This is a genomic window from Brucella pecoris, from assembly GCF_006376675.1.
Classification (GTDB): domain Bacteria; phylum Pseudomonadota; class Alphaproteobacteria; order Rhizobiales; family Rhizobiaceae; genus Brucella; species Brucella pecoris.
Genome location: NZ_VEWK01000006.1, coordinates 171,856 through 271,917 on the forward strand (window position 1 = coordinate 171,856; position 100,062 = coordinate 271,917).

The following is a 100,062-nucleotide window of genomic DNA, read 5'->3' on the forward strand; positions in this document are numbered from 1 at the left end:
GAAGTCCTAGCACAACCATCGCCAGAGCCTTGATGATCGAACCGTGCGCCAACGCCACGGAGGATACGAGCCCGACGACCATCAAAGAGAAATACTCGGCAGAGCCGAATTTGAGGGCGATTTCCGTGAGAGGGGGAGCGAAGACTGCGACCAGAAAAGTCGAGACAGTGCCGGCAAAGAACGAACCGATTGCCGCGATTGCAAGTGCTGCACCGGCGCGCCCGCGGCGTGCCATCTGATAACCGTCGATGGCCGTCACGGCGGATGAGGATTCTCCCGGCATGTTGATGAGAATTGCAGTCGTCGAGCCGCCATATTGGGCACCGTAATAGATACCCGCAAGCATGATCAGCGCGGAGACCGGGTCACCAATCTGGAACGTGATTGGCAGAAGCATGGCGATGGTTGCCGTGGCGCCGATGCCGGGCAGGACGCCGATCAATGTGCCAAGCAACACGCCGATCAGGCAAAAGCCGAGATTTGCGAGCGTCGATGCAGTCGAGAAACCAAGCGCAAGATTGCTGAAAAGATCCATATCCGCACTCCTTAGAATGGCCACCAGGGCCCGAAACGCTGATATGGCAGCGCGAGCGCATAGCTGAAAACAATGACGGAGAAAACGGTAACCCCAGCGGCCAGAACAAGCGCCGCGATCGGCTTCATACGCATCGAGGCGAAAGAGGCGATGAGGCAGGTGAGGAAAAGTGACGGTACGAAGCCCAGGCCGCGCACGGTCAGGCCGAAGAATATCGGGGCTGGCAGAATGAAGAACAGACCACGCCACGCGATCGGACCTATCGGCTCGCCGGAGACACGGGTCGCCTGTACAAGAATGACCAGTCCAAGCAGGATCAGGACGCCGGACAGGACAAGCGGGAAGTATCCCGGTCCCATGCGCAGTGAGGTGCCAAGGTCCAGACCCAGTGATTGGTAAGCGAAAAAAGCGCCGGTCAACGCGAGAAGCGCACCGCACAATCCGTTGGTCGGATCTATTTTGAATTTACTGGAGGGCTCATTCATGGGCTAATCGTCTTTCGGATTTGCCGTTGAAAGGGCTATGCCGGTGGTCTGGCAAGTGAGGTCAGTCGCGTATTCCATCGGCTGTGACGTTTGCGAGCTGCTGAAGGAGAGACAATGAGGGCATGTCGGATGACCCACCCTGATTGCTTGCTATACGATCAGTCGGCGTATTGTCCGGCGGCCTCGATGATCGGCTTCCAGCGTGTAACTTCCGATTCCAGCTTGGCTTTCAGCGCCGCCGGTGTCGCGTCAGCTTCCGATGACGGCTTTGTTCCGAGCTCGGCAAAACGGGCAACCACGTTCTGGTCTTTCAGTGCAACCTGAAGCGACTTCGACAGACGCTCCGTGATTTCCGCCGGGGTGCCCTTGGGTGCGTAGATGCCGTGCCAAATACCCACTTCCATGCCGTCCAGACCGGCTTCCTTCGTGGTCGGAAGATCTTTCAGCACGTCCAGGCGTTCGGGCGAGGTAACAGCATAAGCCTTGATCGTGCCTGCCTGAATCTGCTTGGTCGTATTGGTGGTCTGGTCGCACATGATGTCGACCTGACCGCCGAGAAGATCGGTCATAGCCGGGCCGGTTCCCTTGTAGGGAACTGTGACAAGCGGAGTTTCAATCGCACTCATGAACAGCATGCCACAAAGATGCGAGGCCGCGCCGATACCGGCATTGGCGACTGTCACTGTATCCTTGTTGGCCTTGGCATATTCGACCAGCCCCTTGAGATCGGTCGGCTCAAGGTCCTTGCGGGCAACGATGGTCATCGGAACCTCTGTGACGAGGCCGACATATTCGAACGCATTCAGCGTGTCATATGCAAGTTTGCGGTAGAGTGTTGCACTTGTGGCCATGCCGATATGATGAAGCAGTAGCGTATAGCCATCTGGATCGGCGGATGCGACGCGTCCTGCGCCCAGCGTTCCGCCTGCGCCACCGACATTTTCGACAATAACCTGTTGTCCGAGGTCTTTGGACATGGATTCCGCAACAAGCCGCGTTACGGTGTCGGTAGGCCCACCTGCTGCAAAAGGCACGACCATTGTGATCGTCCGTTCCGGATAATTTTGTGCCTGTGCGGTGAAAGCGGCAGTGGAAACAGCAAGTGTCGTCGCCAGAGCGGCGATAAGTTTCATCATAGCGTCCTCCCAGACTATGTTGCGGCGGGCAAGCCCGCATTCAGAATTTAGCTCCCCACGCCTCTTCGGGCGCTTCGGGCAATCAGATTCATTATTATCCAGTCACTGGATAAAGTGTTCCGATACCGAAATTGCTCTTGAATCGGCATGATTATCGGATGCTCGTTAAAAAGAATGTAGATGCATCCCGGCGGATTGCCAATGCCTGAGCTTCAAGGAAAGCGTTTATACTACCAAAGTCTGGGTAGCTCACTCATCATGTTTGCGCGGCACGGCAACGCATCGTTTGACAGGCATATTCTGACGGCGCGCGCTGATGGATATTGGTGCTAATCCTGAGTCTCTCCAAAAGTATGTACATCAAAGTATATTACTATTCTGTGAAGTATTTTTGTCAGTTGTTGTTTTAGCTGGAGCTAAATCTGAAACCTTGCTAGATGCGAAGCGCATTTATGAGAATTAGATTAGGAGAGGACCAATATGAAGAAGTATCTTCTAGGCGCTTTGTTCGTTGTTCTGGCAACCCCATCCTTCGCCTGCACGGCTGAGGAAGTCCAGGCAAAAGCTATGGAAGTCGCCACGAAAATGCAGGAAGTTGCTGCTGCCAATCCGCAGAAAGCTCAGGAAATCGCTCAGAAAATGAGTGGCGCCCAGACGCAGGCAACAAGCGATCTTGAAGGCGCATGCAAGGTCTATGACGACCTGCTCGCCGATCTCAACTCGTAAGAGTTCTACGGCTCAACCTCTTGCAGTTCTGCTTGTGGGAGGTTGAATATTCAAGGCGAGGTTATGGACAAGATTTCTGGCAGATGCGGTTAAACCGTCCAGAGATTGCACAGCGATCACCAGGTTTCTTCCTGCCCAGGTGTCAGTGAGTGTTACTGCTGCAATTGGTACTGTTTTTCCAAGCCGTCGGGCCGCTGTCCGTGGAATGATTGCAATACCCACATTAGCGGCGACCATATTGCCGATTGCTTCGAAGGTACGCAGTCGGGTTCGAATTTTGAGCCGGGCCCCCAGCCGGGTTGCCTGAAATTCAATGTGCTCCTGCAAGGCACCCGCTGACAGGCCGACGAATTGTTCCTGCAGGACATCCGAAAAACTCACGCATTTATGTTCGGCCAGTGGATGATGTCTGGCCGTGATCAGCACCAACTGATCCTTTGCAAACGGAACCAGTTCCAGTCCCACAGTTTCTGCCGCATCCGATAAAATTCCGATTTCAACGAAACCGCGCAAAACAGCGCGGGCGATATCGTTGCTCTGTCGTTCCTTCAGTTCCACATCAATGCGGGGATTTTCCGCCATCCAGGCTGCAAGTCGTACAGGAAGATATTCAGTGACGGCGGCGGTATTGGCTGCGACGCGAATAGCCGTGCGCATCGCTTTGGCATGCACGCCCAACTCGGTATGCATCTCGGCCATTTGCCGCATCACAACCCTCGCATGATGGAGGAGCGCTTCGCCCGCTTCCGAGAGGGCAACGCCGCGTCGCCCTCGTTCCAGAAGCGACACCTGGCCTGCGGCTTCCATGTCACGCAGGCGTTCGCTCGCAGCGGGAAGCGACAGGCCGACCTCGGCCGCGCCATGCGTGATGCTGCCGGTATCAGCTACGGCGAGAAACAGGCGGAGGTCTGTGAGATCAAAACGCATGAGCGATAGTAGCGCGAATTTTGCCTATGGAAAAGCCGAAGGCTCAATAAGGAACTTCCGTATTCCGTCTGACAATCATGTCGTTATAGGAGAAGCATGACTTATTCATTCTCCTTGATCCTGACGATTGCAATTACGTTCCTCGGCGCCGGTTTTGTCAAAGGCGTGACCGGAATGGGACTGCCTACGGTCGCAATGGGCATATTGGGGGCGCTGATATCTCCCCTTGCAGCGGCAAGCCTGTTGATTGTTCCGTCATTCATCACCAATCTTTGGCAGCTTCTGGCAGGGCCCAGTTTCGGTAAGCTTGTCATTCGTCTTTGGAGCATGATGCTGGCCATTACGGTCGGGACCATCGCAGGGACTGCGGTTCTGGTCGGCGGGAATATTGCAATCACCACGTCGATGCTGGGTCTCTCGCTTGTTATCTATGCGACCTATACACTGTTCGCTCGCCAGCTTCAGGTGCCTGCAAGACTTGAGCGTCTGCTGTCTCCGGTTGCCGGATTGTTGACCGGCTTGATCGCAGGCGCGACAGGCATATTCGTCATCCCGGCTGTGCCCTACCTACAAGCGCTGGGTCTGCGAAAAGACGATCTTGTGCAATCACTCGGGCTTTCCTTCACCATCTCGACAGCCGCGCTTGCGGTTGGACTATCGAGCAGGCAGGCTTATTCTGGCGAACTTCTGCTGGTATCTGTTCTGGCCATCGTTCCATCGCTGGTCGGCATGTTCCTAGGGCAGGCTTGTCGTCGCAGGATCAGGCCGGAAAACTTCCGCCAATGGTTTCTGATCGGCCTCATGTTTCTTGGCCTTGAGATGGCCTTGAGGCCGTTGTTCTCGATGAGTTGATGATGGGAGAAAGTTTTTTCCGTTCCGGCAGGCCGATACGGATTTGCTTTCTTGTTCGAATCCGGCAAGGGCAGGATATTGTCTCACCCCCATGGGAACAGTCTTTTGCTTCAGCGGGGTTTCGCTGAAGCTCCCCTATTATCGGCCTGATTGACGGAATGACCCAGAGAAATCCAGAACAACACCAGTCGCTTGCGTTGCGACTGTTCAAACCGGTTCTCGCCGGAGCAACGTTACGAGAACGTTCGGTTGCCTGCCTCGGCGCCTTGGTAGGTATTGCGCTGACCGGCTTCATATCGAGTTTTCTGCTGGGAAATGGTCCCCATCTGCCGTTGATCGTTGCACCAATCGGCGCGTCGGCGGTTTTGCTCTTCGCAGTTCCGACAAGTCCGCTGGCTCAGCCATGGTCGATCATCGGCGGCAACACAATTTCAGCTTTTGTGGGCTTGGCCGTGACCCAGTTTGTCGACGATCCAGCTTTGGCAATCGGTCTTGGTGTTGCTCTCGCCATCGCGGCGATGTCCGTTACCCGCAGCCTTCATCCGCCCGGCGGCGCTGCGGCACTAACGGCGGTTCTGGGTGGCTCGGCGGTTGCCAAGTGGGGTTTCCTTTTTCCACTTGTACCGGTCGCGCTGAATTCGTGCCTTCTTGTAGGGGTGGGTATCCTGTTTCACAAACTTTCACGCAGGAAATACCCGCATGTGGCTGCCACTGCTCCCATCAACAAACACAGCACAGTTGATTTGCCGCCTTCGGTCCGTATGGGTATCCGTGAGGAAGACATCGACCGGGCTTTGCTTGCTCTGGACGAAAGTTTCGATATTGATCGCAACGATCTTGGACGTTTGTTGCGACAAGTGGAGCTTGAAGTGTCCATTCGTTCACATGGCGACCTGACATGTGCCGATATCATGTCGCGCGACGTCGTCAGCATCGATGAAGATGCGACGGCAAGCCAAGCTCGAGACCTGATCTTGCGGCACAATCTCATGACCTTGCCCGTTCGTGCTCTCGATGGACACCTGAAGGGTGTGGTCGGTTTACGTGAATTGATGCATCCGGGCGACGATTTCAGAAACTATATCGTGGAGGCTCCAACCGCGTCGCAGACCGATCCGGTCTTGAGCCTTTTGCCCAGCATGACCGATGGGTTGACGCATGCCGTCGTGGTCGTCGATGAAATGCGCCGTATCATCGGCTTGGTGTCACAGAGCGATCTTCTGAGCACGCTTGCCCGTTCTCTACCCAATGAAAAGCTGGTGCCTCTGAAAGCGGCATAACCTGCTGGTCTACGCTGCGCTATTGAATTAGAACGATTTTCCGGGCAGGGTTTTCCAGCCCGGAAATCTTCAGCAGGTGATTATGTCCGTCCAGCGTGCGAGCTTCTATATTCTACTGGCACTGGTCACCATCGCCTTTGCGTGGTTGCTGCTGCCTTATTATTCGGCGGTTCTCTGGGCCGTTATCCTCGCCGTGGTTTTCTCGCCGGTACAGCAGCGCCTTGAGCGTCTGCTCGGCGGTCGGAAGAATATTGCAGCTCTGCTTTCTGTGCTCATGTGCATCTGTCTGGTCATCATTCCGATGCTCGCGATTTTCGGCTCGCTGGTGCAGGAGGGGAACTCTCTCTATCAACGCCTGAGTAGTCGCGAGTTCGATCTGAACAGCTATATCTCGCGCATTCTGAACGCCTTGCCGGATTCGCTGGAGGAGTGGCTGACCCGGTTTGAACTGGGTAATTTTGCCGAATGGCGCTCGCGTATATCGTCTGCGATCATGCAAGGCAGTCAGCTTTTTGCGGGAAAACTGGTCAGCTTCGGCCAGAACACGCTGCAATTCTTCATTGGCTTCGGAATCATGCTTTATCTGCTGTTCTTTCTGTTTCGCGACGGTGCGGATCTTGGACGAAAGATCAGGCAGGCCATTCCGCTTAACGATGACTATACGCGGCAGTTTCTGGAAAAGTTTACCGCTGTCATCCGTGCGACTGTGAAGGGCAATATCATCATCGCCATCATTCAGGGCTCGATTGGCGGCGTGACATTTTGGCTTCTAGGAGTGGAAGCGGCCTTGCTCTGGGGCGTTATGATGACATTTCTTTCCATGCTGCCGGCTGTCGGTGCCGCACTTGTCTGGGTGCCGGCGGCAGCTTGGTTTTTTGCAAGCGGGGAATGGATCGGCGGAAGCATTCTGGTTTTCGTCGGCGTATTCGTGATCGGGCTGGTCGATAATCTCCTGCGTCCGCCGCTTGTCGGAAAGGGAACTCGCATGCCCGATTACGTCGTTCTGATATCCACAGTCGGCGGTATTTCGTTGATCGGGATCAACGGTTTTGTGGTCGGCCCGCTGATTGCCGCTATGTTCATCGCCGCATGGTCGCTTCTGGCAGAAGAGCAGAAGAGCAAGGGTTCTGCACAACTGCCAAAAGACTAAATCTTCAGGCGACTTTCAGTTCGGCGATGGGAAGTCCGGTTTCGGTCATCTTGTTGTCGACGCCGTTTTCGTCGAGAAACTGCTTCATCTCGGCATAGGTTTCGAACCATGCCCGATTATATTTGTCGAACAGCGACTGATCCCAATAGTCTTCCAGTCGGAAAGGTTTTTCGCTGAAGACATCATAGCTCGGAATCTTGTAGGTTTCAGCGAATTCGGCTGTTCGGCTGTCGTAGGTAAAATAGATAGACGGCACGCCATTGGCCAGCGCCATTAGATTGCCGTGCAGACGATAACCAAGGACGAGCTGCTGCCTGCGCACCAGTTCCTCGTAATCGGCGACGACATCCGAATAGAACATGCGATGACGATAGAGGTTTTCTATCGTCTCATCGAAATACCAGTCCGCTGTCCAGCGATGGTTCTTGAGGGCTGCTATAGCCTCTTCCTTCTGCTCCGCTGTGCCGAAGACCATCTTCTTTTCATCGATTTCGCCCTGCGCCATCAATGTCACATCGAAGCGTTTGGCCATGGATTTGATGAGGTCGCGGTGACGGGTGAGATATTGTTCTATGTCCTGCGCATAGGCCGGTGAAACCTCGCGGCGAACCGTAACGCCGACTTGGGCAACGTTTTCCAGCGGCGGCAACTTGATGCGCAGATGCTGGTTGTTGCGACGAAACGCGGTTGGGCAGCCGACGATGCGCACATTGCGAATGCCGATATCGTTCAGTACCTGGGCCGTGTAAGCGCCGCGCACACCGATGGACGTCGTGGAATCTGCAATGATGCGCAGGACCGCCTTCGTCTCTTCGGAAAGCTGTATTTCCCCTCTGACCGGCGCTTGCGCTCCGACGCCGAATGCGATGACCGGCAGTTTCAGCCGCTGTAATACCGGGATCGTGTCGCGCCAGTTCATATCCTTGTTGATATAGTTCGAACCGCGCAGGATCACATAATCATATTCTTCACGCAGCCGATCGATCTTCTCGGGTGAGAAATTGGTGATCGGGAGTTCGGAAGCCTTCTCGTAATTCATCAGCTTCAACGATGACTCGAAGACGAAGGCATCGCCGATGTTGTGATAATGATTGATGCTGCCCTGAACGTCGGTGTGACGATACCAGCGGACATTGTCGTGATCGTACACTTCTCCCGCAGGGATCATGACGAGGGCGCGTGCCATACGGTCTTCCTTCTGTTTCACTAAGGTCAAGCCAGGCTCAGCTTGCCTGAGAAAGAGCAGTTTGCGTAACTGCCGGTTTCTGTCTGCGCGGTTTTGACTCACGCAGCCTTTTATAAAGATCGAGATGCTCCTTGGCGCAGTCGACATAATGGACCGGATTGCGGATGGAATGATGCAACCTGTCCCATATGCTCGGCGCGCTCAGCACTTCTGTAAAGCGGTCGGCCAGATCCTCGGCGCTGCGAACACGGAAATGCAGGCCGTCTTCGCCGTCGCGGATCTTTTCAGCCATGCCGCCGATATTCGAGCAGATGACCGGGCGGCGATGGTGCAGCGCCTCCTGAATGACGATGGGTGAATTTTCCCACCAGATCGAGGGCATGACCACCCAGTCGACCGACTGCATGAGGCGTGGCATTTCAGCATTCTGGTAGGCGCCGTAGAACCGCACGCGCGGACCGGCTTCTTCAATCAGTTTCTGCATGCGCTCCTGAAAGGCGGGCGGCTGCTTTTCCAGATTGCCACCGAAGATCATCAGGCGGGAATCCTCGCCCCAGACCTGTTCCGGTACACGTGATACGGCATCGACCAGCACATCTATACCCTTGAACGGGTTGATCTGACCGAAAAAGGCAAAGCGGCTGCGTCGAGGGTTAGGACCGGTCAGCTCGCGCGGAGGGGTAACATCACGGATGGCGATGCCGTTTTCGATGACTGCCATCTTGTCTGGATTGAGACCCCATTCGAGATAGCGATTGGCGAGAAACTCGCTCGGCGAGACGAAGGCGTCGGCCAATTCCAGCATGCCGCGCACAAAGCGTTCTCGCTTGAGGAAACGCGCTGGCGGTATCTGCGGAAAACAGGCGTGGCAATCAATGGGGGATGCCTCATTGCAGAGCTTGGACGTCCCAGCTTTGACCATCTGGCCGTCATTGTTGCATATGGACAGAAACTCGTGAAACGTTACCAGAATGATGCGATCCGGCAGTGCCTCACGGATGGCATAGAGCGTTTCAAGTCCGAGTCCGAGAACATGATGAAAATGCACGATATCCGGGTCGAAGTCGCGGACAAAGCGCAGCAGGTCGCGGCGGATTTCATCGGTGTTCTTGTTCGACAGATAGAAGTGATCGTACTCATCCGCATGGAACAGGATTTCGTCGCTGGCACGCCGCATGCTCATCAGCGCCGTCGTGCCATGCCGAGGGATCGGGTGAGCGGCCCGTGCCAGATAGACCGATTGCACACCGGGAACGGTGTTCAACCCCTTGTGCAGATTGTAGGAAGCGATTTCACCGCCACCGAGCGAGATCGAAGGGTGAGCATGTGAGATGACGAGAACACGGAGTTTATCGCTCATGCGGGTTCCTCCGTCTCTACCTTGCGTCTGCCAGCGAGAATGGAGGACCAGCGTGCATCGAAGACCTGCCGGTCAATGCGTTCAATGAGGGCAATGGTCGATGCCCTGTCGGTTACGGATGTGTCGTCAGCTCCAAGCATCTGTGCTGAAGGCAACCAGTAGGAGCGCAAGCCCGATTGTTTCAGTTTCAATCCGAGATCCAATCCCTTTTCATGGGTGCCGAGATAGCCGCGCGTAAAGCCACCGACGGAAAACAGGGCTTCACGCGGAAGGATGCAGCACTCGAATGTTGCCGTGGCCACTTCTGTCAATGACATGCCCGAAACGGCATCGATGGGGTAACCAGCATAACGACTGATCAGAGCGCGATCTGCCGACATGCCGGATTGCGGTCCAGCAACCCAGGTTCCCGCCCAGCGAATTGAATCATCCTCATAGGCAAGGGTGGGAGAGAGAACGCAGTCCTTGTGCGCTTCATAGGCGCTGACGAGCTTGTTCAGCCATCCGGAGCGGCGCGGCAGCAGTGAGCCCGCCAGAAATATCACCTGATCCGTCGAAACTGTGCGGGCACCGACTTCGAGCGCATCGTAGAGGTCTTCCGATCCTGTGGCGGAAACGAGGCGGATACGCAGGCGATAGAAATCTGCAAGACGTCTGATCTGCACGCCGACACGGTCGATGATCTCGGTCGCAGCCGCAATCACGATCGGCGCGATGCGCGTTTCGGGATCGAGCGCAAGAAGTGCAAGCAATGGTTCGATTTCCTCGACGCGCTCGTCGATACCAATGATGATCGCTGGCCCTATCGCATCTTCGAATGGGCCGAGATCCACCACGCCAAAGACTTCCGGCGCAGGACGATTGACGCCGCGCAACAAAGGCACGAGCTGCTGGTCGACAATATGACGCAAAGCCCACGCATTCGGGTCAGTTGCGCGGATTTGCCGGACGATGGCGTCACGTGACGTGAGGCGGGTCGGCGTCAATGGAAAGAAAGCACGCCGTCCGTCGCTGATCGCAAGTTCGAGATAGAACGGCGAGGTGCTGTCACCGGCAAGTTCCGGCGCGAAGGCCACGAAACCATGGGCGTGACGGTTGGGATCGAGACCTGCATTGAAGGGAGGCTGATTATCGAACTCTCGCGTGACGTCCGGTCGGTCGATACGAGTCCAGTTGGTGTCGATCTGAATTTCACCGCGATGACGGCGCAGTTTCACTCTTTCCACATGGCTGTCGGGATCGAGCAGCCAGCCGGAAATCAGCATTCCACTCCCTTCGACCCGGAAGACGTTGTCAATGCCCATCCGGACAGGAAAGGGAAGGCTGGACACTGTATCTGCCCCGTCGAAACGGTTTGCGGCGGAACGCATACGCAGAAGAATGTCCGTCGAGCTGCGTACCCGTGGCAGGATAGCCCGGATATGGCCCGGTGTCTCACGGGAGCCGGACAATAGCCTGCGGTCGTAGACTTCGGTAAAACGCCAGCCCCGTCGTCCGCGAAACAAAAGCCGTTCGATATCGGTGGGTTCGACCGGCTCATTGGCAAGCAGAAGGCCTGCAAATCCGGAAGCTTCATCGTTCAGGTCGGGACGGGCAAAAACGCTGACTGCACATTCAGCAAGCGAAGGGTTCTTACCGCTGATCAACAGGCGGGTAACTGCCGGCGTCAGATCCTGTGCCCAGCCCTGCACAAAAATCTCGCCTTCATCGCTGCCGCCGATGAGCTCGATACAGCCATCGGAGCGGGCTCCCGCCTGCAGCAGAACGGTGATGGCCGAAAGTTTCTTCCGGCTGATAGGACCTGAAATCAACCCTTCCACGAGTTCATCGATGACGCCCGGTAAGCCGGGCCCGGCAAGATCGCCTATCATCGCCACGAAATCGCCGATGGAAGCGGAACGCGACGCAAAATTGTAGCGCGCAACCTTTGCCCGGTGCTGGAACATAATCGTCTTGAGGGTGCCGCGGCGCAAAGCACCTGTTGGCACGATGGCGACAAAGCCATGCGTCCCGGCAGGCGAAGGTTCTTTGAGCGGCCATGTGATCAGACTTGTCTTCACACTCATGGCGGGGTCGCCATTGAGAAAAGCCGTTACCTGATCGTTTGCGGCACTCCCGATGCCGAGTACCAGCACCAGCGTGTCTTCGATCACGCTGCCGACGACCATCTCGCCCTCCATCATCATGGGAGGACGATCCGGTGACCGGGTCGGTCTTGCGGTCGGCTGCTGCGTAATTGGTCTTTCGTCTTGCGCCATGAGATGTTTCCTCAGGGCATAACCGCAAGGGTCAGCAGGGCGCCAGCGACGAAACCGGTCAAAACGGCAGCCAACAAAAACAGGAACTTGAGATCGCCGCCGCTGCGCTTGCGCACTTCGTCCATGCGTTGTTCCAGTCCCGCAACAACGCCGTCCATGCGCATGATATGCACGTCGAGTTCTGTCATGCGCTGATGGAGATCAGTGCGCAGGCCGTCGACGGAACTTGCAATGTCAAGCAGTTCGGCGGGGGCGGCATTGCCGGACGCATCCAGGGTTGGCGCGACGCGCTGCAACGATCGCTGGTTGACCTGCAACTGGCGTTGCGCCGCCATCAGCATGTCGAGCTTGTCCAGAATACGCGTCATCGGAGCGGCGATAAGCGCTTCGGCTGCCTGTTCGTCAGGCTTCGGCACGCGCAGCTTCTGCTCTGTGCCGGAAGCATTGGCCGCGACGACCACGAGTTCGCCGGCCCGAGCGGCTGCGAATTGCGGCAGCATCACTTCAAAAGCGTGCTTGCCGTCGCCGATACCGTTGCGCTTCAGGTCGGGACGATCCTTATCGGCAGGCGCTTCGGCAATAGGCTTGTCGTCCAGCAGAACGCGGATCAGAAGCCTTTCGGTCGGAACGGAAGGATCGAAGGCCCAACCGTAGAGACGGCCTTCCTCAATGGCATCAACGCGTCCTTTCATGGCTTCGGTCCTTTGAGGCCCGGCTGCGGTATTGGGTGCCGCTGCCTGCTTTGTTTCCCCCTCGGATGGAACTTTGGTCGCGATGTTCATGATTTACCTCTTATGCTGCCTCGACACGTGCGATACGCAATGTCCCGATCAGATCGAGATAGCGTGCGGCGGTAGTGTCGATGGTATCCGGATGACGCGCATTCTCGCTGAGTGACTGGCGCAAATCCGGGTCTTCCGCCATTCGACGCATCGCCTGGGCGAGCGCGAGCGGATCATTTGGCGGAACGGTGAGGCCATTCACCTCATTTTCAATCATCTCGGCCATTCCACCGATATTGCTACATATGACAGGGCGGTTCTGTCCCTGTGCTTCCTGAATGACGAGCGGGGCATTTTCCCACCAGATCGACGGCATGATCGCGCAATCGACGGCCTGGATCAGTTGGGCGATATCCTCCCGGCGATAAGCACCCCGACGCTGGACGGAGGGGTATGTCTCCGCAAAGAGCCGCTCGATTTCATTGACGAAGCTTTCGCTTTGAAATGGTGCTGCACCGTGCACGCGCAGTTCGAAATCGAAACCCTCTGAAATAAGCTGTTGTGCAGCTTCAAGCAGGACTGTGGCGCCTTTCCACGGATTGAGATTGCCGAAATAGCCGAAGACCGGTTTGCTGCGGGCCGCTGGCTTTAGCTCGATAGCAGGCCGTTCCGGCTGGCCGTTGGGTATGACGCTGATCAGCTCTTTCGCAAGCCCCCATTCAACGTAACGCTGCTTCAGAAATTCGCTCGGTGAAACGAAAGCATCGACGGCGCTGAGCAGCGATTTGATATGCCGCTCGCGCAGTACAAACTTATCCAAGGAGATGTCCTTGAAACAGGCATGACATCTGTCGGGACCGGCCCCATGGCACAGTTCCTTGCCACTGGTGCGGACCATCAATCCGTCATGGTGACAGATGGAGTAATAATCGTGCAAAGTCAGAATGATACGACAATCGGGTAAAGTGCGACGCACGATATGCGGAAACTCGGCGCCGAGCAAAAGCAGGTGGTGCAGGTGGACGACATCAGGCTTGAAGTCCTGCAATAGCTCGACGATGTCGGGAACGATCCCGTAAAGGTCAATCTGACTCATGTAGAAGCGGTCGAAATGGCCAGACCAGAGCAGGATCTCGTCGCCGCCATTGCCGATGCTCTGAAAGCTTGTGCCGGGGCGGGCCTCACGATGCACCTTGTTGGTAGCCCCCATAAACATGGCTTCGCAACCGGCGCGCTGATAGGCCCGAAACAGGTCGTGTGCGAAAATCTCCGTTCCACCGGGATGCAGTGACGGGTGGTTATGGGCTGCTATAAGGACACGCGGCGCCATCAGACAGCACCTCGCGAGGCGATGAAAATATCCTGATAGTGATCGGCCTCGATGCCACGCCAGTGGCCGAAGGATTTGGTGTCGAGCGTCAGTTTTGCACCGGCAAGCGCGCGATCCAAGAATCCGTTTTCAAATCCCACAGCCGCAAGCGGTGGCAATTCGGGAACAAACCAGCACGGTCCGCTGCCGTGGCGTTCAAATGCAAGTCGCTTGTCGCGCTTGCCGTGGCGGTCACGCGCGGCCACGTCGTCCACCACGAAGGCCGTCATGAACAGTTTTCCACCGGGAGCGAGAACACGAGAAACCTGATCGAGATAGGTTTTGACTTCATCTGACGGCAGATGCGTGACCACTGATGTCATGATGACGAAATCGAAGCTCTTGTCCACGAACGGCAGGACAAGATTAAGCCCGTTGACCGAACCTTTGGGATTATAGAGGTCGTGGGCGATATCGATGTGGCGGAACTCGAAGTTCGGATAGTGTGACGTGATGTTCTGGCGACACCAGTTCACGCCACCTGCCACGGGGTCGATACCAGAATAACGTGTCTTCGCCGGATCGAGATACTGCGTCAGCGGCACAGCCATGCGACCGATCCCCGAACCGATGTCGAGCACGCGCGCGTCAGGACGAAGCCCGCCCTTGCGAATGAAATGACCGAGAAACTCGGCACCCACCGCACGATAGTCACCGTCGCCAACGAACACGTTGTTCGGATCGGGTGAAGGCAGAAAGCGGTTCTTTAGAACCGACTGCATCAACCAGTCGATCTGCGCATCCGGTATTGCTGGTTTGGCTTCAGGTTCTGGCTGTTTCAGCGCTACCACGTCCGTCAAGCGGCGCTCCTTTCAGATTTGGTCATGATCACATTCGACAGATCGGCAGTGCCGTCCTGTTCCTGCGGCTGGACCATCAATTCGGTTATGTCATCATCCCAGCGCTGTGTGTGGAGCCAGGAGTTATATTGGCTGGCGAGCCCGCGCATGTAGTCCGCGCTGCGGCGGATCGAGCGACGCTCGAAATGGTAAAGTGCAACAGAAGGCTCATAGAATATCTGGAAGCCAAGCTGTCTGATCTTCAGGCACAGATCGCTGTCTTCATAGTCCCCGATGACATAGTCTTCCGTATAGCCTCCGACGAGATCAAAGATATCCTTGCGCGTGATGAGGCAGGCACCGGTGACGCCGGGCACCTCGCGTGCACGGAGCGCAGGCGGATAGTTGCCAGGCATGCCCTTGTAATAATGGTGGTTCAGCCAGATGCCCTGGCGATCACGGGCAAAGTAAAGCCCTGCATGTTGAAGCGAACCATCCTCAAACAGAAGGCGAGGGCCGATTGCTCCCAGCTTAGGTTGGTCGAACAGTGGTTGTACCAGTTGCTGCAACCAGCCGTGTTGCGCCGGAACGACGTCGGAATTCAGCATTACAATGGTCGTGCCGGTTGCAATGCTGGCACCTGCATTGCAGGCACGGGCATACCCGCTATTGCGGTTCATGACGGCGAGCTTGAACGGCATGTCGTGCAGAATGTGCAGCCCGCCCAGCATGTGTTCGGTGTCGTCCTGAATCTCAGGCGAATCCAGCACGAAGATGAACTCTGCATTTTCCACCAGCCAAGGATCCGTAGCCATGGATGAAAACTGGAATCGCAGGAAATCGAGATTGCGATAAAGTGGAATGACGATAGATGCGAGCGGGGAGGACGGCGTCTTTCCGTAATCCTTCACCTCGGATATACGCACGGTTGTAGCGAGCTTCTTCTCAACTTCGGTGAGAGCCGGTCCCAGAATATGCGAGAAGACGTGCGGCCTAGCCTGTTGGGGCGGTACAGACCGCAAAATGCGGTTGCGCTGCGCCGACGGCTCGAAGGGCTGCGGTGCGGGTATCAGGGGTGCGGTCGTGCCGGACGCAAGACGCATCTGAAATCGCGGCTGCAAGAGAGGGCCAAGATTCTGCACTGAGGGAAGCCAGGCGACAAAGCCTGTCACATCCTGTTGTGCTGCATCTTCCCTTTTCGCGATTTTGCCAGGAAATTTATGAAAGTTGGGCTTTAGCGACAATGCACTGCCGCCTTCCGGTAGATATTCGATATCTGCAAGCATGGTGGCCGGATCGTGCATCCATCCGCCAACGATCAATCCGCCGTCAAGCGCCAGAGCGAGATCGATTTCTGCCGCCGGGTGGGTGGTGGACTGCGCAATCTGGCGAACGGGCAGCGGCGTGCGTGTTTGTAGGTCTATGGCGACCGCCGCACCGGCGGGACTTAGCTTACCAAGCTGGCGAACAAGAAATTCCCGCAACGCGCCATTGCCCTGCCATTTGGTCCACCACTTGGCAAAATCTGTTTGTTCGCCGCTCGTCGTGGCAAGCTTGCGAACGGCAACGCCTTTCGGACCGGTGAGCACCAGCAACAGCGATGATGGCAGATCCTGTGCCGCTTCCAGTAGAAAGTGACAGGGCTGCCAGGCGTTACGGGCCTGTTTGCCCACCACAAATCTCGGTGGAATGACCATAACGCTGCCGGAAGTGATGCCGTAGATGGCGGAAATCTCGCCCAGCATCGGGTCGACCGCTGTTTCAAGGAGATGATGTCCCTGAACCGGTTCGCCGCAATGCTGGGCCTCGCGCGGTTCCGGCGTCAATGCGAAAGTCAGGTCACGCACGAGGGATGCGAAAGTCTGGTTTCGCGAAAGACGGAAAGCGCTGCGCCACGTGGTCAGAATATTTGTGAGAAGCTTGATATGTCCGGGCAGGGTGAGTTCGCTCACGACATATTCAACGTCGAAGGGAGCAAGTTCGTTGGCCGGATACACGATAGCCCGAGCCGTCGGGCCAAGAGAGCCTGCGGAGAGCGAAAGTTCTACCGGCTCATTGCCTGTACGCATCGCCCAGAACATGCGTAGACCGCCATTTTCGAGCGGAATGCCAACGCTTAGCAAGGGAACCGGCTGAACCGGCATTTCAAATGTGCATTTGGTGGTCGTGCGAGCCGGGCCCGGGATGTCCCAGATGATCACAGCGACATCGGCGCAAAGACGGCAAATGGAGAGGTTCTCGGTTTTGCTTTCAGTGTCCGCCGAATGGTCGAGATTCAATGTGAGGCCCTTTCATTCTTGCAGGAAGATCCGGCTTGCCGGAAGGTCCGGGCACGCAAAATTGGGGAAGATGCGTGCCCGGTGAAGACAAACATGCCCGGCGGGAGGATTGCCGGGCATGCTCTCAATTGTTCAATTAGTGAACAGTGAAGTACTGGTCCGGATGAGCCTGTACGTCGTCTGCATTGGTGTTAACGAGGGTGACGGTGTCGCCATTGCCGAGATCGACAAGGACATTGCCACCAACCTGCGTGACACGATCGGCAAGATCGTCTGCGGAAGAGACATCAAGGCCATTGATGCCCTTCTGAATCTGCAGAATGTCTTCACCGGGATTGAAGTCGAGAATGACGTCGTTTCCGCCGCCACCATTGAACAGGAATGTATCGCTGCCATTTCCGCCGATGAGAACATCATTTCCAGCGCCGCCATCGAGGATGTCGTTGCCGTTCCCACCGTAGAGAATGTCATTATGTGCGCCGCCATAGAGCAGGTCGGAGCCGTTGCCGCCCTGGAGAATGTCATCTCCATTGCCGCCATACAGCACGTCGCTGCCATTGCCGCCGCTCAGGACGTCGTTTCCTTCATTGCCGAAGAGAATGTCGTTCCCGTTTTCGCCGAACAGGGTATCGTTACCCGTGCCGCCGAAAAGGATGTCACTCCCGTTGCCGCCGAAGACAGTGTCGTTACCATCGCCTCCGAATACGAGATCATCACCGCCATGGGCGCGGATGAAATCGTCAAAGCGGGAGCCGAACAACACGTCGTCGTAGGCGCCGCCTTCTAAAGTGGCCATCTGCTTCTCCTTGTGTTCCTGTATGGGGTTTCCACAAGCCGGAATGCTCCGACCATTATGCTCTTAGTAGTCTGCTCTGCATTAACTGGAATTGCAACATTGGTAATTGGTATAATTTGGGCAACGATAAGTAACAAATTATTACTATTAATTTATATTACATTTATGTAAACAGAAATATGAAATGTATTTATCATCATTATAATTTCTATTTACATTGTATTTAAAGTGAATTTATTTCAAAATTTGAACCATAGGGTGATTTTGGACAAAATATGACTTTATTTCAAATAGATGACGCCGCACATGAGAATTCATGCGCGGCGCTCCCGTTTTCTGGAATTTCAACCCAAGTTTGAGTTCTACTATAAAATACTATTGTTATTAATCCTCGCGGAATGCCCGGTTCAAACTATCTGTGATAGGTGAAACCAAGTAATCGATAGCGCGACGTTCCTTGTGCACGATAATTATTTCAGCGGGCATACCAGGATAAAGTCGGGCAGTCGGATTTGCAGCAAGTGATGCCGGAGTAATTTCGGCACGCGCCACGAAAAATGCAGTATCCGTCTTCTCGTCGAGTGACTGATCCGCGGCGATATAGGTCAGTCTGCCGTCGAGCGGTGCCATTGAGCGCTGGTTATAGGCAGTCAACCGGATCTGTGCGCCCGCACCAACCGAAATACTGTCGATATCGCGCGGGCTGATTTTCATTTCGACCACGAGAGGTTCGTTTTCGGGAACGATGTCCATGATCGCTTCGCCCGGCGCGATAACGCCGCCCGGTGTGCGTAGCCGGATATTTGCGACGATGCCATCCTGCGGCGACCGAACCTCCACGCGCCGCATCACATCCTTGGCTGCAACGATACGCTCCTGTGCGTCCGAAAGTTCGACTTGGCTTGACGTGATTTCGCCGGCGATTTCGGACTGGAGGTCGCTTTCGATTCCCGTCAGGGCGAATTCCGCTCCGGCTTTTGCCTGCTCGGCCTTTGCCTTGTCACCGGCATATTCACCGCGATCACCTGCAAGCTGGCTGAGACGTGTATCGATTTCCGTGAGTTTCGATTTCTGGGCAAAGCCTTTTGCAACAAGGCTGGCGATGGCTTTGCGCTGATCACTGATGAGTTCGATCTGCCGGTCGGTGGCAGCTATCTGCGATGTGGAAGCCTTTGCCTGCTCGGTATATTGCTCGATGGTCTTCTGCTGGATATCGATCTTGCTCAGTTTCTGCGCAAGCCGCTTCTGGAAAAAGATGTTTTCAGCGCGGATGGCGTTTTGTGCGTTCTCACCGTCGTCTGCAAAGCCATCCGGAAAGCTGATTTCTTTCTCGCCCGATTGTTCGGCGCGCAGGCGAGCCAGTTTAGCAATCAAGCCGACGCGTCTGCTTTCCAGTGACTGGAGATCGGAGCGGGCTTTGGTGTCGTCAAGCCGGAGGAGTGGCTGGCCGACCTTGACGACATCACCTTCCTGCACGAGCAGGCGATCAAGAATGCCGCCTTCGAGATGGCTGATCGTCTTGCGCTTGGAATCAACGATCACCGTGCCCATTGCGACCGCGGCACTTCCCAGATTGGCGGAATAGGCCCATGCGAAGAAGCCACCGAAAGCAACGGCGATTGTGGCCAGGCCCGCAATGATGAGACCACGCAAAGGTGATCTTGAATCTTCACGCTCAAGATCCAGCGCCCATTCAGGCTTTACGCTGCCGAAACGGGTGAGGGCCTTGTGATCCGATGATTCTGCACGCGGCGCGAGCAGACTGGAAACACGACGAGGAATAACAGATTTACCCATCATGCGGTTGCTGCTCCCATTTGCGGGCCGTTACCGGCAGGTGTCAGTGAAGCGACGACATCGGTGCGTGGGCCGAACTGCGAGATGCGCCCGTTGTCGAGTACGAGCAGCTTGTCGGCGACCTGCATGATAGATGGTCGATGTGCGATCATGATGACAATGGCGCCATCGTCACGGGCGTGTTCGACGGCACGGATCAGCGCGCGCTCGCCAACGGCGTCGAGATTCGAATTCGGCTCATCGAGAACAATCAGGCGTGGGCGGTTGTAGAGGCAACGGGCCAGCCCGATTCTCTGGCGCTGGCCACCGGATAGCGTCAGGCGACCGTCGCCAACCGGCGTGTCATAGCCGAGCGGCATGCGTCCGATCATTTCATGGACATCGGCAAGGCGTGCGGCTTCCAGCACACGGTGTGGGTCGCTATCACCCATGCGGGCGATGTTGTCCTTGATCGTTCCGTCAAGCAGGGAGCCAGACTGCGGCAGGTAACCGGCAATCTCGCCGAACGAGCCGCGCTCCCAGAGATAAACGTTGTTACCATCAAGGAAAACGCCGCCTGACGATGGTTTCACAATGCCGATCAACAATCGGGCCAGTGTCGATTTACCCGCAGCCGAAGGGCCAACGACGCCCAGCACTTCACCCGGCGAAATCGAAAAAGAGATACCCTTGATGATTGGGACATCCACGCCGGGAGCGGCATAGATCAGCTTGTCGATCACGAGATCGCCATTGGGCCTCGGCGTCGGCATCGTCTGGCGCACGGCCAGATTTTCCGACAGCAATGACTGAACGCGCTTCCAGCTCGCGATTGCACTGACCCACTGACGCCAGTTTTCCACAATGCGATCGAATGGCATCAGCAAACGACCGATGATGATGCTGGTCGCGATCATTGCGCCAGGCGTGATCTCCTGCTGCATGGCGAGGAGTGTGCCTATGCCGAGCGATCCGATCTGGATGATGAAGCGGGCCGTGCGGGCAATCGAGGAAAGGGCGCGAGCGCGGGTTCCGCCAAGGTCAAGCGCTTCGAGCGAATTGAGCTGCATCGTGCGCCAGCGGCGAGCGAGTGCCGGGAGCATGCCCATGGCTTCGATGACTTCGGCATGGCGCAAACTGCTGCCGATCTTTGAAACCGATTCGATGTTGGCTTGATTCGCCTCCTGAATCAGATTGCGGGTCAGGAGGTCCGTCAGCACGCCGCATGCGATAAGAATGATGACGGCGACGAGGCCGATCACGCCCAGCATAGGGTGTAAGAGGAACAGCACGCCGAGGAAGATCGGCGACCATGCCGCATCAAGCGGAGCATTGATGGCGGGGGATGTAAGGAAGCTGCGCAATTCGTTGAGATCGCGAAGTGTCTGCGTCGCTTTCGGCATGCCCTGATTCACGGAGGCTTGCACTGCCGCTGTCAGAACCGCGAGGTTTAGGCGACGCACGAGCGCACTGCCCATGGCCTGGAACGACAGCGAGCGGATATATTCCAGCACGCCGAATACCAGCATGGCACCGATAGCGAGCACGGTCAGCATGGTGAGCGTGTCCATGCTTCGGCTGTTCAGTACCCTATCATGCACCTGCAACATATAGAGAGGTACAGTGAGTTGTAGCAAATTGATACAGGCACTCAGCAGTACCGCATAAAGTAGTCCCGATAGGAAAACGCGACGGGCCTTGAAAATCAGGCCTTTGGGCGTAGTTACCGAATCATCTTGCCCCTTTTTGTGCGTGGGGCTCTTGCCAATCGATTTGATTTCGCGAGTATCATTCATACGCTATCTGCCTTGGAATGGTCACAGGTGGCGGATATCCCTAAAAAACTGTGTGCTAGTTCTCAAGTTCAGTAAAGTAATACTGCAGAGAATGTGACAGAAAAAAGGTTCTTGCGGCGGGGAAATGCGAAAGGAGCAAAGAAAATATAACTGCAAATTTCTTCAAAATTTGAAGTAAAATTGAAAACGGAGAGCAAAAGATGCAAAAACTTCTACACGAGGGAGTGGAAGTCGAAACATCAGTCGATGGCTTTACTGCCGTCGATTTTCCTGAAGTTACCGCCGAAAAACAGGAACGCAGACATCCGGTGCATACAGTCGTTATCACGCATTTCGAACTGGCCCGGATGATAGAACGAGTGAACCGCCGCTTTGTGAGCTTGCTGAAAACCGAGCTGACGAAGTTAGGCGTAGAGGATATCGGTCCGGCCCAGACCTTGGTTCTGATGGCTATCGGCGATGTCGAGCTCACTGTGGGTGAACTATTGGATCGCGGACATTACGTCGGTTCAAACATTTCCTATTATCTTAAACAGCTTACAGATGGTGGGTATGTCGATCGCGTTGCCTCGCAGAGGGACAAGCGGTCCGCACGTATTCGACTGACGGATAAGGGTGAACGGCTGTGTGCAAGCTTGCGGAATGCAAGCCGGGCCTACAATCATATCCTTACTCGGGATGATGACGATCTCAGAAATCTTGAGATTGCCTATCAGACCCTGCATAGACTGGAACTCGTGTGGGGTAATGCCGCACGATTTGGCATTTGATGTGTTGCGACGATTTTTGGCTGCTAGCCGAGCACGTTTTGTAACATGCGTATAGCATTTGTGCACCGGCGTGGTTTTGGCCAGTTTGCTGCGTTAGCCGAGAATCTGGCTACCAGTGGGCATGATGTAAGCCTGATTTGCGAGACAGTGGACCGTCGCCTCCCAGCGGTCCGCGTCATCCGTCACAGAGTAGAATCTGGCCCTAGCACCGGCGGTGCGATGGCCAGATATCTTGAAGTACCCGATCATCATACGCGGATCGGGTACCGCGTGGCCGAAACCCTGGAATCCATGGCCCATCACGGTCAAGCGCCCGATATCGTCGTCGGTCATATAGGTTGGGGCAGCATGATGTTCGTCAAGGACGTGCTGCCCTCAGCCGCTGCTCTTGGTTACTGCGAGTTTTTCTATCGCTCTAATGGTGCGGATGTGGGCTTTGCTCCCGACGACAAACCGGACATCGAGACCCGCAAGCGCTTGCGCCTGCGCAACATGGCACAGCTCGTTACACTTGAGGGAATCGATGGCGGGCTCAGTCCAACGCATTGGCAGAAAAGCCTTTACCCGCGTTCCGTGCAGAATCGCATTGCCGTGGTGCATGAAGGGGTGGATACAAAACTCTTTTATCCGGATCGCCACGCAGCAATTCAATTACCGGATGGGCGGACGCTGAAAGCAGGGGAATCGCGCGTCATTACATTCGTCGCCCGTGATCTCGAGCCATATCGTGGATTTCCGCAAGCGTTGGAAGCCGCCGCCAAGGTCATTCGGCAGAACGATGATGCGATCTTCGTTTTTGTCGGAGGTGATGGCGTCAGCTATGGAACGCCGCCGCCGGGTGGCGGTTCCTGGCGGGAGCATCTCGTCAAGAATCTTGATCTTCCGCCCGATCGCATCGTGTTCCCAGGCACAATTCCGCATGCCCAGTTGCGCAAACTCTATCAGATATCGACCGCTCATATCTATCTGACTTACCCGTTCGTCTTGTCCTGGTCGGTTGTGGAAGCGATGGCTTGCGGCGCGCTTATCATCGGTTCGGATACGCCGCCTGTGCGGGAAGTGATCCGCTCGGGGCAGAACGGTCTGCTTGTGCCGTTTTTTGATACGGATGTGTTGGCGGAAGTGATCATGAATGTCCTGCGCGATCCCGACGCGTGTCTGCAGATGCGTGCCGCGGCGCGCCGGACTGTCGAAAATCGGTTCAGGTTGTCGGATTGTTTACAGCAGCAAAAAACCTTGATCGACGCAGTATTGACCGGGCAATAATCATTATGTGGCGACAATCGGGCACAAAAAGCCCGGTGATGAAATATAAAATGCCGTATTTCTGCGTATTGACGCTGTATTATCAATATATATGCACATTGTTTCAAATTTTGAATTAAAATCGTTCCAAATATTCGTAATATTATCATATAGTTGATGCTATATGGCTGTTGACAATACATGGACTGTATTTTCTCATTGTAGCCACAGGCCGAGACTCCCAAGTCGGCCATCACACAATGGATGAATATGTTGAGCACACCACTTCCTGCGATCTCGGCGCGGAAATCCCGCCGATATGCCATTGCTTCGATTCTTGATCGTGAAGCGCTGGAAGCGACGTCTCTGGGCGAGCTGACCACATTTGTCGAAGGAGATGGCAAGCGCCTTCGGTTGGCAAATACATTTCCGCTTATCGCGATTGCTGCTTCGCAAGAAGGTGAGAACGAGTTGCAGACGATTCTGCAGCAGGTTTATCGTCTGAGCACCATTCCAGAACTTCCTGTTGTGCGGATCGATGATGCGACGCCAGAAACGGTGCCGTTGCTGGTAACGCAATTGCTTGAGAATAGTCTGGATCGTCTCGTCGGCCATGTCAGCAAGGTTCACACCGAGCTTGCGATGTTGCGTCGCGAGCGCGAGACCATGTTTGAAAATTATCGCGCCATCGAAGACGCATTTCACGCTCGCAACTGGGATTCTTCAACGGAGATCTTCAGCCATGCGCCTCTGGTCGATCCGAAGGATGAAGGCTTTGCGCGCCTGCTGCGCGAATCGGAGATCGAACAGCTTTTCCCGGTATCGAGCTACGCCGTTTCTGGTTTTGCCTTGCATTTCCGCGATCTGCCCGCCAATCGCAATGGCCAGCTAATCGTGACGCTGGATTATCTTGAAAACGGTGAAGGAATTGCCGAATGGCTGGTGCCTTACGGTGCGCTGCATTCGGAATGGAACTTCTTCTCCCTGCCGAAGGCATGTGACGGTAGCCATCGTACGTTGCGGCTGCGCATTTCTGCAACGGGCGGTGTTCCCCCTGAACTGTCACTCGGTAACGTGATTGCCAACGAGCGCTATGCAGCACGAGCCCGCATTCCACATGCCGATCTCGATATGCGTCCGCTGGCACTGCGGATTTTCACGGGCCTGCCGGGCGTGCGTCCGGCCTCGCTGCCGAACGCCATCGTGCCGACTTCGCTGATTGATGGCCGCAAGGTCGATGATTATCGTCTGCCGATTGAGTTGTTGCGCAATGTGGCCAACGTTTCCGTCACCCCACTGACGCCTGACTTTCCAACCGTTCGTTTTCTGGAGCATGAGGATGCCATCGGCTGCCACCCCCTGGAGGAGGGCATCACTGCGGCGGCGATCCGCCGTGTGGTTGCGCCGGGCACTGTGCGGGTTTCTGCGCGGGCCGTGATTGACCATCCCGAAGGTCAACCCTGCGCGGTGGGGCTGTTACTGGTCAATCTGGCATCGGACGTGAAGCAAGAAATCGAAGCGATTTCCAGTCTCGACCGTCGCCGTCAGCAGGTGCTGTTCAGTGGTTGGTCTGAAGTCGCGCCCAATCGTCCGATCGACATCAACTTCATGCTTGAAGAGCCGATCGGCCGCACGATGGATCTCGTCGTCCTGAGTAAGGCAGCCGCAGACTCTGTGGATTTTTCTTGGCTCAAAGTCTTCAACTTCCGGCTGGTCAAGCACATTGAGGCACAGCCCGTTCACGAATTAGCCAAAGAGGCCGCGAATGTACGATAGGTCCAAGGATTTGATCGTTGTCGCCATGCCGCTTTACGGACATGCAGCGCTGGCGCTTGAAGCACTGGAAACCGTGCTGGCATCGGAGACGGTGTTTCGAACCCAGATTGTCGTCTCCGTTGACGGTGATCCACGTCGCGAGGTCTTTGACAGCCTGACGCTTTATGCGGCAGCGCACCCCAATATTCATGTCATCTTCGGTGAGAATGCTGGTCCCGGCGGTGCGCGCAATCGCGCGGTCGATTATATTTTGCAAGAGATGCCGGAGGTGAAGGCTGTCTATTTCGTGGACGCCGATAATCGCGTGCAGCCACAGACAATCGACACACTTTACCGTAAGCTTCTCGCAAGCAATGCAGGCTGGGTTTACACCAATATCGACACATTCTCGGTCAACTGGCGCGCGCATTATGGCGATACGTATTCGCGGCTGATCCACTGCATCACAGACAATATCTGCGATACCGGGTCAATGATTTCAGCGGAAGTTTTCCGCAGCGGTGTGCGCTTTGACGATGACCGGCAGAACGGCTTTGAAGATTGGGAGTTCTGGCTCTCGGCTATTGAAGCGGGCTTTGTCGGAGCGCCTTGCCACGATACCGGCTTTGAATATCGTTTGCGGGCTGAGAGCCGCTTCAAGGAAGCCAATCGCGACCGTTCCGGCTCGATCAATTTTTTGCGCAAGCGGCATAAGGCATTATTTCGTCGCCCGACGCTTGTCGGCTTCGAGCATGAGGAATGTCCGCGCTATGGCGTGATCCGCGCAGGTGAGGGGACGGTCAGCCTTTTCACCGACCTCAGTCTTGGTACGACCGATCTTAAGTTTGATGATGCCATCCGCGCATTCTGGGGCAGCGTTTCCGAACCGGACAATTTTCATTTTCCGCCGTTTCTGGCCTCGTCCAATACCGAGACGTTGAAGCTTCTGGCGCGTTCGCGACTGCTGCCCAATATCCTGTCTCGGCTTGAAAAGCTGGCCGAACAGGCCAACATCATTTTCGTGGAACTGACCAATGTTGAAGACGAGCGCCGCATCGATACCGAAATCATGCCGTCGGGTACCCGTCAGCCTCATGCCGATCTGATCTTTATTTCGACCCGGCTTCTCCGCGAAATCATCGAAAATGACGCGCTCGACTGGTTCGCCTCGCTCGGCACCCAGCAATTGTGGCCGACCTCCGCGCGTATGAAGGTACGCTTCCCGTTCCCGCGGGTCCGCCAGCGCCGGGCGCTTTCGCGACCAGAGCAGTCGATGCTTAATCTAGTGACCTCGATTGCCACAAGCCCGTTGAAGCAGAGTGCGGCCATGCGCTGGACATGGCGTCCGCGTCGTCTGCCAGCCCTGTCTGAAATGTATCAGGTGCTGCGCAATGAAATGGGTGGCGGACCGGTTCTGCCGCTTGCACATAATGCAACGCGAAAGAAGACGGCCGCAGTGCTGGTTCCCAATGCCTCTTTCGGAGGAGCTGAAAAGGTTGCTTATGCAGCCGGGCGTGAGTTGAAGAATCAGGGTTTTGAAACCCACCTCTTTGTTCTCGGTAATGAGCGCATGGATGTGCTCGACGAGTTCGACCAGTCCTTCGACTATTTGCATTTCTGGAAGGACGGCATTCCGGCTTGGGGCGACACAAACCGCTTCCTTGGTCAGGATTTCATAACTGAAGATCACCCACTCGATTGGAGTATTCTGCGTGGCCAGCTTTCCGGCTTCGATCTGGTGGTGAACAATCACGTCATGGCAGCGCACCCTCTGATGGGCAAGCTGCGTTCGGAGGGCACACGCACGGCTTGTTATCTGCATGTGGTTGACGAGACCGTCTTCCGCAGGCAGGCGGGCCAACCCTATGCTGCGATTGCCTTTGAGCATGCCTATGATGCTTTTCTCACCTGTTCGGATCAGCTTAAAATCTATCTGCACAGTTTCGGCGTACCGTACGAAAAGGTGTTCTCCGTTCCCAACGGTGCCAGTTTTTCAATCGATACAAAACTGCGTGCACAGGTGACAGCTGCCCGTAAACAGGTTCGCAAAGGCGAGCCGATCCGGATGCTCTATATGGGGCGTCTCGACCGGCAAAAGGGGATCGACCGCCTGCACGATGCCATCGTTAAGCTCAAAGAACAGGGCATTGCATTCGAGGCGCAAGCGATTGGTGGTGAGATCCTCTCCGACGATCCAAGTGCGTCGTGGATGACCCGCCTTAAAGATGTAGGGGTGAAAGTTTCTCCTCCAGTCTTTGATGGCAGGGATATTGCGAACCATCTCGCCTGGGCCGATGTGCTGTTGATGCCGTCGCGCTGGGAGGGGGCACCGTTGATGATCGCCGAGGCGCAGCAGCTTGGCTGCGTGCCGGTTGCGACGGCGGTTGGCGCTGTTGATGAGCTGATCAACCATGGCCGCGACGGCATTCTCATTCGCAATGGCAACGACGCGCAGATTGTCGCCGATATGACGCGCATCCTCACCATACTTGCACAGGATCGCGAAGCCCTGATGCGCACTGCAGAAGGCGCGCTCGCTTCCGCAGCGAACCGTACCTGGAGTGCGGCATTCTCCGAATTTACCGATTGGGCCAATGAAATAAGCCCGGTCTATCCGAAATCCCGGTCCTCCCAGCCGGAAGTTGCAGACGATGCCAGCACGGTTGCCATTCTCCCCGGCCGTGCAGTTGCCTGATTATACCAGAAAGGTCGACCTATGAGCCGCCCAACCAATCCAAGAATCCTCGTCACCGGCATTCCGAGCCATCTGACGCGTCTCATCCAGCGCGCGGACAAGGCGCAGGTCCATTACTCGGAAAAGCAACGAGATTCAGAATCCAGGGATAATTTTATCCAGGAGCTCAAGAACATCTCCAATACCGGCAATTATTTGATCGGTGAGGGGGCCATGACGGCACTTCTGCCATCAGCCAAACATATTCCGTTCTGGCATCTCTATAATTGTGTGAACAATGGAACGGGTATGGAGGAGATCAATAAAGAGTTCGATATTTGCGTCTTCACCTGCGCAAACCTACTACGTAAGGGGCTGTCGGCGGATGCGGAAGCGCTTGTTCTGTCCAAACTCGATATGCCGGTGGTGATGCTCGGAATCGGCATCCAGAACCGTCCCGACATCGAAGGCGAAGACGGTCTGCCTGCCGGCACGAAGAAGCTCCTTGATGTGCTTAAATCCCGTGAACACTATTTCCTTACACGTGGTGAAAATGCAGCCGGCTATCTCCGCGATCAGGGCTTTTCCTATGTTCGTCCGGTCGGCTGCCCTTCGCTTTATTTCCGTCCCGATAACATGCGCAAGGCAATCAGCCGCCTGCCGGATGTGAAGGTGGGTGAGGGCCGTACCGTTTTCACCGGTTATATGGGTGCAGAACTTGAAACCATCGGCGACATGAATGCGCTGAGTTCGGATGACGGTCGTTCAGCCTATGTGGTTCAGGATGAGCTGTTGCATTTCGATATGCAGCTTGAATCCGATGCCAATGGCCGCGCCTATGATTCCACCACTGGCGAACTCGTTGGCCCGCTGACCTATAAGGGGTCGGATGATCTCAAGAAGAAGATCAGCGTTCACGCCTTCCTCGACACCAATCAATGGCGTGCCTGGTGCTCGACCATGGATTTCTCGTTTGGTCGTCGATTCCATGGCAATATCATCTCCATGCAGGCAGGCGTGCCAAGCCTGATGGTCGCAGTTGATGACCGGATGCGTGAAATGCTCAATTTCTCCGGTCTGCCAAAGATCGATGCTCGCGATCTCAACGCGGCCAATGATCGGCGTGCCTTCGTGAGTGATCATATTGCGGCGATGAACATCCCCGACGTGATCGAAAAATATTCGGACCGCGAACGCAACTTCCGAAGCGCTCTTTCAGAAATCGGCATCGGATAACTCCCAATCCAAACCGGTCTGAAGCAAGCTTCAGATTCTTGTTGTTCGCATGTCTTTGTCCCAAAACCGGTTCCCACTTTTGGGAGACATGCCTTAACTCCAGCGAAGATGGATCACCATGCGCATAATGATCACCGGCATTCCGTCCTATTTGATGCGGACCGTCGAAAGCGTTTCCGGTGCGAGTGTTAAACACCGCCCCTATTTCGAGCCCATCCGCACCAAGAAGGATGTGATCGACCAGGTCAAAAAAATTGCCAATACCGGCAACTACCTCATTGGTGAGGGCGCTGCGAACGCTGTGCGCGGCCATGACGTGACCTATGTTCCGTTCTGGCATCTTGCCAATAGCCTCAACTCGCCGGACACCTATGCGAAGCTCAATGAAAGCTTCGATCTTTGCCTGTTTGCTTCAGCCAATCTCTTACGTCCGGGCTATGCGGCAACGACGGAATCCTTCGTCTTTGAAAAGCTGAACATGCCGATTGTGGTCATGGGCATTGGCATTCAGAAGAAGGAGAATCTGAAAGCGGAATTGCCGGAAGGCACCCGCAGATTCCTTGAAATTCTGCGCCGCAAGGAAAGTTTCTTTCTGACGCGCGGCCATTTCACGGAAGAGTTCCTGAAAGATGCAGGCATGAAATATGTCCGCCCGACGGGCTGTCCTTCGCTCTATTATGCGCCGGATCAGATGAAGCGCTCTTTGGCTCGTCTCGCTGATCCAAGCCTTGCGGATGCGCAAAAAATCTCCTTCGGCGGCTATCTGGGCAGTGTTGCGGATACGATTGTCGATGCCCATGCGCTGCTCGAAAAAGACAGCGTTGCAAGCTATGTCCTTCAGGACGAAGTCATCGTCTATAATATGAACATGGCGGGGGAGGATCATTCCGAAGCCTATGATCAGGCCGCAAGTCGCATTACCGCGCCTGTTGATTACAAACATATGGAAAAATGGCAGCGCAAAAACGAATTGCTGGTGTTCTTCGATACGCATAAATGGCGCAGTTGGATTTCCAGCCAGGATTTCGGCCTGAGCCGCCGTTTCCATGGCACGATTATTGGCATGCAGTCAGGGATTCCGGGACTGATGATTGCTGTCGATGATCGTATGCGTGAGATGCTGGGCTTCGTCGGCTTCCCCCATATCGATGCTAGCGTCTGGAACCGCGAGCCGCAGAAGAAGGCTTACCTGCGTGACTTCCTTTCCAAGATCGATGTGCCTGCGGCCATCAACCGCTATTCGGAATGCGAAGCCAACTTCAACGGCGCGCTGAAGGATATCGGTATTCGATGAAACTGACCGTCAGGAGCATCGGGGGCAGGAAACGGGCAATGGCAGTCTTGCTTGGCGCTGCCTTGCTTGCCAGTGCACCCGGTGGTGCTTTTGCCGACACGCGCTTTGGCGTTAACCGGGTCAATATGGCCTGGCTTAAGCCCGCCGAGCGCGAACAGATTCTCGATCAGATGGTTGAGAACGGTGTGGTGGCGGTTCGGCTGTCGCTTACGCGACCGCTCGATCAAAGTATCGATGCCGTGCGCCTCGCACATGAAAAAGGCCTGGCTGTCCTGCTCGAAATCTCGCTCAACAACGCAGATTTCTATCCGGAAGGGACAAAACCTCGATCCGGACGTGGGCGCATCTGGGATATGTATCGGCTTTCCGACATATCTCCCGAGCGTTTTCAGCAGGCGGTCGCAGATGCCTTTCAGAAGATTGATGCGTTGGGTGTGCCGTTGGTCGCCGTTGAACCCGGCAACGAGATCAACTGGGGTGCCTATAATGGCGATATTGCCATTCTGCCCAAGGAGAAGATGAAGACTGCACGCTCTTTAAGCGAGATGGAGGAGCTCCCTCTGGTCGAAAAGGGTGCAGAAAAATACGTCGAACTTTTGCGCATTGCCCGAGCAGAGTTGGCGAAAACCAAGCAAAGCGCCAAGGCTAAGGTCGTATCGGCAGGTTTGTCCGATATCCCTTTTATCGATGCCGACCGGCGCGGAATAGAGACTGTCGACCCTGCAGCCTTTACCGATCTTCTCAAGAAACATGGTCTTGATGACGTTGCTGACGGTTACGGCATTCATATCTATCCGGGCAGCAGTGGCACGCGGGCTGCGCGGGCGAAGCACATCAGCAACGCGCTTTCTTTCTGCGGTGGCGCGGATGGCAAACCATGTTGGATTACGGAATGGGGTTTTGCCAATACGTCGAAGGTCTGTCCAGCCAATGACAATAATCGCGAACAACTGGTCGAGAAGGCACGTGATCGCTTCCGACAGATGATGGATAGCGGCCAGATCGCAGCAGCTTATTATTTTGATTGGGATGCAAGCACTTACGGTGTCTGGCGTTGCGGGTCGCTGACGCCAGCCGGTAAGGCTGCAACGGTGACAAAATGAAACTCAAGACTGTAATCATCGGCGGGTCGAACACTGTCATGCTGCCCGGCTATCTGCCGACGCTTCTGTCGACTATGGCGCGGCGCGGGGTGGAACTCGACATTGTCGCCGATCTCGCAGTGGGAGGAACGACGAGCGCGCTTGGTCTTTATCAGCTCAAGCAGTTTGAACAGCTCGAAGATTGCGAGCTGCTGCTGATCGAATATGCGATCAATGATGCCTTCGTTTATGGCGATGAACGGCGTCCATTCCGCCATTGGGCACGGTTTTACGAGGGAATTATCCGTTACGCACTTGAACGCAATCCGAACCTGCGGATTGCAACGCTCGTATTTGGCGCACGCAATGGCTCGTTTCTGAACTCTGTTCCTTCCATTGATGCAGGCATCAACTACATCTCGCAATGGTATGGCACTATTTCAGCCGATGTCTCGCGAATGCTGATGCAGCAATATGGTCGCGATGTTGTAAGCAATCCGGCTTTCTATCTTGATCAGGGGCATTATGCGCGGCCTGTTTCGACAACGATTGTTGCGAATTTGATCGCCGATGTTCTCGAACCGGCCCTGTCGGTTCCGCATCATCCAAAGGCGCTGCCATTTGCTATTGATCCAGACCATTTCGCCAATGCGCGTGCCTTGAGTGGTGAGCAACTTTGCAAGCGGCTGGGACGCGTGCCGGTGCAATACAGCAATCGCCGCTTTTCGATCTCGGCGCTCGATCTTGGCTCAGACAGAATGCGCTTTGAGGTTGATAACGGGCAACTGCTGGCGCTTGGCTATGTCTGCGATCCGCGTATTCCACCGCTCGATGTAGCGATGGGCGGGGAGGTGCATCGCGCCGCAATGATGAAGGGAGGCGTACGCGATGGAACATACAAGTTCCTCGTTTCGATGCTGAGTTTCGAGTTTCTTTACGGCACTAAGTTGCTGGAAGCCCGCGGGAATGTGGCGCTTACCCTATCCAGTGCCGAAGAGGGTTTGGAACACAAGCTGCATGTTCCCAAAGACAGTGCCAACCATGAGGAACTTCCTGCGGAACCAGTGCTTCCGATCACCGGTATCCTGTTTTCCGGCAACTTGAAAGTTATGTCGCTGGAGAAGAAAATCGCAGCAAACCTGATTGCATCGGAAGCTGCCCAATAGGTCGCTATTCTACAAAAATGTTGACGCTGGTAGCTCGTCCGGCAGCGTCAACCACGGTCAATGTTGAATAGCCGGTTCCATCCGGTTGCCAGTTCGTTGTCCGTCGCCGCTCAATCTCTGCGATGGGCTTCCCATTGGCAAGCCAGCGGAACGGTGCGCGCCCGCCCTGTAATTTTAGCACCAGCGGCGATGCATTGTCAGTCAGGGCTTTCAGTTCGACATGCGCGCCATCAGGTGGAAACACGATGCGCGGTGCAGGCTCAATCGTGGCTTTGAGAACCGGCAGAGGGTCGCTTGCAGACGAAAAGCGTATCTGCGTCACAGGAAGATCGGCGCGTGCTGTCCGAAATGCGCCAGCAGGTGCACGCGGCAGCGGCACGGAAGCAACCCCTGAACGCACAAAGGCTTCAAACAGGATGGGAGCCGCCGAAACATAGCCCGCAAGGCCCGGCACCGAGCCGCCATCGGCACGCCCGACCCAGACACCCAGCACATAACGCCCGTCATAACCGACCGACCATGCATCACGATATCCATAGGACGTGCCGGTCTTGTAAGCGAGGCCGAGGCGTTTCGCGCCTTGCGGCGGCACGACACCGGCCAGAATATCGCCAATCTGCCACGATGCTTGCTCGCTCAGAATAGGAGCCGATGGTTGCACAGGCTCTGAGCCTTCGGTGCCGTCACGAAGTGCTGCACCGCGACCGCCATTGGCAAGGCCAGTATAAAGCTGCACCAGATCGCGCAGGCTGATGCCCGCGCCACCAAGGCCGATTGCCAGACCCGGCGCTTCGCCTTTTGGCAGTTGCAGATTGACCGCCGCCTGACGAATGCGCGTGGTGAGCCGTGCAGGGCCAATTGCATCGAGCAGGGTGATGGTCGGCACATTCAGCGACATTTGCAGCGCCTGACGGATGCTTACATCGCCCTGATAGCTCATATCGAAATTGCGCGGACGATAGCCTGCAAAATCCTGCGGACGGTCCTCGATGATGGTTTCCTGCGCAATCAGTCCCTGCTCGAAGGCCAGCCCATAGATAAAGGGCTTGAGCGTTGAACCCGGCGAGCGCACGGCCCGGGTCATATCGATCCAGCCCTGCCGCTTGCCATCGAAGTAATCAGCGGAACCAACCTCACCCAGAATATTGCCATTGCGACTGTCGGCCAGCACCATGGCGACCGATACTTTTGGCCCAAGCTTCGCAGCAGCTTCGCGTGCCACAACTTCAAGCCCAGCCTGCACCGACTTCTTAAGCGTCAGCTGATGCCGGGCCTCGGTCGGCGCCTGTTTCAAAGCGAGATCGGCAAAGTGAGCGGCCAATGAAGGCAAGGGATGACGCGTCGCGGATATGCGCTCACGCGATGCGCGCTCGGCTTCTTCGCTCGTGAAAACATCAGACGAAACCATGCGTTTTAGAACGCGATCCCGCGCAGCAACCGCGTTTTCCATCTCGCGATCCGGGCGGCGGCGCTCCGGCAATTGCGGCAGGGCCACAAGAAGCGCTGCTTCCGATATGGTGAGGCGCAGCGGCTCCTTGCCAAAATAGGCTAACGATGCCGACCTCACACCTTCCAGATTGCCGCCATAGGGCGCGAGTGTCAGATAACGTTCGAGAATTTCAGACTTGCTCAGCCGTCGCTCAATTTGAACTGCACGCGCCAGCTGCCGGAACTTGGAGCCGAAGCTGCGGCTTTCGCGCGGCTCGATAAGGCGTGCAAGCTGCATGGAAAGTGTGGAACCGCCGGAAACAATACGGCCGCTCCCTGCAAGCTGATACGCAGCCCGAAGAAGTGCTGTGAAATCAATGCCGCCATGATCGTAAAAACGCTTGTCCTCATAGGCGATCAGCATCTTCACGAATTTCGGATCGACATCTTCGATGCGGGTATTCAAGCGCCAATAGCCGTCCGGCGTTGCATAGGCACGCAGCAAAGCGCCGTCGCGATCCATAACTTCGGTGGAAATGGTCAGCCGTTCCGGCAAAGGCGGAGGATAGGCGCGGTCGAGCCAGTCAAGCCCGACCACGGTTCCGAGTCCAGCGACGCCGAGAAACGCGGCACCGCCAATCGCTATTTTCCAACGCCTTTTCATTTGTTTGGCCATGATCTTGTCCGGAAACCGGTTCCCACTTTTCGGGATCATGGCTTACGGTGCCGCCACCTCCATCATGCTTGTCGCCGTGCGCGCTGCAAATTGCGGACGATACATATCCTCAACCGTTGCTGCCGGATGGGTGTAAAGACCCGGCGTCACCGCACGCACCACATAAGCCAGCGTAATCGGCTTCTTCTCGCCTGCAGAGCGGTCAAAAGCGGCCACAAAACGATCATTGCGGAATTCGAGATGCGCTGCCTGTGTGCTTTCCAGCCATGGGAAATTGCCAAGATCGGCACTGGAAACAAGACCCGGATTGTCGATCTCGAAACCAGCTGGCAGCAGATCGGTCACAAGCAGACGCGACTGCCATTCCTGCAGATCGTCGATTTTCAGAACAACAACATAGCGCTCATTCTGATTGACCCCGGTGACATTGGCCGGCTCGCCATCAAGCGTATAATAAGTGCGCTCGATGTTGAAACCTTCTCCACCCGCAGGCAGTGACTGAGCGGGTGCTGCAACAGCCGTGACGACCGCATCAACCGAACCCTGCCCCTTGTTTGTGACGACCAGCGGCTGCGTTTCAAGGGCTGCCCCATTGAGACGCTCGGAGAACGCGCCCTGATGCGCTGTGCCATTGATGTCGAGGCTGATTGCGCCATTGTCATCCTGAAGCCCGCGTGCTGCAAGCAGCATCCATGCCTGATCCTGCGTGCTGAGATAACGTGCCTTTTCGCGCTGGAACTCGACCAGCGTAATCAGCGATGGCAGCACTTTCGGCGCAGGCTTGGTTTCCGAAGCAAGAGCCAGCATTGCCGCGCCATCACGCAGCGGCGAACCATAATCGGAGCGATTATAGTCATAGCTGGACTGGCTGGTTGCGAGCTGGAGCGACGCATTGAACACGCGTTCCGAACGCGGCTGATCACCATAAAGAGCAAGTGCTGCACCAAGCTGGGCAACGGCCATCGGGCTTGCAAAGTTTTCAAGCTGGGTATCGGCAAAGTAACGCAGATCGCCAACTGAAGCCTTCTTGTTGCGTGCCAGAACATAGAGCGCATAGGCAATGTCGTTGCCACGTTCCTTGACGTCGGTGGTATAGCCGAGCGCATTTTGCAGATTAGAAAGCGCAGACAGCATCGCCTGCTGCGGCACGTCATAGCCCTTTTCGCGGGCACGCGTCAGGAAGTCGGTCACATAGGCGTCCATCCAGAGATCACCCGATCCCGGCGACCAGAGACCAAACGAACCGCTTGAAGACTGGTTGTTGAGCACGCGGAAGATGGAATCCTGTACGCGCTTTTTAAGTTCTTCCTGACTTTCCAGACCCGCTGCCGCTTCCGTACCTGCAGCCATTTCGCTCAAATAAAGCAGCGGCAGTGCGCGGCTGGTGGTCTGCTCTGTGCAGCCATAAGGATAGCGGTCGAGCGCCATCAACAATGCTGGCACATCAAATGCGGCACTTCGCGTCACACCAACGCTGACAAAAGCACCATCAAGCAGGCTTTCAGACAGAAGGCCACCATCGACTCTCACACTTCCGCCATTGGCCGTGAGATTGACGACATGGCGGCTTGTGACCGGCAGATCGACCGGACGCACCGGCAATGCCAAAGCCTGCTCAACATTGAGGCCTGCATCGTTGGAAAGCCGGATCGTCACACCACCCGCACCCGTGGCCACAGCATTGAGTGGAACGGTGATAGACTGCCGTTTGCCACCTTTAAGCGCGATGCTTTCAGGGTAGGAGCCAACCTCAACACCGAGATTATCAGTGGTCTCAAGGCTCACACGATAATCGCCGTCCGGTGCATCCGTATTGGCAATATCGAAGCGGATATTGGCCTGATCGCCAGGGGCCATGAAGCGTGGCAGACCAGCGGTGATGACCACAGGATCGCGGATGATAACATCGGTCACCGCATGGCCAACAGCCTTCTTGGTCCATGCAACCGCCATGACGCGCGCGGTGCCGTTGAACTGCGGTATGTCGAAAGTGATAGTTGCCTTGCCGTCGCTGTCGAGTTCAACAGGACCGGAGAACAGCGCAACCAGCTTTTCGGTGGGCGGGCTGCCTTCCGCTGCCATATTGCCACCATCGCCACCTGTGCGCAGCTTGCCGGTGACGCCGAGCGAACCATCGATCAGGCGACCATACATATCGCGCATTTCAAGGCCGAGCTGACGCTGGCCGAAGAACCAGTTTTCAGGGTTCGGCGGCTGATAGCGTGTCAGATTCAGAATGCCGACATCGACTGCCGCGACCATGACATAGGCCTGTTCGCCACCCGCATTTTCAACCGAAACCGGGATGGAAAGTGTGGAACGCGGCGTGATCTTTTCAGGCGGGGTCAGCTTGACTGCAAGCTGCTTGTCGGCAGGATCGACCTTCAGCCATTTAAGACCAATCGCACGGGCTGGCATACGGCTTTCAATAGCCTCACCCGGACGGAACAGCGTTGCCGTTACATAGGCGCCCGCACCCCAATCCTCACCCACCGGAATATCGATGGTCGTGCCACCTTCCGGCACGCTTGCGGTGATTGTCTTAAGCAGCTTTTCCGCACCAATGGTGATGAGCAGCTCACCGGCAAAACGCGGGGAGATTTTCAGTTCTGCCGTGTCACCTGCCGCATAATGTTCCTTGTCGAGCGCGATTTCGAGCCCGTCCGGTGTTTCGGTCGAGGTTGAGCTGACAAACCAGCCCGCATCGAATTCATAGCTTGTGGCCGGGCCGGAAGCATCAGCTGTTTCGATTTCCAGACGGTAACGGCCCCAATCGACCGGCAGACTGATTTCAGCCTCGCTATCGGTTGTAAGGTCAATCTTGCCGTTGGCAATCGCCTTGGTGAAAGTGACCGGCTCATAGTTCCAGCTGTTGCCACTGCGATACCACTGATAATTACGCTCGATCTTGACCAGCGACCATTGTGCGCCATCAAGCGCCTTGCGATCACCCTTGCTGTCAGAGGCGATCAGGCTGAACTTTGCAGTTCCGCCCTGCGGAACTTCATCGCCAGCAAAATCCGGGCGAATGCCGATGAGATCGGTTTCCGGCTGAATGGCCACATCGATCTTGCGCTCAACCGCACGACCGCCGGTTTCGCGCATACGAACGGTCACGGCTGCATTTACGAGACGCGTCGTTGACGGCATTTCATCGACTGTAACCGGGAAAGTCGCCTTGCCATTGTCATCGACTTTTGAAAGGCCATCGAGCGGCAGGCGCGTGGCTTCGCCCTGTTCTTCATCGGCGAGGCCGAAGTAATAGCCCTTGAAGCGGTCCCACTGACGCTTGGTCGAAAGTGTGACTTCGCCTTCAAGCGCAAGACCGGCGGCAGGCGCGCCATAGAGGAAACGACCGTCCACGGTGATATTGGCAGTTTCGCCAACAGCGATTTCCGGCTTGTCAGACGTCAGATCGAACTCGATCCGGTCCGGCACGAAATCTTCAACCAGGAACATCTGCGTGGCAATCGCTGGCTGCTTGGGATCGGTATAGACCGAAACATTCCAGGTGCCGCGCATGGCGTTCGACGGCAAGGTCAGGTCGATGGCATGACCACCGGCCAGTTTGCTATCGGAAACAAGACGGCGATCTTCCACGCCATCGGGACGCGTGAAGATGAAGGTGAGCGGCAGATCATCGATTGCAGTTGCGGTGTCGTCACGCGCAAGCGCGCCTACATGCACAACTTCGCCCGCACGGTAGATACCGCGCTCTGTCCATGCATAAAGATCAAGCGCTTTCGGCACGGCACGACCCGTCACACCACGATCGGAAAGATCGAAACCGGCGCGCGCCATATCGAGGAATGTGAAATCCTCATCATCGCTACTTGCCATCAGCACCGCTGGCACCATGCCGTCTGTGCCGCGTGTCAGTCCCGGCGTAAACGTCGCACGGCCATCGCTGTCGGTGGTCGCTTCGCCCAGCACTTCATTGTTGCGTGCAAGCAGCGTCAGCTTCACGCCTTTAAGCGGCTCTGCGCTTTCCAGCGAACGGGCAAACACATTGATGCCGTCCTGTCCGGTATAGGTCGAAAGGCCGATGTCGGAAACGACAAACCACTGCGTTGCCTTGGTGCCATATTCATCATCGGACTTCTGAACCAGCGGCTCGGCGGTCAGCACATAGACGCCAGGCTTGCGTTCCGGCAGTGCTTCATCAACCGGGAAACTGGTCGTTGCTTCCTTGTTCAGCTCATTGCCTGCAACCTCGATCTCACCCTCCCAGACAGGCGCACCCATCTGATCGGAAACCGTGCTGATGTCGTAGCTGTCCAACTGGCGCAGAAACTGATAGCCGGAGAGAAGTTGTGCCAGCGAACGGTCGCCAACGCGGTAGAGCTTGACCTTGGCTGTACTCAAATTGACGCTGACCAGCGGAATGCCGCGACGGGCTTTCGCAGGCAGCACAAAGCTGTCGCCGGTAAAGCGCACCGATGGCGCGCGGTCCTGCACATAAATCGAAAGATTGACCGGAGCTGGCAGCACTTCGCCAACAGCCGATGGCAGACCCTGACGGAACGTCACCGTATAATTGCGGCCATGTTCCAGACCCTCGACGCAAATCTGGCGATCCTTGGCATCAACGGCTTTTGGCGCGCCATTATCGAGTGTCACGAAGCTCGAATAATCGACACCGCTTTTCACCAGTTCTTCCGAGAACTGCGCGCAGATGCGCGGCGCGGCATTGTCATTATCGACCGTATTATTGACGATGCGGAAGCCTTTGCGGGCTTTCAGATATTCATAGGCGTCACGAACGGATGCGGAATTGACGAGATCAAGGCTCGCTTCATAAGCCTGCAAGGCCGGGCGCGATGCATCGCGCTTTTCGAGTGCCTGCGCCATGACGGCAAGCGCTTGCGCGCGCTCATCCTTGGTGCGTGAGGTCTGATAGGCAAACCACGAGGCCGACGTCGCATCGCGCTGGAATTTGGAGCGTTCCTGACCATTGGACGGCTCGGTCGCAAGCGCTGACAGTGCATATCCGGCCCAGATTTCGCTTTCGTCCGGCGACATGCTGGCAGCCAGTCGGAATTTTTCCATTGCCGTGCGCGGATCGCCATTGAGAGCAGCAGCGGCGGCTTCGCTTTTCAACGTGCTCAGCCCCTCAGCGCTATCAGTTGAGGTAAGCTCCTTTTTCAGGCGACGGGCTTCGTCAATCAGATTGGCGGCAAAGAAAGAGATCGAAGGCGGAGCACCAATATCTTCAGCTTCGCGGGCAGCAGCAGACTGCGTCACGACCTTGCCGGCGATGGAGCCGACAGAATGGTTGAGGGTGTTGAAATCCGACTTGAGAAAACACCATTTTACCTTCGGATTATAAGTGAAGGCCCCGCAAGCATTGTCACCGAGGCAGGCGCTTTTGCACTGGTCAAGCGAGATATTTTTTTCTGTGCGCAAGTCGAAACCGAAGTAATCACTATCTTTGGTGATTTCTATCCGTCGGGTTTCGGCGGCTTGCGTGCTGTGTGGACCCGCCGACAGGCAGACGGCGACTGCAAAGGCCCAGAAAAGCCGGTTGAAACCAATACGCATTTGCATCCCCTCACGACGACCGGAGTCTTTTCCAATTCTATTAGAAATGGCGAAAATAATTAGGCTCATGTGAAGCCTCACCGCGACAAACTGTCAAGGCGAATAGGGGATATCTACAACTATTAGGATATTCTGACAGGTGAAAGGCGTTCTGCGACGCGAGCGCGGCGCAGGCCGTTTTGCAAGTATTCTAGATGATGCCGCCATTGGCACGCAATGTCTGGCCGTTGACCCATGTTCCATCCGGTCTGGCGAGAAACGCGACGATGTCAGCAATATCCTGCGGTGTTCCCAGTCGCTCCAACGGACTCATTTTCGCCATGCGCGCAACGAGTTCTTCGGATTTGCCATCCAGAAAAAGATCGGTCGCCGTGGGGCCGGGCGCAACCGCATTGACGGTGATGTTTCGACCGCGCATTTCCTTAGCCATGATGGCTGTCAGCGTTTCAACTGCGGCCTTGGTTGCGGCATAGATACCGTAATTTTCCAGTTTCAAGCCTACGACGGAGGTGGAGAAATTGATGATGCGACCATTGTCGCGAAGGCGTTTACCTGCCTCCCGCATGGTATTGAATGTGCCTTTGAGGTTGACCGCGACGAGATTGTCGAAATCCGCATCCTCGGTCGTGGCAAGAGCCGACAACTTCATGATGCCAGCATTGTTGACGAGGACGTCCACACCGCCAAAAGCGCCCTCGGCAGTATCGAACATTCTTTTTACTGCGGCAGGATCGGCGACATCAGCCTGTGCGGCTCGCGCAATGCCACCAGAAGCCTCGATCTTGCTAACCACCGCATCGGCAAGAGCGGCGTTGCCTGCATAGTTGACGATAACGGTAAAGCCGTCCTGGCCCAGTCTTTCGGCAATGGCCGCGCCGATACCACGCGATGCTCCCGTCACGATGGCAACTCTGTTTTTCATATTGGACATTGTCTGCTCCATTTGGTCGGTCAGATTTTTTGTAACTGACAGAATGATCGCACTTTTCCGAGGTCGCTTAATCGGGCATTATTTGTTATTATTATCCGGAAATAGCGAACAATCAGATGGATAGGTTTGAAGCAATGCGGGTGTTCACCCGCGTATTGGAACGACGCAGTTTCACTCTGGCTGCTGAAGACCTGGGGATTCCGCGTTCGACAGTCACGGACGCGATCAAGCAGCTTGAAAAACGATTGGGCGTACAGCTATTCCTCCGAACCACTCGTCACGTCAATCCAACGCTTGACGGCCAGGCCTATTATCAACGCTGCATAAAAATTCTCGCCGATGTCGAAGACGCGGAGAGTGGATTTTCTGGAGCAATACCCAGGGGCTTGCTGCGCGTGGATGTGCAGGGTACGCTTGCACGCCATTTTTTGCTGCCGGAACTGCCGGCCTTTCTGGAAAAATATCCCGAGATTGAATTTTATATGACCGAAGGGGACCGGTTCGTCGATCCGGTTCGAGAAGGCATTGATTGCGTATTGCGGGTCGGCACATTGCCGGACAGCGATATGATAGCAAGACGCGTCACAACACTCGATGAGGTCACCGTCGCGTCTCCTTCCTATATAGCGCAATTTGGAGACCCCGGACATCCAGACCTACTGGCTGATGGCCATCGGATGGTTGGCTTTCGAGCCAGCGGTAGTACGGCGCGCATGCCATTGGAATTCACGATCGACGGCATGCTGAAAACAGTCATGATACCGGCCTTGGTTTCAGTCAATGCCGCTGAAAGTTACACAGCGGCGGCCTGTCTGGGGCTCGGCATTATCCAGATCCCCCGTTACCATGCGATGAGGCATATCGCTGATGGAAAATTGGTGCAGATACTCGCTGCCTATCCGCCAAGCTCATCACCCGTATCTGTTGTATATCCGCGTGATCGCCAACTGTCTCCGCGCGTCAGGGTATTCATTGACTGGCTTGTAGCAATATTCGTTCTTCCGGGTGATTATGATCGTTAACTCATTATTAATAATCCGGAACAAAGCGGCTGTTTACGTGTTAGAATAGAACATACAGAGATGCAGAACGCACATCGCTACGCACCGTGGGAGGGAGGGCAGAGATGAGCAACATTCTATTCTGGACCGCTTTGGTAATCGTGCCCGTGCTTTTGGGTACGGCCTATGCCTATCTACAATCGATCCGACACCGGGACGATTTCTGAGCATAGGTATGATTTCGTAGAAGCTGCTCGCACAGCTATGCGAGTGGTGACACGCGTTCAAATTCTTGCCGGTTTCAGACGCGTTCGCTCGCGTCAGGATAGTTCTATCGCATAGAATTTTGTATCGACTGCCATGAGGGGGAAAACTTTCCGGGAGGTCTGTGCGGGCTATTTCGCAGAACCGTTCTTCTCATAAAATCGATGAGCGCCCAGAAACCAGTCAGTCGTTGATGCAGCCATCGACTTCCGCTACCCAGAATTCACCGTTTCCCTGACGATAAAAGCCATTCACGTCTCGCAGGTCCGGTTGATCTCCTGCGGTGTTAGGGATGTCGAACTCGTTTTGTTGTATAGGCAGAATTACCTTAAAAACACCTTCCGCGTCATCTGTCTGGAACGGTCGAATTCTGATCAGGCCCATTTTGCTCGCCATATTACTACCACCCAACTCACCAACGAATCTGCTGTGATTTTATGCTTCAATCGATCTGCTTCTTCGGTTTTGGGTCAAGAGGAGCTCATGCACTGCCGGTAGTGAGGTTTCTCTGAGATAAAGTTAATATTTGCCCCATTTTGAAACCTCCGATGTGTTGCAACTATTGTCTGATTTTATCAGGGTGACTCCATCAATGGTTGTTGATATCGCACATGAAAGCATCCCCCTATTCACGGGGGGTAGAGCGGTTTTCGTAATAAAATTCGTGGCTTACGCAGTAGAATATATCTGAATCAGGTTTACTCTGCAGGAATGGAAATCATATTGGGTCAATCGATGGGTTTGCTTTGTTTTCTTGATTATCTTTTTTATGTAGAAGTATTTTCAGTTTTTGTCTGATATTTTGCGTTGCCTAATGAAAGAAAATGCCCTTCTATTGTTGCGAGTAGCGTATCGCAGGTAGCTGAGGGGTTTCAATGCATCGTCGCAAGACCGGTTCGTGCGCGTTCCATTTTTTATCCAGTACAGCGTTGATATCGCTGGGCGCGGTTTTGCTGCAAAGCACTCCGGCCGCTGCCGCATGTTTGTTTTCACCGACACTTGGCGACGACACATTCATTTGTGATAGCGGCACGTCACCCGGCGGCCTTATAGACCTCAATGGTAACAATACGTTGCTTTTGCCGAACGGAGGAACGGGAACCCTGAATGGAAATATTACGTTCGGCTCCGGTGTAGATCGAGTGGAGGTCCATTCCGGTTTGATTGTGGGTAGTGTCAATCAGGGCGATGGTCTTAATAGTTTTCTCATCTCGGGTGGAAGGGCTACGGGCAATGTTCGTCAGGGAAACAATATAGACGAGTTCCAGATAACGGGCGGCGAGATCGGCTCGCTCAATCAAGGCAATGGTTACGACCGTTTTTTCATGTCGGGCGGGCGGATCGTTGATGCGTTTGATGACGGCGAGGTATGATCGGCGGCAATATCAGCATCAGTAGCGGAACCGACAGTGTAACGATGACGGGTGGCACGGTTGCTGGCGATGTTTTGCTCGGCTTCGGCAATGATCAGTTCTCATGGAATGGCGGTGGCATAATCTATGGGAAGATCGACCTCGGCCCAGATAACGATACTGCTGTTCTTGCCAATCTGACGGATGCCAATATAGGCGCGACCAAACAGCTTACCGGTGGTGAGGGGAGTGATGTCCTCACATTCAGCAATGTAAAAACCGGAAACGTCGCCCGGTTTGATAGCTGGGAGACAATCAACCTTACCAATGACACGCGGCTCGTATTCGACAATGCTCTTACACTAGGCGATGCTGGAACCCGAACGGGAACACTCAGTATCGATGCGACGAGTACTGTTTATGGTGGTGGCACAAAGAGCGGTGTGAATCCCTTCACTGCGGGTCAGTTAGCCAATGTTTACAACGCTGGGCGTATTGATCTCACCAACGGTGGGATTAACACCACCGACGCATTTACGATCAAGGGCAACTATGTCGGGCAGAACGGTCTTTTGTTTGTCGATACTGTTCTTGGTTCCGATAATTCGCCTTCTGATAAACTCGTGATCAATACAGGTGTTGCATCAGGCAGCACCAGTATTGCTGTGACGAATGTTGGTGGGGCAGGTGCCGCAACGAATGCGGACGGTATCATGGTCGTGGAGGCGCTGAATGGTGGTTCCACCAGTCAGAATGCGTTCTCGCTGAATGGTCGTGCGGCAGCCGGCGCTTACGAATATTTTCTGTTCAGGGGCGGTGTATCGGCGAAAACGGCCGAGAACTGGTATCTGAGATCCACGTTGGTGCGCGGAAGCGATCCACCCGCTGCGACGGATGGAACCGCTGTCGCGCCGGAAGAGCCAGAAACAACCGCGCCGCCACCTGCGCTTGAACAACCGCCAGCGGTGTTGCCCGTCGACCCCAATGACGGAAACCCCGACGACACATCAACTCCTGTAACTGAAGAATCTCCTGCGCCTCACGCACCTCCACCCCCAGTGTCGGCTGAAGCACCCAACCCTCCTGATAACACAACGGGGCAGCAACATGATGTTGCACTTCCCTTTGATGGCGCAGTTCCGCCTTCGCCCGGAGCAACGCGGGTGAAGGGCGACGTTATACCGCTCTATCGTGTGGAAGTGCCGGTTTATTCGGCTTTGCCACCTGTCGCGCATCATCTGGCTCTCTCCACTCTGGGCACCTTCCATGAACGTCGCGGTGAACAAGATTTGCTAGAAGCTGCCGGATACCTGCCTTCAAGCTGGGCCAGAGTTTTCGGACAAGACATCGACATGAAATGGAAAGGTACAGTCGCTCCAGGGCTTGACGGAAAGCTCTTTGGTATTCAGGCTGGACAGGATATTCTGGGCCGCGAAACCGATGGCGGACATTTTGACCGGTTTGGTCTATTCTTCGGTTATGCCCGTGCTACTGGCGACGTCACCGGGCAAGCGCTCGGATGGAACGATCTCGCTGTCGGTGATCTGGAAGTTACAGGTACGAGTTTCGGCGGATATTGGACTCATGTCGGGCCGCAGGGCTGGTATCTCGACGCCATACTTATGGGAACCTGGTTCGGTGGAGATGCGACCTCGAATGAAGGTCAGAGTATCGATCTCGATGGGCATGGGGTTACGGCTTCGCTTGAAGGCGGGTATCCTATCGCTCTGAGCGAAAGCTTGACACTGGAGCCGCAGGCGCAATTGATCTGGCAGCGTCTCTCGCTTGACGATCAGGCTGATCGATATTCTTCGGTATCGTTTGACACAGACGATGCGTGGACTGGACGTATCGGGTTCAGACTGCAGGGCAAACAGGATACAACCGTCGGAAAACTACGGCCATATCTGAAAGCCAATCTCTGGCAGAACTTTTCATCAGACCAGTCCGTGCGTTTTGCCACCGATCCGATTGTAACCGACCTCAAAGGCACTTCGCTGGAACTGGGGGGTGGGCTGACTTTAGATATTACCGAGAAAGCCAGTCTGTTTGCGACAGCGGACTACACGACCAATCTTGGTGGCGAGCGCAACCGGATATGGGAAGGTAATTTGGGGCTGAATATAAAATGGTAAAGACAATGGCTGTCGAAACTGATCGCCAATTACAGAGGAGGGAACAACGGTAATGGGTAGACGCGCATATGAAAAGCTCGCGAGAATCTGTGCATCCCTGAACACGTCCGAACAGGAGCTAGCCCACTCTCTCGGTATTTCGCGAGTTGCGCTGAAAGCGATTGATCGCACGGACGCGCCTCTTTATCTGCGGCTGGCGCTGGCTGCTTTGGTATCGGAAATGGACCCTGATAAAGTGCTGAATTCCAAGCGCGGGAGTTCAGAAATGGAAAGGCCTCTTCACCTCTTGTCGGCAAGATAATGGTCTGGATTCATAGGTTTCAAAGGTGTTGGTTGTGGCAAAATCTTTCGCCTTACTGCTTTTGATTGGACTGTTTTGTTATCCGCAGTTGGCTGCCGCGTCCTGTACGCGAGCAGCCGGTGCAGCGGATCTGATGACGCAACGCCAACTTTCAGCGCTGCGTGCGATGGAACGCAGTCGTGGTTGTAAGGGAGACGATGGACGTGGAGGTTTCTTCAATCCGTGCCGTGACCTTGCTCAACGCATTGCCGAAATCCAGCGGCAGCTTTCATCCAGTTCGCTTTCTTCTCGGTCATGCGCTGAACAACCGGCTGCCAGTCAAACCACAAAAGTGAAACTTGATCGACCGAAAGCCTCGTCCGTTGCCACGAACAACAAACCATGGGTACCTAACGGTATCAAAGGTGCTTTGACTTATTGTGTACGTCTGTCGGATGGCTATCTGTTTCCGGCCCCGCATTCGCAGTTTCAGAAATCCGACAATGTGACAGAAGCAATGGCGCAATGTCGCTTCATTTGTCAGGGCGAGAATGTCGATCTGTATATTTTGAGCGATCCGAATGGTGAGACTGCGGATATGGTCTCAGTTTCCAGCGGCAGGCCCTATATCGAGTTGCCCACGGCCTATAACTATCAGGGTGGCAGTGATTTCAGGAAATGTGACTGGGCCGGTTATGTCGGCAAGATCAGCGAGTTACGCGCCAGTAACAGAGGCAGTCGTGCGTTCAAGAACGTCGTTGTTCCGATGCCGGATACACGCCCCGCCCGCAATGAGGATGCCAGTGTTTCGACAACCTCTTTTGCGCCCCTAACCGACCGCAATGTACGTGTTGTCGGTCCAGCCTTCATTTTCGATGAAGGTGAAGGACACACGAAACTCCCTATACACTGAGGATGCTGTACTCCATCATCCCAAGGTCAATTAGAATGAGACGTGTCGCGATTGAGACTGAGCTGCTTGCTTTCAGTCTGTAACCTCCCTCGAGCGGGTGTTTTCAATATATGCCCGGGAACTATCGATCATTGCATTGTTTGAAATCTGTCAGTGTTGTTCGACCTGGAGGAGGTAGACATGAGCAGGAACCGTGGCGTCGTTTATTTGCGACCCGGCAAAGTTGAAGTGCGCGATATTGAAGATCCAGCGTTAGCGGCACCGGACGGGCGGAAGCTGGAGCACGCCGTTATACTAAAGGTAATTTCGACCAATATTTGCGGCTCGGACCAGCATATGGTACGCGGACGCACCACAGCAATGCCGGGCCTTGTACTTGGACATGAGATCACAGGTGAAATCATCGAAAAGGGTAGCGATGTCGAGATGCTCGATGTGGGCGATATCGTATCGGTACCGTTCAATGTCGCTTGCGGACGCTGCCGCTGCTGTAAAACACAGGACACAGGCGTTTGCCTGACGGTTAATCCATCACGTGCCGGCGGTGCTTACGGATATGTTGATATGGGTGGCTGGATCGGCGGGCAGGCCCGCTATGTTATGGTTCCCTATGCCGATTTCAATCTGCTGAAGTTTCCTGATCGGGAGCAGGCGATGGAAAAAATCCGCGACCTGACCATGCTGTCCGACATTTTGCCGACTGGCTTTCACGGTGCAGTCAAGGCTGGCGTCGGGGTCGGTTCGGTCGTTTATGTGGCGGGCGCGGGGCCGGTCGGTCTTGCCGCGGCAGCATCCGCACGTATTCTGGGTGCTGCAGTCGTCATGATCGGTGATTTCAATAAAGAGCGCCTCGATCATGCGCGGAAGGTGGGCTTCGAGCCTATCGACCTTTCAGCAAGCGATCGTCTCGGTGACATGATTGCAGAGGTCACAGGAAGCAACGAAGTCGATAGCGCTATCGATGCTGTCGGTTTCGAGGCGCGCGGCCATAGCGGTGGCGAGCAACCAGCGGTCGTGCTGAACCAGATGATGGAGATAACGCGCCCGGCTGGAGCTATCGGCATTCCGGGACTCTACGTCACCGAGGATCCAGGTGCGGTCGATAATGCTGCGAAACAAGGTAGCCTGTCACTTCGTTTCGGTCTTGGCTGGGCAAAGGCGCAGTCATTCCATACAGGCCAGACACCAGTGCTGAAGTATAGTCGTCAGTTGATGCAGGCTATTCTCCATGGGCGTCTGAACATCGCGGAAGTTGTTAATGCTCAGGTCATTTCGCTGGAGGACGCGGCGAAAGGCTATGAGAGTTTCGATCAGGGCGCCGCGAAAAAGTTCGTTCTCGATCCGCATGGTCTTGTGAGTAAGGCAGCCTGATCCAAACGTATTCTGAATTATGTAAAAAGGGCATCCTTATGGGTGCCCTTTCTGTTGGCATATAGTCGCAACCTGTAACGTTACAGATTCAAGGAAAATCGATACTCGCTAATCAATTTCGATGGGGACGAAGTGTAAGAAAGCACATTCACATAAAGAATTAAAACTTTAGAAAAATTAGTTAATTCAACGAATTATCTCATATCTAGCTACTAAGTCGGTGTTGCTGAGAATTAAGGGCTTGCAAGAAAAGCCATTTTGAATACCATACCTGTAACGTTTCAGATTTGGGAGGATATGAAATGTTGTCTGGAAGAGCAAAAGTACTTGCTGCATCCGTTTGTCTGACTATGACAACGTTAACAATGGCCGGGCCGGTTTCTGCGGCCGATCTGGAAGTCACGCATTGGTGGACATCTGGCGGCGAAGCTGCTGCGGTCAAGGTGCTGGCCGAAAAGTATGAGGCGCTTGGCGGTGACAAATGGGTTGATGGCGCCATTGCCGGTAGCGGTTCTACTGCGCGGCCGATCATTATCAGTCGTATTCTCGGCGGCAATCCCATGGGAGCCACCCAACTCAATCACGGACGGCAGGCCGAAGAGTTGGTCCAGGGTGGCTTGATGGCTGATCTGACGGAGCTTGCAGAGAAGGAAGGTTGGGCTGAGTTCATTCGCCCGAAGAGTCTTCTGGAATCCTGCACTTATGAGGGGCGTCTTTACTGCGTACCCTTGAATATTCACTCTTGGGAATGGATGTGGATCAATCCGCAGGCATTCCGTGATGCTGGAGCCGAGCCGCCGAAAAACTGGAATGATCTTGTCGCTGCCGGTCCCAAGCTCAAGGAAAAGAACATCGTGCCGTTGGCAACCGGCGATGGTTGGCAGGTCAACGGTATGCTGACCGTTCTGACAACCGCAATTGGCGGTAAAGACCTCTATCTGAAGGTGAATAAGGATAAGGATGCCGAGGCCGCACGTGGCCCGGAAATGAAAAAGGTCTTTGAAGCTCTGGCGGAGGCACGATCACTAGCCGATCCGGGTTATGTCGGTCGTTCATGGAACGAGGCAACCAACATGGTGCTGACCGGTCGCGCAGGTACTCAGATTATGGGCGACTGGGCGCAGGGCGAGTTTGGTACTGCGGGCAAGGTTGCAGGCAAGGATTATGACTGCCTGCCCGGTCTTGGTATTCACCAGTATCTTGATACCGGCGGTGACGCGATCTACTTCCCAAAGAATAAAGATCCGGAAGTTACCAAGGCGCAGCTCAAGCTGGCAAGCATGCTCGTTTCCAAGGAGACGCAGGTTGCTTTCAACCTTGCCAAGGGTTCGCTTCCAATCCGTGGCGATGTTGATCTTGATGCAGCTTCAAGCTGCATGCGTGCCGGTATCGATATTCTGAAGAACCCGGACAATATCGTCCCGTCTGTGGAGCAATTGCGTGCGCCGGATACGCAGGGGCAGATCGAAAGCCTGGCAGCCGAGTTTTTCTCCAATCCCGACATGACGGTCGATGATATTCAGGAACGTTTTGCGGAGATTATCGAACAGGCACAATAGTCTCGTTCAGCTCTTGCGCCGTCGATGAGGAGGACGGTGCAAGATTTCCCGAAAGCCGGGACAGGGAGGAACATTATGGCCGTCATTGGCGAAGGTTATAGGCGCAAGCCACCGGGAATATTTCGCAATCTCAATGCGAAGGTTGCAGCGATTCCGATGATCGCGACCGTTCTCGTGGTCTTTATAGGTTGCACGCTCTGGACGGTCTTCTATTCCTTCACATCTTCCAAATCGCTGCCGACATGGAATTTTGTCGGATTCGACCAATATATGCGCCTGTTTTCCGCAACCCGCTGGCACGTGTCGGTCCGCAATCTGGCGATCTATGGCATCCTTTGCATGGGATTCTCGCTTGTGATGGGGTTTGTGCTCGCAGCACTGATGGATCAGAAAATCCGCTTTGAAAATACGTTTCGCACGATCTTCCTTTATCCCTATGCCCTGTCGTTCATTGTGACGGGTCTCGTCTGGCAGTGGATATTCAATCCGCAACTTGGTTTGGAGAAGGTCATTCGGGATATCGGCTTCGACAATTTCCAGATGGCTATCCTGTCGAGCCGCACCTTCGTCATCTATGCGATTGTCATTGCCGGGCTCTGGCAGATGACGGGTCTGGTCATGGTTCTGATGCTGGCTGGGTTGCGCAATGTTGACGATGAAATCTGGAAAGCTGCGCGTGTTGACGGCATTCCTAAATGGAAAACCTATCTTTTCATTATCCTCCCGATGATGCGCCCAGTTCTGGTGACGACCGTCGTATTAATCGCGACAGGTATCGTCAAACTTTATGATCTGGTTGTTGCCATGACCAATGGTGGTCCTGGCATCGCATCGGAAGTGCCGGCAAAATATGTCTACGACTTCATGTTCGGCTGGGCCAATCTGGGGCAGGGTCTTGCCGCTTCTACGGTCATGCTGACCACTGTTCTGATCATTCTCGTTCCGTGGACGATGCTTGAATATAGCCGAAGGAAAGCCCGATGACGGAAGCTGTCCTGAACAGGAAGATGCCAACAAAAAATGAGGCTGTAGCAACCCGGATCCGCCCAGCGCAGAGGCCGGCATCCCAACCCTGGGGTCGCAAGCCGAAACGACGCTTTGCGCCTGCAACCATTATGCTCTACAGCGTCCTGTTTGTTGCTGCGGTCTATTACCTGCTGCCGCTCTACGTGATGGTCGTCACATCGCTGAAAGGCATGCCTGAAATCCGGCTGGGCAATATTTTTTCACCGCCAGTCGAGATCACATTCGAACCATGGATCAAGGCATGGAGCCAAGCTTGTACCGGCCTTTATTGCGAAGGCATCAGCGCGGGCTTCTGGAATTCCATCAAAATCACCGTGCCGAGTGTGATCGTTTCCATCGCTATCGCTTCGGTCAATGGTTACGCACTGGCAAACTGGAAGTTCAAAGGATCGGAAATCTTCTTTTCGGTCCTGCTGTTCGGAGCATTCATTCCGTATCAGGTCATGCTCTATCCGCTCGTTATCATTACGCGCGAACTTGGAATATTCGGTACGCTGACCGGCGTTGTCTTCATCCATACCATCTTCGGTATGCCTATCCTGACGCTGTTGTTCCGTAATTATTTTGCAGGTCTGCCGCCGGAATTGTTCAAGGCTGCCCGTGTGGACGGTGCCGGTTTCTGGCGCATTTTCTTTCAGATCATGCTGCCGATGTCGCTGCCGATCTTCGTCGTCGCAATTATTCTGCAGGTGACTGGTATCTGGAACGACTTTCTGTTCGGCGTGGTGTTTGCGGGAACGCAGAATTTTCCGATGACTGTCCAGCTAAACAATATCGTCAACTCCATGCAGGGTGTGAAGGAATATAACGTCAATATGGCTGCCACCATTCTCACAGGTGCTGTGCCGCTGCTCGTTTACTTTCTTTCAGGCCGTTACTTTGTTCGCGGTATCGCTGCCGGCGCAGTGAAAGGATGAAATCATGAGTTCAAGCGTTTCCATCCAGGATCTGTCGCTCGGCTTCGGCTCGGTCGAGGTGCTGCAGAATCTCAATCTCGAAATCGGGGAGGGTGAGTTCCTCGTGCTTCTTGGACCTTCCGGCTGCGGCAAGTCCACACTGCTCAATTGCGTGGCGGGCCTTCTCGATATCTCCGAAGGCAGCATTTACATCAAGGGACGCAACGTTACGTGGGAAGAACCGAAGGATCGCGGCATTGGAATGGTGTTTCAGTCCTATGCGCTTTATCCGCAGATGACAGTCGAAAAGAACCTTTCCTTTGGCTTGCGCGTCGCCGGTCTGCCGAAAGCGGAGATCGACAAGCGCATCAAGCGTGCTGCCGAGATTCTCCAGATCGAACCCTTTTTGCAGCGTAAACCTTCAGCGCTGTCCGGCGGTCAGCGTCAGCGTGTCGCAATCGGCCGTGCTCTGGTACGAGACGTCGATGTATTTCTGTTTGATGAACCGCTTTCTAATCTTGATGCAAAATTGCGCTCAGAACTGCGGGTCGAGATCAAACGCCTCCATCAGAAGCTTGGCAATACGATGATCTATGTCACGCACGACCAGATAGAAGCCCTGACGCTGGCGGATCGCATTGCAGTGATGAAGGGCGGGGTGGTCCAGCAACTGGCTGATCCGCTGACAATCTACAATCGGCCGAAAAACCGGTTCGTCGCAGGTTTTCTCGGCTCGCCGTCGATGAATTTCTTTTCCGGGGAAATTACGGTCACACAAAGCGAGCCCGTATTCCATATCGGAGAGACTGCTGTGCGGCTCGACGGATATGACGGGAAGCTGGCGCCAGGACAGAAGGCGATCCTCGGTGTTCGTCCAGAGCATATCAGGCTTGACGTCGAAAACGGCTTTGAAGCGACCGTCGATCTGGACGAGCCGATGGGCGCCGACAGCCTTGTCTGGCTTCGCTTGAACGGTCATCCGCTATCCGCGCGAGTGGAAGCCGGTAAACGCTATCGGGCAGGCGAGAAGGTTAGGATCGGTTTCAAACCTGACGCCCTGTCACTTTTCGATGCCCAAACGGAGGAGAGGCTTTAGATGAATAGCGAAAAACGCTCCCCTTAACAGCCTCCTGCAAGAGGCGAAACTATTGGCTTTCAATGGACGGCACGAAGATCGCTTTGGGCCGCTGGGACTTTTTGACCTCAGGAAAGCCCGATACAAATCAGGACAGAGTTTGAAGGATGAGGACATGAACGGATATTCCTATCAACTTTACAGCTCCCGTAACTTCCAACCGTTAGAGCGCACGCTCACCATGCTGCGTGATCTCGGTTATCGCCGGGTGGAAGGCTATGGCGGAATTTACGGCGATCCGGTTCGCTTAAAGAAAGATCTGGACACTTTGGGGCTCTCCATGCCTACCGGACACTTTGGTCTGGATATGCTGGAAAACGAAGTCGACCGCGTTCTGGAAATTGCCAAGGTCACCGATATGAAGGCGATTTTCTGCCCTTATCTCGAGGCAGATCGCCGCCCGGATAGCGTTACCGGTTGGCAGGAGTTCGGAAAGCGCTTGACAGCAGCCGGAGAGCCTTATCGTAAGGCGGGCTATGCGTTTGGCTGGCACAACCACGATTTTGAGTTCCGTCCTTTGGCTGATGGCTCAGTGCCACAGCAGCATATTCTTGATGCTTCGTCCGATCTTGTATGGGAGGCGGATATTGCGTGGATCATCAAAGGTGGTGCCGACCCGCTGGAGTGGATCGGGCGCTATGGCGACCGCATTCTTGCGGTCCATGTCAAGGACATCGCTGCAACCGGTGAGAAAATCGACGAAGACGGCTGGGAAGATGTCGGGCACGGAACTGTCGATTGGGCCGCATTGTTTGCGGCTTTGCGCAAGACGCCTGCCTGCTATTTCATCATGGAACACGATAATCCATCGGATGACAGCCGATTTGCGAGCCGTTCCATCGAAACCGTCGCGAATTTCTGAGTTGGAGAACGAAATGACCAAGACACTTGGTGTCGGCATTATCGGTTGTGGCAATATATCCGCAGCCTATTTGCGGCTGTCTCCCATGTTTCGTGGCATCGAAATTAGGGCCTGCGCCGACATTAATCCAGCCGCAGCCAATGCGCGTGCGGAAGAGTTTGGCATAAAAGCGCAGACTATTGATGCGCTACTTCAGAATGACGATATCGATATTGTCGTAAATTTGACAGTTCCCGATGCCCATTATGCCGTTACGAAGCAGATTCTGGCTGCAGGCAAACATGCTTACTCGGAAAAGCCACTGGTTCTGTCGATGGCACAGGGGCTGGAACTGAAGGCGCTTGCCGACGGTCGCAATCTGAAAGTGGGATGTGCACCCGATACGTTTCTTGGCGGTGCACACCAGTTGGCACGCCGCGAGATCGACAACGGCAATGTCGGCCGCATCACGTCGGGCACATGCCATGTCATGAGCCATGGCATGGAGCACTGGCATCCGAACCCTGACTTTTTCTTCCGGCAGGGTGGCGGGCCGATCCTTGATCTTGGGCCCTATTACATCGCCAATCTCGTCAATCTCATCGGGCCGGTGAAGCGTGTTGCAGCTTTGACTTCTGCCGCTACACCAACTCGCACGATCAGTTCGGAACCGCGCAACGGCGAAACCATTCCGGTAGAAACACCGACAACCATTCACGCATTGCTGGAATTCGAACAGGGGGCAACAATAACCCTTTCAGCGAGTTGGGATGTCTGGGCGCACCGCCATGCGAATATGGAACTGTATGGCACCGAAGGATCGCTCTATCTGCCGGATCCCAACTTTTTTGGAGGGGAAGTGCAACTGGCGAAGCCAGGTGAGCCGGTTAAACCAGTCGAGAATTGGGAGCACCCCTTTGGTATTGCCAATGAGCAGCATTCGCAAGGTATGATTGCCAATTATAGGACGGCGGGTCTGGCAGATATGGCGGCTGCCATTCTCGACGGTTGCGATATGCGTTGTTCTCTGGAACGTGCACTGCATGGGGTCGATGTCATGCTGGCGATTCTAAAGTCGGGCGAAGAAAAGCGTTTCATCGATATCGAAACGCGCTGCACTCGCCCGGAAGCACTCGATATTACCGCAGCAGAATCCTTGCTGCGACCAGCAGAGAATAGAAAAAAGCGGGCGGCAAACTGACTTTGCATCGCTCCTCCCGAGCGATAGGAGGCTATTCCGATCCTGCGGGATTGGAGTGGCCTCCGCCCATTTTTTAACCGCCCATTTTTTAACCGATTGTCTGCAAGGACCTGACATCGACACCATTGATCCGGCCCAGGATGGCTTTACCAAGTTGTTGCCCGGCCAGCTTGAAACTCTCCTCGACGACAATCAATCCCGGGCGAAACCAGTGCAAGATTTGCGTCGACTGCTTGGCTGCCACATCGACTTCATTGCCTATATTCAATCCGGCATCTTCGACACCGGCGACGATTGCCAGTGCCGCGGCGCTGCCGGAGCAGATGATACCGTCCGGTCGATCAGGTCTTTTCATCAATTGAGCAATTTGCTGCCGCAAGTCCTCAAGAGGCGTATCCAGATCAACGCCCTCAAGTGGCGATCCGCTGCAATGAAAAGCACGCAACCCTTCATAAAACCCACCTACCATATGCCGGTAATAGGTGAGGTGTGGGGGCGGGGTTAACAAAGCAAGCCGCTTTCGTCCGCGTACGGACAGTTTTCCGACCATATCCAGCGCGAAAGTGAAATTGTCAAAGTCATGAAACGGGTGCTCGACGCCCGCATCTGTGCGACCGTGCGTGGCAAATGGAAAATCGTGTTCCGTCAGATAATGAACGCGCTGATCGTCCGGTTCTGTACGTGAGAAGATAATGCCGTCGGCTGAACCTGTTTCCACGATGTATCGGATCGGCTCGATCGGTGCCCGCGAATGGAAATAGGGCGTAAGAATGAGATGGTATTGCGTTTCAGCCAGAACATCCGCAACACCATGAATGACCTGGCTGGTAAAGCCCATGATCTCGTCTTGCGTATTCAGGACGAGCGCAATGACATTTGTCTTGCCGGTCCGAAGTCGCACACCGGCACGATTGGGGCGATAACCGATCTGCCGTGCGATTAACTGCACCCGCTTGCGTGTTTCCGGTCCGATTTCCGGTGCGTCCTTCAGGGCGCGTGAAACGGTCGTCACACCGAGACCGGTCATGAATGCAATCGTCTTCAGCGTCGGGCGTTCGTTCTCGAGGAACGGTTTGGCTGGATTTTGCGGCTTGGAAGCCTGCGGGCTCCGTTTTTCATTCATGCGCATTTCGTCCAACAGCGAGGAGCGACGTGTATAGATAAAGATAGAATTATCTTTATCTATCAATAGCTTGTTTTGTAAGTCTTGTCATCTTTTATGATGTTGCATTGGCGTTTCCGGTATCATTTTAGACGCAATTTATTGCGTGTCTCAGGCGCTCGGCTCATTAGGCTTTCTATCCTATCGGGCTCGGTCATCGCCAGCGATACGGACTTCTCCATATTTGCTGTTTTGACTGGATTGTCATGATAATATTTCAGTATAATAAGACAATCCAGGATATGTCATGATGGAGTCGGCTGGCGAATGTGGGAACCCATATTGGAAATGCGCAAAGGCGTGACCAAGCACCGGCTTTTAACGGACAAAATTATCGATGATATCGAGAAAGGCGTTCTGCTGCCCGCAACGCGTATGCCGACCCATCGAGATTTGGCCCACAAGCTCGGGCTTTCGGTGCAGACAGTCAGTATCAGCTACAAGGAGGCGGAACGTCGTGGCTATCTACGTGGAGAGGTCGGTCGAGGAACCTATGTCTGCAACCGTGTGACGGAGCGAGCCGATCGGTTTATGCTTGACCGGGATCCCAGCGGAACCGCAGATCTGTCAATCATTCGGGCGGTTTATACAGAAGCGCACGAAAATGCATCGCGTCGCCTGTTGGAGGAAATGAGCCAGTCGGACAATGCCAGCTTCATGCGCCCGTGTCGTCCGATTGCGGGGTTGGATCGGCATCGCGCTGTCGCCAGGGACTGGCTGCGCGGCCTATCGGTAGACGTCGATCCGGGTCGGATCATCATCACGAATGGTGCTGCGCATGGGCTGTTTCTCGCTGTCGCTGCTGTCGTTCAACCTGGAGAGGTAGTGCTCACGGAAAGCCTGACTGACCATGGCATTATCGGTCTTGCCAATGTACTTGGGTTCACTCTGCGGGGACTCCCGATTGACGAGCAAGGCATTCTCCCCGATGCGCTTGAAAGCGCCTGCAAGGCCGGTGACGTTCGTGCGCTCGTGATGATCCCGACGCTGGGCAATCCGACAAGCCATCTGATGGGAACCGAACGCCGTATTGCAATTGCTGAAATAGCGCGGCGATATGCCGTATGCGTCATCGAGGATGAAGTTTACAAACCCATTCTTGAAGAGAAACTGCCCTCGATGCCGGAACTTCTGCCTGAATTGGGCTTCTTTGTAACAAGCTTCACCAAGACGGTCATGACCGGGTTGCGCACTGGTTATCTCGTTGTTCCGACCCAATATTCCATTCGGGTTACATCCATTCTGCGTGTAACGAGCTGGAGTGGGGTCAATCTTATGGGTGAAATGGCCAGCCGCTGGATCGAAGATGGCACGGCGGCGGAACTGATTGCAATGCAGCGTAGTGAACTGCGATCCCGTCAGGCACAAGTTACCGATATTTTGGGTGCGCATGTGGCGGGCAGCAATCCGCTGTCGCTTTGTGCCTGGCTGAAAATTCCTCACAACTGGTCGGAGGATAGTTTGGTGCGCGCGCTTGCCAATAAAGGTGTAGCAGTCACGCCGTCCGATCCTTTTGTGGCGGGCGCTGATCGCGCTAAGGGCGGCATTCGTATCTGCCTTGGCGGACGGCTCTCACGCTCGGCTTTGCAGATGGCGCTTGAGACGATCCGCGAGACTTTTGCCCAGTTGCCGCCTGTCTACGATGTGGGGTCAATCGCCTAGAGCATTTCCTGTTTTGGAGCATAATCCGACTGGAGTGAAACGAGGATCGATAAAGTTATGCTTGAAATAGAAGAAGTTAGAGCGCCGATCTGATCCAATCAGATCGAAATGCGCTATCTTTTTGTCTTTACGCGCATCGTGTTCCGGAAAGCGTTTCATACTTTTCGGGATGCGCTCCAGGTGATTGACGTGTCAGTGGCCTTAAAGCACTGACTGTAGGAATTCCTTGGTGCGAGCTTCGGTCGGTGCCTGGAATATCTGGTCCGGCGTGCCTTGTTCGCAGATGCGTCCTTTGTCGAAAAAACAAACGCGGTCAGATACTTCCCGGGCAAATCGCATTTCATGTGTAACAAGAAGCATGGTCAGATCATGTTCCTGCGCCAGACCGCGAATGACAGAAAGCACTTCGCCGACAAGCTGCGGATCAAGTGCGGATGTCGGTTCGTCGAACAAGAGCACACGCGGACGCATAGCCAGTGAGCGTGCGATGGCGACGCGCTGTTGCTGACCGCCTGAAAGCTGCGAGGGATAGTGATCCTTCTTGTCCGTCAAACCCACAAGCGAGAGCAGATCGAGTGCACGAGCCTCCGCTTCTCCACGCTTCATGCCCAGCACATGGATCGGGGCCTCGATGATATTGCGCAGCACCGACATGTGCGGAAACAGATTAAAGCTCTGGAACACCATGCCCACATGCGATCTGATCTTGCGCAAATGGCCTTCGCTCGCCTGAAATTGTCCTTTTCCGTTTGGCTCGTGGTAGGACATATCGGCGAGTTCGAGCGTGCCTTCCTGAAAGGGCTCCAGCGTCATGAGGATGCGGAGTACGGTCGATTTTCCCGATCCCGAGGGGCCGATAAGCGTGACCTTCTCACCGGTTTTGACCGAAAAATTGAAGCGATCCAGTACCGTCAGCGCCCCGAAGCGCTTGGTTACGTCCTGAAAGCGGATAATTTCCTGGGTCATTTAAGGGCGATCCCGTTCTTTGGAAGTGTGCGTTCGAGCAGGCGTATCAGCGCCGAACAGATAATGGTTAGTACGAGGAAGATCAGGCCGACCATCGACAACGGCACCAGATATTCGAAGGTACGGTCGCCGATCAGATTGGCGAGGTTCAGCATGTCGACAATGCTGACGACAGATAGAACCGGGGTCTCCTTGAGCATGGAGACGAGGTAGTTACCCATGGCTGGAATAATCCGCGGCACGGCTTGCGGAATGACAATATCGCGATAGGTACGCCATGGCGTAAGGTTCAGGGCGCGTGCCGCTTCCCATTGTCCGCGCGGAATAGCTTCTATGCCGCCGCGATAAACCTCTGACGTATAGGCTGAATATTGAAGGCCAAGTGCCAGAGCGCCAGTCAGGAATGCGGGCAGAACAATGCCATAGACCGGAAGCACGTAGTACAGGAAAAAAAGCTGCACCAACAGCGGCGTGTCGCGCAGGAATTCCACCACGACTGCCGTCGGCCATGAAATGATCTTGTAAGGGCTGCGGCGCAGAAGTGCGAAAACGAGGCCTAGAACCAGCGCAATTGCAAAGCCGGTAGCAGCGGCTTTCAGGGTTACGGTAAGACCAATCGCCAGAATTGGCAGAATGGAAATTGCGAAGGAAAGTGTGGACGAGGTGTCCCAGGCATAGCCGTAGATCATGCGAAACCTCCAGCCATGGTCTGGCGTTTCAGACGCCGTTCCAGCCAACGAATAGCCGAAGCAAGCACGAGCGCCATTGCGAAGTAACCAAACAGGGTCAGTGTATAGATCGTCACGCTGTCGAGTGTCAGATTGCGCAGACGTTGGGCCTGGAAGGTTAGGTCGCTGATGGCGATCAGCGAGGCAAGTGCGGTATCCTTGAGATTGTGGATGGCGAGGTTGCCGAACGCTGGCATCATTTCGACCACTGCTTGCGGCAGGATGACATGAAACAAAGTATGTCGCTTGCTGAAGTTGAGCGCACGCGCCGCTTCATGCTGTGCTTCCGGAACAGCCTGTAAAGCACCGCGCACCACTTCGGCGCCATATGCACCGATATTGAACCCAAGCCCCATGATGCCCGTCGTAATCGGATCAAACGAAATGCCGATCAACGGCAAAGCATAGTAGAGCCAGAATAGCTGCACGAGCAGCGAGGTGCCGCGGAATATCTCGATATAGATCACCGCAATCGTGGACAGGATCGGCCCACCGGCAAATCGGGCGATCCCGGCAGCGAATGCCATTACAGTCCCGATGGCCATCGAACTGAGTGCTAGAACGACGGTGATTTGCGCCCCTTTGAACAGGGCAGGAAGATATTCCGTCCAGTGCATATGTTCGTCTCCCGGTTGAGATGAGACAAGGCCCGCCGAGCCGTTAACCGGTTCGGCGGGCAGCAATTCAACTTACTTTGCTTTGCAGAGGCTGGCCGTATCCACAGTTCGGGCAGCTTCGACGCTCTCCTCGCTCAGTCCATATGTCATAAGGATTTTCTTGTACTCGTCGGTCTTCTTGAACTCGATGAGCGCTTTGTTGAAGGCTTCATAGAACTCCTTATCTTCCGGACGGAAGCTGAAGGCGCCGAAACTTCTCGCAGATTTGCCGTCGACAACCGGGTCTGTGAATGGATGCGCCTGTTCCAGTTCCGGTGAATTGTCGACGAGTTTGGCCACCGTCAACTCCGTTGCGGCATAGGCATCGGCGCGTCCGGTCTGAACCGTCGATGGCGCATCGGCATTGCCCTGGATCATGACGATTTGTGATTCATCAATACCCATTCCATGCAGGAAATCGATCTGGTCTGCACCTGAAACGATCGCAACTTTCAGTGACGGATCCTTCTTGATGTCTTCATAGGAATGAATCTTCTTCGGGTTACCCTTGGGGACCAGAAGACCTTCGCCGTAACTCGAATTTGCAACAGTGAACTGAACCTGTTTGCAACGATCCGGCAGGACATTCTGCTCCGCCGCAACAAACTCGAACCGCTTGGCTTTCAGGCCGGGAATGAGCGAGCCGAATGGAGTAACGGTCCAATCGACTTCCTCGATGCCGAGTTTCTTGAAAATTGCAGCAGCGACGTCAGGACCGATACCCTTGGCCGCACCACTTTCATCCATGTAGCCGTAAGGGACTTCGTTGGCAGTGGCTCCGCGAACGAAGCCTGCACTCTTGAGATCGTCGACCGTAACGGCCTGTGACGGAAGCGTGAGAGCCAGGACCGCGGCTGCCGAAAACAGGGCGGAAATTGTATGAAGTTTCATGCGCATCGTGTTCACTCCTCTTTTTGAATGCCGGTTGTTTTGTCGTCCGGCTTGTCAGTTGGCTGGCATTGATCGGTTTATTTTGAGGCTGGTTCCCCGCTGATCGTGGCAATGACCGATAGGCAGTCGCCCATCTTGATAAGGCCAGGAAAATGACGGGCAGCGAGAATCCCGTCGAGTGCTGCGCGATATTCCTGCGGGGCCACGCCGGTGCGGGCAACAGTATGAACACGCGCAATGAGATCGCCCTTGCGCACATCTGCGCCGAGGTCGACCAAAGGTTCAAGCAAACCTTCGGTATCGGCAAAGCCAAAACACTCCTGCGATGGCATATCGAGCCACGTCGTAGGGGAAAGCTCCACCTCTCCGTGCAAAATGCCCGCATGGCACAAAAGGTTGCGAATGCCACGTTTGGCTATGGAGGCAGAGCGGGCTGAAATCGTGCCGCCGCCGGAAAGTTCGGTTGTCACGAACACCTTGCCCGCTTCTTCCGCAATGGTGTCGTACATGCCCACGGCGTCGATTTCGATCATCCGCATGGAGAAGGGGGCCGAAAAGGCTTTCACACCGGCAAAACAACGCGCTTCCTGTGCCGTATCGGGCAACGCGTGCGCCGCGGCGTAGGGTAGGAAATCGAGCGTCCGTCCGCCAGAATGAAAATCCATGACGATATCGGCTGCGGGCAGAAGGTAGCGGGTGAAGTAATCCGCGATCTTTTCCGTCACGGTTCCATCCGGGCGACCGGGGAAACTGCGGTTGAGATTGCCCTTGTCGATGGGGGATGTTCGCGTCCCCGCCAAAAAGGCTGGATAGTTCATTGCCGGAACAATGATGACACGCCCGCTGATCTGCTCCGGTTTCAGATTGGCGGCGAGATCGTAGAGCGCGACCGGACCTTCGTATTCATCGCCGTGATTGGCGCCCGTCAGGAGAGCCGTTGGACCGTCGCCATTCCGGATCACGCAGATCGGTAACATCAGCGATCCCCATGCGGAATCGTCTCTGGACCAAGGCAGTCGCAGATGTCCGTGCTGCACGCCGTCACGGTTGAGATCGACGGTCGGCGTGATCGGGGAAGGACGTGAGGGAGGCGAAGTGTGCATCATCGCAGCGTCCTAATCCTTAACCACGAGCTTGCGCGGCACATTCGACAGGCACTCGACGCCTGTTTCGGTGATCACGATGCTCTCGGTGATCTCCAGCCCCATGGTTTCCAACCAGAGACCTGTCATGAAATGAAAGGTCATGCCGGGCTGCAATTCGGTGCGGTCGCCGGAGCGCAGGCTCATCGTGCGCTCGCCCCAATCCGGCGGATAGGACAGGCCGATTGAATAGCCAGTGCGGTTGTCCTTGATGATCCCGTACTTCTTCAGCACAGCAAAAAAGCCGTTGGCGATATCTTCGCAGGTGTTGCCGGGACGGGCGGCAGCAAGTCCCGCTTCCATACCTTCGAGGGTGGCTTTTTCGGCATCAAGAAAGGCTTGTGTCGGCTTGCCGAGAAATACGGTGCGCGACAACGGGCAATGATAGCGTTTAAAGCAGCCAGCGATTTCGAAGAAGGTGCCTTCGCCGGTCTTCATCGGCAGATCGTTCCAGGTCAGATGCGGTGCGGATGCGTCGGGTCCGGAAGGCAGCAGCGGCACAATGGCGGGATAATCGCCGCCGAAATCGTCAACGCCGCGTGTGCCTGCATCGTAGATTTCTGCAACCAGATCGCATTTACGCATGCCGGGCTCGATTTTGTCGGCGATGCGTCGGTGCATGGCTTCCACTATGCGTCCAGCCTTGCGCATATAGTCTATTTCCGTCGGGCTTTTGACGGCGCGCTGCCAATTGACCAGTCCTTGCGCATCCTTGAACCGGGCATTCGGCAAGTGCTTCTGCAAGGCGTGATGAGCGGCAGCCGTGTACCAGTAATTGTCGAACTCGACGGCGATCGTCTTGTTACCCCAGCCTTTTTCATCCAGTATCGACGCCAGAAGATCCATTGGGTGACGTTCCAGCGACTGCACGTAGTGATCCGGGTAGCCGATGATGCTGTCGTGGCTGAGCCATGCGGTGCGTTTTGCGCCATTACCATCCTGACCGCGACCATACCAGATTGGTTCGCCGTCCATTGCAAGCACAACACATTGATGGACATAAAAGGACCAGCCGTCATAACCGGTAAGCCAATGCATGTTGGATGGGTCGGTGACAATGATGATATCGAAGCCTGCCTTCTCCATGGCGCGACGGGTTTTGGCTATCCGCTGATCGTATTCCGTGCGGGTGAAGTTGAGTTCCACACTCATCGACTGGCTCCTGCAGTTTTGATTGAATCGATTTTTGTGCCTGCATTGCGCAGGCTGGCGCGCTCCGTGGCGAGACGAGCGATCGCCGTATCCTGAACGCCCGTTCCGGTGAGGTCGCAGAAGGTTATATCCTCTGCCTTCCGCTGGAATGTCGGGGCATTGAGTGCAATTTGGCCGAGTTCTGGGAAGACGGCATCCGTCGCAACAACCCCAGCCGAAATTGCATGATGCAACTCGCCGAGCCTGCGCGTCTGGGACAGGCTGTCGGCAACATAGATGATTGGGCGCTGGAACAGGGCAGGATCGATCTCGTTCTTGTGCTCGGCATCCGAACCCATCGCGGTAATATGCTGGCCGGGGACAAGCCACCCGGCCTTGACGAGCGGCGTTTCCGATGGCGTTGTCGTGACAATGATGTCAGCGCCGTCGCAAGCTTCTTGCGCATCTGCGACTGCCTTCACTGAGATTTCGAGTTTTTCACTAAAGCTTCGCGCAGCTTTTTCCGCGTTATTGACATTGCGTGCCCAAATCCGCGCTTCGTTGATGGGCCGCACCAGTGTCAATGCTTCAAGCTGCATTCCCGCCTGCATGCCAGCACCGAAAATAGTGGCGACACTGGCATTTTCCCGTGCCAGATATTTTGCAGCGACAGCACCGGCTGCAGCCGTGCGCACGTCGGTCAGGTAGCCATTATCCAGTAACAGTGCCTCGATAAGCCCTGTCTTGGCCGAAAACTGGATCATCAACCCGTTGGTTGATGGCAGGCCGATGGAGGGATTGTTGAAAAAACCCGGACTTACCTTGATGGCGAAACTGTTAAGCCCGGGAATATAGGCTGTTTTCACATCCACTTCGCCACGTTCGGCCGGGATGTCCAGCCGAAGAATAGGCGGCATGCTGACACCGCCACTGGCGAGCGCGCGGAACGCATCCTCCACACAAGCCACGCTTTCAATGTCGAGGGCTATGATCTGTCGCAGATCGGCTTCGGTCAGAATTCTCATCTCAGCCATCAGCCTGCCCTCCGATAGCGATCTTCCACGATTGCGCGGTGATGTTCAGGATCAATATTGCCGCCTGATATGATGACTGCTGTTGGTCCGGTTGGCTTGATCTTGCCGCTCAATAAGCCGGCAATGCCGACCGCTGCGGCGCCCTCGATGACTTCACCTTCCCGTATTGCTGCATGCCTTATCCCGGCGGCGATCTCCTCTTCATCGAGCAGGATCACGTCGTCCAGCAACGAGTGGCACATTTCAAAAGTCCAATGATTGTTGAGCCCGATGCCGCCGCCCAGGGAATCCGCAAGTGTATCCAGTTCTTCGACATTGACCGGTTTGCCAGCTTTGAGGCTGGCATCCATGGCTGCGCCACGACGCATTGAAATCCCGATCACACGGCAATGAGGGCGCTTGGCTTTCACTGCCGCAGCAATGCCAGCAGCAAGTCCCCCACCCGAAAGGGGAATGAGAACCGTCTCAATGTCGGGATTGTCATCGATAATTTCCAAGCCGATCGTACCTTGTCCGGCAATAATGCGCGGATCGTCGAATGGCGGAATGACGTTCATTCCATCTTCGCGGGCCAGTCGCGCGACCTCTTCCATGGCATCATCCTGGGATTTTCCAACGATGCGCACGTCTGCACCAAGGTCGCGGATTGCATCGACCTTGTTGCGAGGTACGAGCGATGAAAGGCAAACGGTGGCGGTCAATCCTTGTTCGGATGCGGCATGTGCAAGCGCACGTCCATGATTGCCGGTTGACGCAGTCACAACTCCGCGTGTGCGATCTTCCGGCGACAGATCAAGAATGGCATTGCTCGCACCGCGCAACTTGAAGCTACCGGTCGTCTGTCGATTTTCAAGCTTGAGATAAACCGGGATTCCGGCAAGTGCACTGAGATATTCGGAACGCGTGAGCGGCGTTTTCACGACAAGACCCTTCAGCTTGGCGCGAGCGGCTTCGATTTCATCAAGGCCAATTATTCCAGCAATCATTCTTGGCACGGCGCTGCCTCTCATCGCATCATGGCAATGGGGAGGCTGCGTCAGGTTTTGCCGCGCGCTGCACCGAAAGAGCAGACAGAAGGCGCAATAATGCACCACGTGCGAAACCGTAAGGCCGCATCCTCGTTCCCCATATGCTTGATTTTTTGTTCTTGGCTATATGTGTGAAAGACCATTCCTATCATGTCAATAATTAAATTGGATCATTACAATTTTGATCTGTAACGACTTTTCAACGCTCGAGTCTTGTCAGCGACGCAGGGGCATGCCAATGAGAACGGGAATGTTTGCAGATGCTGGATCCACAGAATGAAAGCCGCCTTTAAGCTCGACGCCGTCGATTTGCGTATTCTTGAAGCCGTTCAGGAGAATGCGCGGATCACCAAGCTTGCCTTGGCGGAGAAGGTCGGGCTTTCTGCGACACCCTGCTGGCTGCGACTACGCAAGCTGGAAGAGGCGGGTATCGTGACTGGTTATCACGCACGCATTGCCTATCGAAAAATAGCCCCCATTGCACACGTCATTGTGCAGATCACCCTGGGCAATCATCGTCAAAGCGATTTTGACAGGTTCGAAAGGGCTATCATAGCCATCCCGGAAATCGTGTCCTGCTGGTCTGTTGGCGGTGGCGTGGACTATTTTCTGATGATCGTTGCGCGCGATATTGATGGCTATCAGCGCTTGATCGACCGCCTTCTGGATCAGAACATTGGCATAGAGCGGTACTTCACCTATATCGTGACGAAGCTGGTCAAAGACGACAAAGCGAACGCGCCTTTGTCGCTGTTCAAGGAAGTGGCGGACTAGCCCAAACAGACTGTCTGGCTTTTAAATTTAGTCCAATTCGTATGTCTGTTGATGTGCCTTTGGTCCGAATTCAGAGCGATCCTGTGACAAGATTCTTCCAGAATTGGGAGAAGAACAATGAATGCCGTTCTGGATCATCCGATACAACATGACGGGCTTAACAGGCTTCGGGACAAGCATCTTTTCCGCGAACTTGGCTATGTCGATGGACGCTGGGTAGCAGGAGGCAAAGCGGAAACCTTCTCCGTTCTCGATCCTGCGACCGGCCGACGGTTAGCCCGTGTGGCAAGCCTTGGTGAAGTGGAGACGACGCTTGCAATCGATGCTGCTGTAAAGGCTTTTCCGGCCTGGCGTGATAAGTTACCCCAAGAACGATCTGCAGTCTTGCGGCGATGGTTCGAACTGGTCACCGCAAATCGCGAGGATCTCGCATTGCTGATGACGCTGGAGCAGGGCAAACCGCTGGCAGAATCGTGTGGTGAGATCGATTATGGCGCATCTTTCATAGAATGGTTCGCGGAAGAGGCCAAGCGGCTGAATGGCGAAACCATAGCGAGCCATCTAGCGGATGCCGAGATGCTCGTGCGTCGTGAGGCGCTTGGTGTTGTGGCGCTTGTCACCCCGTGGAATTTTCCGAATGCCATGATTACGCGCAAAGCAGCCGCAGCGATTGCTGCCGGTTGCCCGGTTGTCGTGCATCCGTCTTCTGAAACACCGCTTTCAGCGCTTGCCCTGGCCGAGTTGGCCGAAAGAGCTGGATTGCCTGCGGGCATCTTCAACGTAGTAACCGGCAAGGCCGCGCCAATCGTCGACACAATGTGTCGCGATGAGCGTGTCAGGGCGTTGAGCTTCACCGGCTCAACCGAAATTGGCAGGCTGATTGCCACCAAATGTGCCGACACCGTGAAGCGCCTTGTCATGGAACTCGGCGGGCATGCACCTTTGATCATCTTCGACGACGCCGATGTCACGCGGGCGGTCGATGTCGCCATGGCTGCAAAGTTTGCCACTTCCGGTCAGGATTGCCTTGCTGCAAATCGCATCTTTGTCCAGCGCGGAATCCTGAAATCATTCACCGAAGCCTTCGCTGCGCGCATCGCCGCACTTAAAGTTGGTAACGGGCTTGATCCGGCTACAGAAATCGGGCCGCTAATGCATAGCCGTGCGGTCGACAAGGTTGAGGAACACGTGCGGGACGCCGAGAAGCGGGGCAGCAAGGTGCTCGTTGGCGGCAACCGCGTGGGAGAAAATGCACTGTTCTTCGAGCCGACATTGCTGGTCGATGTGGCAGACGATGCTGCGATAATGCACGACGAGACTTTCGGACCGGTAGCCGCAGTCGCGGTTTTCGATGATGAAGACGAAGTCATCGCACGTGCCAATGCGACACAATATGGTCTCGTTGCGTACGTTGTAACGGCAAACGGTGCACGGCAGCTCCGCATGGGGCGTGCGCTCGAATACGGAATGGTGGCCATCAACCGCGCAAAGATCACCGGCGCACCGATACCCTTCGGAGGCTGGAAACAATCCGGGCTTGGCCGCGAAGGTTCCCATCAGGGCATCGAAGCCTTCACCGAACTCAAATATCTCTGCATCGATACCGCCGCGTGAGAACGTGGCGACAGGAAAGGAACATACCCATGTTGAACAATAGCAATGAACTCACTGCCTGGGATCGCGATCATTTCTTTCACCCGTCCACGCACATGGGCATGCATGCCCGTGGTGAGACGCCGACGCGTGTGCTGGAAGGCGGCGAGGGCGTGTATATTGCTGACGTGAATGGCCGCAAGAGCCTCGACGCCTTCGCAGGTCTTTATTGCGTCAACGTTGGTTATGGGCGCACCGAAATTGCAGATGCGATTGCAGAGCAGGCGCGCAAGCTCGCCTATTATCATGCCTATGTCGGTCACGGCACCGAAGTGTCCATCACACTCGCCAAGATGATTATCGACCGCGCACCGGAGCATATGAGCCGCGTTTATTTCGGTCTTTCGGGTTCGGATGCGAATGAAACCAATATCAAGCTGATCTGGTACTATAATAATATTCTTGGCCGTCCCGAGAAAAAGAAGATCATTTCGCGCTGGCGCGGATATCATGGTTCGGGCGTGATGACGGGCAGCATGACCGGACTTGCGACCTTCCACAACGCGTTCGACCTGCCGCGTGCGCCGATCCTGCATACGGAGTCCCCATATTATTTCCGCCGTGCCGACCGTTCGATGAGCGAAGAGCAGTTCTCGCAACATTGCGCAGACAAGCTCGAGGAAATGATCCTTGCTGAAGGGCCAGATACGATTGCAGCCTTCATCGGCGAGCCTGTTCTGGGTACTGGCGGTATCGTCCCACCACCGGCTGGTTATTGGCAGAAAATTCAAGCCGTTCTTGATCGCTATGATATTCTGCTTGTTGCCGACGAAGTCGTCACTGGCTTTGGCCGTCTGGGCAGCATGTTCGGTTCTGATCATTACGGCATGAAGCCTGATCTGATCACCATCGCCAAGGGCCTTACCTCGGCCTATGCACCGCTTTCGGGGTCGATTGTTTCCGACCGTATGTGGCAGGTGCTGGTGCAGGGATCGGACAAGATGGGGCCTATCGGCCATGGCTGGACCTATTCCGCCCATCCGATCTGCGCAGCAGCAGGCGTCGCCAATCTCAAGCTGATTGATGAACTGAACCTGGTAGAAAATGCGGGTTCGACCGGCGCTTATTTCCGCAAAGCGCTGCAGGATGCTCTTGGCGATCACAAGCATGTAGGTGAAATTCGCGGCGAAGGCCTGATGGCGGCAATCGAATTTGTAGAAGACCGTGACGACCGCAGGTTTTTCGACCCGTTGCTGAAGATCGGCGCACAGGTTTCTGCTGCGCTGTTGGCCAATGATGTTATTGGGCGCGCCATGCCGGAAGGAGATATCCTGGGATTTGCGCCGCCGCTCTGCCTCACGCCCGAGGAAGCAGACAAGGTTGTAGCAGCCACGAAAAAGGCAGTCGCGACCGTCTTTGCTTGAGCCATCAAAGGCCGTTGTCTGTCGGACGTAAGTTGTTCGATCGGCAGCGGCCTTTTTCTTTCATCCTAAGAGGTCGAGTTGATCTTGCCGAAGGTGTTTCAGTCGCCATATGTGTCGGAAAGGCATTGAGGAGCCGTTCCTATGACGACGATTGAACTGAAGCGGATTTATGAAGCTCCTTCGCCGGATGACGGCTATCGCGTACTTGTAGACCGTGTCTGGCCGCGCGGTATGACGAAGGAGAAGGCGGATATAGACCTTTGGGCCAAGGACATCGCGCCATCGACCGATCTTCGTAAATGGTTCGGCCATGATCCCACGAAATGGAACGATTTTCAGAAAAAGTACCGCGAGGAACTCGAAGGAAGTAAGCCTGCGCTGAAGGATTTGATCGCCCATGCGAAGGCGAGAGGTGGCCGACTGACACTATTATACGGCGCGAAGGACGAAGAGCACAATCAAGCGGTTGTCCTGCATGAGTTCATGCAAACTCTGTAGGCAGCTTCGAAGAGTGCCGTAACTTTGCGGCGCTCTTCGATACTCAATCTTCAGATCACCACTTGGTGTGGATTTTTAGAAGCGCCTTGCGCCCTTCACCGTAACCGCAAACATAGATGCCCTGACAGCCTGCGACATAGTTTTTGTCGAACAGATTGGTGACGTTGAGGTCAACGCCCCAATTGTCTTTTTCATAACCCAGTTTCAGGTCTGCCAGTGTCACAGCCGGCACCTTGAGCGTGTTTTCTTCATCCGCGTAGGAAGAACCGAGATAACGTACACCGCCACCGAGGGTCACGCCCTGAAAGGCACCGTCCGGTACCTTGTATTCAACAAAGACGGAGGCCTGTTGTTCCGGCAGAAGATAGGGGCGATTGCCGATGATGTCGGGGTTGCTGTCGTTCTCTTTGATCTTCAGATCATAGGCAGTTACCGAAGCTGTCAACTTCCATGCGTCGGTGATATTAGCCTGAACTTCCAGTTCGAAACCGCGAGAGTTGACCTTGCCAAGCTGTTCGCGAGCGAAACTGGAACCAGTGAGGGCGTTTTCCTTGGTCAGGTCGAACAGCGAAGCGGTAATCAATCCGTCGAAAAGTTCCGGACGGTATTTGACACCCACCTCATACTGCGTCCCCGTTTCCGGCTGAGCGTAGCTGCCGTCAGCCAGCGTTTCGATGATTGGATTGAAGAAGGTGGCAACACTGACGTAAGGCGTTATGCCATTGTCGAACTCATAGCCGAGACCCGCACGCCCGGAGGCCTTGCCCTTGTTATACTCGTAGCTTGGCAATCCTGTCGCGTCGGTTTTGACATAGTCGTAGCGACCGTTGAGCGTCGCGATCCAGCCGTCGCCGAACTCCATTCGATCCTGAGCGTAAATGCCGATCTGGTGACGTCGCAGATCCTGATCGATATAGGGATCGAACATCGGCCCCTGCGGCTCACCATAAACCGGGTTGAAGCCGTCAATAACGGTCGCCCCGCCCGTCTGTTGCATCTGATCGATATGGAAATAACGGTATTCCACACCGAACAGAAGGTTGTGTGTCAGCGCATCGGTCTCGACCGTGCCTTCAAGCTGATTGTCCGCAAGGAAGGTGTTGACCGTGGTATCGTGCTTGAAATTGATGCGGGCAATATTCGGATTGCCTGGTGCTGGTTGTGGCAGGAATCCTTCGTAACCATACGCATAGAGACTGTGTTCTTGCACATGGGAAAAGCCGTAGCGGACGTTCTGGCGCACGGTCCAGTCATTGTCGAACTGGTGTTCGAATTCATAACCGATGGAAGCCTGTTCGCGTTTGTAAGAGTCAATATCAGGCTCGGTGAAGTTCCGCTTGCGCGAAATCTTGCCGAATTCTGTGGGAACGACCGTGCCGTAATAAGGAAGAAAGCCACCGCCATCGTGGGTCAGATCAAGATGGGTATAGTTGCCGAGAATGGTCAGCTTTGTCGCTTCGTCTGGCTTGTATTCAATGCTCGGTGAGATGACGCCGCGAAATTCCTTTGCGAAGTCCGTATAATTGTCACCGCCCTGGATTTTACCGTTCACACGGTAGTTGACTGTATCGCTGGCCTTGTCGCCGACGTCGAAACCGAGATAGGCGTTGCCGTAGCTATTGATGCCCGTTTCGAGATAGCGCAACCGTTCGCCGGTCGGGCGCTTACTGATATAGTTGACAATACCGCCCGGATTGGAACCGCCGTAAAGAGCAGATGACGCGCCACGCAGAACGTCGATACGCTCAATGCCGAAGCTATCGATCAGGAAGCCGCCGAAGCCGTAGCTGAAGTTCTGCAGGCCATCGAGATAGGTGCCATATTGGGTGGCTTCGAAACCGCGAATATAGAGCCAGTCGGTATCGTTATCGACGCCGAAAGGCTGTCCTAACACGCCCGGCGTATAGCGGAGCGCCTCATCCAGCTTCTGCGCGCCAATGGCATCCATCTGCTCCCGACCCACGACGGATACGGATTGCGGTATCTTCTCGATGGCAACGCTGTCTTTCGACCCCGTCGTCGTTGCTGTCGGTACAAAACCGTTTACAGGCGCAACGCCTTCATCGCTGCGGCCATTTCCTGTCTGCACAACGACTGTGTCGAGGCGAACCGCATTGTTCGCGTCTTGCGCACCGGCCGTTGAGAGCGGCAGAACTGCAAGTGCTGCGCCGCTGGCCAGCAGGGTCAGGAAATGTTGCTTTATCGATGTCGTCATCCGGTGCAAGCCCCTCGAGAAATCCCATATGTGCTCCGGCTTTTTGATACCCGTTAGGGCTTCAGCCGGGTGCGACGAATGCGTCGGCGTTGCCACGCATCGCAAATTAATATGAGTATTTACATCAAGATATCTCTGGAAGATTGTTCGTTATTTCGCCCAATTGAATGATATTTGGCTAATGTACAGCGCCCTTTGAATATCACTTGATCCGGGTCTAGTGGAACTGCTGTCTGACCCAAGCCGCAGGCGTGATACCGGTGAGTTTCTTGAAAACACGGGTGAAATGCGCCTGGTCGGCGAAACCGGTGAGGGCTGCGATATGCGGCAGTGCCGCACTTGGTTGCCGGAGCAATATCTGGGCCCGGTCGATGCGTTTCTGCATCTGCCAGGCGTGAGGCGAAATGCCAGTCGAAGCCTTGAAGGCGCTGCAAAAATAGGATTCGGATAATCCGGCGAGCGCCGCCAATTCCTGCAGGCGGATAACACGGGCGTAATTGTCTTCCATGAATTCGGTCACACGGCGCAGTTGTCGCGGCGAAAGCTTGCTGTTACGGGTCCTTTGTTCCAGTTGCGCTTCAAAGAGTTCGGCGACAAGCGCCATTAGCAAACCTTCTCCATAAAGGTTGTGCATCGGTGCCTTCGAAAGGCATTCTTCCGCCAGTAGGGAACCGATCTGCTCAATCTTCGGGCTAGAGAAGAACAGGCGTGGTTTCTCCATGCTGCTTTTGTTCAGCATGTAACCGAAGCGCTGTTGCAGAGCAGCAATATCGAAATGCAAATCGAGATGCTTCAGTTTTCCGGGGCGTGTCACATGGCTCCAGATCGTCATGCCCGCAGGTATGTAGCAGAGCTTTTGCTGCGGTTGAGCATTGACCGACGCATGATTGGTTTGTTCAGGGCCGATGGTCAGCTCACCTCGGCTTTCAAGTACAAGAAAAAGACGCGGCGCTTGTGAAACATATTCTCCGCGCGCGGCTGGTCCGCAATTGACAGACCATACGTCGGCTATTGCGCCATTCCATACGCGATAGTGAAGATCGTCCAGCAAGCTGACGTCTTCGATGTGGCTCTTCATGTGCGGATGGAAGCCCAAACTCTTTTTTCCTGATGGTGTTTCTCAAAACATGTATATCTTTCTCATATTTTACTATCAACCGTTGATGAACTGCTTTATTGCAGGGCGGATATCTAGGTCCTGACCCTAGAGTTGACCAAAATCAGGAATGAGATTGATGGCCACCGCTTTGTTCGAACTTGAGAATGTCACCTTTTCAGTTGCCGGACGCACACTGTTGCAGCCACTGACGATGTCGATCCCGGCAGGAAGTTTGACAGCGCTTATCGGGCACAACGGGTCGAGCAAATCGACACTTCTGAAAATCCTGGCCCGGCAACAGCCCGCTTCCGGCGGCATTTTACGCTTTGCAGGCAAAGCACTCGGTGAATGGGGTGACCGTGAGTTCGCGCGCAAGCTCGCCTATCTGCCACAGCAGACGGCACCTGCCGGAGGCATGTTGGTCAAGGAACTCGTCGCTTTAGGACGGTATCCATGGCATGGCGCCCTTGGCCGCTTCGGAGTAGCCGACCGCCAGAAAGTGGATGAAGCGATCGAACTGACCGGGATCGGCCCTTTCGCGAACCGTTTGGTCGACACGCTTTCAGGCGGTGAACGTCAGCGCGTCTGGCTTGCCATGCTGGTTGCTCAGGATGCTGAATGTCTTTTGCTTGATGAACCGACATCGGCGCTTGATATCGCGCACCAGATCGAAGTTCTCTCGCTTGTGCGTAAGCTGTCACACGAAAAGGAACTGAGCGTCTTCGTCGTGTTGCATGACGTGAACATGGCTGCGCGCTTTTGCGATGAGGTGTTCGCGCTTCACAGCGGCAGGTTGATCGCGCAATCGACCCCCAAGGGGATCATGGTGCCGGAACGCCTTGAGGAAATCTACGGCATTCCGATGGAAGTCATGCAGCACGTCTCTACGGGCCGGCTGATCGCTTCGCCGCGATAGCTATCAATCTCTACCTTCTTCAGGTGCTCCCAGCGGAAATAACTGACGGAATGGCCGTGCTTCGTCGAGTGCACGGGCATAACTCGGTCGTGCAAGCAGGCGTTCGCGATAGGCCCAGACATTGGCGAATTTTTTGGGAATGGCATAGGTCCAGTCTGCGTAGAGCAGGGAAGGTGCCGCAGCGCAGTCGGCGAGGCTGAAATCATCGCCCGAGACCCATTCGCGCCGCTCCATATGCCGATCCAGAAATGCGTAGGCTGTATCGAACGCCGCTCGCCAACGGTTGCCGCCGTCGTCGTGTTCTCGGCCAATTGCAATATAAACAAGGCGTTGTTGTGGATAGTTTATGTAGTTATCGAAGAAACGATCCCACATTCGCACATCCGCACTGGCAAGTGGATCAGACGGGATCAATCGCTTGGTCTGAGGATAGGCTGCTTCGAGATATTCGATAATACCAGTCGCTTCAAACACCAGTTTTCCATTGTCCGTTAGTACTGGAAATTTACCGAAGGGCCAAAGTGCAGCGAACTCGCTGGCTACCGGTTCCGTACCATCGAGCATTTTTGCTTCGAAGGCGATGTCCTTTTCATAGAAGGCTGTTATCGCCTTCTGGCAATATGACGAGAATGGGTGAAGGTAGAGTTTCAAGGTCATCATGGTCCTCCCAGACAGATGGCAGATGAGCTTCAATCACCATTGGCGCGATAGTCCGCACGATTGATGCCATGGCGCTGCATCTTATCGTAAAAGGTCTTTCGCGGAATACCGAGCGCGTCGATTGTTTCCTGAACATTGCCATTATTGGCGGCGAGCGTTTCGCGGATAAGAGTTTCTTCGTAGCGTTCGAGCCGTTTTGGAAGGGGCTCTTGATCGCTGGCCACTGGCTGCGGGGATTGGGCTGGTTTTGCAACGCCAAGTGCCACACGGTCGGCGAAATGCGCCAGTTCGCGGACATTCCCCGGCCAGTTGTGGTTCGTTAGATGGCGGTGTATGGCGGTATCGATTGCTGGCACATCCCGACTAAAGCGCTTTGCAGCCCGCGTCAAAAAATGTGCGAAAAGCAATGGAATATCGTCCCGTCTTTCTCTAAGCGGAGGGATGGAAAGGGTGACGACGTTCAGCCGGTAATACAGATCCTCACGGAAATCACCTCTCTGTACGGGGTCGCCAAGATCGATTTTTGCTGCCGCGACGACGCGCAGATCCACCGGACGAACCTCATTCGTACCGAGCGGAGTAATTTCCCGCATTTCAAGGACACGTAAGAGTTTAACCTGCGTCGTAGCGGGCATGCTTTCAATTTCATCCAGAAACAGCGTGCCGCCGCTTGCATGTTCGATACGCCCCAGCCGCTTTTTCTGAGCCCCAGTGAACGCGCCTGCCTCATGACCGAACAATTCGGTTTCAATCACCGTTTCCGGCAGGGCTCCGCAGTTGAGCGCCACAAAATTGCCTTTGCGGCGACGGCTCCAATCGTGCAGCAACTGTGCGACGACTTCCTTGCCGCTACCAGTTTCACCAGCCACGAGCACATCGACATCCGTGTCGGCGATATCGCGCAAAGTTCTGCGCAGGTTTTCCATCGCGGGTGTCTGGCCAATCAGCGGTAGATCGCCTTCTACATTATCGGCGGCTTCGCGCAGTGCGCGGTTTTCAAGGATCAGTTGGCGCTTTTCCCATGCGCGGCGGATGCTGTGCACGAGCCTGTCGGCCGCAAACGGCTTGGCGATGAAATCATATGCGCCGTCCTGAATGGCCCGCACGGCCATCGGAATATCACCGTGGCCGGTAATCAGGATCACGGGCAGATCTGGATCAATCGCTTTGATCCGTGCAAAGAACTGGAGACCATCGATCTGCGGCATGCGGACATCTGTAACGACCACGCCGTCATAATCGGAGGTAACGCTGTTCAAGGCATCGAAGGCGTTTGGAAAATCAGCAACATCGAAACCGGCAAGTTCAAGCGTTTGACGGGTGGCGCGGCGTAGTGCCTTGTCGTCATCTACGAGAATGACCGAGGGGGATTTATCCATCATGCTTTTCTCAGTTCTATGCGGAACGATGTGCCTATGACGCTGCTTTCGGCGGATATGGTCCCGCCATAGTCGGTGACGATCTCCTTGACGATCACAAGACCAAGGCCAAGACCTTTTTCTTTCGATGTATTGAAGGGAGAAAACAGATTGTCGCGAATATGTTGCGGTATGCCCGATCCATTGTCGGAAACCGTTATGATGACCTTACCGTTATTTTCATGAGTACGAACTTCTACTCGTCCATCATTCTTTTCCAAATCAATGGCTTCTAGTGCATTTTGAAACAAGTTTATGAAAACCTGTTCAAGCCTGATCGAATGACCGATGACACGCAGTTCGGACGGTGGCAACGCTATATCCAGTTGATCCATCCGCCCGGAGAAACGGCTCCGCAACAATACGAGTGCGCCTGAAATGACCTGACGGAGCGAAGTTGGTTCGGAGGGTGAGCGTCCTTTTCTCGCGAGCGCTTTCAGATCGCTGGTGATTGTGCCGATACGATCTGTCAGTGCGGCGATTTCGCTGAGATTTTCAGCGGCATCTGAAAGGCGCTTCCGTTCGATGAAAGTTTTAGCGTTATCTGCATAGGCACGAATGGTTGCAACGGGTTGATTGATTTCATGTGCCACGCCCGCCGCCACTTGCCCCATAATGGCAAGCCGGTTGGCATGAACGAGATCCTGCTGCACACCTTGCAGCGTTGTTTCGGTGCGGTGGTGGTCGCTGATCTCGGCTTGTAGTCTGTCGCGTGCCAGACTGAGATCGCGGGTACGCTCTTCAACTCGTTCTTCCAGTTCTGCCTGCGTACGCCGGGCATCGGCAATGCGTGCCACGATCTTTTGTCTGCGTCTTAGAAGAAGTCCGCCGACCATTGCCGCTGCAGCCAATACGATGAAAGCGAACAATCGGGCCTCGCGGATAGCCGCTGGAATTTGCGGGCGAATTGGCGCTAGACTGTACATCTGCCAGGGGGTGGACGGTACTATCGAACGGATAGCAAGAAAATCGGTGTTGCGAGCATTACCGGGTAACAAGGCATCAATAAGCATAACATCATCGCCATCACTTGATTTCACCGACAGAGGCAGGGGGCTCAGGGAAGCATCACCGAACTGAAGGCTGTCACGGATGGACCGGAGCTGTTCCTGGCCGATTGAACCAATGGTCATGAAACGCCAGGAAGGCAGGCTTGTAATCAGAACGATATTGCGCTCATCCGTCACAAAGGTTGGTCGCCCGGCATTGTTCCAGTCACTCTCCAATCGATCGAATTCCAGCTTGACGACGATCACACCGAGCGGGCCGCCCGGACCATCGATACGGCGGGATATATATAGACCGGGACGGTTGCTGACATTGCCGAGCGCGAAATATTCAGCGGCGCCATTCTTCAATGCATCGTGGAAATAGGGGCGAAACTTGTAATCGTTGCCGACAAAGCTGACTGGCCCGCGCCAATTGCTTGCAGCAATGGCAATGCCATCCATGCCCACGAGATAGATGACGGCTGCTTGCGTACCTTCAGCCAGCGTCTCTAGTTTCTCGTTCAACGGATTGATTGTTGCAGGCGTTTTGTCCCGTAGCGCCGCTTCCAGCGCCTTGTCCTTTGATAGCACCAGAGGAAGTGCCCGTTGCTTGTCGAGAACGGCGCGCAATAACGCGGTATTCAGGTTGGCATCGATCCTTGCCTGTTCGCTCAATGTCAGGACGGCTTTGTCTCGCGCCATATCGCCGACAATCCAGAAAGCAAGCGCGAAAACTGCAGCCCAAAACAATCCGAACAACGCCCATGTGCGGCGGTTGGAACTTGCTGGGTGGGCTTGGATGCCCATTGTTGATGAGGTCGAGTTCATTATTGGCATTGTGCAATATTTCACACAAATCGGAAATGAAATTGTGCGGATAATCGCACTTTTGTTACGTTTCTGTCCGAATAAATGGCACTAAATCTAATAAAACAATTAGTTAATAAGCAGCCAGCAAACTGGCACGGACATTGCAATCAACACTATTAGCAGCGGCTCATACCGCTGAAGTGTGAGGCTGAAAGGCTCGGGAGGCTGGACAAGTTCCATGCTGGGCCAAACGGAGGATATCATGATTGCAGTACCGACAGGTGCGGTCGCCGAGCCGCGCGGCCCAATCCCCTTTTACAAGCATCTTTATGTACAGGTATTGGTAGCTATTGCTGCCGGTATTCTGCTCGGCCATTTCTATCCTGAATTGGGCACACAACTGAAACCGCTTGGCGATGCATTCATCAAACTTGTGAAGATGATTATTGCGCCCGTTATTTTCCTGACCGTTGCAACTGGCATTGCCGGAATGACCGACATGAAGAAGGTCGGTCGGGTTGCCGGTAAGGCAATGATCTATTTTCTGACATTCTCGACGCTCGCCTTGATCATCGGGCTTATCGTCGCCAATGTGGTGCAGCCAGGTGCCGGAATGCATATCGACCCGGCTTCGCTTGATCCGAAAGCCGTTGCCAATTACGCTGCCAAGGCACATGAACAGAGCATTACCGGCTTTCTGAGCAATATCATTCCAACAACAATTGTTGGAGCGTTTGCCGAAGGCGATATTCTTCAGGTGCTGTTTTTCTCGGTCCTGTTCGGTATCGCGCTGGCCTTGGTCGGTGACAAGGGCAAGCCTGTTACCGACTTTCTTCATGTCCTGACCGCACCTGTATTCAAACTGGTAGCGATCCTCATGAAAGCTGCTCCGATCGGTGCTTTCGGTGCCATGGCGTTCACCATCGGTAAGTACGGCATTGGTTCGATTGCCAATCTCGCGCTGCTGATCGGCACATTCTATCTTACGTCATTGCTATTCGTGCTTGTCGTTCTTGGGGCGGTTGCTCGCTACAATGGCTTCTCGATCCTTGCACTCATCCGCTACATCAAGGAAGAGCTGCTTCTGGTTCTGGGTACGTCATCTTCGGAAGCTGCACTCCCCGCACTGATGGATAAGATGGAGAAGGCAGGCTGCAAGCGTTCAGTCGTCGGCCTGGTCATTCCAACCGGTTACTCGTTCAATCTCGATGGTACAAACATCTACATGACGCTGGCAGCACTGTTCATTGCGCAGGCGACGGATATTCCATTGTCGCTGAGTGACCAGATTCTGCTTCTACTGGTGGCGATGCTTAGCTCCAAGGGTGCCGCAGGCATTACCGGTGCAGGTTTCATCACGCTTGCAGCAACGCTGTCTGTCGTTCCGTCTGTCCCGGTTGCGGGCATGGCCTTGATCCTCGGTATCGACCGCTTCATGTCGGAATGCCGTGCACTGACCAATCTTGTTGGCAACGCGGTTGCAACCATCGTTGTGGCTCGTTGGGAAAACGAACTCGATACTGGTAAGCTTGCTGCCGCGATGAACGGAGCGCCTGTTATCACAGACCTTGTTCCACAGATGGAACCTGCCGAATAAACTGCCACTGGCTTGAACAACAAAACGGCCCGCTTCTGGCGGGCCGTTTCATATTCAGCGGTCGACCGGCTTGCCCTGTGTTATCAACCGGGCACTGTGCTGTCCGGAAATATAGGTCCAGAGCCAGCTCCAGGCCACGGCTGCACGGCTTCGCGTTCCGATGAGGAAGAAGATATGCGCGATACCCCAGAACCACCAGGCGATGATCCCCTTGAGTTTGAAGCGCCCCATATCGACCACAGCAGCGCCTCTGCCTATGGTCGCAAGGTTGCCCTGGTGCTTGTAACGGAACGGCATCGGCGGCGTCTTTCCTTCGATGCGGCTTCCAATGACTTTGGCAACATAGGCACCTTGCTGTTTGGCGGCGGGCGCGATGCCAGGAACCGGCTTGCCGTCTGGTCCTTCGACCCATGCAGTATCACCGATGACGAAGATATCATCATGTCCCGGTACATTGAGGTTGGATAGCACTTTTACGCGTCCTGCGCGGTCGCTTTCCGCATTCAACCATGTCGCCGCAGGAGATGCGGCAACGCCTGCGGCCCAGATTGCAGTTCGGCAAGGAATAAACTCTTCGCCGACCGTAACGCCTTCGGTTGCGATGTCCTTGACCGGAATTCCGAGCCGTACCTCCACACCCAGTTTTTCGAGCGCTTTCAACGCATAATTCGATAAATCTTCAGGAAATGCCGCCAGAATGCGTGGACCTGCTTCAAGCAACATCACGCGTGTCTGCCGCGTGTCGATATTGCGAAACTCCGGCCAAATCGTCTGTTTGGCAAGCTCTGCGATAATGCCGGCAAGTTCCACACCAGTCGGGCCACCACCTACGATGGCGAATGTCAACAGCGCCCGCCTTTTTGCTTCATCTGTTTCCCGCTCCGCCCGTTCGAAGGCTAGAAGCAGCCGACGGCGAATGGTGGTTGCATCCTCAAGCGCCTTCAATCCGGGTGCTAGCGCTTCCCATTGATCGTTGCCGAAATAGGCATGGCGCGCTCCGGTCGCGAGTACGAGCATATCATATGAAATTTCAGTGCCGTTTTCGAGCTGTACCTGACGACGATCAGTATTCACATCGGTGACTGTGCCTAGCAACGTAGTCACCTCCTTCCGATCTTTAAACAGATGCCGGATCGGCCATGCGATTTCGGACGTAGCGAGAATGGTTGTCGCGACCTGATATAGAAGCGGTTGAAAAAGATGATGATTGCGCTGGTCTATCAGTGTAATCCGCACATTGACCTTTCGAAGGTCGTGGATCAGTTGCAATCCGCCAAAACCAGCGCCGACGACAACGATATGGGGTTCGCGCTTTTCGTTCATTACTTTCCGCCTGCTTTCAATATTCCATATGTAGCCAGCCGGTTCGTCGTGAACAGGGGGCATTTGACATAGTTTATGTCTGTACCCGGCATTTCTGGGCCATCCATCTCAAATTTATCACTTTCAAGTTTTTATCAAAGGTCGTCGTAAAGAGATTGCCTTCATCCTCAAATAGAATGGTTCTAGAGGGCGATCTCAACTTTTTAACTTATGTTTGCGCGGTCGTGATTTCTTTTTACATTTGTGTTTTCGACCTCTTGTCTTTGGCATTTCCGCTCTAGCTAATCTTTGGTTGTTATCGGAGCTTGGAGGGACGGATGCATTGGCTTCAGGCAATATTTCAGCAGGCACCCGAAATAGCTTTATTCCTCTCCTTGGCTGGGGGGTATGCTATCGGCAAGATACACTTCGGCAAGTTCCAATTGGGAGGAGTTGCCGGGTCACTGCTTGTCGCGGTGATAATCAGTCAGGTAGGTGTCCAGATCGACAATGGGGTGAAGGCTTTGCTTTTCGCCCTTTTTATTTATGCGGTCGGTTTCGAAAGCGGCCCACAATTCTTCCGTTCGCTTGGGCGGCAGTCGCTGCGCGAGATCGCAATGGCTGCGGTGCTTGCGATCAGCGGTCTGGCAACGGTTGTAATCATGGCGCGCATATTCGGCTTGGACAAGGGGCTCGCGGCAGGTATCGCCGCTGGCGGGCTAACACAATCGGCGATTATCGGAACGGCAAGCTCGGCCATTTCGAAACTTGGACTTGCCGCTGACGAAGTGCAGCGATTACAGGCCAATGTCGCGGTCGGATACGCCGTAACTTATATTTTCGGTTCCTTCGGTGCGATCATCGTCTGCGTCAACTTGCTGCCGAAATTCATGGGGCGCACTATTCGTGACGATGCCATCAAAGCCGAAGCTGAACTATTGGCCGGAATAAGAGTATTGGGGCAGGGCGAAAGTGAAGCTGCTCCCGACTTGGTAGGACGCATCTACAAGGTAGAGCAGGCTGCCGGAAAGACTGTGGCTCAGATTGAGGCGATGACCTCAGTTGAAAACGCCATAACCATAGAACGTGTCAAACGCGCCAACAAGATTATCGGTCTTGCGCCCAATCTGACACTGGAGCGTGACGATATTGTTCTCGTGGCCGGTCGGCGTGCGGGGGTCGTTGCATCCGGCAATCAGATCGGCACGGAACTGCAAGCCTCGGAAGGCATGGATGTCGTTGTGCAGATCCGTGATGTCACGATCACCTCACCGGATTATGTCGGTAAGACCGTAGCTGCGATCAAGGACAGTATAAGTTCCGAGCTACGCCACGGCGTCTACGTTACCGGTGTAAAACGGGCGGATAAGCCTTTGCCGTTGCAACCGGATACGGTCATCAATGCTGGCGATGTCGTTTCACTATACGGCACCGATCAGGATCTGCAGCGTGCTGCGAAGTCTATAGGTCCGGTGATTGTTCCAAGCGACAAGACCGATTTCGTGTTTCATGGGCTAGGCATTGCTTTAGGTCTCTTGATTGGTCTGGCTGTCGTGCGCATCGGCTCAATACCGCTAACGCTTGGTAGCGGTGGTGGTGCGCTTCTGTCGGGCCTGCTCTTTGGCTGGTATCGCAGTCGCAACATGACTATCGGCAATATGCCGACCGGAGCCTCAACATTGCTGCGTGATCTCGGCCTAGCGGGATTTGTAGCGGTTGTCGGTCTCCAGTCAGGTTTGCAGGCCGTTCAGACAATCATCAGCAGCGGTCTCACCATTTTCCTGATCGGTGTGGTCGTAACGATCCTTCCGCTAATCATCACGATGTTCTTTGGTCGTTATGTGCTGAAATACGACAACGTGGCGATATTTGCCGGTGCTCTTTCCGGTTCTCGCAGCGCTAATCCTGCCTTCGGCGAAGTGCTGGACAAGGCAGGCAATTCCATTCCTACCACCCCGTTCGCAATCACCTATGCGCTCGCAAATGTCTTCCTGACATTGCTCGGGCCCTTGGTGGTGGCTTTTTCCTGAGGAGTAGATCATGGCGAAGAATGACTACAGTAAGTACGCGAAGCTTAGCCCATTCGAACTCAAGGACGCACTCATCAACCTTGCTTCGAGCAAGGCAAATCATACCATGCTGAATGCCGGTCGCGGTAATCCGAACTTTCTCGCGACGCTGCCACGCCGGGCGTTTCTGCGACTGGGCCTTTTTGCGGTCGCGGAAGCCGAACTCTCCTATTCGTACATTTCGACTGGGCTGGGCGGGCTTCCTAAGATCGAAGGCATCGAGGGGCGTTTTCAGCGTTTCATCTCTGACAATGATGATCAGCCTGGGGTGAAATTCCTTGGTCGTTCCTTGTCATATGTGCGTGACCAGCTTGGTCTTTCCCCTTCGGAATATCTGCACGAAATGGTGGAAGGTATCCTTGGCTGTAACTATCCGGTTCCGCCGCGCATGCTGAAGATCAGCGAGGAGATCGTGAAGCATTATCTCGTGCGAGAGATGATCGGCGGTTACATGAGTTCCGACAATATCGATCTGTTTGCAGTCGAAGGCGGAACGGCCGCTATGACCTATATTTTCGACTCGCTCAAACAGAACAAGATTCTCGATGAAGGCGATACGGTTGCCATCGGTATGCCGGCTTTTACGCCTTACATTGAAATTCCGGAACTCAACAATTACAAGCTGAAAGAAGTACACATCAATGCCGATCCGCATCAGGGCTGGCAGTACCCGGAAGCGGAACTCAACAAACTACTCGATAAGTCGGTCAAGGTCTTCTTCCTGATCAACCCGAGCAATCCGCCCTCGGTCAAAGTGGATCAACGCGGTCTTGAGCAGATTGCCCGGATCGTCAAGGAAAAGCGGCCCGACCTTATTATCCTGACGGATGATGTGTACGGAACTTTTGCCGACAACTTCAAATCGATTTTCGCGATCTGCCCGTACAATACGATGCTTGTCTATTCGTTCTCGAAGTATTTCGGGGCGACAGGCTGGCGGCTGGGCGCTATCGCCATGCAGAAGGAAAATGTTCTGGATGCGAAGCTGAAAGATCTGTCTTCTTCAGCCAAGAAAGAGTTGGATGGACGTTACTCGTCACTGGTTCCAGATGTCTCGAAGCTGAAGTTTATCGATCGCCTGGTCGCCGACAGCCGTACTGTTGCGCTCAATCATACGGCTGGGCTTTCGACCCCTCAGCAGGTTCAAATGGTTCTGTTCTCGCTTTTCGGCCTCATGGACGAAAAGGATGCTTACAAAGCCGAACTGAAGAAGCTGATCCGTAATCGCGAGGCGGCTCTCTATCGCGAGCTGGGCTTACCGCCACAGTCCGACGAAAACGAAGTCGATTACTATACGTTGCTTGATCTGGAAGACATCGTGCGACGTTTGTATGGCGACGATTTCGCGGCGTGGGTGAAGAAGAACATTTCCCCCACCGAACTTCTCTTTCGCATCGCGGACGAGACCGGGATCGTTCTGCTGCCGGGTACCGGTTTCGGCACCTTACAGCCTGCCGGGCGTGCTTCGCTGGCGAACCTCAATGAATATGAATATGCGGCAATCGGGCGTGCGCTCCGGCGTATGGCTGAAGAGGTCTACAGCAAGGAATACACACCCAAAAAGAAAGAAAAATAATCAGTCAAGCGAGGGGCGCAAACAGCGCCCCTTCTGCTATCAGACCGAGGATAGTACCAGTAGGTCGCGTCGAACTTCGTCGCCGTTGCCACTTGCGAGCCGGTTCTCGATCTCCGCATGCGTGGATTTCCATATGGGGACGGCTGCGGCAAGCGCGGCTCTACCCTCCGGTGTCAATTGCAGCAATCGCTCCCGCCTGTCGTTCGGGTTTACGACGATCTCCACCCAGCCCTGTCGCTGCAATGGCTTTAAGGCTGCTGTCAAAGTCGTCTGATCCATGGCCAGGAGTTCGGCAACCGGCTTCATCGGCGGTGGTGTCGGGCGATTAAGCGACATCATCAGTGAGAACTGCCCATTGGTCAGCCCGAAAGGACGTAGGGCATCGTCAAAACGTCGGGCGAGAGCGCGTGCGGCACGCTGAACGTGCAAACAAAGGCAGGTGTCCCGAACCAGAAGTGTTGTTTCAAAAGGTACATCGAGGCTATTTGACATGCACTATTAATATTGATATCAATGTAAATCGTCAAGCGGGAACATTGTTATCTGGGCATGGATACGGGGCAAAAGCCGGAGGAGGGCTTGCACCATGAATGAGGTCGTATCCCGAGAAGTCTGGCTCGAGGCGCGGCGCGCGCTTCTGGCAAGGGAGAAAGAAGCCACCCATCTGCGCGACAAGGTCAATCGTGAGCGGCAGGCTCTGCCGTGGGTGAAGGTTGATAAGGACTATACATTCGATACGCCTTCGGGACGGAAAACACTTTCTGACCTGTTCGAGGGACGCAGCCAGTTGCTGATCTATCATTTCATGTTTGGACCCGACTGGGATCAAGGTTGCACAGGATGTTCGTTCCTGGCCGATAATCTTGATGGCGCGGTAACACATCTCAACAATCACGACGTCACGCTTGCCGCCGTTTCGCGCGGACCGCTGGCAAAGCTGGAAGCTTACAAGAAGCGGATGGGCTGGCATTTTCCATGGGTTTCGTCCGGAGGCAGCGACTTCAATTTCGATTACCACGTCTCCTTTACGAAGGATGAACTCGAGAACAATCGTGTTTTCTACAACTTCGAAAAGCTGGCCGCAGAAGATGCTTTCGATGAACTGCCAGGCATGAGCGCTTTCTACAAAGACGAAAGTGGTGCGATCTATCACACTTATTCAAGCTATGCCCGCGGGATCGAAGAATGGATCGGCACACTGATGATCCTAGACCGCGCCCCGAAGGGCCGCAATGAAAATAGCACGATGCATTTCGTCAAGCGGCACGATGAATATGAGGCGCAGGCTTCCAAACATAGCTGCTGCGGCTGATCGTTCGAACGCGAAACAAAATCCAAGGGAGTACATTCAATGAAAAACGGTTCTTCTCCGTTCGTCTGGTACGAACTTATGACGACAGACGCTGATAACGCGCAGGACTTTTATACGAAAGTTGTCGGCTGGACAGCGAGAGATGCCGGGGTTCCCGGCATGAAATATACGCTGTTCGAAGTGCCCGGATGCATGATCGCAGGCATGATGTCGATGGCGGATATGCCAAAAGAGGATTGTGGAGGCGAACCCGGCTGGATCGGTTATGTCGGTGTGACAAATGCCGATGAATATTCCCGGAAAGTCGAGGCAGAAGGCGGCAAGGTTCTAAGGGCCGCACAGGATATCCCGGACATTGGACGGTTCGCGATTGTTTCGGACCCACAAGGTGGCGTCTTTGCACTCTTTGAGCCGAAGGACGACATGCCGCCACCGGCTGACTTCGGTTCGCGCAAACCGGGACATCCGGGCTGGCACGAACTATACGCCCAGAATTGCGAGACGGTATTTCCCTTCTACGAGAAAGTATTTGGCTGGAAGCTCTCACGCGACTTCGACATGGGGCCTATGGGAAACTACAAGGTGTTTAGTGTCGATGGCGCTGATCACGGCGGCATCATGACCGCACCTCCCGGTACTCGTGTAGGTTGGGGATTCTACTTCATGGTTGATGGCGTCAAAGATGCTGCCAGCAAGGTCAAGTCTCTGGGTGGAGCGGTTTTGCAAGAGCCGATGGAAGTGCCGAATGGCGAATGGGTTGTTCAATGCAAGGACCCGCAAGGCGTGAACATCTCGCTTGTAGCGCCGAAACCGTAGGATAGATTGCGCTGCGCGATTGACTGCCGATACATTTGCGACGATTGGATGGAACATCGAAACGTATCGGCGGAAGATTGATCATGCACGACAGAAGGATGCGTCAGTCTCAACGGGCTGGAACTGTGTTCGCCGCAGATGTTGGCGGATCCTTCATCCGGCTGGCGCGTTCGACACATTCAGGAAGTATCGAGCTTCTTGAAAAACTGCCGACATCAGCAAACAGTTGGGACGAATTCGGGGGCGCATTGGAAACAGCGCTTCGTATTCATGCATCGGATGACGAAGGGCCACTTGCGCTTTCCATTGCCGGATTGGTTGATCCGGATACAAGTACCGCTTTCTCTGCGAATATCCCTTGCATCACCGATCACCGGCTAAGCTTTGAACTCGGTGAGCGATTGCAGCGACAGGTGATCGCCGCCAATGATGCCGATTGTCTGGCCCTGGCCGAGGCAATCGAAGGTGCTGGAAAAGGGCATGAGATTGTCTTCTGCACAGTGTTGGGTACTGGCGTTGGCGGCGGGCTTGTCGTCGATGGCCGGTTGGTTCGCGGTAAAGGCGGCTTGACCGGCGAATGGGGGCACGGCCCGATCCTCAACACCTGTGTAGAAATCGACGGAAAAACTGTGCTGGTCCCACGCTTCAGTTGTGGTTGCGGGCAAAGTGGTTGTGTCGATACGATTGGTGGCGCACGCGGGATCGAGAGACTACACCAGTTTCTGAATGGTATTGAAGCGAATAGCCATAGAGTCCTGCAGGAATGGCTGGAAGGTCGTCAGGAGGCAAGACGGACAATTGCCGCCTATCTTCAACTGGTGGCCGATCCGCTCGCCGCAGTCGTCAACATAACCGGTACGTCGATCATTCCGGTAGGCGGCGGACTTGCTACCGCTTCGGAGTTGGTTTCGGCGCTTGACACGGCGGTGAGAGCCAGAATTCTGCGAAAAACTGACAGGCCGTTAGTCGTTCCGGGTATATTCGGCAGCGATGGCGGTTTGGTGGGGGCAGCGATATTGGGGCATCAGACGTGAGTGTGTTACTTGAAGTCTGCGTGGATAGCGCTGAAGGGTTGCGGTTGGCAATCGAAGGCGGTGCAGATCGCATAGAACTCTGTTCGGCGCTTGAACTGGGTGGATTGACACCCTCGCAGGCATTGATGGAGCTTGCCTCGAAAGCACCGATCCCGGTTTACGCAATGATCAGACCACGCGCGGGCAACTTCCGCTTTTCGACTGAAGATGAGACCGTAATGGTGTCCGACATAGGCAACGCCAGAAGTGCTGGTTTGACTGGTGTCGTTGTCGGCGCTTCGCTGAATGATGGTTCACTGGATGTTACTATGTTGGAAAGACTGCTTGCGGAGGCAAAAGGTCTTGGAACGACGCTTCACCGCGCTTTCGATCTGGTTCCGGATATGACGGTTGCATTGCAGCAGTCAATTGCACTTGGTTGCGAGCGCATCCTGACGTCCGGCCTGTCACAAACCGCGGAAGAGGGGCTGGATAATTTGCAGCGGCTGACTGGAATTGCTCGCGGGCGCATCAGCATCATGCCCGGCAGCGGCGTCAACGCCGAGAATGTGGGTCGAATAGTGGACGCCACTGGCGCAATAGAAGTTCATGCTTCGTGCCGCGTCCCGCTCGAAGAGAAGGATTCTCGCGCTATCGCCCTCGGTTTTGCTGCCGAACAATCATTTCGGACGTCGGCCCAGCGCGTAAGCGCTTTGAAAGCCGCAATCGACGGCATTTAAAAAGGGCGTCTATTCCAAATTCAGGGTGTCTGTGAGTGTAAAATTCGCGAACCGTTTGGTTCGCGAAGCTGAAATTTCTCATACACTTTAAGGTGACACTTAATCCCTATTGCGACTCCCAAAGAGTTTGAGTAGAAGTATCGGCACATCAAGAGTTGGGGAGACGCCCAACGCCAACCTGCCTCTCCGGGCAAGGTGGTACTCTCTGCAAAGAGAGGATGTGGCCAAACCGGCAAATATACGGAAAAAGCCACTCGCGTCATCTCCAGCATAAACTAGGGACCGACGCGACATGCCGATTAAAATTCCTGATGATCTGCCAGCAACCAGTGTTCTCCAGGCCGAGGGCGTTATGGTCATGCGCGAAGCAGATGCCGTTCGTCAGGATATTCGTCCGCTGAAGATCGGCCTGCTCAACCTGATGCCCAACAAGGTTACCACCGAGACGCAGATTGCCCGCCTTCTCGGAGCAACCCCGCTGCAGGTGGAGCTGACCCTTGTTCGTATCACCAACCATGTGGCACGCCATACGCCTGCCGATCACATGCTATCCTTTTATCAGCCGTGGGAAGAGGTACAGGACCAGCGATTTGACGGCTTTGTCATCACAGGGGCTCCGGTCGAACGTCTCGAATTTGAGGAAGTTACCTATTGGGACGAAATGCAGCGTGTCTTCAACTGGACGCAGACCCATGTACACCGGACTCTCAATATATGCTGGGCCGCGCAAGCCGCTGTTCATCATTTCCATGGTATGGGCAAGTACGAACTGCCGGGTAAGGCGTCAGGCGTCTATAGCCAGCGCAACCTTGCACCGTCATCGCCCTACCTTCGCGGGTTTTCGGATGATTTCAAAATACCGGTTTCGCGCTGGACTGAAGTGCGCAAAAGCGACATTCCGGCCAATAGCGATCTGAAAGTGCTAGTCGATAGTCCAGAGACGGGGCTTTGCCTGCTTGATGACCCCCGTCATCGTTCGCTACACATGTTCAATCACGTGGAATATGACACCACATCGCTTGCGGATGAGTATTTCCGTGACATTCAGGTTCAGCCTGAAACGAAGGTTCCGGCGAATTATTTCCCCGGTGACGACGCGACGCGCCAGCCGGAAAATCGCTGGCGCAGCCACGCGCATCTTCTTTTCGGCAACTGGATCAACGAGATGTATCAATCGACGTCCTACGACCTCGAAAATATCGGGAAGTGTTGAGAGCGCACAACAGCGAAAGCGCGACCAGAAAACACCCGATCCAGGGCAGGGCTTGCAGGGACAAGCGTTGCAGTGCAAGGCCACCCGTCGCGGTGCCAAGCGCGACGCCTATATGCATGGCCGACAGATTGATCCCGATACCGGCATCTGCGGTTACTGGATCGGTTGTGATGAGAAAGCTCTGAACGACGGGCGATATCATCCAACTGATGCAGGCCCAGATCATCAGCACCGCGCCGAAAATAATGCTGGATCCGGTCGTGAGCGGTATCGCCGCCAGGGCCGTCAGATAGAAAAGTGGCGTCAGCACGAGAGCCAGCCGCGGTGACAGTTTGTCAACAAGCAACCCTCCCAGATATCCTCCGGTCATTCCAGCTACACCGAAGGCCACCATTGCCCAGATAACGTTTTGGGAAGAGATGTGCACTGCTTCCAGAAGGTAAGGCGAGAGATAGGCGAATAATACGAAATGACCGCCGATCATCAGGATCGAAACAAGTTGCGCTGACACCAGCCCGAATGATTTCAGATGAGGTTTGTAGGGCGGCATACCGCCCAGACTGCGTCCGGCTTGGGACAGTGAACCTGATGATAGAAGCAGAGCCAAAGCTGCCATCAATGCCAGACAGAAGAATACTGCGCGCCAGCCCAGCCAATCGTTGACGATCATTCCTGCTGGAACGCCTGCCACCATCGATCCGCTGATACCCATGAATATGATTCCGATGGCGCGTCCGCGCATCGCAGGGCTGACCAGTTCCGTCGCCAGCATTGTGGCAATCAGACAGACGACTGCGCTTGCAGCAGCCATGCACATACGAGCGGCAAACAGGATGAGATAGTTGGGGCTGATGCATGCGATGATATTGCTTGCGATGAAAACGGTCAGTGCACTGATCAGAATATTTTTTCGCTCAAACCGCGCCGTGAGGATGAGTGCCAGTGGTGCAGTAAGAGCAAAGGTAATCGAGAAAACAGAAGTCAGTTGCCCGGCGGCACTGACTGAAACATTCAAACCGGGGGCGAGGCCCGGAAGAATGCCAACGATGATATTCTCCGCAGTGCCAGTAACGAAGGTTGCCAGCGCCAGCACGAATAGCCGAACGTCCATACTTGCCATTCCCTTTCATGGTAACACCATGCGGGCAGCAAATGGCCCGGCATGGCGATGTTGCATGCCGGGTTTCGAGGCAAAGCTTCGGTTATCCCTGATATGACCTCATAACACTCAAACTGGCCGGTGGCCAGTTTCGCAAGTGATTAGAGCGCATTCCGAAAAGTGCGAAACGGTTTTCGGATAAGATGCGCGTAAAAACAAAGAATTAGAGCATTTTCAATGATTCAATTTAAACCGGAAATGCTCTAGCTGGCGGCACGCGCCAGCCATCTGTGCCAATCGTCTTCGGAGCCGTGGAAGACATTCAGGTCGATTTTTTCGTTCACGCCCTGTGACAGCCCTGATCCTGAATACTGCCAGAAGGTCCACGGGCGACCCGGATAGACCTTGGATGGATGCTGGGCGACGGCACGCAACCAGAATGGATAATTGGTGAAGGCGCCTTTCAGATTGTCATCGTAAAAATCCGGTGCGGTATAGATAATTGGCCGCTTGCCGTAATGCTGCTCCAGCCTGTCCATGAAGACCTGCATTTTTTCCCGCACCTGCGCCGGAGAAGGCCGTCTCTTGCAAGAGGAATCGCCGTTCCATTCGACATCGATGACAGGTGGAAGCGCGTCGGCTTCCTTCGGAACGTTGCGGATGAACCAGTCAGCCTGCTGGCTTGCTACGCGACACCAGTAGAAGAAATGGTATGCGCCGCGCTTGATACCCGCCGCTTTCGCCCCGCGCCAGTTCTCGCGGAACTTGGGATCAAGATGGTCACCGCCATCGGTTGCCTTGATATAGGCGAAGTTTGCCCCTTGCGTGCGCAATTTTACCCAGTCGATATTGCCCTGCCAACGAGATACGTCCACGCCATGCACTGCCAGCTTGCGCGGAGAAGAGCGTCCGAAATTGATCGGTTTCGCATCACGGAAACGATGACTGTAGATTTTCGACCGTTCTTGCGGTGTAAGGCGCGCTGGCGGATAGGCTGCGACTTCGGGCTTTGGAACCGAGATGCGCGCCTGTGGTCGCTCTTGTAGCTGTGGCTGAGGCGTGATGGGCGCGGGTGGTTCCGCCTTGAACGGGCCCGCATCAGGTATGGGGCCAGCCCAGGCCAAAACTTCTTCCTGCTGGGATGCAGGCATTGGCTGCGGTGCGCTTGCCATTTCGCTCAAGGGAGCGGGTGGGACCGGGCGAGCCACCGAACTCGTGGTCTCAGCCGAGGTCTTCGACTGGAGCATGATGCTGTCGATACCAGAACTTGACGTACAGCCCGTCAAAGCGGCGCAGGCAAGGGCAATGACTGATACAACCGAAGAACGCATGAGCACCCGTAACGCAAAACAAGTGGGCTGCAACGCTCCTTCCGAGCTAATTGCTAATCAAAGCTTACTGGGAAATGCTGAATCCAAAGTTTACGAAATTGCTAATGCACAATCTCTAATTCGATTGTTCGAGAATTTTCATCAGTGCTGTTGCAGAATTCTCCAGCGCGGTTTCATCAAATCCTGAAAACCCGAGGATAAGCCCTTGGCGTGGCGTCAGTTTCGTATAGAGCGTTGATAGTGGATGAACATCGATACCAGCCTCTGCGAGAATATCTGCAAGATGTGTATCGCTTTGTCCTTCTGGCAAGGCCAGCAACAAGGATAGCCCCGCAGGAGGAGCCTCAATCCGGAACAGTTTTGGCTCTCCAGGCGCAAGTGCTGCGATCAGCTTGCGACGGCGCGATGCGTGTGTGCGGCGCATGCGCCTGATATGCTGGGCAAAGGCTCCCGTTTCAATAAAACTTGCCAATGCTGGCTGGGCCAATGGCGATGGCGCGGGGAACAGGCTGTGTCGCAGCGCCCTGAAACGATCGGTCATATGCGATGGTATAATCAGAAACCCCAGTCGCAAGAGTGGTGAGAAGACTTTGGAGAAGCTTCCGATATAGAGGATGCGTTCCGGATCAAGCGACATGAGGGATGGCAGGGGCTGACCTACATAACGGTGCTCGCTGTCATAGTCGTCCTCAATGATGATCGCGTCGCGTTCTCTGGCCCAGGCGATAAGCTCAAGCCGACGGCCAAGGGTCATCGTTACGCCCGTTGGATGATGACGAGCGGGGGTAACGAAAGCGGCGCGTGCATCAGTGGCCTTTTCCCGCGCAACGGAAACATCCAGACCACTACCGTCAACCGGGACTGGGATAATGTCGAGACCATTGACGCCGAGAATCTTGCGCGCAGGCGGATAGCCTGGTTCTTCCATCCATAGCTTATCGCCGGGTACAAATAGAGCTTCCCTGATGAGAGCTAAGGCGTCCGCGCTGCCGCCGGTGATAATGATCTGTTCCGGGGATACGACCATGCCGCGCCATTCGTGCAAATGACGGGCCAGCGATGATCGCAAGGGATGAAAGCCGAACACGTCCTCACTGTTCAATAGATCATAGGAAGGCGCGCGCCAGATTCGCCCGAGCAGTTTGCCCCACTGATCATGCGGAAAATGATCGCTATCAAATACGCCCAGCCGAAAGGGTTTGGGTTCCTCTCGATGAAAACGCTGGGGCGTTGTTGCTCGGTGCGCAGGCTGCTGGTTGACCGTTAGACTGGTGTCTGGAAGTTCTGCCGCGACATGGGTGCCGGAGCCTTGCCTTCCCTCCAGATAGCCTTCGGAAATCAACTGGTCGAATGCGGCCAGAACGGTAGTACGGGAGAGGCCCAGCTCCAGTGACAAGGCGCGCGTGGACGGCAATCTCGCATCAGGCTTCAGCCGCCCGGCCAGGACCGCCTGCCTGATCTGCTCGACCAACTGGGTGGTAAGCGGGATATCGCTGGCACGATCAATCCCTAACTCTGGAAGGGTGTTGGAAATTGGCATTATTATATTCGTTCAAAGTGGCTATTCTCTCAAAGCCACTATGGCGCCAATCTGGCCGAACATAAAGGAGAAATATCGGCCATGACGACAGTCCCTTCCGAACGCAGCCGCGTAAAACGCATGCATGAACGCGGTGCCTACGACGCAGCCACGGTGCACGCAATCATCGATGCTCAACCGCTGGCGCACGTGGCGTATGTGTTCAACGGAACGCCTTATGTCACACCGACGCTGGTCTGGCGGGAAGGCAATTTCATTTACTGGCACGGATCATCCGCCAGCCGTATGCTGGAAAGCTGCAACGAAACTGAAGTTTGTGTGAGCTTTACGCTGCTTGATGGGTTGGTTCTCGCCCGCTCGGCATTCCATCATTCCTGCAATTATCGCTCGGTCATGGCTTTCGGAACAGCGCGCAGGGTGACGGATGCTGCAACGAAAGAACATCACTTGCGCAGTTTCGTGAACGGTTTGCTACCAGGACGTTGGGAAGGGCTGCGCCCGATGATGGCCAAGGAACTGAAGGCCACTATGCTTCTGGAACTGGAACTGAACGAGGCCTCGGCAAAGGTTCGTTCGGGTCCGCCGAAGGATGACGATGCCGACTATACCCTGCCGATATGGGCAGGCGTCATTCCGATGACCACCCAGATGGGTGCGCCGATGGATGACGGTCGTATTCTGCCGGGCGTCGCCGCGCCGGATGCAATCATGCAATTCGGTTATGTGGCGGAAGCGGCGGAATAAGCCGCCGATTGCTCAAGCGGGTCCGAGAAAGATATGCGTCTCGGACTTCGCAATCCCGTCCATGGCGCGGATTCCGGTTACCAGCCGGTGAAACTCATTCATGTTGGGGACTTCAATCTCGGCGATCAGGTCCCATGTTCCATTCGTGGTGTTTACAGCCGAAAAGCCGGGGTTTTTACGCAACGTCGCGATCGCGCTTTTGATATTTCGTCCGGTCAGTTCGATCATCATGATACCGCGGATCATGTCGGTGGAGCCATGATCTTTCAGCCTCACGGTAAAGCCTGCAATGACGCCCGATGCGATCAGACGTTCCATCCGACTATGTATCGTGCCGCGCGCTACGCCCAGAATGCTGGCAAGCGTCGGGATGGACGCGCGCGCATTGATGCGCAGTTCCGAGATTAATCGTTGATCCAGATCATCCATCACTACACCACTGTTCTGACGATTTCGTCAGTTTGATTGCGTTTATCGCAAATTGCTGAACATTTCTATGCCGAAATGGCGTTTTCGTTGATCCTTTGCTCCGTTAGCGTGCTTGAAAACAAACAAGCCGGATAAGCAGCTACGCAACCGGCAAGGGGAATTTCGGAGGTGGGTCGATGGAGCTTTTCTTTCTCCCGCTCCTGGGTAACCAGGACGCGATGATCTTGCCTGTTCCGAATCAGTTTTCCCGAGAAATTTGTCGCCGCCTGTCGGGCGTCGACGATTTGGAAAGATGCGTCCTGTCAGGCGCTCGGAACGGGCATCGCCCGTGATCGCGTTACGGTCACCTAGGAGAAAAATGAAATGAAAAACCTTTTGTCTTCGCTTATTGCCGCTGGCGTCGGCGCGCTGATGATGCTTGCGCCCGCTCATGCGGATGACCTCGAAAAGGTCAAGCAGAGCGGTGAATTGCGTATCGGCATGAGCGGTGTTTTTCCGCCGTTCAGCTTTGTTGACGGCCAGAACCAGGTTGTCGGCTTCGACGTCGATATCGGAACCGAAATTGCCAAGCGCCTCGATGTGAAGCCCGTTGTCGTAACTACGGCTTTCGACGGTATCATTGCCGGACTGCGCGCAGGCAAATTCGATGTCGTCGTGGGCAGCATGAGCATCACGCCGGAACGTGAAAAGGCCGTCGATTTCGCAGGCCCATACTATCGCGGTGGCCGTGGCATCTTCGTGACGGAAGCTTCGCCAGTCAAGTCCATGGACGAGCTGAAGCAGGGCAAGACCATTGCCGTTACGCTTGGCGAAACCAGTGACAAGTGGGCGCGCGAGCAGGGCGGCTGGACCGTTCGTACCTACAAGGGCATTCCTGAACTGCTGCTTGAGCTTCGTTCGGGACGCGTGGACGCGATTGCATCGGACGACATTCCGATCCTGATTGCCATCAAGGAGAGCGGTGAGAAGGTTCGCCAGCTCGAAACGCCGGAACTTAAGGGCACCGACAATGTCGGGATTGCTCTGCGCAAGGGGAACCCTGAGCTGAAGGATGCGATCAACAAGGCTCTCGATGACATGAAAGCTGACGGTACCTACGAGAAAATCTCAACCAAGTGGGTCGGCCGAGACATCCGCTAACCGTATGAAACCCCTTGCCGGGACGACTGCTAAACAAGCGTCCCGGCAACTTGGCTTTCCGACTTGGTTTTCCAGACAGGAAAGGGGAGATAATGAATTTCTCTTTGATGGCGGAGGTCTTTCCATACTTCCTGGAGGCCGCCCTGGTTACCGTCGAAATATCGGCGCTTGCCATTCTCATCGGTTTGAGCGTCGGTGCTCTTGCCACAGCCGCGAAACTGTCGCGCTTCTGGCCGCTGCGTTTCATCGGAACAGCTTATGTCAGCGTGTTTCGCGGCACACCATGCCTGCTGCAGCTTTTTGTTCTCTATTTCGGTGGGCCGCAGATTGGCATTAATCTTGAACCGTTCGCAGCAGGTGCTATCGGTCTTGGTCTCAATATCGGCGCTTATTACGCCGAAGCCATGCGGGGCGCCATTCTGACGGTCGATGTCGGTCAGAGGGAGGCTGCCCGTTCCATCGGCTTCGGCAGCGGACAGTCGATGCGCTTTGTGGTGTTGCCTCAGGCAGCACGGCTGATGATACGCTCGCTGGGCGTCAACACCATCATGCTGATCAAGGGATCGGCTCTGGTTTCAGCGATTTCCGTGGTCGAATTGACCTATACGGCCCAACGCTTCATCGGCTCGACCTACCGCCCGTTTGAAATCTTCGGCATCGCCGCGGCCATCTACATGGTTCTCATCTACATCGTTGCACGCTTCGTCGATTTCCTCGAAGCCCGCTACGCACTCAAATAGGCGGTGATCCCATGCAACTCGATTTTTCCATCGTCCCGCCCTATACCGAACTTCTGATGACGGGCATCTGGTGGACGCTCATCATCGCTGTATCCTCGTCCATCGTCAGCTTCTTCGGCGGCATCGCATTCGCCCTGCTCGTGCTCTATGGCAACTGGCTGGTGCGTTATCCTGTTCGTTTTTTCATCTGGCTTTTCATGGGTACCCCGCTGCTTCTGCAGTTGTTCCTGCTCTATTACGGTCTCTCGCAGATCGGCATCAACATCCCGGCTGTATGGACGGGTATCATCGGCCTTGGCTTGCATTTCGCGGTCTATAATTCTGATATATTCCGCACCGCTATCCAGACTGTCGATCCGGGGCAGAATGAAGGCGCACGATCTCTTGGCTTCGGCAGCGGCCAGACACTGCGCTACATCATCGTGCCGCAGGCCGTCCGCAACGCGCTGCCACAGGTGGGCAACAACCTCATCGCCCTGCTGAAGGATACGGCACTCGTGTCAGTGATCGGCATTACCGAGCTCGTGCATGCATCGCAACAGGCGATCAGCGAGACCTACAGCCCGTTTGAATTCTACATCACTGCCGCAGTGATCTTCTACGTACTCAATCTCATCCTGGAAGCCGGATTGCACTGGATGGAAAAGAAAGTCGAGGCTTACCGATGAGCAACAGTAACCCCATGGTGGAAGTGCGGGACGTCCACAAGTCTTATGGTGCACTCGAAGTCCTCAAAGGTATCGACCTGTCTGTCGAGCGCGGCCAGATCATCGCGATCATCGGTCCGTCCGGTTCCGGTAAAAGCACTTTGCTGCGCTCTATCAACCATTTGGAAACGGTCAATTCAGGCCAAATCCTACTGGACGGCGTTCAGGTCAACCAGTCGTTGAGCGGACGCGCTTTCGAGCGGCACATCAATGCGGTGCGCCAGCAGATGGGCATGGTTTTCCAGCACTTCAATCTGTTTCCGCATCTCAATGTCATGGAAAACATCACGCTCGGCCCAATCAAACTTAAGGGCAAGAGCAGGCAGGAAGCACAGGAACTGGCCGTTTCACTTTTGAAGAAGGTTGGCCTTGCTGACAAGGCTTCAATGTATCCGTCGCGCCTGTCGGGCGGTCAGAAACAGCGCGTGGCTATCGCTCGTGCGCTTGCCATGCAGCCGAAAGTCATGCTGTTCGACGAAGCGACCTCCGCGCTCGACCCGGAATTGGTCGAGGAGGTCAACCAGGTCATGAAGCAGCTTGCACAGGAGCACATGACCATGCTGATTGTGACCCACGAAATGCGCTTTGCCGCTGAAGTCTCCGACAAGGTGCTCTTCATGGACAAGGGCGTTGTGGTCGAGGAGGGCAAGCCGGACGTGATCTTCAGCAATCCGGAAAATGAACGAACGAGAGCGTTCCTCAAGAAACATCTCAACCAGTAAGTCGACGTTTAGAGCATAATCCGACCGGAGTGAAACGAGGATCGATAAGATTATGCTTGAAATAGAAGAAGTTAGAGCGCCGATCTGATCATATCAGATCGAAACGCGCTCTAAACCAGTTTTGAGAACCCGTCTGTGCCTTCTACAAGGCACGGAGACGGGGAATTATTAAGCGAGGAAAGACCGTGGCATCCCCAAAAGAATGGAACCCGACGGAACGGGTGCGAGAACTCTCCTATCGCATGGTACGATGGCCGAGCGAGACCGGAACGCCTGACGAGGCATCCTTCGGTCCGAAGCTTGCCGAGCTTCTGCGTGAGATTCCTTATTTCCAGAAGAATCCTGACGACATTGCCGTCATCGACAGTCACGGTTCGCCTATGACCAAGAATGTCATCGCGGTCGTTCGCGGTATCGGGCGGCGAACCCTGGCGCTGGCCGGACATTTCGATGTGGTGGAAACGGGCAATTATCGCGATTTGAAGCATCTGGCTTTCGAACCGGACGCCTTGCTGGAAGCTCTTCTGGCAGATCTTACGAGCCGCCCGCTTGCACCGAACGAAGAAAAGGCGCTCGCTGACTTCCAGAGCGGAAACTACATCCCAGGACGCGGCATGCTCGACATGAAGAGCGGCGTAGCAGCGGGTATCGCCACACTGGAATATTTCTCGCAACAGCCTGATCGCGAAGGCAATCTGATCCTGTTCGCGACCCCTGACGAAGAACGCGGTTCGCGGGGAATGCGCAGCCTGCGCGACGCCTTGCCTGAGCTTGCCGAACGATGGGGCCTCGATATTGTCGCTGGTATCAATCTGGATGCAACGAGCGATCAAGGTGACGGTGTGGAAGGCCGCGCCATTTATCGTGGCACAATCGGCAAGCAGCTTCCCTTTGCTTTCGTCGTTGGGCAGCCGTCACATGCGAGCTATCCGTTCGAAGGTGTCAGCGCGCACCTCATCGCATCCGAAATTATGCGGGCAGTGGAAGCCAATGCAACCCTCTGCGACACGGCGGAGGGCGAAGTTTCGCCGCCTCCGATCTGCTTGGAGGCGCGGGATTTCCGTGGCGGCTATGAAGTGACCACACCGGAACGAACATGGATTGCCTTCAACTGGCTGACCCATTCCGTTTCGCCCGACGCGTTGTTCCAGCGGTTCAAGGCGGTTGTCGGCGAGGCGTTGGATCGCGCGATTACTCACTTCAATGTCGAAGCGGAGCGGTTTGCAAAGCTCGTCGGCAGTGAAGCCGACGTAAATCACAAGGGACGAATTCTAACTACGGCTGAGCTGCGCGAGGAGGTCCGGCGTATCGGTGGCGATGCGGCGCTGGAACGGCTTGCCGTGATGGAGGCCGAACTTTCGAGTAGCGACAACCCACTCCTCATGACGCGGGAACTCGTCAATTGCATGGTCGCTGAGGCCCGTATCACAGGCCCAACGGTCGTTATAGGCTTCGGAAGTCTCGTCTATCCGCATGTTCGCATGGGATCTGAAACGGTTGAAGAACAGCGTTTTGCAGATTCTTTGGAAAAGGCGCGTGTGGATGCAGAACATCAGTTTAATACGACGATCCGGTATCGGGAAATCTTTGCCGGTATTTCGGATATGAGCTTCTTCGGTCACATCCCGGACGCGACAGATAGTGAAATCATTGCGGCCAACACACCGGCGGCTCAGTTTATTGATCGTGCCAATTCGAAAGCACTTTCCTATCCGGTGGTGAATATCGGCCCATGGGGCCGCGAATATCACCAACGGCTGGAGCGGGTCTATGCACCCTATGCCTTTACGGTTCTGCCGCAATTTCTTTACGGCATCGCCACCCGCTTCCTGAAGCCCTAGCAGTCCGCAAGTAGCGCTTTATTGTCCCTCACATTACCTGATTGACGGTTATAGCGATCATGTGAAGGACGTCGTCAGCGGAGCAGCCGCGGGAGAGGTCGTTTGCGGGTTTTGCGAGGCCCTGGAGCACGGGGCCGATGGCCTGTGCTCC

79 protein-coding genes, 2 pseudogenes and 1 riboswitch (1 of these 82 only partly in view) are annotated in these 100,062 nt (G+C 54.8%); of the genes and pseudogenes, 42 read left to right on the forward strand and 39 right to left on the reverse strand.

Annotation, left to right across the window (positions count from 1 at the left end):
* From FIB18_RS13250 to FIB18_RS13260, 3 genes are all read right to left on the reverse strand, one after another.
* Positions 1-535: the 5' portion of a tripartite tricarboxylate transporter permease gene (locus FIB18_RS13250; protein WP_140021165.1), read on the reverse strand. It extends 974 nt beyond the left edge of the window; the window shows 535 of its 1,509 coding nt (coding positions 1-535); the start codon lies at positions 533-535; its stop codon lies off the left edge, out of view.
* A gap of 11 nt (positions 536-546) precedes the next feature.
* Positions 547-1,020, reverse strand: coding sequence for a tripartite tricarboxylate transporter TctB family protein (locus tag FIB18_RS13255; RefSeq protein WP_140021166.1), 474 nt, complete (start codon positions 1,018-1,020; stop codon positions 547-549).
* Positions 1,021-1,178: 158 nt separating this feature from the next.
* Entirely contained in the window at positions 1,179-2,156 is a 978-nt protein-coding gene (locus FIB18_RS13260; RefSeq protein WP_140021167.1) for a tripartite tricarboxylate transporter substrate-binding protein, read from the reverse strand.
* 480 nt (positions 2,157-2,636) lie between these two features.
* Here FIB18_RS13260 and FIB18_RS13265 point away from each other — a divergent pair, with 480 nt between their 5' ends.
* Complete coding sequence (locus tag FIB18_RS13265) at positions 2,637-2,882, forward strand: hypothetical protein (RefSeq protein WP_140021168.1); 246 nt, start codon at positions 2,637-2,639, stop codon at positions 2,880-2,882.
* A 12-nt stretch (positions 2,883-2,894) separates the two neighbouring features.
* Here FIB18_RS13265 and FIB18_RS13270 read toward each other — a convergent pair whose 3' ends face one another.
* Positions 2,895-3,809, reverse strand: coding sequence for a LysR family transcriptional regulator (locus tag FIB18_RS13270; protein WP_140021169.1), 915 nt, complete (start codon positions 3,807-3,809; stop codon positions 2,895-2,897).
* Positions 3,810-3,905: 96 nt separating this feature from the next.
* Between FIB18_RS13270 and FIB18_RS13275 the strand changes: the two genes are divergently transcribed.
* From FIB18_RS13275 to FIB18_RS13285, 3 genes are all read left to right on the forward strand, one after another.
* Complete coding sequence (locus FIB18_RS13275) at positions 3,906-4,661, forward strand: sulfite exporter TauE/SafE family protein (RefSeq protein ID WP_140021170.1); 756 nt, start codon at positions 3,906-3,908, stop codon at positions 4,659-4,661.
* Between the two features lie 158 nt (positions 4,662-4,819).
* Complete coding sequence (locus FIB18_RS13280; protein WP_140021171.1) at positions 4,820-5,941, forward strand: HPP family protein; 1,122 nt, start codon at positions 4,820-4,822, stop codon at positions 5,939-5,941.
* An 82-nt stretch (positions 5,942-6,023) separates the two neighbouring features.
* Entirely contained in the window at positions 6,024-7,091 is a 1,068-nt protein-coding gene (locus FIB18_RS13285; RefSeq protein ID WP_140021172.1) for an AI-2E family transporter, read from the forward strand.
* Between the two features lie 4 nt (positions 7,092-7,095).
* On the opposite strand, the gene FIB18_RS13290 is transcribed toward FIB18_RS13285, so the two are convergent.
* From FIB18_RS13290 to FIB18_RS13335, 10 genes are all read right to left on the reverse strand, one after another.
* Complete coding sequence (locus tag FIB18_RS13290; protein WP_140021173.1) at positions 7,096-8,277, reverse strand: polysaccharide pyruvyl transferase family protein; 1,182 nt, start codon at positions 8,275-8,277, stop codon at positions 7,096-7,098.
* 37 nt (positions 8,278-8,314) lie between these two features.
* Positions 8,315-9,637, reverse strand: coding sequence for a glycosyltransferase family 4 protein (locus tag FIB18_RS13295; protein WP_140021174.1), 1,323 nt, complete (start codon positions 9,635-9,637; stop codon positions 8,315-8,317).
* Positions 9,634-11,895, reverse strand: coding sequence for a glycosyltransferase family 2 protein (locus FIB18_RS13300; protein WP_140021175.1), 2,262 nt, complete (start codon positions 11,893-11,895; stop codon positions 9,634-9,636). The genes FIB18_RS13295 and FIB18_RS13300 overlap by 4 nt, the downstream gene beginning before the upstream one ends.
* Before the next feature lie 11 nt (positions 11,896-11,906).
* Positions 11,907-12,677 (reverse strand): hypothetical protein, encoded by a 771-nt coding sequence (locus FIB18_RS13305; RefSeq protein ID WP_140021176.1) that lies wholly within the window; start codon positions 12,675-12,677, stop codon positions 11,907-11,909.
* Between the two features lie 10 nt (positions 12,678-12,687).
* Positions 12,688-13,947 (reverse strand): glycosyltransferase family 4 protein, encoded by a 1,260-nt coding sequence (locus FIB18_RS13310; protein ID WP_140021177.1) that lies wholly within the window; start codon positions 13,945-13,947, stop codon positions 12,688-12,690.
* The gene (locus tag FIB18_RS13315; RefSeq protein ID WP_140021178.1) at positions 13,947-14,786 is read right to left on the reverse strand and encodes a class I SAM-dependent methyltransferase; all 840 of its coding nucleotides are present in this window, start codon (positions 14,784-14,786) and stop codon (positions 13,947-13,949) included. Before FIB18_RS13315 ends, FIB18_RS13310 begins: the two co-directional genes overlap by 1 nt.
* Positions 14,783-17,044, reverse strand: a complete 2,262-nt coding sequence (locus tag FIB18_RS13320; RefSeq protein ID WP_140021179.1) for a glycosyltransferase family 2 protein — start codon at positions 17,042-17,044, stop codon at positions 14,783-14,785. The genes FIB18_RS13315 and FIB18_RS13320 overlap by 4 nt, the downstream gene beginning before the upstream one ends.
* Positions 17,045-17,180: 136 nt before the next feature.
* On the reverse strand, positions 17,181-17,840 hold the full coding sequence (locus tag FIB18_RS13325; protein ID WP_105544528.1) for a calcium-binding protein: 660 nt from the start codon (positions 17,838-17,840) through the stop codon (positions 17,181-17,183).
* Between the two features lie 384 nt (positions 17,841-18,224).
* Positions 18,225-19,640 carry an HlyD family type I secretion periplasmic adaptor subunit gene (locus FIB18_RS13330; protein WP_140021180.1) on the reverse strand — a complete coding sequence of 472 codons (1,416 nt, stop codon included), beginning with the start codon at positions 19,638-19,640 and terminating at the stop codon, positions 18,225-18,227.
* Positions 19,637-21,412, reverse strand: coding sequence for a type I secretion system permease/ATPase (locus FIB18_RS13335; RefSeq protein WP_140021181.1), 1,776 nt, complete (start codon positions 21,410-21,412; stop codon positions 19,637-19,639). The genes FIB18_RS13330 and FIB18_RS13335 overlap by 4 nt, the downstream gene beginning before the upstream one ends.
* Before the next feature lie 200 nt (positions 21,413-21,612).
* Between FIB18_RS13335 and FIB18_RS13340 the strand changes: the two genes are divergently transcribed.
* From FIB18_RS13340 to FIB18_RS13375, 8 genes are all read left to right on the forward strand, one after another.
* Positions 21,613-22,182, forward strand: a complete 570-nt coding sequence (locus FIB18_RS13340) for a MarR family winged helix-turn-helix transcriptional regulator (protein WP_010658636.1) — start codon at positions 21,613-21,615, stop codon at positions 22,180-22,182.
* A gap of 45 nt (positions 22,183-22,227) precedes the next feature.
* Positions 22,228-23,448: a glycosyltransferase family 4 protein gene (locus tag FIB18_RS13345; protein ID WP_140021182.1), complete on the forward strand. Its 1,221-nt coding sequence runs from the start codon at positions 22,228-22,230 to the stop codon at positions 23,446-23,448.
* Between the two features lie 249 nt (positions 23,449-23,697).
* On the forward strand, positions 23,698-25,203 hold the full coding sequence (locus FIB18_RS13350) for a DUF6212 domain-containing protein (protein ID WP_140021183.1): 1,506 nt from the start codon (positions 23,698-23,700) through the stop codon (positions 25,201-25,203).
* Positions 25,193-27,877, forward strand: coding sequence for a glycosyltransferase (locus FIB18_RS13355; protein WP_140021184.1), 2,685 nt, complete (start codon positions 25,193-25,195; stop codon positions 27,875-27,877). Before FIB18_RS13350 ends, FIB18_RS13355 begins: the two co-directional genes overlap by 11 nt.
* A gap of 21 nt (positions 27,878-27,898) precedes the next feature.
* On the forward strand, positions 27,899-29,092 hold the full coding sequence (locus FIB18_RS13360; RefSeq protein ID WP_140021185.1) for a polysaccharide pyruvyl transferase family protein: 1,194 nt from the start codon (positions 27,899-27,901) through the stop codon (positions 29,090-29,092).
* A 118-nt stretch (positions 29,093-29,210) separates the two neighbouring features.
* On the forward strand, positions 29,211-30,386 hold the full coding sequence (locus tag FIB18_RS13365) for a polysaccharide pyruvyl transferase family protein (protein ID WP_140021186.1): 1,176 nt from the start codon (positions 29,211-29,213) through the stop codon (positions 30,384-30,386).
* Positions 30,383-31,489 carry a glycoside hydrolase gene (locus FIB18_RS13370; protein ID WP_140021187.1) on the forward strand — a complete coding sequence of 369 codons (1,107 nt, stop codon included), beginning with the start codon at positions 30,383-30,385 and terminating at the stop codon, positions 31,487-31,489. Before FIB18_RS13365 ends, FIB18_RS13370 begins: the two co-directional genes overlap by 4 nt.
* Positions 31,486-32,634 (forward strand): SGNH/GDSL hydrolase family protein, encoded by a 1,149-nt coding sequence (locus FIB18_RS13375; RefSeq protein WP_140021188.1) that lies wholly within the window; start codon positions 31,486-31,488, stop codon positions 32,632-32,634. The genes FIB18_RS13370 and FIB18_RS13375 overlap by 4 nt, the downstream gene beginning before the upstream one ends.
* Before the next feature lie 4 nt (positions 32,635-32,638).
* Here the strand turns inward: FIB18_RS13375 and pbpC are convergent, their stop codons facing one another.
* The 3 genes from pbpC to FIB18_RS13390 form a co-directional block, all read right to left on the reverse strand.
* Complete coding sequence (gene pbpC / locus FIB18_RS13380) at positions 32,639-34,738, reverse strand: penicillin-binding protein 1C (RefSeq protein WP_140021189.1); 2,100 nt, start codon at positions 34,736-34,738, stop codon at positions 32,639-32,641.
* Between the two features lie 42 nt (positions 34,739-34,780).
* Positions 34,781-40,279, reverse strand: a complete 5,499-nt coding sequence (locus tag FIB18_RS13385) for an alpha-2-macroglobulin family protein (RefSeq protein WP_174977424.1) — start codon at positions 40,277-40,279, stop codon at positions 34,781-34,783.
* Between the two features lie 190 nt (positions 40,280-40,469).
* Positions 40,470-41,210 (reverse strand): SDR family oxidoreductase, encoded by a 741-nt coding sequence (locus FIB18_RS13390; protein WP_140021190.1) that lies wholly within the window; start codon positions 41,208-41,210, stop codon positions 40,470-40,472.
* 116 nt (positions 41,211-41,326) lie between these two features.
* Here FIB18_RS13390 and FIB18_RS13395 point away from each other — a divergent pair, with 116 nt between their 5' ends.
* Entirely contained in the window at positions 41,327-42,232 is a 906-nt protein-coding gene (locus tag FIB18_RS13395; protein WP_140021191.1) for a LysR family transcriptional regulator, read from the forward strand.
* A gap of 299 nt (positions 42,233-42,531) precedes the next feature.
* On the opposite strand, the pseudogene FIB18_RS13400 reads toward FIB18_RS13395, so the two are convergent.
* Positions 42,532-42,859, reverse strand: a pseudogene (locus FIB18_RS13400) (hypothetical protein).
* 491 nt (positions 42,860-43,350) lie between these two features.
* Here FIB18_RS13400 and FIB18_RS13405 point away from each other — a divergent pair.
* From FIB18_RS13405 to FIB18_RS13450, 9 genes and pseudogenes are all read left to right on the forward strand, one after another.
* Positions 43,351-45,962: pseudogene (locus tag FIB18_RS13405) on the forward strand (autotransporter domain-containing protein).
* 434 nt (positions 45,963-46,396) lie between these two features.
* Positions 46,397-47,155 carry a DUF2865 domain-containing protein gene (locus FIB18_RS13415; RefSeq protein WP_235894892.1) on the forward strand — a complete coding sequence of 253 codons (759 nt, stop codon included), beginning with the start codon at positions 46,397-46,399 and terminating at the stop codon, positions 47,153-47,155.
* A 180-nt stretch (positions 47,156-47,335) separates the two neighbouring features.
* Complete coding sequence (fdhA, locus tag FIB18_RS13420; protein ID WP_140021193.1) at positions 47,336-48,526, forward strand: formaldehyde dehydrogenase, glutathione-independent; 1,191 nt, start codon at positions 47,336-47,338, stop codon at positions 48,524-48,526.
* Positions 48,527-48,828: 302 nt separating this feature from the next.
* The gene (locus tag FIB18_RS13425; RefSeq protein ID WP_174977425.1) at positions 48,829-50,085 is read left to right on the forward strand and encodes an ABC transporter substrate-binding protein; all 1,257 of its coding nucleotides are present in this window, start codon (positions 48,829-48,831) and stop codon (positions 50,083-50,085) included.
* 75 nt (positions 50,086-50,160) lie between these two features.
* Positions 50,161-51,069, forward strand: a complete 909-nt coding sequence (locus FIB18_RS13430) for a carbohydrate ABC transporter permease (RefSeq protein ID WP_140021195.1) — start codon at positions 50,161-50,163, stop codon at positions 51,067-51,069.
* Positions 51,066-52,028, forward strand: a complete 963-nt coding sequence (locus FIB18_RS13435; RefSeq protein WP_140021196.1) for a carbohydrate ABC transporter permease — start codon at positions 51,066-51,068, stop codon at positions 52,026-52,028. The genes FIB18_RS13430 and FIB18_RS13435 overlap by 4 nt, the downstream gene beginning before the upstream one ends.
* A gap of 4 nt (positions 52,029-52,032) precedes the next feature.
* Positions 52,033-53,103 (forward strand): ABC transporter ATP-binding protein, encoded by a 1,071-nt coding sequence (locus FIB18_RS13440; RefSeq protein ID WP_140021197.1) that lies wholly within the window; start codon positions 52,033-52,035, stop codon positions 53,101-53,103.
* A gap of 154 nt (positions 53,104-53,257) precedes the next feature.
* Positions 53,258-54,004, forward strand: coding sequence for a sugar phosphate isomerase/epimerase family protein (locus FIB18_RS13445; RefSeq protein ID WP_140021198.1), 747 nt, complete (start codon positions 53,258-53,260; stop codon positions 54,002-54,004).
* Between the two features lie 13 nt (positions 54,005-54,017).
* Positions 54,018-55,184 (forward strand): Gfo/Idh/MocA family protein, encoded by a 1,167-nt coding sequence (locus FIB18_RS13450; RefSeq protein ID WP_140021199.1) that lies wholly within the window; start codon positions 54,018-54,020, stop codon positions 55,182-55,184.
* An 88-nt stretch (positions 55,185-55,272) separates the two neighbouring features.
* Here the strand turns inward: FIB18_RS13450 and FIB18_RS13455 are convergent, their stop codons facing one another.
* On the reverse strand, positions 55,273-56,307 hold the full coding sequence (locus tag FIB18_RS13455) for a LacI family transcriptional regulator (RefSeq protein ID WP_174977426.1): 1,035 nt from the start codon (positions 56,305-56,307) through the stop codon (positions 55,273-55,275).
* Between the two features lie 306 nt (positions 56,308-56,613).
* Here FIB18_RS13455 and ehuR point away from each other — a divergent pair, with 306 nt between their 5' ends.
* A complete protein-coding gene (gene ehuR / locus FIB18_RS13460; protein WP_140021201.1) occupies positions 56,614-58,008 on the forward strand; it encodes a MocR-like ectoine utilization transcription factor EhuR in 1,395 nt (464 codons plus the stop codon).
* 201 nt (positions 58,009-58,209) lie between these two features.
* On the opposite strand, the gene ehuA is transcribed toward ehuR, so the two are convergent.
* The 8 genes from ehuA to eutB all read right to left on the reverse strand — a co-directional run bounded on the left by ehuA (position 58,210) and on the right by eutB (position 65,542).
* Positions 58,210-58,974, reverse strand: coding sequence for an ectoine/hydroxyectoine ABC transporter ATP-binding protein EhuA (ehuA, locus tag FIB18_RS13465; RefSeq protein WP_140021202.1), 765 nt, complete (start codon positions 58,972-58,974; stop codon positions 58,210-58,212).
* A complete protein-coding gene (gene ehuD / locus FIB18_RS13470) occupies positions 58,971-59,663 on the reverse strand; it encodes an ectoine/hydroxyectoine ABC transporter permease subunit EhuD (protein WP_140021203.1) in 693 nt (230 codons plus the stop codon). Before ehuD ends, ehuA begins: the two co-directional genes overlap by 4 nt.
* On the reverse strand, positions 59,660-60,319 hold the full coding sequence (gene ehuC, locus FIB18_RS13475; RefSeq protein WP_140021204.1) for an ectoine/hydroxyectoine ABC transporter permease subunit EhuC: 660 nt from the start codon (positions 60,317-60,319) through the stop codon (positions 59,660-59,662). Before ehuC ends, ehuD begins: the two co-directional genes overlap by 4 nt.
* Positions 60,320-60,391: 72 nt before the next feature.
* A complete protein-coding gene (gene ehuB, locus FIB18_RS13480; protein ID WP_140021205.1) occupies positions 60,392-61,255 on the reverse strand; it encodes an ectoine/hydroxyectoine ABC transporter substrate-binding protein EhuB in 864 nt (287 codons plus the stop codon).
* 71 nt (positions 61,256-61,326) lie between these two features.
* The gene (gene doeB / locus FIB18_RS13485) at positions 61,327-62,355 is read right to left on the reverse strand and encodes a N(2)-acetyl-L-2,4-diaminobutanoate deacetylase DoeB (RefSeq protein ID WP_140021206.1); all 1,029 of its coding nucleotides are present in this window, start codon (positions 62,353-62,355) and stop codon (positions 61,327-61,329) included.
* 9 nt (positions 62,356-62,364) lie between these two features.
* On the reverse strand, positions 62,365-63,543 hold the full coding sequence (gene doeA, locus FIB18_RS13490; RefSeq protein ID WP_140021207.1) for an ectoine hydrolase DoeA: 1,179 nt from the start codon (positions 63,541-63,543) through the stop codon (positions 62,365-62,367).
* Complete coding sequence (locus tag FIB18_RS13495; RefSeq protein WP_140021208.1) at positions 63,540-64,556, reverse strand: cyclodeaminase; 1,017 nt, start codon at positions 64,554-64,556, stop codon at positions 63,540-63,542. The genes doeA and FIB18_RS13495 overlap by 4 nt, the downstream gene beginning before the upstream one ends.
* Positions 64,556-65,542: a hydroxyectoine utilization dehydratase EutB gene (eutB, locus tag FIB18_RS13500; protein ID WP_174977429.1), complete on the reverse strand. Its 987-nt coding sequence runs from the start codon at positions 65,540-65,542 to the stop codon at positions 64,556-64,558. The genes FIB18_RS13495 and eutB overlap by 1 nt, the downstream gene beginning before the upstream one ends.
* Positions 65,543-65,860: 318 nt before the next feature.
* On the opposite strand from eutB, the gene FIB18_RS13505 reads away from it, so the two are divergent.
* The 4 genes from FIB18_RS13505 (at position 65,861) to FIB18_RS13520 (ending at position 69,873) form a co-directional block, all read left to right on the forward strand.
* Complete coding sequence (locus tag FIB18_RS13505; RefSeq protein ID WP_140021209.1) at positions 65,861-66,358, forward strand: Lrp/AsnC family transcriptional regulator; 498 nt, start codon at positions 65,861-65,863, stop codon at positions 66,356-66,358.
* Positions 66,359-66,475: 117 nt separating this feature from the next.
* Positions 66,476-67,972: an NAD-dependent succinate-semialdehyde dehydrogenase gene (locus FIB18_RS13510; RefSeq protein WP_140021210.1), complete on the forward strand. Its 1,497-nt coding sequence runs from the start codon at positions 66,476-66,478 to the stop codon at positions 67,970-67,972.
* 29 nt (positions 67,973-68,001) lie between these two features.
* The gene (locus FIB18_RS13515) at positions 68,002-69,375 is read left to right on the forward strand and encodes an aspartate aminotransferase family protein (RefSeq protein WP_140021211.1); all 1,374 of its coding nucleotides are present in this window, start codon (positions 68,002-68,004) and stop codon (positions 69,373-69,375) included.
* Positions 69,376-69,516: 141 nt separating this feature from the next.
* Positions 69,517-69,873: a DUF488 domain-containing protein gene (locus tag FIB18_RS13520; RefSeq protein ID WP_140021212.1), complete on the forward strand. Its 357-nt coding sequence runs from the start codon at positions 69,517-69,519 to the stop codon at positions 69,871-69,873.
* A 55-nt stretch (positions 69,874-69,928) separates the two neighbouring features.
* On the opposite strand, the gene FIB18_RS13525 is transcribed toward FIB18_RS13520, so the two are convergent.
* Both FIB18_RS13525 and FIB18_RS13530 read right to left on the reverse strand, forming a co-directional pair.
* Entirely contained in the window at positions 69,929-72,088 is a 2,160-nt protein-coding gene (locus tag FIB18_RS13525) for a TonB-dependent siderophore receptor (RefSeq protein WP_140021213.1), read from the reverse strand.
* 217 nt (positions 72,089-72,305) lie between these two features.
* The gene (locus tag FIB18_RS13530) at positions 72,306-73,166 is read right to left on the reverse strand and encodes a helix-turn-helix domain-containing protein (protein WP_235894893.1); all 861 of its coding nucleotides are present in this window, start codon (positions 73,164-73,166) and stop codon (positions 72,306-72,308) included.
* 157 nt (positions 73,167-73,323) lie between these two features.
* Between FIB18_RS13530 and FIB18_RS13535 the strand changes: the two genes are divergently transcribed.
* Positions 73,324-74,103 carry an ATP-binding cassette domain-containing protein gene (locus FIB18_RS13535; RefSeq protein WP_140021215.1) on the forward strand — a complete coding sequence of 260 codons (780 nt, stop codon included), beginning with the start codon at positions 73,324-73,326 and terminating at the stop codon, positions 74,101-74,103.
* A gap of 3 nt (positions 74,104-74,106) precedes the next feature.
* Here FIB18_RS13535 and FIB18_RS13540 read toward each other — a convergent pair whose 3' ends face one another.
* Genes FIB18_RS13540 through FIB18_RS13550 form a run of 3 tightly spaced genes read right to left on the reverse strand, consistent with a single transcriptional unit; the run spans position 74,107 to position 77,977 of the window.
* Positions 74,107-74,760, reverse strand: coding sequence for a glutathione S-transferase family protein (locus FIB18_RS13540; protein ID WP_140021246.1), 654 nt, complete (start codon positions 74,758-74,760; stop codon positions 74,107-74,109).
* A gap of 32 nt (positions 74,761-74,792) precedes the next feature.
* Complete coding sequence (locus FIB18_RS13545; RefSeq protein WP_140021247.1) at positions 74,793-76,142, reverse strand: sigma-54-dependent transcriptional regulator; 1,350 nt, start codon at positions 76,140-76,142, stop codon at positions 74,793-74,795.
* Positions 76,142-77,977 (reverse strand): sensor histidine kinase, encoded by a 1,836-nt coding sequence (locus tag FIB18_RS13550; RefSeq protein ID WP_140021248.1) that lies wholly within the window; start codon positions 77,975-77,977, stop codon positions 76,142-76,144. Before FIB18_RS13550 ends, FIB18_RS13545 begins: the two co-directional genes overlap by 1 nt.
* A gap of 265 nt (positions 77,978-78,242) precedes the next feature.
* Between FIB18_RS13550 and FIB18_RS13555 the strand changes: the two genes are divergently transcribed.
* Entirely contained in the window at positions 78,243-79,577 is a 1,335-nt protein-coding gene (locus FIB18_RS13555) for a dicarboxylate/amino acid:cation symporter (protein WP_140021216.1), read from the forward strand.
* 54 nt (positions 79,578-79,631) lie between these two features.
* On the opposite strand, the gene FIB18_RS13560 is transcribed toward FIB18_RS13555, so the two are convergent.
* The gene (locus FIB18_RS13560) at positions 79,632-80,900 is read right to left on the reverse strand and encodes an NAD(P)/FAD-dependent oxidoreductase (RefSeq protein ID WP_140021217.1); all 1,269 of its coding nucleotides are present in this window, start codon (positions 80,898-80,900) and stop codon (positions 79,632-79,634) included.
* Positions 80,901-81,217: 317 nt separating this feature from the next.
* Here FIB18_RS13560 and aspT point away from each other — a divergent pair, with 317 nt between their 5' ends.
* Both aspT and FIB18_RS13570 read left to right on the forward strand, forming a co-directional pair.
* Positions 81,218-82,909, forward strand: a complete 1,692-nt coding sequence (aspT, locus tag FIB18_RS13565; protein ID WP_140021218.1) for an aspartate-alanine antiporter — start codon at positions 81,218-81,220, stop codon at positions 82,907-82,909.
* Between the two features lie 10 nt (positions 82,910-82,919).
* Positions 82,920-84,524, forward strand: a complete 1,605-nt coding sequence (locus tag FIB18_RS13570; protein ID WP_140021219.1) for a bifunctional aspartate transaminase/aspartate 4-decarboxylase — start codon at positions 82,920-82,922, stop codon at positions 84,522-84,524.
* Between the two features lie 39 nt (positions 84,525-84,563).
* Here the strand turns inward: FIB18_RS13570 and FIB18_RS13575 are convergent, their stop codons facing one another.
* Positions 84,564-85,016 carry a MarR family winged helix-turn-helix transcriptional regulator gene (locus FIB18_RS13575; protein ID WP_140021220.1) on the reverse strand — a complete coding sequence of 151 codons (453 nt, stop codon included), beginning with the start codon at positions 85,014-85,016 and terminating at the stop codon, positions 84,564-84,566.
* Positions 85,017-85,110: 94 nt separating this feature from the next.
* Between FIB18_RS13575 and FIB18_RS13580 the strand changes: the two genes are divergently transcribed.
* The 5 genes from FIB18_RS13580 to FIB18_RS13600 all read left to right on the forward strand — a co-directional run bounded on the left by FIB18_RS13580 (position 85,111) and on the right by FIB18_RS13600 (position 89,618).
* Positions 85,111-85,836: a DUF899 domain-containing protein gene (locus tag FIB18_RS13580; protein WP_140021221.1), complete on the forward strand. Its 726-nt coding sequence runs from the start codon at positions 85,111-85,113 to the stop codon at positions 85,834-85,836.
* Between the two features lie 39 nt (positions 85,837-85,875).
* Entirely contained in the window at positions 85,876-86,652 is a 777-nt protein-coding gene (locus FIB18_RS13585; RefSeq protein ID WP_140021222.1) for a VOC family protein, read from the forward strand.
* An 83-nt stretch (positions 86,653-86,735) separates the two neighbouring features.
* On the forward strand, positions 86,736-87,686 hold the full coding sequence (locus tag FIB18_RS13590; RefSeq protein WP_140021223.1) for an ROK family protein: 951 nt from the start codon (positions 86,736-86,738) through the stop codon (positions 87,684-87,686).
* Entirely contained in the window at positions 87,683-88,405 is a 723-nt protein-coding gene (locus tag FIB18_RS13595; RefSeq protein WP_140021224.1) for a copper homeostasis protein CutC, read from the forward strand. Before FIB18_RS13590 ends, FIB18_RS13595 begins: the two co-directional genes overlap by 4 nt.
* Positions 88,406-88,545: 140 nt before the next feature.
* A riboswitch (SAM-I-IV-variant riboswitch) is annotated at positions 88,546-88,655 on the forward strand.
* A 42-nt stretch (positions 88,656-88,697) separates the two neighbouring features.
* Positions 88,698-89,618: a homoserine O-succinyltransferase gene (locus FIB18_RS13600; protein ID WP_140021225.1), complete on the forward strand. Its 921-nt coding sequence runs from the start codon at positions 88,698-88,700 to the stop codon at positions 89,616-89,618.
* Here FIB18_RS13600 and FIB18_RS13605 read toward each other — a convergent pair.
* The 3 genes from FIB18_RS13605 to pdxR all read right to left on the reverse strand — a co-directional run bounded on the left by FIB18_RS13605 (position 89,563) and on the right by pdxR (position 93,588).
* On the reverse strand, positions 89,563-90,729 hold the full coding sequence (locus FIB18_RS13605; protein ID WP_140021226.1) for an MFS transporter: 1,167 nt from the start codon (positions 90,727-90,729) through the stop codon (positions 89,563-89,565). The two genes, FIB18_RS13600 and FIB18_RS13605, sit on opposite strands and share 56 nt — an antisense overlap.
* 251 nt (positions 90,730-90,980) lie before the next feature.
* Entirely contained in the window at positions 90,981-92,048 is a 1,068-nt protein-coding gene (locus FIB18_RS13610) for a glycoside hydrolase family 25 protein (protein ID WP_140021227.1), read from the reverse strand.
* Positions 92,049-92,163: 115 nt separating this feature from the next.
* Positions 92,164-93,588, reverse strand: coding sequence for a MocR-like pyridoxine biosynthesis transcription factor PdxR (pdxR, locus tag FIB18_RS13615; RefSeq protein ID WP_140021228.1), 1,425 nt, complete (start codon positions 93,586-93,588; stop codon positions 92,164-92,166).
* Between the two features lie 81 nt (positions 93,589-93,669).
* Here pdxR and FIB18_RS13620 point away from each other — a divergent pair, with 81 nt between their 5' ends.
* A complete protein-coding gene (locus FIB18_RS13620) occupies positions 93,670-94,332 on the forward strand; it encodes a pyridoxamine 5'-phosphate oxidase family protein (protein WP_140021229.1) in 663 nt (220 codons plus the stop codon).
* A gap of 12 nt (positions 94,333-94,344) precedes the next feature.
* Here FIB18_RS13620 and FIB18_RS13625 read toward each other — a convergent pair whose 3' ends face one another.
* Positions 94,345-94,761, reverse strand: a complete 417-nt coding sequence (locus FIB18_RS13625) for an Lrp/AsnC family transcriptional regulator (RefSeq protein WP_140021230.1) — start codon at positions 94,759-94,761, stop codon at positions 94,345-94,347.
* A gap of 363 nt (positions 94,762-95,124) precedes the next feature.
* On the opposite strand from FIB18_RS13625, the gene FIB18_RS13630 reads away from it, so the two are divergent.
* The 5 genes from FIB18_RS13630 (at position 95,125) to FIB18_RS13650 (ending at position 99,911) form a co-directional block, all read left to right on the forward strand.
* Positions 95,125-95,901, forward strand: a complete 777-nt coding sequence (locus tag FIB18_RS13630) for a transporter substrate-binding domain-containing protein (protein ID WP_140021231.1) — start codon at positions 95,125-95,127, stop codon at positions 95,899-95,901.
* A 92-nt stretch (positions 95,902-95,993) separates the two neighbouring features.
* A complete protein-coding gene (locus FIB18_RS13635; protein WP_140021232.1) occupies positions 95,994-96,641 on the forward strand; it encodes an amino acid ABC transporter permease in 648 nt (215 codons plus the stop codon).
* 11 nt (positions 96,642-96,652) lie between these two features.
* Positions 96,653-97,309: an amino acid ABC transporter permease gene (locus FIB18_RS13640; RefSeq protein ID WP_140021233.1), complete on the forward strand. Its 657-nt coding sequence runs from the start codon at positions 96,653-96,655 to the stop codon at positions 97,307-97,309.
* Positions 97,306-98,070: an amino acid ABC transporter ATP-binding protein gene (locus FIB18_RS13645; protein WP_140021234.1), complete on the forward strand. Its 765-nt coding sequence runs from the start codon at positions 97,306-97,308 to the stop codon at positions 98,068-98,070. Before FIB18_RS13640 ends, FIB18_RS13645 begins: the two co-directional genes overlap by 4 nt.
* Positions 98,071-98,312: 242 nt before the next feature.
* Positions 98,313-99,911: a M20/M25/M40 family metallo-hydrolase gene (locus tag FIB18_RS13650; protein ID WP_140021249.1), complete on the forward strand. Its 1,599-nt coding sequence runs from the start codon at positions 98,313-98,315 to the stop codon at positions 99,909-99,911.
* Positions 99,912-99,939: 28 nt separating this feature from the next.
* On the opposite strand, the gene FIB18_RS13655 is transcribed toward FIB18_RS13650, so the two are convergent.
* On the reverse strand, positions 99,940-100,062 hold a 123-nt coding region (locus FIB18_RS13655; RefSeq protein WP_268898999.1), incomplete at its 5' end, for a phosphate acyltransferase.

Excerpts from the sequence above, each read along its gene's own strand:
- FIB18_RS13330 (WP_140021180.1), bottom strand. The coding sequence starts at position 19,640 with ATGATGGGTAAATCTGTTATTCCTCGTCGTGTTTCCAGTCTGCTCGCG.
- FIB18_RS13395 (WP_140021191.1), top strand. The coding sequence starts at position 41,327 with ATGGATAGGTTTGAAGCAATGCGGGTGTTCACCCGCGTATTGGAACGA.
- FIB18_RS13265 (WP_140021168.1), top strand. The coding sequence starts at position 2,637 with ATGAAGAAGTATCTTCTAGGCGCTTTGTTCGTTGTTCTGGCAACCCCA.
- FIB18_RS13350 (WP_140021183.1), top strand. The coding sequence starts at position 23,698 with ATGTTGAGCACACCACTTCCTGCGATCTCGGCGCGGAAATCCCGCCGA.
- FIB18_RS13585 (WP_140021222.1), top strand. The coding sequence starts at position 85,876 with ATGAAAAACGGTTCTTCTCCGTTCGTCTGGTACGAACTTATGACGACA.
- FIB18_RS13525 (WP_140021213.1), bottom strand. The coding sequence starts at position 72,088 with ATGACGACATCGATAAAGCAACATTTCCTGACCCTGCTGGCCAGCGGC.
- FIB18_RS13625 (WP_140021230.1), bottom strand. The coding sequence starts at position 94,761 with ATGGATGATCTGGATCAACGATTAATCTCGGAACTGCGCATCAATGCG.
- FIB18_RS13295 (WP_140021174.1), bottom strand. The coding sequence starts at position 9,637 with ATGAGCGATAAACTCCGTGTTCTCGTCATCTCACATGCTCACCCTTCG.
- FIB18_RS13290 (WP_140021173.1), bottom strand. The coding sequence starts at position 8,277 with ATGGCACGCGCCCTCGTCATGATCCCTGCGGGAGAAGTGTACGATCAC.
- FIB18_RS13435 (WP_140021196.1), top strand. The coding sequence starts at position 51,066 with ATGACGGAAGCTGTCCTGAACAGGAAGATGCCAACAAAAAATGAGGCT.
- eutB (WP_174977429.1), bottom strand. The coding sequence starts at position 65,542 with ATGATTGCTGGAATAATTGGCCTTGATGAAATCGAAGCCGCTCGCGCC.
- FIB18_RS13535 (WP_140021215.1), top strand. The coding sequence starts at position 73,324 with ATGGCCACCGCTTTGTTCGAACTTGAGAATGTCACCTTTTCAGTTGCC.
- fdhA (WP_140021193.1), top strand. The coding sequence starts at position 47,336 with ATGAGCAGGAACCGTGGCGTCGTTTATTTGCGACCCGGCAAAGTTGAA.
- FIB18_RS13260 (WP_140021167.1), bottom strand. The coding sequence starts at position 2,156 with ATGATGAAACTTATCGCCGCTCTGGCGACGACACTTGCTGTTTCCACT.
- FIB18_RS13365 (WP_140021186.1), top strand. The coding sequence starts at position 29,211 with ATGCGCATAATGATCACCGGCATTCCGTCCTATTTGATGCGGACCGTC.
- ehuC (WP_140021204.1), bottom strand. The coding sequence starts at position 60,319 with ATGCACTGGACGGAATATCTTCCTGCCCTGTTCAAAGGGGCGCAAATC.
- FIB18_RS13390 (WP_140021190.1), bottom strand. The coding sequence starts at position 41,210 with ATGTCCAATATGAAAAACAGAGTTGCCATCGTGACGGGAGCATCGCGT.
- FIB18_RS13360 (WP_140021185.1), top strand. The coding sequence starts at position 27,899 with ATGAGCCGCCCAACCAATCCAAGAATCCTCGTCACCGGCATTCCGAGC.
- FIB18_RS13450 (WP_140021199.1), top strand. The coding sequence starts at position 54,018 with ATGACCAAGACACTTGGTGTCGGCATTATCGGTTGTGGCAATATATCC.
- pdxR (WP_140021228.1), bottom strand. The coding sequence starts at position 93,588 with ATGCCAATTTCCAACACCCTTCCAGAGTTAGGGATTGATCGTGCCAGC.
- FIB18_RS13440 (WP_140021197.1), top strand. The coding sequence starts at position 52,033 with ATGAGTTCAAGCGTTTCCATCCAGGATCTGTCGCTCGGCTTCGGCTCG.
- FIB18_RS13345 (WP_140021182.1), top strand. The coding sequence starts at position 22,228 with ATGCGTATAGCATTTGTGCACCGGCGTGGTTTTGGCCAGTTTGCTGCG.
- ehuA (WP_140021202.1), bottom strand. The coding sequence starts at position 58,974 with ATGACCCAGGAAATTATCCGCTTTCAGGACGTAACCAAGCGCTTCGGG.
- FIB18_RS13310 (WP_140021177.1), bottom strand. The coding sequence starts at position 13,947 with ATGGCGCCGCGTGTCCTTATAGCAGCCCATAACCACCCGTCACTGCAT.
- FIB18_RS13510 (WP_140021210.1), top strand. The coding sequence starts at position 66,476 with ATGAATGCCGTTCTGGATCATCCGATACAACATGACGGGCTTAACAGG.
- FIB18_RS13370 (WP_140021187.1), top strand. The coding sequence starts at position 30,383 with ATGAAACTGACCGTCAGGAGCATCGGGGGCAGGAAACGGGCAATGGCA.
- ehuR (WP_140021201.1), top strand. The coding sequence starts at position 56,614 with ATGTGGGAACCCATATTGGAAATGCGCAAAGGCGTGACCAAGCACCGG.
- FIB18_RS13605 (WP_140021226.1), bottom strand. The coding sequence starts at position 90,729 with ATGGACGTTCGGCTATTCGTGCTGGCGCTGGCAACCTTCGTTACTGGC.
- FIB18_RS13430 (WP_140021195.1), top strand. The coding sequence starts at position 50,161 with ATGGCCGTCATTGGCGAAGGTTATAGGCGCAAGCCACCGGGAATATTT.
- FIB18_RS13530 (WP_235894893.1), bottom strand. The coding sequence starts at position 73,166 with ATGAAGAGCCACATCGAAGACGTCAGCTTGCTGGACGATCTTCACTAT.
- FIB18_RS13505 (WP_140021209.1), top strand. The coding sequence starts at position 65,861 with ATGAAAGCCGCCTTTAAGCTCGACGCCGTCGATTTGCGTATTCTTGAA.
- FIB18_RS13335 (WP_140021181.1), bottom strand. The coding sequence starts at position 21,412 with ATGAATGATACTCGCGAAATCAAATCGATTGGCAAGAGCCCCACGCAC.
- pbpC (WP_140021189.1), bottom strand. The coding sequence starts at position 34,738 with ATGGCCAAACAAATGAAAAGGCGTTGGAAAATAGCGATTGGCGGTGCC.
- FIB18_RS13540 (WP_140021246.1), bottom strand. The coding sequence starts at position 74,760 with ATGACCTTGAAACTCTACCTTCACCCATTCTCGTCATATTGCCAGAAG.
- FIB18_RS13640 (WP_140021233.1), top strand. The coding sequence starts at position 96,653 with ATGCAACTCGATTTTTCCATCGTCCCGCCCTATACCGAACTTCTGATG.
- FIB18_RS13520 (WP_140021212.1), top strand. The coding sequence starts at position 69,517 with ATGACGACGATTGAACTGAAGCGGATTTATGAAGCTCCTTCGCCGGAT.
- FIB18_RS13375 (WP_140021188.1), top strand. The coding sequence starts at position 31,486 with ATGAAACTCAAGACTGTAATCATCGGCGGGTCGAACACTGTCATGCTG.
- FIB18_RS13570 (WP_140021219.1), top strand. The coding sequence starts at position 82,920 with ATGGCGAAGAATGACTACAGTAAGTACGCGAAGCTTAGCCCATTCGAA.
- FIB18_RS13355 (WP_140021184.1), top strand. The coding sequence starts at position 25,193 with ATGTACGATAGGTCCAAGGATTTGATCGTTGTCGCCATGCCGCTTTAC.
- ehuD (WP_140021203.1), bottom strand. The coding sequence starts at position 59,663 with ATGATCTACGGCTATGCCTGGGACACCTCGTCCACACTTTCCTTCGCA.
- FIB18_RS13590 (WP_140021223.1), top strand. The coding sequence starts at position 86,736 with ATGCACGACAGAAGGATGCGTCAGTCTCAACGGGCTGGAACTGTGTTC.
- FIB18_RS13445 (WP_140021198.1), top strand. The coding sequence starts at position 53,258 with ATGAACGGATATTCCTATCAACTTTACAGCTCCCGTAACTTCCAACCG.
- FIB18_RS13600 (WP_140021225.1), top strand. The coding sequence starts at position 88,698 with ATGCCGATTAAAATTCCTGATGATCTGCCAGCAACCAGTGTTCTCCAG.
- aspT (WP_140021218.1), top strand. The coding sequence starts at position 81,218 with ATGCATTGGCTTCAGGCAATATTTCAGCAGGCACCCGAAATAGCTTTA.
- FIB18_RS13275 (WP_140021170.1), top strand. The coding sequence starts at position 3,906 with ATGACTTATTCATTCTCCTTGATCCTGACGATTGCAATTACGTTCCTC.
- ehuB (WP_140021205.1), bottom strand. The coding sequence starts at position 61,255 with ATGCGCATGAAACTTCATACAATTTCCGCCCTGTTTTCGGCAGCCGCG.
- FIB18_RS13545 (WP_140021247.1), bottom strand. The coding sequence starts at position 76,142 with ATGGATAAATCCCCCTCGGTCATTCTCGTAGATGACGACAAGGCACTA.
- FIB18_RS13555 (WP_140021216.1), top strand. The coding sequence starts at position 78,243 with ATGATTGCAGTACCGACAGGTGCGGTCGCCGAGCCGCGCGGCCCAATC.
- FIB18_RS13495 (WP_140021208.1), bottom strand. The coding sequence starts at position 64,556 with ATGGCTGAGATGAGAATTCTGACCGAAGCCGATCTGCGACAGATCATA.
- FIB18_RS13650 (WP_140021249.1), top strand. The coding sequence starts at position 98,313 with ATGGTACGATGGCCGAGCGAGACCGGAACGCCTGACGAGGCATCCTTC.
- FIB18_RS13610 (WP_140021227.1), bottom strand. The coding sequence starts at position 92,048 with ATGCGTTCTTCGGTTGTATCAGTCATTGCCCTTGCCTGCGCCGCTTTG.
- FIB18_RS13340 (WP_010658636.1), top strand. The coding sequence starts at position 21,613 with ATGCAAAAACTTCTACACGAGGGAGTGGAAGTCGAAACATCAGTCGAT.
- FIB18_RS13575 (WP_140021220.1), bottom strand. The coding sequence starts at position 85,016 with ATGTCAAATAGCCTCGATGTACCTTTTGAAACAACACTTCTGGTTCGG.
- FIB18_RS13305 (WP_140021176.1), bottom strand. The coding sequence starts at position 12,677 with ATGAACATCGCGACCAAAGTTCCATCCGAGGGGGAAACAAAGCAGGCA.
- FIB18_RS13455 (WP_174977426.1), bottom strand. The coding sequence starts at position 56,307 with ATGAATGAAAAACGGAGCCCGCAGGCTTCCAAGCCGCAAAATCCAGCC.
- FIB18_RS13285 (WP_140021172.1), top strand. The coding sequence starts at position 6,024 with ATGTCCGTCCAGCGTGCGAGCTTCTATATTCTACTGGCACTGGTCACC.
- FIB18_RS13620 (WP_140021229.1), top strand. The coding sequence starts at position 93,670 with ATGACGACAGTCCCTTCCGAACGCAGCCGCGTAAAACGCATGCATGAA.
- FIB18_RS13550 (WP_140021248.1), bottom strand. The coding sequence starts at position 77,977 with ATGGGCATCCAAGCCCACCCAGCAAGTTCCAACCGCCGCACATGGGCG.
- FIB18_RS13635 (WP_140021232.1), top strand. The coding sequence starts at position 95,994 with ATGAATTTCTCTTTGATGGCGGAGGTCTTTCCATACTTCCTGGAGGCC.
- FIB18_RS13580 (WP_140021221.1), top strand. The coding sequence starts at position 85,111 with ATGAATGAGGTCGTATCCCGAGAAGTCTGGCTCGAGGCGCGGCGCGCG.
- FIB18_RS13415 (WP_235894892.1), top strand. The coding sequence starts at position 46,397 with ATGACGCAACGCCAACTTTCAGCGCTGCGTGCGATGGAACGCAGTCGT.
- FIB18_RS13630 (WP_140021231.1), top strand. The coding sequence starts at position 95,125 with ATGAAAAACCTTTTGTCTTCGCTTATTGCCGCTGGCGTCGGCGCGCTG.
- FIB18_RS13645 (WP_140021234.1), top strand. The coding sequence starts at position 97,306 with ATGAGCAACAGTAACCCCATGGTGGAAGTGCGGGACGTCCACAAGTCT.
- FIB18_RS13560 (WP_140021217.1), bottom strand. The coding sequence starts at position 80,900 with ATGAACGAAAAGCGCGAACCCCATATCGTTGTCGTCGGCGCTGGTTTT.
- FIB18_RS13255 (WP_140021166.1), bottom strand. The coding sequence starts at position 1,020 with ATGAATGAGCCCTCCAGTAAATTCAAAATAGATCCGACCAACGGATTG.
- doeB (WP_140021206.1), bottom strand. The coding sequence starts at position 62,355 with ATGATGCACACTTCGCCTCCCTCACGTCCTTCCCCGATCACGCCGACC.
- FIB18_RS13425 (WP_174977425.1), top strand. The coding sequence starts at position 48,829 with ATGTTGTCTGGAAGAGCAAAAGTACTTGCTGCATCCGTTTGTCTGACT.
- FIB18_RS13515 (WP_140021211.1), top strand. The coding sequence starts at position 68,002 with ATGTTGAACAATAGCAATGAACTCACTGCCTGGGATCGCGATCATTTC.
- doeA (WP_140021207.1), bottom strand. The coding sequence starts at position 63,543 with ATGAGTGTGGAACTCAACTTCACCCGCACGGAATACGATCAGCGGATA.
- FIB18_RS13270 (WP_140021169.1), bottom strand. The coding sequence starts at position 3,809 with ATGCGTTTTGATCTCACAGACCTCCGCCTGTTTCTCGCCGTAGCTGAT.
- FIB18_RS13385 (WP_174977424.1), bottom strand. The coding sequence starts at position 40,279 with ATGCGTATTGGTTTCAACCGGCTTTTCTGGGCCTTTGCAGTCGCCGTC.
- FIB18_RS13325 (WP_105544528.1), bottom strand. The coding sequence starts at position 17,840 with ATGGCCACTTTAGAAGGCGGCGCCTACGACGACGTGTTGTTCGGCTCC.
- FIB18_RS13280 (WP_140021171.1), top strand. The coding sequence starts at position 4,820 with ATGACCCAGAGAAATCCAGAACAACACCAGTCGCTTGCGTTGCGACTG.
- FIB18_RS13300 (WP_140021175.1), bottom strand. The coding sequence starts at position 11,895 with ATGGCGCAAGACGAAAGACCAATTACGCAGCAGCCGACCGCAAGACCG.